Raw genomic sequence first — 111,291 nt, 5'->3', positions numbered from 1 at the left:
GATGCTCCCGCAGATTGCTCCGGCTCAATGCCACCACGAATTGCGAGGTCATGCGCAGGTGACGCATGACCTGTCTCTCGATGATCAGCAGCAGGAAGCCGGCGATGCAGCAGACCAGCACGAGGTTGGAAACCAGACCGCGGCTGACTGTCTCCAGCGCACGCCGGCGGGCCGCGGTATCGTCGATGCCGATGACCAGCTTGCCGATCTCCTCGGTACGCGCCGTTCCGGCGGCCGCGGGCCAGGTGTGGAGGAGGGGCAGGTCACGGATCACGAGGGTGTCGCTGGATTCGCCCTTCGACAGCATCCTGCTGCGCCCGTCATGAACCGCCACATAAACGACGTCCGGCTGACGGGCAATGCCATCCACGAAAAGCTGCAGGGCGTCGAGGTTGTAATTCCAGACCGCATTGGCAATCGGCGGCAGGGAGGAGTCGGCCAGCAGTCCGAACCAGTGCTCAAGGTCTGCCCGGTCCCGGCGCTGGGTCCGGCCGTAATCTGCGGCGGTGAGCAACAGGGACACCAGAATTGCAAAAATGAAAGTCGCACCAGCCAATCGTTTGCTCAGCCGGGTACTCTTGGTGGGAACGACGACTGACGATATGGGCATTGAGCGTATCCGGCCTCGTGGTGCGATCTATGCTGCAGGGCGACGGGCAGAGCGCCACCATCTGCAAGTTGAAGGAAGTCAGGCCCGAAAGGCAGGCGCCCATTCGACCCGTCTGTACTGATCCTATACTAGCCCAGCAGGCGTGGCTAAGTGATTTGCCGCACATGGCGCTCAAGCTTTCCGTGAATCGTTCGCTAATTCCCAGGCCCCCCTTGGAACCGGATACATGACAAAGACAGTAAAGAAGACGGATCGATTCGAGAAACTCACGCTCCTGCTGGTGGAGCCTTCTGCGCTGCAGCGCCGGATCATTGTTGGTGAATGCGCCGAGATCGGGGCCTCCAATGTCGACGTGGTTGGCAGCCTGGCCGATGCACTGGACTGGTTGCAGGGCTGTCGCGCCGATGTGGTCGTCTCGGCTCTTTATCTGCCTGACGGCACTGGCACCGAGCTGGTCGAAAGGATGAGGCAGGATCCACGCTGGATGGATGTGCCCTTCATCCTGATCTCGAGCGAAACCCGACCCCAGGCCCTTGAGCCGGTACGCCAGTCCGGTGCCTGCGGCATCCTGCCCAAGCCTTTCAGTGCCTCCCAGCTGGCCATGGCCTTGTCCCGCACCCTGGAGATGCCGGAGTCCCTGGACATGGAGGATGTCGACCTGGAGTCCCTGCGCGTCCTGCTCGTGGACGACAGTCCCAATTCCCGCCGCTTCATCCGGCGGGTGCTGGAAAACCTGGGTCTCCGCAATTTCATAGAGGCCGACAATGGAAAAGAGGCTGTGGTGATGCTGGCGGAAACTCTGGTGGATCTGATCATCACCGACTACAACATGCCCGAGATGGACGGGCGGGAGTTCGTCGAATACGTGCGCACCCGCAGCTGGCAACAGACCGTGCCCATCCTCATGGTGACCAGCGAATCCAACATGAGCCGGCTTGCCGCGGTGGAGGAGGCCGGCGTGTCGGGAATCTGCGACAAGCCCTTCGATACCACGGTATTGCAGCAACTGCTGGCGGGCATTCTGCAGCAGCGGGAGGAGTAAGCCGGAAGTGTTGCCCATGCGGTTTGCCGAAGCGCTATCCGATACTTTTCGGCATTCCCACATTGCCGCGGCTCGCCTTCGACCTGGCAAATGGAGATCCGGCAGCTGGCGGCACCGGCTCATTGCTGTCTTTCTCGCCGCCGGCCTGGTTGGCAGCCCGGATGGCGGCCTGGTCGGAATGGCGCGCGCCGAAACGCTGATCGTCTATGGCAGCGACCGTTTCCCGCCGATCTCCCACCTGGAGGAAGGTAAGCCCGAGGGGATCTTTCCGAGGATACTGCAGCGCCTGCAGGCTGAAACCGGTGATACCTATGACATCCGTCTCGTCCCGTGGGCTCGGGTGATCCGCATGGCAAGCGCCGGCGAGGGGGCTGCGGCAAATATTTCCTGGAATTCGGAGCGTGCGGAACGCTTCGACTATTCGGTGCCGCTGTATGTGTCCGACGTCGTGCTGGTGGTCAGGAAGGGGCATGAGTTTCCCTTCGAAAGCCTGCCGGACCTCAAGGGTAAGCTCATTGGCCTGGGTTTGGGTTCTTCCTATGGTGACGCCGTGGATGAGGCCATCGCCAAAGGGGTCTTCGCCGTTGACCGGGACGCGGATCAACAAAGCCGCATGCTCAAGCTCCTGGCCGGTCGGGTGGACGCCGTATTCGTCGGCAGTGGCCGTGAAGGGGTACGTTACATGCTGGAGGCGGAACCGGAGCTCAAGGGCCGGATCGACCAGTTCGCGATCCTGCCCAAGGCCGTACGCAGCGATCCCCTGCACATCGTTTATCTGAAGAGTGCCGGCAAGAAAGCGGCCATCGAACGACTCAACAAGGCCTTTCTGCGCTTGAAGGCGCGAGGCACCTTCAACGACATCATGATCAGGCCCTGACTGCCTCAAGCAGCTCGCGCACCGCCTGCACGCGTGCCTTCAGGTCGGGGACCATCAACTTGCGCACCAGCTTGTCGGGGCCCGCCATGCGGATGCTGCGATCCTTCTGGATCAGCATGATGACCTTGACCGGGTCGATCGGTGCATTCGGACCGAACTGCACCGTGATCTGGCTTTCGGAGGCATCCATCTTGGCCACTCCATAGGGCTTCACCAGCATGCGCAGGCGGTGCGTCTCCAGCAGGCTGCGGGTCTGCGGCGGCAGCTCGCCGAAGCGGTCGATCAGTTCTTCCTGCAGGGCCCGCAGTTCGTCTTCGCCGTCGCAGTTGGCCAGGCGCTTGTAGATGGTCAGGCGTTCCTGCACATCGCTGCAGTAATCACTGGGCAGCAGCGCCGGGGCGTGCAGGTTGATCTCGGAAACCACCTCCAGGGGTTGGCTGAGGTCCGGCTCCTTGCCCTGCTGCAGGTCGCGCACGGCGCGCTTGAGCATCTCGGTGTACAGGCTCACCCCGACCTGCTGGATCTCGCCGGACTGGTTCTCGCCGAGTACCTCGCCAGCCCCGCGGATCTCCAGATCCTGCATCGCCAGGTAGAAGCCTGAGCCCAGCTCTTCCATCATGGTGATGGCCTCCAGGCGTTTCTGGGCCTGGGCGGTGGGCTTGGCGTTGGCGTCGGTGAGCAGGTAGGCGTAGGCCTGGTGGTGCGAGCGGCCGACCCGCCCGCGCAACTGGTGCAGCTGGGCCAGGCCGAAGCGGTCGGCCCGGTTGATGATGATGGTGTTGGCGGTCGGGATGTTGATGCCCGTCTCGATGATGGTGGTACACAGCAGAAGGTTGGCCTTCTGGGTGGTGAAGTCGCGCATCACCCGCTCCAGCTCCCGCTCGGGCAGCTGGCCGTGGCCGATCACGATACGTGCCTCGGGCAGCAGCTCCTCGAGGGACTCACGCACGTTCTCGATGGTGTCCACCTCGTTGTGCAGGAAGTACACCTGCCCACCGCGCTTGAACTCGCGCAGCACGGCCTCGCGCACAATGCCCTTGCTGTGGGCTTGCACGAAAGTCTTGATGGCCAGTCTCTTTTGCGGTGCGGTGGCGATCACCGAGAACTCGCGCAGGCCCTCGAGGGCCAGGCCCAGGGTGCGGGGAATCGGCGTGGCGGTCAGGGTGAGGATGTCAACCTCGCTGCGCAAGGCCTTGAGGGCTTCCTTCTGGCGCACCCCGAAGCGGTGCTCCTCGTCGATGATGACCAGGCCCAGGCGCTTGAAGGTGACGTCCTTCTGCAGCAGCCGGTGGGTGCCGATCAGGATGTCCACCTTGCCCTCACCGAGCTGCTGGATGGCCTCGGCCTGCTCCTTGGCGCTCTTGAAGCGGGACAACTCGGCGACCTTGATCGGCCAGTCGGCGAAGCGGTCGGCGAAGGTCTGGTAATGCTGCTCGGCCAGCAGGGTGGTGGGGCACAGGACGACCACCTGCTTGCCGTCCGCCACGGCGATGAAGGCGGCGCGCAGGGCGACTTCGGTCTTGCCGAAGCCCACGTCGCCGCAGACCAGGCGGTCCATCGGCCTGCCGGACTTCATGTCGGCGATCACCGCTTCGATGGCGGCCAGCTGGTCGGGAGTTTCCTCGAAGCCGAAGCCGTCGGCAAAGGCCTCCAGGTCGTGTTGCTTGAAGTCGAACTTGTGGCCCTTGCGGGCGGCACGCTGGGCATACAGGGCGAGCAGTTCGGCGGCGGTGTCGCGGACCTGCTGGGCGGCCTTCTTCTTGGCCTTTTCCCACTGGCCGGAACCCAGGGTGTGCAGGTGCACGGCCTCCGGATCGGCGCCGGCGTAGCGCGTGATCACGTGCAGCTGGGACACCGGCACGTAGAGCTTGTCGCCGTTGGCGTATTCCAGGTGCAGGAACTCGGTCTGGCCTTCGCCGAGGTCCATGTGCACCAGCCCCATGTAGCGGCCGATGCCGTGGCTGGAGTGGACCACCGGATCGCCCGCCTTGAGCTCGGACAGGTCCTTCAGCCAGCCTTCCACCGTCGCCGCCTTGCGGCTGTCGCGGCGTGTACGGGTGCGTGCGGTGGCGGCGTAGAGTTCGGACTCGGTGACCACCGCCAGGCCGGCCTCTTCGAGCACGAAGCCATTGGCCAGGGGGCCGGTGCCGAGGGCCAGGCGTGCGGTGCCGGCCAGGAAGGCGTCGAAATTGCCGCTGGCCTCGGGCTTGAGGCTGTAATCGGCAAAGAACTCGGCGATCGTCTGCTGGCGGCCGGCGGATTCGGCCAGCACCAGGACGCGCCCCGGAAAGCTGGCACAGAAAGCCTTGAAGCGGTGCAGCGGATCACTGGCCTTGCGCTCCACCGAGATGTCGGGGAGGGCGGTGGCCGGGCCGCCGCTGTCACCTGCGGGCAGGGCCAGGCGTATGCGCTCCTTGAGGGCCACGAAAAAGCTCTCTTCCGACAGGAAGAGCTGTTCCGGCGGCAGGATGGGGCGCGTCTTGTTGCCACCGAGCAGCTTGTGGCGGCTGCGCGCATCCTTCGAGAAGGCCTCGATGGCGCCCGGCACGTCCCGGTGCAGCAGGATGGGGGCGCTTTCCGGCAGATAGTCGAAGAGGGTGGCCGTCTCGTCGAAGAAGAGGGGCAGGTAGTACTCGATACCGGATGGCGCGATGCCGTTGGAGACGTCCTTGTAGACCATGCAACGCGACGGGTCGCCTTCGAAGGCTTCGCGGAAACGGCCACGGAAGCGGGTGCGGCCCTTTTCGTCCATGGGGAATTCCCGGGCCGGCAACAGGCGCACCTCCTTGACCGGAAAGACCGTGCGCTGGGTGTCCGGGTCGAAGGTCTTGATGCTCTCGACCTCCTCGTCGAACAGGTCGATGCGGTAGGGCAGGGCGGCGCCCATCGGGAAGAGGTCCACCAGGCCCCCGCGCACGCTGTATTCACCGGGGGTCATGACCTGGGTGACGTGGGCATAGCCCGCCACCGTCATCTGGTTGCGCAGGCGCTCCACATCGAGCTTTTCGCCTTGCTTCAGGAAGAAGGTGTAGGCCGCCAGGAAGGCCGGCGGGGCCAGGCGGTACAGGGCGGTGGAGGCGGGCACCAGGGCAATGTCGGCCTCGCCGCGGCTGATCGCGTAGAGGGTGGACAGGCGCTCGGAGATGAGGTCCTGGTGGGGCGAGAAGCTGTCGTAGGGCAGGGTTTCCCAGTCTGGCAGGAGGTGGGTGCGCAGGCCGGGCGCCAGCCAGGCGATTTCATCGGACAAACGCTGGGCGTCGAGCGGATTGGCCGTGATGACCACCAGCATCCTCCCCTTGCCGGCCAGGCGGGCGATCGCCAGGGCATCGGCAGAGCCGGCGAGAGCGGGCAGGTCGAGGCGCTGCCCAGGCTTGGTCCGGGCGAAGGCGTCAAGGGCAGGGAGAAGGCTGCTGAAGCTGGGAGAGGCGGACATGCGGCTGCGTGAAACAGGATGCGAAGGACGGGATTATAGGCGCAGCCCGGTTCAGGGCCGGGCGATCTGGAAAGTCTCGGTGACCCGGTCGGTTTCCTGGCCGACCTCGTCCCAGGTGGACTCGGTGACGTGGGTCCAGCCATGCCGGCTGCGGCGGATCACCGTGGAGCAGCGGGTGCCGTAGCCGGGCGCGCGGATGAAGGCGCTGGAGAGCATGCGCTCCCAGGCCAGGCTCACCCCGGTGCGTGGCAGGCTCTCGTCGGGGGCCGGTCGGTCGTCGCGCAGGAGTTCGCGCAGCGGGGTGTCGTCGGGCAGGGCGGTAAGCGCCCGCGACAGGCGGGACTTGCCGGCGACGGCCTTGGGCCAGGGCGTATCGAGCAGGTCGTTGGACAAGGCGTAGAGCCCCGGCTCGAGCAGGTGCGAGACGCCGCTGACGCTCTCGTGGACACCCAGGCTGTCACCGTCGGAGAGCATCAGGTTGAAACCGTTGTAGCGCCGCCCCTCCTGCTGCAGGCGCGCCAGGGCTGCGGCCGTGGTCTCGGTGCTCCTCAGGAAACTGGCGACCAGATCACCCCGCGACGGGGTGCCCGCCCGCTGCCGGCTCGGATCGCGAAAGTTCGTCAGGCCGGCGAAACGCCCCGAACGGCTGAGTCCGAGCCAGGTTCCGCCGGCCTCCAGGTCGCGGCCGGCAAAGATCTCGGGCTGTTCCTTCCACCACGCGGCGGCGGCTGCCGGCCGGGCAAAGAACTCGTCCCGGTTGGCAGCGATCACCAGCGGAAAATCCGGATGCGCCTGCCAGGCGACGAGGATCAGGCACATGGGACGAAGCGTTCACTGTGGCGGCGCCCGCCCTCGTCAAGGAAACGATCAAGGCCATGGCGCTCCACGGCCTGCTCGAGCGCGGCATCGAAGGCCACCGGATCGGCCACGTTCTCGTAGATCTCCATCCACGTCCAGGGGTCGTCGGCCTTGCGCAGAAAGCGCCCGCTGACGCCCGTGCGGTGGCGGAGATCGTCCTGGAGGTTGTAGAGCGCATGGGCCAGATCGGCTTCCATGCCGATCCGGACCGGGTAATAGATGTAATAGTGGGACAGGGGCAAGGGCGGGGACTCAGGCCAGTGCGTAGGGCAGGGGCAGGAAGCTCACGGACGGCCCTTGCGGCGATGCCAGGTGCACCTCGGTGGAGTCAGCGCTGGAGGTCTGCAGCACGATCAGCGCTTCAAAGCCGCTGCCCGGCGCCGGGGCAGCCATCACCACCTTGCCGGCGGATTGCTCGCCAAATTCGGGCGAGAACACATCAGTGCCGGGGGCCGGGGCTTCCGCCACGTCGACATGCACGCGGAACATGCGCTTCTTGAGCTTGCCCAGGTAGTGGGTGCGAGCAACGATCTCCTGGCCGGGGTAGCAGCCCTTGTTGAAACTGACCCCGCCGATCAGGTCGAAGTTGAGCATCTGGGCGACGAACTCTTCCTGGATCGGCTGGGTGATGCTGGGTTGCCCTTGCACGATGTCGGCCCACTGCCAGGCCGCCGTGCCGGCCGGGACGGCGCCGCTGGCAACGAACTTGTCCCACAGGCCGAGGGCCTCGGAAAGGGGCGCCGAGACGATGAAGCGGGCGCCTTCGAGGCGCACCACCGTGGCCACACCGGAGGCCGTGGCCCTGGGCGTTCCGGGAATGTGCAGGCCGGCGGCCTCGAGAGCAGCGCCAGCCTGGGGGCCGGCAAGGCCGATCAGCACGCAGTCGCCGCTGTCGTCCATCAGGCGCACCTTGGAGCGCAGGACGTACATGGACAGCTTCTTGAGCATGGCCGCATGGATGTCCGCCGACAGGGTCAGCAGGTAGTCGCCACCTTCCCGCCACAGCACGATGCTGGCGAGCATGCGGCCCTTGGCGGTGTTGAAGCTGGTCAGCTGGGCTTCGTTGGAGCCGAGCTTCTTCACGTCATTGGAAAACAGGTTGTGCAGAAACACCGCCGCGTCCTCGCCGGTGGCGCGGATCGTACCCAGGTGCTGCAGCGGTACTACGACCGTTCCCTGGGATGCGAGCACAACGTCCTGCCGGGCATCGTCATTGAACTGAACGGAGAAATCGGTGAACCGGGCGCCCTTGGCGCCGAGGTGGGATTGCCATGTAGCGTTCATCAGTTTGGGGTCCTGTCGCAAAAACGAGTCTCAAAGCGGTTTGCGCTATTATAGGGGCGTCGCCGCACGGGGGCCGACCTGCTCAGTCAAAGCAAGAACCAAGCCCTCAGTTTTTGCTGGATCTTCCTCCTTTCCTCGTTCCTTCGTTCTTCCCGAAAGCCTCAAGTTCCCCGATGAAGCGCCTGTTTTTTCGTCTGTGTGTAATGGTGCTCATGGCGACCGTGCTCACCGCGGGGGGATTGGCGTGGTTCGCACAAACTCCGGTTGGTTTACGCCAAAGCCCACTCGACTTTACGGTCGAGCCCGGCTCGTCGATGCGCCAGGTGGCGCGCCAGCTGGTCGACGCGGGGATCGACGTCGAGCCCTTCCTGCTGGTCACTTTGTCGCGCCTGACCCGCCAGGCCAACGCCATCAAGGCCGGCAGCTACCAGATCGAAAAGGGTGTGACTTCGCTCCAGCTTCTCGACAAACTCAGCCGCGGCGACACGACCCAGCGTGATGTGGCCCTGATCGAAGGATGGAGCTTCCGCCAGTTTCGCGCCGCCCTGGACCGTCACCCCGACCTGCGGCATGACAGCGCCGGCCTGAGCGACGCCCAGGTGCTGGAGCGCATCGGCGCCGCGGCACGCCACCCGGAAGGGCTGTTCTTCCCCGACACCTACCTGTTTGCCCGCCAGTCCAGCGACCTGGACGTGCTGCGCCGGGCCTATCGCAACCAGCAGCGGGTCCTGCAGCGGGAATGGGAGAAAAGGGCCGGCGGGCTGCCCTACAAGGATCCCTACGAAGCCCTGATCATGGCCTCCATCGTCGAAAAGGAGACCGGACTGGCGGCCGACAGGCCGCTGGTGGCATCCGTCTTCGTGAACCGCTTGCGCGCCGGCATGCTGCTGCAGACCGACCCTACGGTCATCTACGGGCTGGGGACGGCCTTCGACGGCAACCTGCGCAAGCGCGACCTGCTCGCCGACTCGGCCTACAACACCTATCTGCGCATGGGGCTGCCGCCCACGCCGATCTCCATGCCGGGGGTTGCCGCCATGCGGGCTGCGCTCAATCCGCAGGCCACCGACTATCTCTACTTTGTGGCGCGGGGTGATGGCTCCAGCGCCTTCTCCCGTTCCCTGGACGAACATAACCGGGCCGTTGCCCGCTACATCCGGAAACCGTCGCCGTGAAATCCCGCTTCATCACCTTTGAAGGCATCGATGGCGCCGGCAAGAGCAGCCAGATCGCCGCCGCCGTCGCCCTCATCGAATCCCGCGGCCTGAGCGTCGTGCAGACCCGCGAGCCTGGCGGCACGCCGCTCGCCGAAAAACTCCGGGCCCTGCTGCTGCATGACGCGATGCACCTGGAAACCGAGGCGATGCTGATGTTCGCCGCGCGCCGCGAACACCTGGCGGCGGTGATCGAGCCCGCGCTGGCTGGCGGCAGGTGGGTCGTGTCCGACCGCTTCACCGATGCCACCTACGCCTACCAGGTGGGAGGCCGGGGGCTGGACGAGGCGCGCTTTGCGGCACTCGAGCAGTGGGTTCATCCCCACCTGCAACCCGACCTGACCCTGCTCTTCGATCTTGATCCCATCGAGGCCGCCCGCCGCCTGGCCGGCACGGGCGACGCGCCGGACCGCTTCGAGCGCGAACAGGCCGACTTTTTCGAGCGCGTCCGCAACGCCTACCTGCGCCGTGCCGCAGCCGACCCGGCGCGGATCAAGATCATCGACGCGGCCCAGACTCCGGAAGCCATCCGCCGCGAGGTGGAGGGCATCGTCCTGGAGACCTGCTTCCAATGATCTTCGAGTGGCAATCCGGGCTGTGGCAGCGGGTCCTCGACAACGCGGGCCGCATGCCGCATGCACTGCTTTTTGCGGGGCCGGCCGGTGGCGGCAAGCGGCTGTTCGCCGAGGCGCTTGCCGCCCGCATCCTGTGCAGTCAGCCGGGGGACGGCGGCCATGCCTGCGGCACCTGCGAGGACTGCCTGTGGCGGCTCGCCGGCAATCACCCGGACCTCATCCGGGTGATTCCGGAGGCCGACCAGGAGGAGCGGGGCGAGAGTCCCGGTGACAAGGCCGAAGGCGGCAAGGCAGCCAGCCGGCAGATCGTGATCGACCAGATCCGCGACCTGCAGCAGGCCCTCACCACCGGCGGCCATCGTGGCGGGCAACGCGTCGTCATCGTGGATCCGGCCGAAGCGATGAACCCCTTCACCGCCAACGCGCTGCTCAAGCTGCTCGAGGAGCCCACCACCAACGCCCAGTTCCTGCTCATCTCGTCGTCGCCGAAGAGACTCTTGCCGACCATCCGCAGCCGCTGCCAGACCTGGACCTTTCCCCGCCCGCCGGCGGAGCAGGCACGACGCTGGCTGGAGGCGCGCAAGCAGCCCGAGGCCGAGGCACTGCTGGCCTTCTGCGGCGGCATGCCGCTGGCGGCGGCGGAGATGGCCGAAGGGGGCGCCGGCGCCGCCCGCGCGCGCTTCATCAGCGACATCTCGAAGCTCCCGGACAAGCCACCGATGCGTCTCGCCGGTGAGTGGGAAGCCTGGCTGAAATCCAAGGAATCCGTTGCCGCGGGGTTCGACCTGCCGACCCTGGTGAGCTGGATGCAACGCTGGGTGGCCGACCTGTCCGCCCTGCGCCTGGGCGGCACGCTGCGCTTCTTCCCGGACTGCCAGGACACCCTTGCCCGGCTCGCGGCGCGGATGTCCTTGGACACGGCCCTCGGCTGTTACAATGAAATCACCCAGTCGCGGCGGGTGGCGCAACACCCCTTGAACCCCCGGCTATTTCTTGAGGACATGCTGTTGCGGTATGCCCGGAACCTTCAGGCAGCTGCAACTGCGGTGCGCAAATGAACGAACCGACAACAAGAAGACCCGTGGCGGCACGCCCCAGCGTCCTGTCCCTCAACATCACCTCGAAGTCGGCCCTCTACGCGGCCTACATGCCCTTCATCCGCAACGGCGGCCTCTTCGTGCCGACGACCCGTGGCTACAAGCTCGGCGACGAGATCTTCATGCTGCTGCAGATCATGGACGACCCCACCAAGCACCCGGTGGCGGGCACTGTCGCGTGGATCACGCCGGCCGGCGCGCAAGGCAACAAGACGCAGGGGATCGGCGTGCAGTTCGGTGGCGACGAGGCGGGGCAGGTGCTCCGCAACCGCATCGAACAGATCCTCGCCGGTCACCTCGGCTCCGCACGTCCCACCCACACCATCTGATTTCCAGCAATGCTCGTTGATTCCCACTGCCACCTCGACTTTCCCGACCTGATCGCCGACGAGGACACCATGCTGGCCAACATGGCCGAAAAAGGCGTCACCCACGCCCTGTGTGTCAGCGTGAAGCTGGAGACCCTGGCTGGCGTGATCGGCCTGGCCGAACGTCATGCCAACCTGTTCGCCTCGGTAGGCGTGCACCCGGACAATGCCGAAGTGGAAGAGCCCGATGAAGCGCGCCTGCTCGAACTGGCCGCTCATCCCAAAGTGATCGCCATCGGCGAGACCGGGCTCGACTACTACTGGCACAAGGACGCCCCCGAGTGGCAGCGCGAACGCTTCCGTACCCATATCCGCGCCGCCCGGCGCTGCAACAAGCCGCTGATCATCCATACCCGCGACTCCGCGGCCGACACCCTGCGCCTGATGAGGGAGGAGGGAGCTGATCAGCCGGGTGGCGTCATGCACTGCTTCACCGAGAGCCGGGAGGTCGCCGAGCAGGCCCTCGACCTGGGCTTCTACATATCGTTTTCGGGCATCGTCAGCTTCAAGAACGCAGAATCCCTGCGCGAGGTTGCGCGCTTCGTCCCCCTGGACAGACTGCTGGTGGAGACCGATGCGCCCTATCTGGCGCCCATGCCCTTCCGGGGCAAGACCAACCAGCCGGCTTACGTACGCCATGTAGCGGAGGCTGTGGCCAATGCCCGTGGTGCGAATCTGCCGACCATCGCAGAGGCCACCACGAACAACTTCTTCCGCCTATTCAAGGACGCCAGACCGTCATGAACTCACCCCGTCTTCGCCTCCGCCACCTGCTGGCAGCCCTGATGGCGCTGCAGCTGTCCCTGCCCGTCAGGGCCGACACCCTCGACGATCTTCTGAACGCCGCCAAGCTGGGCGATGCGAGAGAGGTCTCCCGCCAGGTTGCCAAGGGCATGGATGCCAACTCCACTGACGAGAACGGCAACAGCCTCCTGATCCTGGCCGCCCGGGAAGATCAGCCGAAGGTGGTGGCAGAGCTGCTCCGCCAGCGCGGCATCAAACTCAATTCACGCAATGCCGCGGGTGACAGCGCCCTGATGCTGGCCAGCCTGAAGGGGCATACCGAAGTGGCCAGCCTGCTGCTCGGAGCGGGGGCAGATTTCAGCCACGATGGCTGGAACCCCTTGCTCTACGCCGCCTTCGAAGGCCGCCTGGCCATCGTCGAGCTGCTCCTCGCCAAGGGCGCCAACCCGAACACCAAGGCCCCCAACCAGGCCACGCCGCTGATGTTTGCCGCACGCAACGGCCACGAGGAGGTCGTGGCCCGTCTGCTCAGGGCGGGGGCTGACCTCGACACCTTGAATGACCAGAAGGAGAGCGCCGAGAGCTGGGCCATCAAGAACCGCAACACCGACATCGCGGGCCTGATCCAGGCCGAGCGCAAGGCCAGGGCCACCCAAGGGCGCTGACCGGCAGCGCGGCAGGCGAAGGCCTGCTTCCGCCGGGAAGCGAGCCGCCAGCCTGCATCAGAAGTGACGCCCCAGACGCCAGGGCAGTGACGGCGCCACTCGACGGAGGACACCAACCCCTACCAGGGCAAGCAGGGCGGGAACCACGGCCTGCGCGCCCTGGCCGCCTGCCAGCAGAACGCCAACCACCAGACCACTCACCATGAGGATGCGACAAATCAGGGTTTCCATGCTGGACTCCTTCCAGATAACCGGTTGAGGCGCCTTACATTTCTTGCGCCAGATGATCGGGGCTTTCCTGCCTGCCTGGGATCAGGAAACACCGTAACTGTGATTATATACAGTAACCCATGAGAGGCAAGGCCTCTTGCGTACCAGGTGCATCCTGCGGCTAAACTGCGGGCATGAATCCGCCAAACCCCAGCCCCGCGCAGCCTCCCGTTATTCCCGTCCGCCCTCTCGATGAGGTCCTCATTCCCGCCGGACTTGACGGCAGCCTTGGCGAGAATCGTGCCGACCCCGCCCGGCTGCAGATCTCGGCCAGAACCGATGCGGAGGCAATCCGCTGCTTCCTCACCGAGTACGACCGCTCCCCCGGCACCTACCGGATCTATCAACGGGAGTGCGAACGCCTGCTGCTCTGGTCATTGATCGACTGTGGCAAACCCCTGTCCAGTCTGAATCGCCAGGATTTCGAGGGCTACCTGAACTTCCTTGCCGACCCCCAACCCGCGAGCCTGTGGTGTGGCGCCAAGGTCGAGCGGGTCTCGGAGCGCTGGCGGCCATTTGTGGGACCGCTCAGCGAGAGCGCCGTGCTGACGGCGATGGCCGCTATCAACTCCCTGATGCGCTATCTCGTCGATGCGGGCTATCTGATGGGTAACCCGCTGGGACTGATCCGGCAGCGCCGCCGCAAGATGTCCGCCGAAGCGGCCGGCCCCCTGCGCGCCGTCGCCTCGACGGATGAGGTCGAGAAGATCGAGCGCTTCCTGGATGAACAGATGTGGCAGGCAGTGACCAGCGCAATCGAAGCCATGCCGCGGGATGCAGAGCGCGGCAAGGACGAGTACGAGCGCGCCCGATTTCTCGCCGCCACCCTGTACATGCTGGCCCCCCGCGCCGGCGAGCTCGAAAGTCACCGCATGAACAGCTTCCGCGAGGAGCGTGGGCGCTGGTGGTGGCATGTGGTGGGGAAGGGGGGTAAGAAGGCCAAGGTCCCGGTGGCCGACGACATGCTGCAGGCGCTCATCCGCTACCGGAAACATCTCGGGCTAAGCGCAGTGCCCCGTCGTGACGACACCACGCCGATCTTGGTCTCGGTAAAGGACGGCAGTCCGATCACCGCCCGGCGCCTGAACCAAGTCCTCAAGAAGATCTTCCATGCCGCGGCAGAGCTGCTGCCGCCGGACGCCGAGCACAAGAAGGAAAAGCTGCGTGCCGCCTCGGCGCACTGGGGCCGTCATACGGGCATCACAGCCAAGCTCGACAGTGGCATCGACGAGCGCTTCGTACAGAAGGACGCCCGCCACACGGACGCCCGCACGACCCAGCGCTACATCCACGAAGAGGAAGAGCGCTGGCATGATGAATCCCAGAAGCAGCGCCTGCCCTGGGCAGGAAGCAAGCCAGGCTAACGGCCTCGGGGCAACAACAGCCTGCGCGGGATTCGGGTGGCCCTTACCGTTGCAAATTAAACGTTATACGAACGTACACGTATGTTATTTTTCGGATGTGAATTTTGATGTCATCGCGCAACCGAGGAATGTTCCATGGCTCGCAGTAGTAGCGTCGCATTCGAAGCGGTAGAGCAGATCTGTTTCCAGCTGCTCTCCGCCGGCGAGAACCCATCTTTCAACTTGGTCTACGCAGAGCTCGGCAACAAGGGCTCCAGCGAGATCGTCCAGCGCTACATCGATCAGTGGCGGCGTGAGACGGGGGCCGCGTTCTTCCGGCAGCGGAGCGTTCCCGGCATGCCCGACGAGCTCGTCTCGTCCGCGGACACCCTGATGAGCAAGGTCTGGTCACTGTCCCTGCAGCATGCCGAGCAACTCTTCGCCAGCCAGAGGGAGGCGCTCGAACGGGAGCAGAAGCTCATTGAGAGCCGGCTGGCCGATGCGCTGGAACAAATTGCCAGGATGGAAGCGGAGGCAGGCGCCACAGCCACCAGAATAGAGGTGCTGGATGCCGCGGTGCAGAGCCGTGACATCACCATCAACGACCTGCGCAACCAGGCCCTGGAATTCCTGCGTCAGCGCGAAGGGCTGGAGACCCGGGTCAAGCTCCTGGAGGATGCCGCCGAGCAGCGCGAACAGAAGTTCGCGGCAGAATCAGAACGCCTGACCCGCCTGCTGCAGAGCGACCGCGACCGTTACAGCGCGGCGATCAAGGAAGAGCAGGAGCGCAGCGCCATCGACCGCGACATGCTCCTGAAGCAGATCGACCAGGTGCGCCAGGAGAAGCTGGGGGAAATCACCACGATGCGCCAGCAGCTCGCCAATCGGGAAGACCGGGAGGCCCGCCTGCGCGAGCAGACCGAGGAAGCCAAGGCGGCCCTGCGGGAGGCCGTATCACGCTCCCGCCAGACCGAAACCTCCCTGGCTGCGGCCGAAGGACGGATTGAGCGGCTGCAGGCCCAGCTCAAGGTGGCCAGTGAGGCGGCTCACGGCAAGGAGTCGGCCGTCGCCGCCGCCGAAGCGCGGGCCAGGGCGGTGGAAGAGGTTCGCCTGGCCGAGACGGTCAGGGCCCAGAAGGCCGAGGCATCCTTGGCGGAAGCACTGGCCGAGCTGGCGCAATTCAGGAAGAAGCCCATCTAGTTCCCGGATATGCTTTTGCCTCAAATGACAAAAAAATGCCCGGATCAAAAGACCCGGGCTTAATCCACACCAAAGGAGGAGGGTGGAGGAGACGTAACCATAGTACAAGCTGATTGCCTCCACCTGGTTCGATAGTTCTTATGGCCGCATAACGAAAACCGCAGGTCAGCCGTGCCAGCAAGACAGGCTGGCACCATCACAGCCCGAAGAAGTCGCGGATCCGCTTACTGAGGGCTGCGGACTGGTTGCGATGGCCGACCAGGTCGTCGAGCTTCGACTGGGTGTATTCCCGCTCCAGCGTCTGGAAATGCGCGAGATGTTGTTCCAGGAGGCCAGAAATACCTTCCGCCAGCTCGGGGCGAGCCCGGATGACCTTTTCGAAACCAGCCTTGTCGAGCCTGTAGGCCTCCACGTCGGTCAGCGCAACCACCGTGGCGCGGCGCGGTTCGCCAGTCATCAGGCCGAGCTCTCCAAAGACACTGCCAAGGTGTTCCTTGTCCATGCAGTGCGCGGCACCACCATCCGGCGGCTGCCACCAAGCCTCGGCCTCGCCGCTGACGATGATGTACAGCCAATGTGCCACGGCACCTTGCTGGGTCATGATGTCGCCCTTGGCAAAAGGCGAATTGATGAGGTGTCGGGCGAGCTCGAGCTTCTCCTCATCCGACAGCTTCGCAAAAAGATCGATCCTCGCAATGGCATCGAGGCGCCGCTGCAATTCCCTGGCATTCACGTCCTTGCGATGCCTCTTGCCCTGCTGCACCAGATGCACGATCCGATCCGAAAGGGCCAGGCGTATCCCCGCACGCTGGAGCGAGGCGAGGATATGGCGGCGGATATCGGAATCGGTGACAGCGTCGGGCCCCGGGTCGATCAGCCAATAGCGCAGCTCGTAGGTCACGTAGCCGGCACCAAAACTGGTCAGCAGGCATTGGGGGGCAGGGAGGAGGCTGACATTAGGAATGGTGGCAGCCTGAATATCATGCAGGACCGTATCAATCACCCTGGAGGGCGGGATGCTCAGATCCACGTTGAAACTGATGCTGCGCCTCTGCCGGGTCGGCTGCGATTTGTGATCGCATATCACGGCGTAGCGGTTGCGCATCAGCTGGCTGTTGGGAACGACCATTTTTGCGCCGTTGCGCATCAGGATGGTCGTGTAGCGCCACTGTATGTCGGTGACCTGGCCAGCCAGATTCTCCATTTCGATCCAGTCCCCGATCTCCAGGGAATTGTCCATCTGCAGGGCCAGGCCGCCGAGCAGGTTGCCCAGGGTTTCCTGCATGGAGATGGCCAGCACCGCCGTCACGATGGCCGAGGTTGCAAACAGGGCGGTGAACTCCACGCCAGCCAGGTTGAGACGGACGAAGCCCCACAGGACATAGCCGGCAATCACCAGAATATCCACGAGAATGCCCGAGACCCTCACACGCAGGCGGGCCAGCACGATCTCAGACAGAGCCAGGCCCAGGTAGCGGATGACGGCGAGCCCTTCGCCGAAGACCGCCAACTCCCGTATCCAGCGCAGCAGGCGTGGCTGCAACATCCCGTCGAGGAGTCCCGCGAGCAGATCTCCCAGCAGGCAGATCGCGAAAAAGACGGCGGTATTGGTGAGTGAGCGACGCAGGGTCGAAAGACGCCGGAAAAGGACAAGCGCAGAGAGCGCCATCGCCAACAGGGCAAACGGCGCCTCTGCACTCAGGAAGGGAATGTGCATGATGGGTCTCCTGCGTTGCCGTTTCGGTGCCGGACACCGGCGGGCGCCCGGCACCGAAACGCGGCATTATTCCATCGCGAGGAGTGGCTGAACCCCGATGCCTGGCCAAGAGACACAAGATTTCGATCTTGTGAAATCGGGGAGGGAAAGAGGTGCTTCCGACAGGTATTTCATACTTCTGAAAACAGTAATTTTCAGAAGTGTTGAATGGTGGAAAAGGGGGTTGCTGGCAGCCGGGTCTGTGCCCTCAGCCCGCCCGACGGCCTGCAGCCGCTTTCTGACGCAACCACCAGGCGCCGAGGACGCTGCGCGGAAAACGTTGCGCCACCGCCTCCAGCACCATGTTGCCGGTGGCCAGCATCAGGAACACGTAGATCAGGTCGGCCCACCAGGTGTCCAGATGGATCAAGCCGAGCATCACCGCCAGCTGAAACGCCGAAAAGGCCGCGCCCTTGAGCTGGCACGCCCAGGCTCGCTGCTCCTGCGTGGCAAGCCTGACGGACATTGCCCACCAGGTCGGCAGCACTACCAGCAAGGCCAATCCATTCATCACCATCTCTCGTCACATACGCCGAAACGGACTGCTTCGCGGCTTCCTGGCTGGCGCAGCCTGAAACCCCGCCGGGTCGAATCCGGTGCGCTGCGCGTGGAGCTCTGCACCATCGATGCGCTCTGCCAGGCTTTCGATGTCGCGCGCCGACACGCCAACCCGGGCAAAGTGCGCCTGCCACGTGTTGACAACGGCAATCACGCCCTCCACCTCGGCCGCGGCCTCTGCAGGCAGCAGGCCGAAGGCCTCGCACTGCGACATCGCGTTCCCGAGCGTCGAATCCCGACCGTAAGTGCCACAGATGAACTCCTGGTAGCCCTGCCCCGAGTTGGTTGGCAGGACGTCATAGGCCGGCGCCAGCTTCAGGCGGCCATGCTCGAAGGGATGAGCGACCAACAGGGAGTGGTTTTTTTCGTGGTCATCGGTGTTGTCCACCAGGATGTTGAACACCATCCGGCGGAAAAGCTCACGCGCATCCCGCTGGTGGGTGTCGTCCTGGGTGATTCCCACGCGGCGCAGAATCCGCGCCAGCCCGGGGTAGCCCATTTCGGGCTCTGCGCCGGACGGTGTGCCGGCACGGATGGCCGTGCCCGCCGAGATGCTGTGAATGCGCCGCCCCTCCTCGCGGTCGAAGCGGCGTACCGCAAGCGCATTGGCGTCAGCGAGGTGGATGACCCGCGTCTCGGCAACGCTGATGCCGGCGCGCCCGGCCAGCGTCATCGTGGCATGCTCGATAAGCGGTGTATCGACGGGCTCATGGTTGAAGAACTTGATGACCCACTGCTCGCCATTGATATCGATGAGCGCCTTGGGCTTTGCGCCACCGAGCGGACTGCCGCCACCGGCAATGATCTTTGCCTCCAGCGCGTTGAGGGGCTCCGAAGCTTCGATCTTGGCCACCACCTCGCTGAGCTGTTGCGCGTCCTCCAGCCGGGGCAAGGCCCCCCCTGCCCTCGGGCTGTAGCTTATCGGTGAGGTGGATACGCCGAGGGCACCGAAGCGGTCGTCGCCCGCGTAGTAGAGGTACTCCATCAGGGAGAGGCGCCGGGGCTTGTCCACGAAGCGGATGACCTTCTCGCCCCAGCGGTCCGGCCGGGCATCATCGACCGCACCAACCGCACGTTGTGAATCAGCCGACAAGCGTCCCGGCGGAAGGAATTCGGTATCGATCAGGGGCAGGTCCTCGCTCAGCGCAAACCCGCTGTCCAGCCACGCCCTGGCGTAGTGCAGCGAGACGCCCTTGCCGGCCGAAACCAGTTTCAGGGCGCCGACGTAGCGTGGGGTGGCCGGGTCGGCAAGAAACCAGAGGTGCAGGTCGTCCAGGCGCATCTCAGCCCTTTTTCGCCCGGATGCGTGCTTCCGCAGAGGCCTGCGCGCGTGCGCGCCCAAGCTCAACCGCTTCGCGGACCTCCAGCTCGATGGCGCCCTGGTCGTGCTCGGGCGCCGCGAGATTGCCCAGTTCGCCGTCGCGCTGGATGAGCCAGAGTGCGGTCGCGATGATACCGATCCCCACGGCCGGGTCACCGGCTTCGAGCCGCTGCAGCGTGGGCACCGAAACCCCCATGCGCTTCGCCCAGGTCTTCAATGATTCCTTGCGACGCAAGCGGGCCACCGCCAGGTCGGCACCAAGCTTTTCGATGGCGGCAGCAGTTGCCGGCGGAAGCTGCAAGAGAGCACGGGCGGTTTTAGGCATACATATAGATATTATCTAAACAGCCAATTTCGTCAATATCTATATGCATAATAAAGCACGCCGGGTTTTCAATCGCCCGACGACTGTACGTTAAAAAGCCCGCGGAATCGCGGGCTTGCATGCAGGCGTCTGCCGGCTGGCACCTGGCGTGCCAGATACCGACTCACTCCCACTCGATCGTCGCCGGCGGCTTGCCGCTGATGTCGTACACCACCCGGTTGATACCGCGCACTTCATTGATGATCCGGTTGCTCACCTTGCCCAGCAGGCTGTGGGGCAGCTCGGCCCAGTGGGCGGTCATGAAGTCCTGGGTCTGCACGGCGCGCAGGGCCACCACGTATTCGTAGGTGCGGCCGTCGCCCATCACGCCCACGCTCTTCACCGGCAGGAAGACGGCAAAGGCCTGGCTGGTCTTGTCGTACCAGTCGGCGGCGCGCAGCTCGTCGATGAAGATGGCGTCGGCGCGGCGCAGCAGGTCGGCGTAGTCCTTCTTCACCTCGCCGAGGATGCGCACACCCAGGCCGGGGCCCGGGAAGGGGTGGCGATAGACCATCTCATGAGGCAGGCCGAGAGCGACACCCAGTTCGCGGACTTCGTCCTTGAACAGCTCACGCAGGGGCTCGAGCAGCTTGAGGTTGAGGGTGTCCGGCAGGCCGCCCACGTTGTGGTGGCTCTTGATGGCGTGGGCCTTGCCGGTCTTGGCGCCGGCGGATTCGATCACGTCCGGATAGATGGTGCCCTGGGCCAGCCACTTGGCGTTGGGCAGCTTGGCGGCTTCGGCCTGGAAGACCTCGACGAACTCGCGGCCGATGATCTTGCGCTTGGCTTCCGGGTCGGACACGCCCTTCAGGTGGCCCATGAACTGCTCGGTGGCATCCACGTGGATGACCTTGACGCCCAGGTTGCGGGCGAACATCTGCATGACCATCTCGCCCTCGTTGAGGCGCAGCAGGCCGTTGTCCACGAACACGCAGGTCAGCTGGCTGCCGATGGCCTTGTGCAGCAGGGCCGCGACCACCGACGAATCGACACCGCCGGACAGGCCGAGGATCACCTCATCGCTGCCCACCTGGGCGCGGACCTTCTCGATGGCTTCGTTCACGTAGTCGGGCATGTTCCAGTCGTGCTGGCAGCCGCAGATCTCGTGCACGAAGCGGGCGATCATTTCCTTGCCCTTGATGGTGTGGGTCACCTCGGGGTGGAACTGCACCGCGTAGAACTTGCGCGCCTCGTCGGCCATGGCGGCCAGCGGCGTGGATTCGTTGGAGGCGATGACCTTGAAGCCCGGCGGCAGCTCGGTGACCTTGTCACCGTGGCTCATCCATACATCGAGCAGGCCGTGGCCTTCGTCGTTGGTCCGGTCCTGGATGCTGCGGAACAGCTCGGAGTGGCCGCGGGCGCGGATCTCGGCGTAGCCGAACTCCCGCTTGCCGGAGCTCTCCACCTTGCCGCCGAGCTGGGAGGCCATGGTCTGCATGCCATAGCAGATGCCGAAGACCGGCACGCCGATCTCGAACACTGCCATGGGCGCCTTGACCTCACCCGCCTCGTAAACCGAGTTGGGGCCGCCGGACAGGATGATCCCCTCGGGCGCAAAGTTGCGGATGAACTCATCCGACACGTCGTACGGGTGGATTTCGCAGTACACCTGCTGCTCACGCACACGGCGGGCGATGAGCTGGGTGACCTGGGAGCCGAAATCGAGGATCAGGATTTTCTTGTGCACGGCGGAGTCCGTAGGGTAAAAACGGGAAGGCCGGCATTATAGCGTCAGGGGAGCATCGGCGCCCTATCGGAACAATCCCGCCCCAATGAGGCGTTCCTCAATTGGGCCCATTCGGTAGAAGAGGACATCTTGCATTCAATGCGCATCACAGGGCTGACCGCCCTTTCAACAGCCGTCATTTCCCTTGGAACTGCCTTTGCACAACAGGCGCCAGACAATGCCATCAGGAATGCCGACGGGACCCGGACCATCCCGCAATCCCGGCAATTACCCGAAGCTAACGAGCGGCACTCCCGGTGGTGCAAGAACCACGGAGGTGTCGACATCACGAACGACGGCAATCTCACTCTCGAATCGAATACCATCGACGCAGTTGTTTGCATGCGCACAGATGGGTCACCAGGCGAAACCGGGGCCTTCATCCCGAAAGGGAATACGGAGGGAGTCATCGCACCTGACGCAAACCTGGAGAAGGCACCGGCCTTCACCTCCGATACGACCAAGCTCGGCCCTGGGAATTGAGGGCTGGTAAGATGCTGACCCGCCTGCCGCAGCTTTGCCTCGCCCGCGTCGGATGTCATGTCCGCACAAGTTTCCGGATGGCATGAATCAGGCGGGACTTTACACAGACCGAGCCGGTGTAGCTTTTTGCTCACCACCAGGAAAACCTATACCAGACCGGCAGGTTCAGGCCAGTGTCGCCTAGCTTTGACATCAACAACAGAAACAACGTGAATCAGCCGAATCCCAGCGCCAGCGCGCCATCCCGAGCAAGATCCTCCGGAAATACTGCGTTCTCGGAGGACGAGATCCTCCGCCACACCCCGATGATGCAGCAGTGCATGACTCAGTATTGACGCGGGTTTCAAGGCATCGATTTTAAAACCTACACCAAAAGCTACACCCCTCACGGAGTACGAGTCACTTCCTCGGACCGGGCATCTTAGATAGACTGTATTTTTTTACAGCACCTCTACCATGTTCGTCCGAGTCCGTCGCACCCGTGCCGCGGGACGCAAGATCCCTGATCATGAGGCCAGCCGGCCCGAGCATCAGTTCGTAGGCTACCTTTGCACCAACGGATCCGAGTTCCGGTTGTGGGCAAGCGGGAGCATGGTCTGGCCCCCGATCATGGTCCTGTACGATGGCCGCGTTCTCTCGATTCAGGCGTCTGACTTCTATGTGCGGGGCTACGAGGACCACAACGGCGCTGGGGTGCTTCAAGAGTGGGTCTGCCATGTGCTCACGCCCGAGGATTTTCAGCGGCTGTCAGGCCTGCCGATTTCGCACGGGATGTAGCATGATGGCGCATGTGCGCGAACTACCGACCTTCAAGCCGGGAAGCCCTTGCCGCATTCCCGCTGCCTCCTCCTGACTTCACCTATGGAGAGGCCTATCCTGGGTCGCTCGTCCCCATCGTCACAAACTTCGCCCCGCGCATCTGGGTGCCGGCCTGCTTCGGGCTGATTCCTGGCTGGGCCAAGGACACAAAGATCGCCCGCAGCACCTACAACGCCAGGTCGGAGACAGTCGCCGAGAAGCCGTCCTTTCGGCATGCCTGGCAACGGGGGCAGCTCTGCATCATCCCCGCCGACGCCATCTTCGAGCCCTGCTACGAAACCGGGAAGGCCGTGCGATGGCGGATTGAGCGGGAGGACGGCAAGCCAATGGGCCTGGCCGGCCTGTGGGAGCGCAAGCTGGCCGACGATGGCCCATCCTCCTGGTCCATGACTATGCTCACCATCAACGCCGACAACGATCCTGTGTTCCGACGCTTCCACAAGCCGGAGGATGAGAAGCGGTCGGTGGTGATACTGCCGGATGACGCTTGGGGTGACTGGCTGCGGTGCAAGTCAGATCGCGATGCGGCGGGGATTCTGGCGGAACGCGCCTCAGCTGAGCTCGTGACGCATGCCGACCCACGATAACGGTGCATGAGGCTGGAGGGCTGCACCCTTCGAGGCGTACTCCAACAGGCAGGCCTGCTCTATCCACAAAATCTGTGGGTAACTCCTTGAACAACGCGCTACAGGCCGTGTCCTGACCGGGATAGCGACGCCTGCCCAGAAAACAGGCGCCCTCCCCTCAGTTTCTCGATATGCCGCAAGGCCTTCGCCTCGGGCCAGAAGACTACGCGAAGGGCGACCACGGCCGAGGGCGGTACATCTCGCCCTTGCTCGTACCTGGCGCCGCCAGACTGCGACACCCCAATCGCCCCCCAGAAGACCGTCTGCGTCAGGCCCAGTGCAGTCCGCTGCGCCGCAAGATCACGCCCGGCACTCCACTTCTCGATTGAGAACGCCGCGACGGCCGATCGCTGCAGATCGTTGAACGGGTCCCGAAGCTCGCCGACCACGGCAAGCAGCTCAACCTCCGGCACGTAGGCAAGCCGCAGGAGAATCTGAACGGGGTTCGGGATCGAATGGCCGCTCTCGTAACGGCTCCCCGTACTCTGCAGGACGCCAACGCGGCCCCAAAATTCGCTTTGGGAAAGCCCGAGGTGGATTCGATGCGCCCAGATCGCTCGTCCTGAGTCTGCGCCGTCCCGCGGTACCAGGAAGGCAGCTGCATCGTCCTGGGCAAGCTCTTGCTCTTGCAGGTGAGGCTCTGCCTCAAGCAGCTCGGTGTCCTCGTGGGAGTACGCAGGGGAGCAGCAGCACAGGATCCTGAGCTGGCCAGCCTCGCTGGCTTCGATGCAGTGCGGGGTGCCCGGCAGGATCAGAACGGTGTCACCAACTTCAACCGGGAAGGTTCTTCCATCCAGGGTCATCATCCCTTCCCCCTCGGTCACGTGGTAGAGCTCCTCCGTGACATCGTGCCGGTGGAGCACCGTGCGAGTACCCGCCGGCACGATGGCCTCTGCGAGACTCTGAGCCTTGTTTCTGTGCGTTCCCGGGTGCATCAGCTCCCGGATGATGCTTTGATCCTTGGTGACATAGGGCTTCACCGCCGCATAGGACTGCACCAGGGAACTTGAAGATCGCCTCTTGCGAGAGATGGACATGGTTACCTCGATTGATCGTTCGGCAAACTATCTGCAGGCGCTCTTCAGGACCGCGGGGTCCGTCACGAACGGATTGCCCGTCCCCTGCCACCGGACAATGCGCTGATCCCGCGTGCGCTCCCAGTCGTCGACAGGGTAGGTTCTCGCCCAGGCGCACATCAGCTTCTTGTCTTTCGCGCTCAGGGCCAGCTTGTAGGTCTGGGACATGTAGAGGGTGATGCGCGCCAGGCGGCCCCGCACTTCCGGCCGGGGCTGAACGCTTTTCGCTTTGAAGTCCACCACCGTGGCGCAGGAACCATACATTGGCGACGGCTCGCGGGAGAGCGTGCCATAGGCGAAGTTGTTCCGGTCGCCGTTGATCTCCCCGATCGCCGGCACCAGGTTGTTCAGGTCTCCCTCGGCCAACTGGAACACGGGATCGTTCTCCGTGCAGTCCTTTCGGCCACCGGCCTGCCAGCACTGCCGCTGGTGGCCGATCACCCAGGCCGGCACGACATGCTCCCACTCGATGCGGCCCGCGCGGATCGCATTTTTCCGGGGTTTGGCATCACACGACGAAAGGTGCACCACGGTGCCGATGTACTTGCAGCCGCAGTAGATGTCCTCCTCCAGGCCGGCAAAGACGGCCGGCAGCACCTTCTTGGCGTTGGCGAAGTTGCGGGGGCCGACCTCATGCTTGCTGTTGACCTGGGCGGCCACCGACGCCGCAGGCTGGGCGACAGGCTGCTGGTGGGGAGCGGATCGCTCCGAAACGATAGCTGGGCTGGGGTGAAACGTGCTGCAGCCGGCAAGGGTGCCGGCAACGATCAGGATGACAAGGCGCATCGCCGATATTCTAACGGCGTACCCGCCCGTAGAATCATCGGAATTTGCAACGGATTCTTAGCGCCCCAGCAGCACCGCCCTGCACGATGAGTACGCCGCGCTCATCGTCTCAACCTCGGCGATCACTTCTCCAAGGCTTCGAGCAGTCGCCTCTGGAAGTACCCAGATGGCCGGCTCGGCGTCTCCAGCACCAGGCGCGGCGGTGCAGGCAGCGTCACCTGGGGCGGTTCCACCACCCGGCCCACCGGCGCGGGACTCGGCGACGACGCGCACCCGGATAGGCCGATTGCGCAGCTCGCCAGCCAGGCGGGCAATCTCGCTCGTTGCAGCTTCATCCTTCTTCTCCTGGTCGGCGGCCAGCCGGTCGAGGGCAGCCTGCTTCGCATCGCGCTCCGCGGTGCGCTGGGCCAGCAGGGCGCCGGCCTCTTCGTTCTGGATCTTGATGGCCGAGGACTGGGCCTCGAGGGTCTGCTCCGTGGCGATCAGCCGATCCCGGTACGAGCACGACGTGAATCCCAGGGCGATGCAGGCCAGGGCCAGCGCAAGGATCGCCTGGATCATGTCCTGGCCCACCGGAAGTGATTGCGGGCGTAGACCACCCAGAGGGCCACGTTCATGGGCAGCAGCCCCCAGGCACCGGCGGCCAGGATCCAGATCAGCCAAAGGGCCTGCCCTACGAGTCCGACCAACCAGGCGCGCGGATGCTTGTTCCCAGCGAGCAACGTCATCCAGATCGTGATGGCCGAGAGCAGAAACGGCAGATATCCGATGATGGCTTCCTTCATGCTGGCCCCCGATCAAGGCACAGCTCCCGCTCAGCCAGGCGCCGGTTGTGCAGGCCCTGCACATACACGCCCTGGGCGTAGCTCCAGTTCGGCGCCCCGTCCGGCTTGTAGGCCAGCAGGTTGCAGCCCTCCCCCACCCGGCCGGCGTTGATGTAGCGCACGGCCGAGGAACTGCAGGCACCATCCTTGCCCACATTGACCGCGAACATGGTCAGCCCGATCAGGCGGCCCGGAGTCAACTGGTTCCAGTCCGTGCAGCCCAGCACGGCATAGCCGTACTCCAGCAGGGTGGCCTTGTTCACCTCCCGGCATTCGTCGCTCGTCAGCCGGGTGCCGACCTTGGCCTGCCAGTCTGTGCGGCCCGCGCAGTAGGTGGGGATGCCGCCGGCCAGCTTGTCCGCGTACACCCGCAGGACGTTGCCCTCCAGGCGCTCCAGCGTCACGTAAGCCAGCGGGCTGGTCAGAGCTGCGACCAGCGCCGCAGGGATGACCTTCTTTCGCAGGCCGAAGCCCGAGGGGGCCGGCCCGGCTTCAGTCGCCGTCACCATGATCTCCCCCTCCCCTGCGATCGACGTCGACGCCCAGCGCAATGTGGCGCCTGTCCCACTCCGCCCGCTCAAGCTCGAGCTGGTAGTGCTTCGATTTCCAGTACCAGGAGATGGCCCAGTTGCCGAGCAGGCCGATGATGGACACGAAGACGCCGATGGCCATGGCCCATTCCTGGACGGTCAGGCCGCCGATGATGGTCACGGCGGCCCCGCCCTGGGTCATGAAGGTTGTCACCCGCTCGCCGGCTGCAAGCGTGCCGTCGGTGACCTGATGCGATGCGCTCATGTGCGCCCCCGAGAATGTCTGTGGGGCGAACTGTGCTGGACTGGCTTGAAACGAAGCCAACCCTAGGGATGTTCAGAGTGAGGGTGCCTGAGATCAACCACGTCGCAGCCCATACCCACGAACCACACTAGCAGCCACGAGTCAACCGGATCTTGACATTCACCGGGGATGGTGATATATTATTGATATCGGTCTGCACAAAAAACCAGTGCTGCCCGACAAATCTCAGTATCTGAGAGTAACTTTATTTAACTGTCAATTAAATCAATTATCTAATATATAAAAATAGCGAATATATCGACTTATCAAAATATTAAATTATCAAATAAATTATTAGGTGTACATATTATGCAAGTAACAGCCGCTAAATCAGCTGATGGGTTTCTCTTGCGTTTGCGCAAGCAAGACACTCCGACAGGAGTTAGCGCCTCAACTATTGAGGCACTGATCAATTTGACCGGCTTAAGCAAGACCGAAGTAGCCCACTTGGCTCTACGTCAGATGGCAGAGCGTTATCTGCCAAAGTACGAAAGAGACGAAGGGGCGTTAACAACAGATCACCTCCGTGCAATTCGTAGTCTCAGCTCAGCAACGAACGTTCCGGAGGAGGCATTCACAGAAAGGCTTTTTTAATGGTAGACAGCTCGTCCAATCAACAACAGGTTTCTCAAAACTTCAACCCTCTGCCTGCTCCGGGAGACATTCTCTGGTGCCGCTTTCCCGAGGCGGTCTCAACTCCCGGGCCCAAAAGCAGGCCCGCACTAGTAGTTGCAGTGGCACCTGAATACCACTCGGTAACAGTGGCGTACGGCACGTCTCAAAAAACAACCAAGATTTACCCCACCGAATTCCTCATGGATCCAAAGGACAAAGGATTTCCTGAAAGCGGGTTGTTTTTTAGAACAAAATTTGACATGAAGAACAGAGTGAAACTCCCCTTCAACGATGAATGGTTCGATGTGGCCCCAGGCGGCACTCCTACATCGCCACCGCCGAAGATGGGAGTAATGCACCCCAGCTACCATCGGGCAGCTAAAGCGGCCAATGACGCCTGCTAACTGACCTAGAAGGCCTGCAGACGGAAGGAGCGCGCCTTCCGTCTGCAACGCAAACCAAGAGGGCTTAATCAGCACTCATTCAAATTTCAACGCCCTCTTAAGGCTTGCTGCTCCCGTTGAAGCAAGTCGCAGAGTTCTCATAATAGTGCGAGGCGCCTGTAGGGAAAAAGCGGCTATCTGTCACTCGATCCAGTAGCCCATAACGCTCGATTAATGGTTTAAGGCGTTGTTGCCCAATGGGCGAAAGACCGTAGTAGAAGAGAACCACCCTCTCGTTCATCGACAGGGTCGCCCTCAGAATTTCGGAGTATCCACCCTTTTCATCATTGGGGATCTTGCTGTCGATGAATTTGGCGATTTGTTCCAATGTTAAAAGGTAGTGGCTTATATCATCGCCGAATTCAGATCTAAATTTATCGAATAGACTTGGGAACACCTCCGCCAAACAAGAGGCATCAACCTGATTCTGTTCGTTATGAAGCCGAGAGGCATACGTGCGAAAACAAGCGCGGCCCGTTGCCAGTGGGGCAACATGACTACCCGAAAAGACCTGCAGTGCATCGACATGAGATCCCAGTAGTCTTAATAAGCTAAAGAACGTCCCCTCGAGCTCCTGCCTTCGCATCGTTTCATTCTGAATCTCCATCTGCTCGCGCTGCTCCGCTAACTCCTGCCTCGTCTCCCTAAGCTCCTTACGCTGCAGAAATACGGTGTAGAACAGAGTAGCCAGCGCGAGCCCAGAGAACAAAGCGTTCACGGCGCCGAACATATCGCCGAAGGTTCCGCGATCATCCTTTTGGTCGCCGGCTCCGACGTTTATCCAGAAGGCCGAGACCGCCCATAGAACAATGACAACAACGATGCTAGCCCCCCAAATCCACAGGCTCACGCCATCATTGTCTGAACGGTTTTCCTGGTCATCATTTTTCATGCCGCAATTATGCCTGATGGCTCATCGACGGGTAGATCATGCGGCCGCCACCTGCAACAGGAGGCCCAGCTCCACCAGGTGCGCCTCCAAGGCTTCGTCCCGAGTTGTAACCACGATCCGCGCCGCCGCGCAGAACATCTCCACGTCGGCCAGGCTGGGCGGCTCTATTTCCTCCCAGCGCTGCGCGTAGTCCTGGGCCACGACAGTGTGCAGCGCTTGCGGGTTGGCGATCAGGTACGGCGCCTGGCCCGCGAAGGCTTCAGTGCAGAGGGCCGAGGTGAGCGCGTACTCGGCGCTTGCCGAGTCGGTGGCGCGGAGGATGTCGAAGGACGAGTCGCCGCCAACATCCGGATCCAGGGCCCGCCAGATCGCGTTTGTCGTAGAAACTAGGGCGACAGGTACGGCGCAGGTGCCACGGTGGGTGTAATCAGACATGAGGTTCCCCCACGAGAAACGCCGCAAATCGTTCGATCGCGCGACGGTCGGCGTCGGGCATCACATTCGCAGACCAGCACAACAGGGCGATGGTGGCCTTCGCGAACCCTGAAACAGCGGTTCGCTGCGCGGCCCCAACAGTGATCTTGTTGCTGGTGAGAGTGCCAGGCCGCGCGAAAGTGACATCGACAGCGACAGTGCCGTGATCCCGGCCGACCAGTCGCGCGCCGTGGTCCACTGCGCTGACCACCCCGGATCCAGAATAGGCACCCGCTGCGTATGTCCGAAAGTTCAGGACGGCAGAGCCGGAATCATCGCGCATGAAATAAGACGCGTTGACGCTGGTCGTTGGAATGCCAAACGGGGCGTAAAGGGGGGTGACACTCGCCGTGCTGGACTGTACCAGGCCGAAGGACGAGTTGCCCGTTACAGGCCCCCACCATGAGCCGATGAACGTCGATGCACCGGCGGCGTAGTAATCCCGGAATGTCACGTCGAGGAAGTCATCGGTTCCATCGAACTGAACGCCGTTCGACCATTCCGCGACCTCGCGAAGAGACACGTCATCCACTGTCACCGAAGTGCTTGCGTTCGGCGCGATGAACTTGAGAGGCAGCGTCTCATTGACGCATTGGAGGAGGATCGTATTCCTGCCAACCACAGTTGGAATGACCGTTGTGGCTCCAGTGAATCCAGTGCTCGAAAGCGCAAGAGGGGCTGTGCCAGAAGCCGCAGTCACCGTGTACGCCAGCTCGTAGTAGGCCCCGTTCCGGACGCTGACACTTTGCCAGGCGTTTCCGAATTGAGCCGCAATCGTCATCCCCCCTCCAGCGAAAGAGGCGTTCGCCGAGGTCCAAGATGCCGCGGAGTCGAAGACTCCATTGACAACTAGGTCGGGACCCTTGCGACGGGGGACTTTCACGAGCACCGGCTTGTTGGCCGCCGTTGGCTGCGTGCAGTGGTAGCCGGGGATCTCTTTGCATGAGATCGAACCCACGGTGAAGTCGCTTGCTGCTCCGCCTGTCGAGCGCTTCAGCCCGATCGATCCACCGACAGCGGTGAAAATACCGCGATACCAGCCAGGCGAACTGAACGAAATGGGTGACGCGGATGCGTTTGAGACCGACCCCGATCCGGTGCAAGCAGTCACCTGTACGATCACTTCGTAGGCTTTGCCGTTGATCAGGCCTGCGTTTTGGGCGATCTCGTTAAAGACGCCTGTTGTCGATACAAGCCGCGCGCCCGGGGATGCCTGCGTGACGTACTCGCTCGCGGTCTCGGTGAAAGACAAAGTCCATCCGGCGGGGTTGTCGCCGGACCAGGAAGTGAAATCCCCGTTGGTGACAAGCTCAGGGCCGCGCGATCCTGGCGCGTCGATTGTTTGTCGCAGGGAGACGTTGTCCCACTCGGAGTAGTCGGCAGTTGTGGCGGACGCCCCGCCGTCGGCGCGCAGGACGACATAGGTCACTGTCGCCGACGCGACAAAGATGAGGGTGAGATCCGTCATGGACTGGGCGCCAAACACGCCGAAGGTCGTGCTGGCGTAAGCCCCGGCGCCACTCGCGTTGTTGGTCGCCTGCAGCTGAAAAACCCCCACCTGCGCAGTCTTGGTCGCTGAAGTTGCGAAGAGCTGGTAAGTCTGGCCTGGGATCGTAGCCACAGCGGCCATGGCAAGCATGGGTTGGCTCGGGCCCGTGGTGGTCCCCATTCGCAGCTTTCCGCCGACCGAAGCGAGGGTGGTGTTCGCATACGGGGTCCAGCCGGTGGCGTCCGTATTGAAGCTGGGGTTGGCCAGCAATTCCGGGCCAAGTCGAGGCGGGCCGTACTGCATGTCGAGCAAGCGCCCGATCGGCGTGTTCGGCGTTGCCGGGGTGTAGCCCGTGACGGAAGTCTGCAGCGCAGCACCAGGCGCATCCGGCACATACAAGAGCATGGCGTTGTTGCGGCGTGCAGCGGCAATGGCATCTCGCTCGAGCCGGCCATACGTCCGATCAAAAGCGCGTCCGACCGCCCGCTGCATCACATTCGAGCGCAGCACGATCAGGACTCCCAGCGGGCGGCAACGGTGACCTGGGTGGTGGACGTGTCCACACGGCGAACGCTCAGCTGATTGGCGTTCGTGATGCCGAAGAACGTGTAATAGGTGCCGGCCAGGACGGGCACTTCGACGCCAGCGCCGCCCACGGTGACACCGATATCCACCCCTGTACCGTTGAGGATCGTGAGTTGCTTGCAGGCCTGGCTCGCGAACGCCGTGTAAGTCGTGCCGCTGACTGCAGTCTGGGCAGCGATGTGGCCGCCGCTGGAGAGCTGCGGGGCCACGCCGACGGCTGCCTGGTCGGACGCGATGACGACGGGGAAGCTGTTTGCCGCCGTCTTGGCGCCGAGCGCGGTGGGCAAACGGCCGAGCAGCGTGGTCCACCGAGCCAGCCCGCGCTTGATCAGCGCGATGATGCCCACCGCCGAGTCATCGGCCGCCGCCGCTCCGTCCGCCGGGGCGCCAATCGCTGCGATCTGGGTGTCCTGCCTATCAGCCGTCGCCACGCCCGCGACCGCCACCGGCACAGCCCCGCCCGAGAGAGCCGGGGTCTTCGTGTTGATGGCCTCGACCGCGGCCTTTACCGCCAGCTGCGTGGCCTCCGTCGTGTTCGACGTGCCACCACCTGGCCCACCGGTGCTTCCGGATACGACCTCGACCTTCTGGACCCACTCCCCATCACTACCCATCGGCGGCATGACCAACTCCTCGAAGAAATTCGCTCATGCCATCCTGTGACGTGTCGAGGTGCCCCGGAAAACCCTAGACCCCCCCTTCCAGCCCGGCCACCCGCTCGTTGAATTGCTTCATCAGCGCGGTGATCCGTGCATCGATCATCTTCACCCGGGCGGCCTGCCCCTTCTCCAGCGCATCACGCTTGGATTCACGCAGCTTCCGCACCTCGCCCTCCACCTTCAGAGGGCCGGCCATGCCGAGCCGGGCCGCCGGGTTTTCCTCGAGGTAGCCCGCCACGTCGCCTCCGTCCTTTCGCCTGCCTTCGATTTCGGCACGGTGCAGATGGATCTCCTTCAGGTTCGCGTAGTACCGGGCGCCCTCGCTGGATTGGCCGCGGGTGTCGCCGTAGAAGCGACCCAGCAGCGGGATCTTGTGGGTAGGCAGTTCCTCTCCGGAGAAGAGGCTCGACACCGTCTGCTCGCCCTTCAGGTACTCGCGCCCTACCCCGCCGGTGATCTGGCCAATCAGGTAGTCGAGTTGGTCCGGCGTGGGCGAGATCAGCCCGGGCTTGTAGTTCGTGCCACCGCTAGCCAGGTTGGCCCAGTACGCGATCGCCTTGCTGAGCCCGCTGGCGGTGTCCTTCGCCCGGGTGTGCCCCGGGGTCGGGTTCAAGCCGTTGAAGTCCTGCTGTGCGATGGGCTTGCCGGTGTAGTCCCGGTTTTCGGCCAGGGCCACCAGCGGGTCTACGGCCGTGGGGGCAATGGTCTGGACCGAGATGCCGGCATTACCGATCGGGTTGAAGGTGTCAGCTAGCAGCCCCAGGATGTCGCCGAAGCGCTTCGCCGTGTCCTTGAACCCACCCAGGGCCCATTCCGTCGTGATCCGGCTGAAGCTCGGGATCACGTGGTAGCCGAGGGGCATCGGGATGGACGCATACTTGCCATCCGCCAGCGGAATGACGATGGAGCGCTCCCGCACGAACTCGGGCGGGTCATCGTCGCCGAAGCCCGCGGCAGCCAGAATCAAGGCCTGCAGCACGCCCAGCACCAGCCCGCCGCCGATGATCTTCCGTCCCAGCGGGCCATTCAGCGTTTGCCACAGCCGGGCGGTGCCCTGCATGGAGGCATTGAAGAAGGCGTACAGCGCGCCGGCCTGGCTCGCCACCTGGCCCTTGCGGTTGAAGTTCACCGTCAGGTTCTTGGCGATGCTCGCCGCCTGCTGCTTCGACATGCCCCGATCCAGGGCTGCCTTGTAGGCCGACAGGCGGAAGCCGTTCTCCATCATGTCGTTGTAGTCGGACAGCCAGCCGAAGAGCCCGGCCGCCCGCTGCTGCGCGACGCCCAGCGGGACACGCAGGGCGCCATCCGCCTTGAAGATCTTCGCAAGCGGCCCATCTGCCCAAGCCGTGGGATCAAGCTCCCGGCGCAGCGCGTCCGCCCGGTCCTGGCTGTTCGCGAACTGGTCGCGGAACCCCGTCTGGCCCCCGTTCTCCTGGAAGTCCTCCCACAGCTTCGACCACTCACCGCCGGGGGCCACCTCGCCGGCACGCTCCCGGCGCAGCCCCGCATAGATGCCCTTCATCGCCGGTACCGCGCCGGCCAGCACCTTCGCTTCATCGCCCCGGATCGACGTCGTCGAGAGCTGCAGCAAGGCCGATTGCCCGTCCCGCAGCGCATTGACAATGCCAAAGATGGGGTTGTACTGGGTGTTCACCGCAGCAAACCAGCGCGTGACCTTCGCCGACACCTGGAGCATGCGGCCCAGCTGGTCGGCGTCCAGATTCTTGAGGGCCCCGGCCATGCGCTGCGCGCGCTCATCCCGCTGGTTGAAGAACACGAAGCGGTCCTTGCCATCGACCCGAACGGCCAGCACGTTGTCCCGATTGCGCAGCGTTGGGTTGATCCGCTCCGCCACCAGGCCGGTGGCCGGATTCACGTAGCGCTCCACCGGTTCCTTCACGAAATTCTGGGCGTCAGCGGGATCCAGCCCCAGCGCGATCAGCTCGCTGGCGATCTTCTGCCGCTCTGCCGGCTTCATGGCCTTGGCTTCGTCCGGGTTGATCGGCATCCAGAAGTCGGGGTTGGGGGCCTTGAGCGACAAGGCATAGAGCGCCTGGGCCACCCGGTTCTTCTCAGCCCGCACGATGGTCCGCTCGCGTTGCATGGCGATGTTGGCCAGGATATCCACCACCGCCCGGGTGCTGCCCGTGCGCCGCTTTGCCGCCGACCCACGCACGGAGAAGCCCTGCCCGATGCCGAGGCCGCCACTCTCCGCATCTTCGCGCTGCAGCGGCACATAGTGCTTGTAGGCCGCCTCCCACGCCTTCACCGTCTCAGCCGTCTCCAGCCCCGACTCCACCAGGAGCTTGCGGGTGTTCGCGTTGATCGTATCGACCTGGGCGGCCAGCGTATCCATCACCTGCCGGCGCTCCGGCGACAGGGCGGCGATGATGTCCCGGGCCTCCCCGTTTGTCATGCCCGAACCGCCGTCCTGTAGGTCGGGATTGTCCGGGTTGATCTTGGCGATGTGGTCGTTCGCCTCCTTGGCGTGCCGGGCGTGGAGGAAACGCTCGAACTCCTCCATCCCCACACCGCTCTCGCGCATGCGCTTCAGGAGAGGGCGCATTTCCTTCGTGAGGAAGTCCTTCACCCCCTTGGCGCTTCGGCCGTGGAAGAGCTCTTCCTGAAGATACGGATTCCAGGCGTCGGCGATCTGACCGATCTTCGCGGTGATGGCGTCCACCACCCGCTTCATGTCGATCTGCTTGTTCTGCAGGGTGTAGATCAGGGAGTCTTTGTCGATCCGGCCGCTGAAGAGCTTGGACGGCTCGGGGGCCTCCCAGGCTGCGGTGATCGATGCGGCAGGTCGGGCCTGACGGACCGGGCCGCGAGGCGTGCCGCGCCCCAGCTGGGGCGCAGTCAGGCCTTCGGTGTCGCCTCGACGGCTGAATCGCGGGCCAGCTGCTCCATCGCCCAGTCCTGGATCTCCTGCTTCCACTGCCGCAAGGATTCGAGCTCGGACGGCGTCAGCCGGTTTGAAGTTGGCGAGGTAGCGCGCTTCGCTGGCGGTGAGTCCGTCGAAGCCGTAGCCAGTTGCTCGCTCGAAAGAGGATTCGACGTCGCCATGGGTATTTCGAAGCTGCTGAATGAGGGATGAGTCAGGCTTGAGTCTGCTGCTGTACTGCTTGCCTGTCAAGGCAACGACGGCCGCCACGCGCCCGCCATTTTGCTCGATGTGCGATGCCAGCGCAGCGAAAGTGCCGCCTTGGGTCAAGGTATCATCCACGAGCACGTAGCTCTTCCCCGGCTCGATCGGGCCATCGAACTCGGCCTGGCCAAAGACACGATCCAGGCCATCCATGGTAGTGCGCCTTGGCCGGTTTGCTTGCAGGATGGCAGGATCAAGATCCAGACCGAGCCGCTGCGCGATCAAGGTGGCGGCCGTTTCCGGAAGCGCATTCCTGCCTGTGGTTTCGATGGACGCCACGCCGACCACCACCGCATCCTTCGGGGCCACTTTCCGGACGTGCTCCAAGACCTCCGGCGTCACCAGCTTCCGCGCGAGCCGCAGCGCGGCCTCCCGGTCGCCGGCCTTCGCGGCGTCGTGATCAGGGCCGGCCGCGGCCCCCAGGGGGTTGGCCACGAAGGCATCCGGCAGATTCTCCGGGGACACGCGCTGGCGCTGGCTCAGGCTGGTCCCCCCCTCGTTCGTCACCACCCTGCCCCGTGCCGCCTTTCCAATGCCCGCCTTCGCGTACGCCACCAGGTCATCGACCGTGATCGCCTTGAGCTCCACGCCATGCGCCAGCGCCCATGCCCGGACCGTGGCCACGAAGTCCCGCACCATGTCCGCGACCTTCCTGCCGATGTTGTGCTCGATCCAGGCCAGGATGGGCCCGTCCGCCCGGGAGAAGCCGCTCTGCTGCCCTTCCTGTGCGGCCATCTCCACGATGTAGGAAGTGGCCTCAAACGGATTGCCGGCTTCGCCGACGGCCTCCATCCGCTCAGCCACCCTATCCAGGAAGGCGCGCAGGGCCGGGGCCTCCTTCGTCCGGCCTTCGATCAGCGCCAGGGCTTTCTGATCCAGCTCCTGGCGCTGCTGGCCGTGGACCATCTCGTGCAGCACCACCGCAGGCAGAGATTCTGCGGACAGGTTCGGCCCCACCATGAAGGTCAGGCCCGATTCCGGGTCGTAGAAGGCGTTGATGTCCTCGCCCGCGCCGGCAAACAACTGCACCGTATCGTCGAAGCTCCGGCCCGTCCGGTCGGCGAACTCCCGTGCGATCTGAGCTTCGTCGTTGCTCTCGAGCACCACCAACCCGCCCTTTTGGCCGAGTGCGCCCCGGTCCAGCATGGTCTTGATGGCGCCGGCCAGCTTCGGGAAGCGCTCGGCGAAGATGGTGGGCAGGGATTCGGCGGTGACGGCGTTGGGCGCCGCGCCGCGTTGTTCAGTTCGAGACATGAACACGCCCCGACGGCTCCCGGAGATATCACCCGACTCCGCAAGGCTGAACATCCGCTCACCCTCATCCAGGAAGGCGTCGAGGATGCGAATATCACCCGCTCCGCTGAGCGCGTCATGAAGGTTCTGCGAAGCTGCTTCCAGCTCCGCTCTGGAATGCTGGGCGCCCAGGTGAATCATGGCTGCACTGGCGTTCGACTTGGCCGCCGCGCCGAACAGCGCGCGCGCCGACTTCCCATCGCGCAGCCGAACCATGGTTGCCTGGCTCATGGGCAAGAATGCCACGGGCGCATTCTGGGCATTCAGAAACACGACGCCCGACTCCTTGCCGCTCAGCACCCGAACAGTCACCCGTGCTGCGGCCGGGCTGGTGATCGAGTCACCGAAGGTGTCCAGACGCAGAATATCCCGCCGCATGACCGGTATCGTGTGCCGGCGTGGCATGGCCGGGATCGCAAATCCCTGTTCTTCGATGGCGCCGTCTCTTGAGATCAGGCTCGCCTTGCCACCAGCGATGACGACGTGCCCTGCCATCTCGATGCCCGTGCCTTGGCCGTAGGCCTTGCTGAGCACCTTCGTGATCTGGATATCAGCGTTGCTGGGGGTCGGGCTTCCCGACGGGTGGTTGTGCGAGACCCAGAAGCTGGAGGCTCCTGGCGTTCCGTAGACAAACTTTGCCACCGCATCGGGGTAGACCGAGGTCGCGGACGTGCCGCCCGAGAACATCTCCGAATAGGCAATCGGCTCGCCCTTGGTGTTGAGCACCAACACGGCGAAGTGCTCTGTGGTTCGCTTCCGCAGTCCAGCGAAGGTATGCGCCGCCTTGCTCGCCGTATCGACTACCGGGAAGGCAGTCTTCAGTTCTCCGGTTTGTCTTGCGCCGGTGACGGTGGCAAAGACTGCGCCGGGTACCGAGGCGGCGGCGAGAAGGTTCCGGTTTTCGGCGGATGCTGATTGCTGCCCAACTCCAGCCCCTCCTGGGGTGTCGGGTACGGCATTTCCGAACAGGTCTTGGGTGTAGTCGTCACGGCGTGCTCGCCTTTTTTCCTCTGCGGTGTAGCCAGCCCCTGGCTCCTGGGCCTGATCGAACAGTCCGGTCTGCCCACGGGCAGCAAGCTTATCGGCTGGCCGATCGCTCCCCGTCAGCGTGAAGGTGGCGCGCTCCGAGTCTGCCTGAGCCTTCTGGTCGGCCTCACGTTGAGCGGTAGCCTCAGCCTCGGCTCGAGTCTTCTGCTCGGCCTCCAGCCGAGCGATGTCCTCGTTGGTGTAGCTGGTCAGCCCTTCGGGCTCTCGGCCTTCTCGGTTCGAACCCGCTTGCGCTGGGACAGAACCTTCAACGACTGCACCAGCTTCTTGCGCTCGTCGGGTGACAGCCTGGCCAGCGCTGCTTTCCCCTCTTCCACCTGCTTCTTGTCCAGTTGCATCCTGAATTTCCTCTTCAGTGAAGCCCAGGGCCCGCATTGCGGCGGCCTCGTCCTGTGGCGCGACCTCGGCAAAAATATCGCCCAAGGTGAGCGCGTCCGGCCCGGCAAATTCATCAAGGCCTGCAGCCTCGAAATCATACGCCGATGCGTCTTCATCCAGCATGAATACACCACGCTGAGTGTCCAGCCAGTCCAGCATCCCCTCAATGGTCCGTCGACTCTTCGCTGGCACCTTGGCGCCGGCAGCGAAGCGCTCAATATCTCGAGCCAGCTTGTTCGGATCGGCCTCCATCCCCGCGCGAAACCACTCCGCCCGGGGGAGCCACTTCGTGCGGGAAGCCACGCCCGATTGATCTCGGATCAAGCGCCCACCGATTTCGGCCCAGCCGGCATCCTGGGCCATGGCCGCCAGGTCATCGACCGATGCGGCCGCGCGGGCTACTGCATCCCGCCCTCCTCCTGCCACTCCAGCAGGTTCAGCCGGCGCCCCGCCTCGCGCAGCGCGGGCGGCAGCGGCACCCTCTCCAGTTCCGGCGGTGCCATCAGGTCGTTGAACCAGATCGCCTGCGCCTCGGCCCACGTCAGCACTCCCTTGCGCACGGCTTTGCGAAGCCATCCCGGCATCGGCTTGCTGTTCAGGGCTTTGGCCATCCTGTCCTCCTTCTGCTGTCGCCGCGCCGCCGGCGGTCGTGGAACTGGGGAAATCGTGCGCCAACCCGACCAGATCCCTGATCGGTGCATCGAGGCGGATCACCTTCACGTCCTCGCCCTTGTCCCGGGCGGCCATCCACTGGTGGTGCCCATCGAGCACATGGTTGTCCGCCGACACCAGGATGGAGCGGCTTCCGCCGTCGAAGGCCTTGGCCCGCGCCACCTTCTCGCGGGAAAACTCCGCCTGGGTGGGCTTCAGGCTGGCGGCCGGTACCGTCTCCTCCTGGTGCTGCACGCCCCGGGCGTTCATGAAATTCACCATCGCCCCGCGGTGCTCGGCTTTGATCTGGGGCATCTCCGCCCGCGGTACGCCGACGGTACCGGACTCGGGCCGGAAGGCGGCCCAGCCATCGCCCAGGTCGGCGCCCTCAATCGGGGCCGCTGCCCGGGGCGCCATCGCCTCCGCCAGCTTGCCCTGCAACGCCGGGTTGATCTTCGCCCAGTCCGCCCGATGGACGTTCTTGCTGACGATCGGCGGCACGCCCTGCAGGCGCCCGGCCAGTGCCGCCCGCTGTCCGGCATCCATGTGGGCCCAGGCTTCGCCCGGGTTCAAGCTAGGTGCGGCGGCAGGCGGTGCCACCTGGGCCGCCGGTGCTGCTGCGGCAGCCCGCGCCGCCCGCGCTCGCTCGAGGCCCTCCCGCAAGTTCTTCGGCGGGGCCACCGGCGCCTTCTCGGCAGGCGCCCGGCGCTCCCGAATCCCCATCGCCGCCGGATCCAGCTCGTTCGGTGCCGAGGGCTCAACCTCCAGGGGCGCCGGCTGGGCCGCGCGCACGTCCTCGAAGCGCTGGATGGTCTGCAGCTCGTCGGCGGTCGGGGTGCTGTCGCGGTAGCCTTCCCGGCGCAGCGTCGCCGCGAAGCGCCCGGCCGGGTTCGTCGTCTCCGGGTCGGCCAGCACCGCATCGAGCACCGCCCGCCGCCGGGCCTGCGCCTCACGCTGCATGGATTCAGCCGTGCGCCGGTCCGCCTCGGCCAAGTCGAACTCCCGGCGCTGCCCCTGCCGCTCGGCGATGCCGGCTCGGCGCTGGGCGACGTCCTGGCGCTCCTGGCCGAGCAGGTCGGCGAAGTCATTCATCGCGCCGAAGGAGCCGGTGGGTTCCTTCCTGGCCGCGGGGGCCGGCCTGCTCTCCTGGCTCGCCGGCTGCACGGGCTCATACGGAATGCCGGGATTGGCCGCTTCCCACGCGGCGCGCTCCGCCTGCGCTTGCCGTGCGCGCTCGGCGCCGTCGGCCATCACGCTGGCTGTGCCAAGCCGCATTTCCTCGGCCACCAGGCTCTCCACCGCAATGGCGGCGCCAGCCGAGAGCGGCCCGGCGGTCGGGTCGATGCCCATGGCCGCCTTCCGCTGGGCGGCCAGCTCTTCCGCGGGCTGCGTGGTGAAAGGAAGCGGCGCGGCGGCCCGATTGGCTTGGCGAGCGGCATCGAACGCATCGCGCTGCCGGTAGATCTCCGCCGCATTGGCTTCAGCCCGGGCGACCTGGTCGGCCTGTTCGGCTTCCGCTTGCGATACCTGGGCGCCGGGGGTTCCAGTGCTGAGTGGCGGCGCCGGCAGGGCCAGCGTGGGCGCCTCTTGGGCAGCAGCAGGATCAGCCGGCGGCGTACCCTTCGCCGTTGCAGGCGCGGCCGCCAGCGGGCCGCCCATGGCTGCGCCCGTCAGCATGCCGGCAGCCATCGCCTCGGGCACGCCTTCGCCGATCGGCTTGTCCAGGGCCACGTTCTGCAGGCCCTGCTCAAGGCCGGACTGCGGCATCTCCTCCAGCACCCCTTCCGTGATCGCGCCCTCGGCGAGGCGCCGGCCCCTGCCCTTGGCCGAGGTGTTCGCCAGCCCTTCGGCCACGCCGCCACGCGTCGCCAGCTGGGTGTCCAGGTCGGAGATGCCGAGCTTTCGCGCAGCCCCGCCGCTCAGGGCGGTGATCGCCGCAGTGCCGACGCCGGTGCCGATGGCCGCCGCCGTCTGCTTGGCGTCCAGGGTGCCGTCGGGCGTCTCCTGGCGGATGCCCTCCGCCGCGCTGCCGGCGCCGATAACGCCTTCCCCAATGGCTGAACGGGCGACGGCGCCCAGCTTGGTGGCCTTACCCAGCCCTTGAGCGACCGCGCCCCCGCCCAGCATCAGCGGCGCGGACTCCACCACTGCCTCGCCAATGGTGCTGGGGTTCTCGAGCATGGCCTTGGCCTTGCCCATGAAACCGGTGGCTTGGTCGACCTCAGCCTTGGCCGCCTTCTGCTGGGGCGAGTACTGCTCGTCCAGGAAGGCCTTGGTGGCCCCCGGGTCGAAGCCGGTGGTTTCGTTGAGGAGCTTGCCGGCCCGGCCGCCGGTGGCGAGGTCGGCGAGGCCTACGGCGGCTTCACCGGCGCCGACCACGCCCTTGGCGAGGGCGACGGGGACGTCGGCCAGGCGGCGGAGGGGGCTGGGCTTCGCCTTGTCCTGGCCGATAGGAACCATTTCCCCGTCGTACGGCTTCAGTTCCGGGGAAGAACTTTGAACCGGCACGATCTCGCCGGTGTACTCCTTAAGCGCCATGCCACCCTCCAAGAAGAAAACCGCCCGAAGGCGGTAGGGATTCTTGGTAGGGGGGCAGGCGGCGGCAAACCCCAGAGGGAGGATCACATAACGGATGTTCGTACGATCAGTAAAGTGACCTCATTCACTGCGCAGCGTACACAAAGAGAGGACTATTCAAATTCGGCCAATACGAGGAACGCCGATTCCTTCAGGCGAACTTCCCGATGCCTGAAGCCTGCCATTTCAACCCTTGAAAGGTATAGTCTAATGTCATCTATTATTGTTAAATGCAATTCGTGCGGAACGCTACATAAATTTGGTGCGTCGGATTTTCCATTTGACCAAGTTGATTCGAATGTTCGACAGATGGGAAATGAAATAATGTATCAAGGACAGCTCGAGTTTGAGTGCAGCTGCGGCAACTCGATTTCAATTACGCATGAATTCTGGGAATACCCAGTGGGCGTTGAAAATGATAAACAGACGAACGTCACCGGGGGAGAAATCGATCAGAACAGCCTATGAGATTGTTGGGGGCTGTCTTCAGGCTGTCTTTTATGCCTAGGTAGTTTATCGCTCGAGGGGAGCGGCCTACTCCCCTTGTCCAGCCCGAGGCATGCGGTACGATCATTATTTTTTAGCAAGCCGCCTCCGGGCGGTTTTTCTCAGGGCTAAAGCCCTACGACGGCCCGGTCATTTCTCTGGAGCCTACCCAGAGGTGAATCGCTTGCCGCTCGAGTCCTCGAACACGTCCTGCCCGTTCGGAGTCTTCCCTACCAGCTTCATCCCTGCAGGAACGGCCGCAGCAGTCTTCGGCTGATCCACAAACGCCCCCGTCTGGTTGTTGATCACCCGGGCCGGCCGAGTCACCAGCTGATTCGTGGTCGGATCAATCTCCTGCCCGCCTGGCACCACCGTGAAGCGGTTCGGGAACTCCTTCCCGCCCAGGTCCCGGATCTGCTGCGCGATCGCGCTGCGCTCCTCCGGCGTCTTCGCCGCTTCGTAGCGGGCCTGGAGCGCCTCCTGTCGTGCCTGGGCGCGGGTCTGGAAGCCCTGAGCCTCCTTCCGCAGCCCCAGGTCGGCGTTCGCCAGATCCTGGCGCCCCTGCATCTCCTGCTGCCGCAGGGCCAGCTCCTGAGCGCTCTGGGTGCCGCGCTGCGCGGCATCCCGGCCGCCGGCCATGAAGCCGAGCGCGGTTGAACGGTCGCGAGAATTCCCATTGACGAGCATGTCCCGGACGAGCTCGTCGTTCGTGGTCTTCCGGAATCCGATGCCGTTGCCGCCGTTGAAGTTGATCTGGTCCTGCAGTTCGCCCATGCCGGCGCGGATCTGATTCTCCCGCTGCAGGATGCCCATCACGTCATTGCCGCCCGGACGGAAACCCAGGCCCGGGGCCGCCGGAGCCGCCGGCGAGGAGGCATCGTTCCGCAGGGAGGCAGGCTGGAAGCCGAGACCAGGCGCAGCGTCCGCCATGGCACCACCGCCCGGCGGCTTGCCATTGATGGTGAAGCCCAGGCCGACGTTCTGGCCGGAGTAGCTGTTGCCCTCGCGCGTGATGTTGTTCGCCGGCGGCACGGTCTCGGCCGGGCTCGAGGCTGGGCCGGGCGACGTAGTAGCGGCCGGAGTGGCCGGCTGTGCGGCGGGCGGCTTTCCGGCCAGGGTCGCCTGAGTCTGCACCGCAGGTGCAGCAGGCGCTGGCGCCGCGGGTGAGGCTGGCGCGGCAGCGGGCGACGGCTTGGCGGGCTGGGCCACGGGAGTCTCCGGGAACTGCGGCCGCGTGCCCGAATCGTCCCAGGTGTTCGGCTGCCGCGCCTGCTCGGCGGATCGAGAGAAGAAGCCGCCGACGGCGCCCACTGCGTCCTTCACCGGGTCGCCGCGGTTCAGGTAGCTGGTGGCAGAGGGGCGCTTGTTCGGATCTTCCACCAGGCCGCCATTGGCAAAGTACATCTCGTCGGTGGCGGCCCCGCCTCCCTCCTCGCCCTCCCCTTCTTCGGCCTCGCCACCTTCGTGGGTTGCCTTCCTGAGCCCTTCGAGCACCTGCACGCCGATGGCGTGCACCTGCTCGGGGGAGAGGCGGAACTCGCCATTGCTCAGGTTGACGGGCACCTGGGACGTGGGGCCGAAGCCCAGGCCAGGGCCGGGCGTCTTCGGCTGCGCCGCCGGGTTCATGCCGGGCCGGAACCCCATCGCCGCCAGGTTCTGCTTACCGATCTCCTCGGTGCTGTCCGCCGGCATGATGTAGGTGCCATCCGGAACGGACGTCTTCACCGAGTCGGATGTGCCGGTACCGGGGCCCCGGACAGGGCCGGACTTCTGCCGCTCGTGCTCAGGAATGAAGCCCAGAGCCTCGCCACCGTTGGCGAGCTTCTGGGGTTGGGGCCGGCTGGAACGCTTCTGGAATCCGTACATGGGGTGTCTCCGTTCAATAGCGCGTCGATTCTTCGCGCCGGGCGCCGGGGCAACAAACCCCAGGGGTGGCCGACATCACAGCGACCGGGTCTCAATGGCCCCAGCCAGCGCGTTCATCCCGCTGAGGGCGCTGCTGGTCATCTGCCCGAACACCCTGGCGCCAGCGGTGGCCACATTGGAAAGCTCCGCCATTCTCTTGGTGTTCATCTCCGCGTTCGCGATGACCACATGGGCCTGCTGCTGGTAGGCCGAGATCGCGGTCTGCGCCGTTGCCGAGTTGTTTGCCACCCGGACGCGGGCCTGCGCCTCGAGCGCCTGAATGCCGGCCGTCCAGCCTTTGATCGTGCTCTCGTAGCTCTGGATCTCGGCCTGCACGGCTGCGCTGCGCCCGCGCACCAGAGCCTCATAGGCGGAGACGGAGGCCTGAAACGTTCGGGCGGCACTCTCGTTGGCGGTGCTGGCGGCCTGGATCTCCGTGCTCTTGGCGCGGATCTTCGCCTCGTAGGCCTGCACTTCCTGGCCATACGCCTGAATCTCAGTCCGGTAGGCCTCCAGCTTCATGGTCTCGCCCTCGATCTGGGCCCGGTAGCCCTGCCACTCCGCCGTCTTGGCCTGGACGCGGGCCTGGTAGGCATTCACCTCGGCGCCAAAGGCCTCAACCTTCAGTTTCTCGACCTGTGCCCGAGTGGCGACGCCATCGATCACCGCCTTGTAGGCGTTGGCCAAGGCGCCGTAGGCATTCACCTGGGAGGTGAAGGCTTGGACCCGGGCCGCATCCACGCTCACCTGGGCCTTCAGCCCTTCGATGTGCGCCTGGTAGGCGTCGTACACGGCCAGCACGGCCTTCAGCCGGTGCTGATACACCTCGGCCTCGGCCTGGTAGATCTGGACCCGGGCCTGCACGATCTGGATGCGGAGCTGATGGAGCTGAACCGCCGCCTGCAGCACGCCCTGGGCGAACTGCAGGGCCTGGCCGTTGATCTGCAGCAGGTTGCCGGCCCATGCCTGGGTGGCCTGCAGCGCCACCTGGCGCAGGCTCATGGACTGGGTGACAGCGAACTGGAGGTTCTGCTGCTCCAGCTCGGCCTGCTTGACCGCAATGTCCATCGCGGCCCGAGCGTTGGCATCCGCAGCAGCCTGGCGGGCCTGCACCAAGGTCGATTGCAGCGCACCGGTGGGGAGCGTGAAGCCGCGCCGGGCCGCATCCTCGTAGGCCGTATCCCGCAGCCGCATGAACTCCGCGTTCGTCTTGTCGGCCGCCCGGGCCCAGATCGCGTCCTCCACCTCCGGCCGGAAGCCGGTACCGCCGGCCAGGTACCTGGATAGCCGGTCCTCGATGGCCGCCATCTGGGTGTGGAACTGCGGGTTGATCTTGGCAAGGTAGGCGTCCACCTCCCCTTCCACGACCCGCATCATCCGATTGCCCTGGTCCGCGAAGTCCGCCCGGTACTGGGCCGAGAGGTCGCCGGGCTCAGGCAGGCCGGTATCCGGCCGGATCGCATCGAACTCGGGTAGCTGCACCACCGGTGCGCCAGGCACCGTGATGTCGGTGAGTACCGGCGGAGTGATGTCGAGATTCGAGAGCGCCGCCGGCGCACTGGGCACCGAGATCCCGCCAAGGCTCGGGGCCTGGCCGGAGAACTGCGCAAGCTGCGCCGGTACCTGCGGGGCGTTGAGCCGCGGCTTCTCCGCCGAGTTGATCGGCGCATCCCCTGTTTCCATGGCGGGAATGGGCAGCATGGCCGGCGCCTCGCCGGGCTCCGGCGGTGCTTCGAAGTGCACGCCCTCATATCGGGGAACCGCACCCACTTCGAAATCCGCATCCTGGAGGGTGAGCTGCAGATCCCCCGGGAAGATCTCGTAGCGGGTGTCGAACGCGTACTGCGCCCGGAGGGTCAGGTCGGCCGCCTGGGCGGCCAGATCCTTGGCGGTTTCCTGCGCGCTGCTGATGATTCCTTGAACGTCGGTTGCCATGTCAGTAGGCCTTCGAAGTGGTTGTGATCAGGGCTTCCACCCGCTCGATGTCGAAGCTGGCGCCGTCGGCATTCGAGAGCGTGAAGGACCAGGCGTTGCCCTTGAGCCCCTGGGCGATCTTTGCGCGCAGGGCCTGCACGCCATCGCCACGGATGGCCGGGGCCGGGAACTCGTACTCGGGGCCTTCATTGACCTGGGTGCCGACGGCCATGTCGCCTTCGAACCGGCCGTACAGATAGACGTAGGGCACGCGCTTGAAGTTGGTCGCCCCGAAGTCCGTGTGGAAGGTCTTGACGGTCGCCGAGATGGGAGCGCCGTCGTCGGTGTCGCCGGTCAGTTCGTAGATCCCATCAGGGCGCACGCCGAAGTGGCGCTTGCCGAACCGGAGCACCTGGTCGAAGGGCCACGCCACGTACCTGCTCACGGCGCCGGTGGCCAGGTTGATGACGTAGCTCTCATAGGAGACCTCGATCTCTTCCTGGCCGGCGGCCACCATGGTCAGATGCGGAGCGACCAGCCAGGCGTGCCCGGAGGGCGCGGGCGTCAGAGCTGGCCCGATGAGGTCCGCGCGCGCCACGCCTTCCCGATGACCAGAGGCGGTTAAGCCGAAGAACCCCGGGCCGTTGAGCAGTGCCTCCGCGCGCTCCGTAGCAGTGACCGCGCCACTGAGCGAGTAGGCGCCCTTGGTGGTGAGCTTGGCGATGCCGCCGGTGTAGGCCAGGATCTGGAATCCGCCCGGCAGCTCGACGGCCACGCCGGCCACCTCCGACACAGTGCCGGTGGAAACCATGGTCAGCACCGGCAGGGCCTTGTCGACCCTGGCGACGGACGGAACGGTGCCGTTGGCGGACAGGCTGAGGCGAGGCCCCTTGAGCTTGGCCGAGCCGCCACCGTAGGCCTGCATGGTCAGCGCCGGCCCGACGGCCTGCACTCCACTCACGTCGCTGCGCCGGCCGGAGGCGGTGATCTTGTAGCGGTTCCTGGTGGACATGACGGAGCCGCGCAACTCCAGGGCCTCAGCACCCCAGGCGAACATCGGCCGCAGCTCGGCGACGCCCTGGGCGATGGGCCGGTCGGAGCCGAGTGCCATCAGCTTAGAGGTCATCACGCCGACGCCCACGCCGCCAGGGATCATCCGACCGACCGTGAAGGCCGGCGGGAGCGTGACCAAGCCGGTGCCGAAGGCCGGCTTGATCAACCCGCTCTCGGCGTAGCTGGTGAGCGGCACCAGGATTCCGCGGCCGATGCCGAAGGGTCGGTCACCACCCAAGGCCAGGAGACTCCCTAACGAGCTGTTGCCCCAAGCGTGCCCGTCCTCGCGCCCTTCGGATGTGAGCGGCTCGAGCTCGGTCACGCCGTAGCAGTCCGGGATCGTCTCGAAGCCGATGGCACGCAGGGGAGCCAGGCGTGCCCACCCGTCACCGCTCGTCGGCGCCACGCCGACCCCGAAGGTGTCAGCGTCGACGACCGTGTCTCCGGTCAGGTACTCGGTGGCGGCCAGCCGGAAGCTGCCGGTGAGCAGGCTCGGGCGGTCGTACTCCTTGACGCCGTTCTTCAGGAACCACACCCGGCCGGCCTGGCGGAACAGCGTGAACTCGTCGCCGGACACGTAGCTGCCGAGCGTGCCGAGCCTCTGCCCGCGCTCGTAGATGTCGACGACACCACGGCTGAACAGGAGCGCGTGCTCGATGCCGAAGTAGCCGGAACCCGGATACTTGCTTGCCAAGCCGATGAAGACGCCGACGACCGATGCCGGGATCGACCACTTGTAACCGCCGTCGGCCGCGGTGATGGGGATGCTGACGGCGCCGGAGGCCCACCCAGGGCCGCTGGTTTCGACGTACCGCGCCGGGGTCGCCGGTACGGCCGGAGTCCCTGGATGCCAGATTTCGACGATCATACTTTCACCACCCTGATAGTTCCGTCCGGGTAAATGATGCGCACATACTTACCCTTCTCGCCGTTGTAACCATCCACGTACTCGGTGCCCGGGGTCGGTGGGTAAGAACCCCCACCCGGTGGAAGACCGCCATCGCTGACAATGACCGTCTCGCCTTTGCCGATCACATGTTCCGTGCCGATGCCACCCACGCTGGGAAACGGCATGGTGGTTTGGCTCGGGGGATCCGGCACCAGCCGGTACTCACTCCACCCCGGGGTAGCCGGAATGCCTGGCGTTCCCGGGATGAGCGTCAGCGCCCCTGTCCTGCGCAGAATCGTCATGGTGTTTCCTCGAATCTGGGGTTCATGCCGGTGAAGCCGCTGCGCTTGTGGGGCTTCAGCTTGGTGTTCCACCAGTAGCCGACGCGGGCCAGCACCGGGGTGTTCGTTGTGCTGTCCGAGATGCCATCGTAGAAGTTCGTCGTGAAATCGGCCTCCGTGTAGATGTCGCCCCACAGCTTCCTGAACGTATCGAGGTGCGTCGTCTCCACGAACGTCTGGTCGTAGGTGCCGTCATCTCGCCGGGCCACCTTGCGGTACTGGATCTGGTCGTACAGCTTCACCGCGCCGGTGGACACCGCCGACACGCTCACATGGGCGAAGTGGCCGTCCGGGTGAGAGGCGTACTTCCCGGCCTCGGTCGTCGCGCTTTGGCCTCGGTGGGTGGTCTTCAGCTGGATCATCCGATGCAGCCCCAGGCCGAAGGCCGTGCTCACGTCGGTCGGGTCCAGCGCCGAGTAGGCGCCGAAGTCCATCCGGTGCTCGATCGGTGGGTTGAACGTCGCCGGCAGCAGCTTGTTGAGCAGCAGGACGGTGCTCAACGGGGTGTCGAGGATGTCAGCCACGTTGGTGTCGCTGTGCGTCACCTCGCCAAAGACGATCCGGTGCATGCCCACCGTGCGGCCGGCCGGCGTGATGGCGCCGGTGAAGACGAAGGACAGGGATCGCAGGTCTTCGATGTCCAAGCCGGTGAAGCTGCCCGACTCCATGGTGAGCGCCTCGTTGGCGATGCCGCGGTACGCCCAGAACACGAACGGCTGGGTGTCGGGCCAGCCCGGGTCATAGACCTGATACACGCTGAACGGGCCATGGCGCTGGGTCTCGTAGCCTGGAAACAACCCGCTGATGTTGAGCGGGGCCGTGACGTACTGACCTTCGATGCCGTCGTTGCCGTTCTTCGACACGCAGAAGTTGAACAGCGTCACCCCTTTGGTGATGTTGCTGATCATGCGGTAGGCGTGCGTGACAATCTCGCTGTGCTGCTTGGTGGGCACGAACCAGTTCATGGGGCTCAGCGCCGTGCTGTACCGCCGCAGGCCCAGGCCGTTGCGCTCATCCTGCGTTGTGTAGAGCGCAAGCTCGGAGGTGATCAGGTTGTCCAGATCGACACCGCGGGCAGCCAGGCGCTCGTCGCGGAAGGCATAGTCGGCACCGGTGAACCAGCGGTCTTTGAGGAACCGGGTCGGCGTGATGGTGACGGTGAAGTCGTCCTCACCCTCCCCAGTCACCGTGATGTTGATGGAGACTTCCAGCAACGCCCGGGTGAAGATCTCCACCCCGCTCACACCGTCGAACTTGGACAGCCAGGTGGCGTAGGCGGCCTGGGTGAGCCCAGGCACGTGCATGTTCGCCCCACACTGCGCGATGCGCCGCCACGGGCTGCGGGTGGGCGCCGTGCCGTACTGCTTGTCCTCCTGAGTGATGTCCATCACCGTCAAGTCAGCGTGGCCGTTGTTCCGGTCTGCATTGACGATGGTCACCATGCGCGTGCCCGTGCTGTTGAACGCCCAGACGTAGTCATGCTTCTGGTACTGGCGATCCGGGTCGAAGCCGGGGGCCGGCCCCGGGTACTCACCGCGGCCGATGGGATGACCGGCGGCCTCGTACATGGCGTCCTCGATCGGGGAGTCACCCACCCCGACGACGTTGGTGTGCACGCTGGTTCCGCCGGCCCAGGCCAGGCCGGCAATCCGGGTCGGGCGGGTCATCGTGGCCGTGCTGGGCACAGCCACGCCGGCGGGCATGTAGGAGCCTGGGGCCACGGTCACGCCCTTGTTCTGGGGGAACAGCGCCGCATCAGGGTCGGTCAGGTAGCTGGCCGGCACCACGGTGACGTTGCTCTGCATGTCGGTCATGATGACGAACGAGCGGCCACCAACGTTCTGCACAGCAGCTCTGCGCCACCAGTTCGGCTCGTCGGCGTAGGGTGCCGCCGAGCGTGCGCTCACACCGGTCTGGTGGACGGTGGGCATCACGTCGTAGCCCAAGTCGGTGTTGCCACCCTCGCGCTGGTAGCGCACTCCGCCGTCCTTGATGAAGGCCCCCCAGTCGTAGTCGAACAGGGCCTGGTCGTCGTAGAACTGGATGTCGCCAGGGCGCCGGCCGAGCGTCGAGGTGACGAAGTAGTCCTTCGTGCGGATCTGCTCACGCACGTCCTTCGACCCATCGATGGGCCACCAGAAATACTGGCTGTTGGCTTGTCGGTTGATCCCCTCCGGAACGTGGGCGGTCTCGGTCGCCGTGGAGATGCCGGAATCGCCCACCAGGTTGGAGAACAGCGCCTTGCCCTTCTTCTTCGGCACGTCCAGCGTGGACACGCGCTTCTCGACCAGCGGCGCACCTTCAAACTCGATCTCGGCTCCTGTCGTGACGAACTCATAGCCCTGCACGCCAGAGACCGCGTCAATCCGGACGAAGTGCTGATCGTTGTGCGGGTTCCACTCGACGCGCACGGTGGCGTCATCGAAGACGTACTTCTGCGAGGTCGGGCCGCTGCCGATGACCTCGAAGTGGCGCAGCCGTGAAAGCGCGAAGGGGAGATACTTCTCCCCTCCTTCACCGGTCAGGATCTTGTGAACCGGCATCACACATCCTCGACGCATGCGACGAAGTTCGTCCAGAATTTCTGGGCGGCCCCACCTGCGAGCGTGTAGGCGTAGAGCTCAAACTGCCTGCACGGGCGGGCCCACTCGAGGTAATCGAGCACATCTTCAGTCGAGTAGGTCATGTTTGCGTCGGTCGCCAGAAGAGCCCCTCCGTTCATGTCGTAGATCCACGCATCGACGACGGTGGGCCACCCGTAGATGTAGTAAAGGCCGACCTCATTCCAGTTGACCGAGGTCATCTCTCCGTCATAGGTGTCTGTCGGCTTGTAGATGAAGAGCGGGTTCTTGATCACCACCTGCACATTGCTCGGGGTGTCCTTGAAGGTCTTCACGTCGGCACGGCGCGACATCCACGCCTCGTTGAAGCCTGCAGGAAGGTCGGCGCTCGTCGGATCGTTATCGACGTACCACTGCCAGTCATCGAACGTGCGGTCGATGAAGAGCTCGACATCCAGTTCGATGAACTGAGAACCGTCCGGCATCACGCCGGTGCCGATGATTCCGAAAGGCATCATGTCGTAAGGCAGGGTTCTCGAAGCCCAACTGCCTGCGGCTGCGGTGAGAACGGCCGCAAGCTCGGCGTCATCTGTTGCGATGGCGTCAATCGTCGCCTGCGGTGTATGCAGGGTTTGCAGCTCAGTCAGGTTGTCCAGAGGCTGGTTGGCGAAGTCGGCCGTGCCGATGCTGCCGCCACCCTGGAAATACTGCTCGTGCGTGGCGCTGGAATAGACGATTCTCAGCTGCATGCTGCCTCCAGGGCGTCGAACTGCTTCTTGGTGCCGATCCTGTGGCCCTGGCCAGCGTGCATGCGCCACACGTAGCCGACGAAGGACAGCTGGCGCGGACAGAGCTTGCGCACCAGCAACTGGTCGCAGTGAATCGGGTGATCCGGCATGACCGGCAAGAAGGGAAGGACGTCGGCCCGGCGGTAGACGGTGAAGTGATGGGCGGGCCAGGGCTTGCGCCCCACCCGGTCACCCCACCGCCAGCGCTCCAAGGTGACGACGTGCCGGTACTTCTCGAGGCCAAGGAGGCACGCTTCGCCGGCCCCTGGCATCAGGTAGTCGTCGCTGTCCACGTAGCCGACAAACTCACTGCCCCCGAGCCGGTAGGCCTTCTCGCGCCCTGCCCCAACGTTCCCCTCCACGCCTTCGACGATGTGCACATTGAGGCCCTCCGCCTCGATGGACTTGACGCACTGGTCAAGCCATTCGGGGCGGGTGCCGGAGAACGTCAGGACGTGAACATCGATCACGCCGGCAAGGCCACTACGAAGTAGTCGATGTTCTGGATCGCGCTGGCCACCAAGACGTTGTTGCTGACGTTGAGGTCAGCGCCGATGAGGCCGACGGTGCCCTGGGCGCGGATGTCGGTGGTGCTGGACGCCCCGGTGTCGGCCGGCTTGACGATGCGGTAGTGCGTGCATGTGCCGCCGAGGGTGACGGCGCCGGCCCACACCTCGCCGCTGTTCTTGGCCAAGACGCCGGACTCCGCGGTTGGGTTGAAGCTGACCGGCGTACCGGTGCTGTTTGCCGAGACAGTGCAAAGCAGGGTGCCGGACTCCGCAGCGTCCGCGTCGGCCGGGATGGCGCCGCCGTAGAGCTTGATCACGGAGCCATCGAGGGCGTCCTTGACGGAGCCCACGGCCAGGACGTGGTTGCGCAGGCCAGTGGAGGATTTCACAGTCATGGTCGATCCTCCTTATTGAGCCGGCATGGTGAATTGGTACACGTCGACCGTGTTTGGGATGCCCACTGCGACTGCCACATTGGTCAGGTTCATATCCCCGCCTGAGGTAGCAATCGCACCGTCGATGCGGGCCTCAGTAGTGCTTTGGCTGGCCGGGTTGCCACCCGCCGGGTAGTGCCGAAACCAACCTGCGGTGCCGTTCACCAGGCCCACGAACTTCCAGATCTCGGCCGCGGCCTTGGAGATAGTGCCGGCGACGGACGGGTCGAAGGTCAGGCCGGTGCCGTCGGCATTGACCGACACGGTGCCCAGCAGGATGCCGGTGGCGGCCGCATCCCCGGTCAGCGGTTGCGGGCCGGAGTAGATGTTGATGAAGCCCAGGTTCAGGGCGCCTTTGATGCCGCCGCTGGCGCCACCGTCGTTCATCTTGTTGCGCATCCCCGTCGAGAGTCGAACGGTCATGTGTGTTTCCTCGGGTTGAATGCGGCACCGCCGCTGTGAAGGGTGGCGACGTACCGCACAAGCCCCTGCTCGTGGATCACACCGCCACCGGCCTTGATGCCGGGGGCCACACTGACGCGGCCCTCGGTGAGGTTCTCGAAGGGGGCGACCCGGCACAGGCCTCGCGTCGCCCAGAAGTAGGTTTTGCCGTCGTTGCCGCGGTCGGCATGCTGGCCCGGCACCACGCCGTACTCAGCGACCTGAGAGAGGCCCTCCTCGCCGTAGAGGTAGATCCGCTCACCGGTGGCGACCAGCAGGTGGCCGTCCGCGTCGGCGAGCTGCAGAACGTGCCCCGGAACCAGGAAGAAGTCGCGCACAGCATCGAAAAGATGGAAGCCCAGCGGCTGGCTGAACCAGATCACGGTCTGGTCAGCCTCGGGCAAGTACTCTGCGCCGTAGAGCCGGCCCTTCCAGTGCGCGATCTGGTCGATACCGGCCGGCACAGCCCCCAGGAACTGGGTGGTCAGCTCGCGCCCTTGTGCGGCCTGGCTTGCATCGTTGATCGTGAAGGCACCACCGCTGGCATGGGTCAGCGCAGCGACAGCCCGGAAAACGGTACCCTGATCCGCGAGATACACCAGCGTGTAGTGCTCCGGGATCATCGGGGCCTGCACCGTGATGCCGCCCTCGGTGACCATGACCGGAATCGAGGCCCCTGCCCCGCCCTCGCGCCCGTCCGCCGCCATGTGGCTGAAGCAGACCTGGTAGAGACCGGGCGCCAGGTTGCCCGACGCCTGTACAACCGCTCCACCTTCCGGAGTCGGAACGGCCCAGGCCAGCACATCGCCGCCCTTCTGGATCTGGATCTTCTCAAGGCGCGCGGAAAGGAACGTGACATCGTTCGCCTCCGCCCAGGCGTAGGGCCCGGTAAGGCCATCCCAGAGGTCCACGGTTGAACCATCCAGATGCACCCGCTTGAGCACGCCAGCGTCCACGATGTACATCCGCTGGCAATCGGCAGTCGAATAGGCAGCCTCGATTCGAATGCCCGCCAGAAATCCTTGGTAGCCCACGCGCCGGGACAGCCGATGCTCGTCCGAGATATCGACGTTGTCAGCCTGCACGAGCCATTCCCAGGACTGCTTCGCGCCGCCGGCAGCCGTGCTGCCCGCAAGCGGGTCCAGGACGTTGTTCAGCCCCAGGAACGCACCGAGAACGACCGGCTTCTGGTTCATCGAGGTCAGGGCAAGAACGCTGACACAACCTGGGGCGTGTCTTCGCGGGAAATCCGGCGCAGATCAGCGTCGGGCCGAGGGCCAAAGTAGGCCGTGAAGGCGGCTTCGGACGTGGCGGCCCGCGCGGGGTCGTACAGTTCGGAGTCCTGGATGCTGAAATGACGGAACTGCGACCACTCGACCAGGTGCAGATGATGGAGGGCGCTGATCTCCGGCACGTCGTCCGGGTCCGCCATGGGCGTCTTGGGCGTCCGGTAGCCTTCCAGCTGGAGCAGGCCGTCGCGTGCAGGCCGAGGCACCAGCCGCACGGAGGCATCGCCCTGGATCATGTATGCCGGATCGCCCTCGGCATCCCGCCAATCGGCCACGTTCGCGTCCAGCCACTCCTGGGAGGTCTGCTTGACCGCGCATCGCCGCGTTTGGCCGTCCGGACGGAAGGCGACGTGGTCCAGCTCGTACAAGCTGGCGTGAAGCGGATACACCGCATCCCCGGCACTCACGGCGATCTCGCAGGCGTCCGGTTCGGCGCTCGCGTGGATCAACCGCCCTCGAATCGCCGCCTCCGCCACCGCATCGTTCAGGAAGCTGATCAACAGCGGATCGGGAACAAAGAAGGGAGGCCCCACGCTGTCCCCGGTGAGGGTGCGATGGCGCTCCATCAGCTCGGCCAGGGTCATACGCCAGCGACACCAAACTGGTTGATGAGTTGGCGCACCTGGTCGCGCAGGTCATTCACCGCCGCCCGCTTGTCCAGGTTCTGCTTGTAGTTGCTGAAAGCGAAGGACTTGAGGGCGTCCTTGTCCATCAGATTGACCTGGTCAAGGACATCCTGCAGAGCCGACCGCTCATCGCGCTGCTGGTCCTGCTGCGTGGCGGCGTTCTCGAGGATCTGGGCGGTGTCGTCCTGAGCAGGCGCTTGAGCAGCCTCCTCCGGCGCAATCTCCACCTTCGCCTCTATGAACAGGTCCGAGTGGCGCAGGAACTGCCGGGCGACCGGCTCGGGCAAGTTGCGCACCTGGTCGGCGACGAAGTAGAGACCCGTCCCGTAGAGATGATCCGACCAGTCCGGGCGCCGGCCGATGTACTGCACCGGCACATGGCCGGCGGGAATGGCGGACACGGCAATGACGGCTGTAGGGGGTGGAGTCAGCGGCACAGGTGCCTCCACCACTACCTTCTCGGGCTCGATGGCCTTGAGCGCATGCACCACGCCGCGGAAGAGGTAGTCCTTCGCCTTCTGCTCCGCCGGCAGCTCGGCATAGGGCACGCAGCACGGGTGCTCCTTCTTCTCGGCATCCTTCACCAGGCCGTACACCCAGCCCTCCGCCAGCTTCTGGGCCAGCCAGGACTCGTGCGACTGCTCGGGGGTGGCATCCGGCTTGGCTAGGTGCATGTCCACACCAACCAGTGCGCTGGCCTTCTGCCACTCGGGTGCGTCCTCCCACGCTGGCTGCGAGGCATCACCCAGCGATGCGCAGTAGGCGCGGTTGATCTCGTGCGCCACGCGGGCAATCACGGTACGGTCCATGTTCCTCTTCTCCTGCTACGTTGGTGGGGAGGGAGACGGCCCCCTCCCCTTCAGGCTTACCGGGGGCCGGTCAATTCGCCGAGGATGTGGATGTGCACCTCGGATGCCTTGGCATTGGCTGCGCCACCAGTGGTGAGGATCAGGCGGGCCGGCTTGGGCAGGATCACCGGTGCCGTGGTGGTGACCTTGCGCAGGACCGCCGCGGTATTGATGTTCAGCGCAGCCCCGAAGTAGCTGGCGTTCTGCGGCACCTCGGCGGAATCCACGCCGTCTTCGTACTCGAAGCCCAGGTTTCCGGTCACGGCAGCGGTCAGGCCAGTGGTCACGGTGACGATCGCATCACTCAGGCGGAAGCCTTCGGGCAGCGGGCCCAGGTCCAGCTTGTCGCCGCTGGCGATGGCCGCGGTGGAGTCGGAGTCGATCAGCGCGCCCGCAGCGGAGGTGCGAACGACAAAGGGCAGCAGAGAGAGATTGCCGTAGGGCGTGAAGCCGCCGAACTGGCGCAGCTTGCTGCGGTTCTTGGTGATGGTGGCCATGTGGCTCTCCTTGAATGCGTTTCACGAGTCATTAGAGGCCGGCGCCCGCCGGCCCCTTGATCAGGCCGTGTTACTGGCGAGCGCCGATGATGGGGACTGCGGTATCGATGGCGACGGCGCCGTAATCGGTGAATTGCTTGCCGGTGTCACCGGTATCCACTTCGAAGCGGATCTTCGAAACGCCACGGATGGCGCCGATCAGGAGCTCCACCTTGTCGCCGTGGTCGAGCTTTTCCTCGCTCCAGAAGAAGGGGATGCTCGAATGCTCGGATGCAGCAAAGGCCTCCGCGACAGCTTGCCCCCCCAACAGAATTGCCCGATCGACTGCAAAATTGGTCCCAAAGCCCGCCGGTACGACGCAGGACGACTCCAGATCGCTGGTGTAGCTGGCGCAGTATTTGATGGTGTCGCCCGCGTAGAAGCGAATCGGCTTCGGCATCTTGAGGAGCAGGATGTTGTTCCAGATCCCTGCGGAGCCGAGGAACAGCGGATGCATCTTGGCCTGCTGCGCGCGGGCCAAGGCGCTTGCCTGGAACGAGCGGAAGTTCGGATCCGTCGCGAAAGCGCTGTACTGAGCCGGGGAAACGAGCAAGACGCGGAGTGGCTCTTCGTCGGCCATCACATCGCCATCGATCTTGATCGCCGGCGGCGGCAGCGCGATCTGCTCCATGGTCGAACGGATCGCGTCGATCACTCCCATCTTGAGCTGATCAGTGGTAGCCAGATCGATCTCACCCGCATTGACGGCGAAGGGGATGATTCCCGCACCGTCAGCGATGTAGTGCCTGTTCTTGGTAGGCGCCTGTACCGGATTCACCATGATCTCGCCAAAATCCGGATCGGCGTCGGTGGGTACGCACCATTCGATGTTGTTGTGGTAGCCGCGGGCGCCGGCCATATGCACCAGCAGAGACTGGTCCACGTAACGATCCATCAGCGTCTGAGCTGCCGGCCGGCCGACGGCACGGAAATCCACCGGGGAGCGGATCGTGCTCATGACATTGCCGAGATCAACCGGGAACCGGGCTTGATTCACCCGCAGCTTGTCCTCGCTGTAGGACAAGCCGGTACCACGCCCCTCCGCATACTTGCTACCCATGATCGGCTTGGCGCCAATCGGGTTCAGCAAGTGAAAGGTAACCTCGTCGCCCTTCCCCTTGCCGAGATCCTGGCACCGCACGATGGGCAGATGCTGAGTGGTCTGCTTACGAAGGGTTGCCGTGGCGCCAGCAGTGCCCTTCGGCATGGCACCGGTAAGGCGAGCCAGGGTACCGTTGCGCTGCATGTGGGTGGCAAACAGGCCCACGGCCTGCTGAACCATGGCCCCCGGGGAGCCATAAGCGGTATTCGTCTTGTTCGCGGGCATCGATAGCCTCCTAGATCTGCGAGTTCAGGTAGCGCTCGATCTGCTCGGGAGACATGCCACTCATGGCATCCAGCAGATCAACGCTGTTCATTCCGGCCATCGCTTCCTCGCGCGACGTTCCGGCCGGCCGGCCACCCGGAATGTCCGAGAGGCTGGCCGGCGGGGTCGCCGCCGCCTTGGCGATGGCTGCTTTGGCCGCAGCCGCCGGATCCGCTGCCGGCTGTTGAGCCAGCGCGGCCGCGGCCTGGGCCTGAGTTCCCGCAGTTGCTTTCTTGAACGTGTCGAAGACCTCGATCACCTGATTCGCACCGCCCTTGGCCAGGGCCTGGGAGTAGGCATCTCGCACGATGGACGGCAAGGACGCCTGCCAAGCCGCAAACTCCCTCGAATCCACGATGGAGTCCGCATCCGGATGGGCGGTGTAGATGGCCTGGAAGTGCCCGGTGGTCGCGTCCGCCTGCTCCTTGGCCTGGATGGGCTTCAGGGCCTGGCCGACTTGCGCTGCGACCTGGGCGGCTACCTGCTGCGCCACCAGCTTCTTGATGCCCTCCGCCATGGCGGCCTCGGAGAAGTCCCCGAAGATCGCCAGATCCACGCCCGAATCGATGGCCGCCTGCACGGCAGCCACCTGGTTGTCGGTCGGGGTCGGCACCTGGCCAGCCGCCGCCCGTGCATTGGCCTGCGCCTGCAGGTCGGCCAGCTGCTTGGTTGCAGCATCAAGCTGGGCAGCCAGCGTCTTCGCCTCGGTTCGGGCTGCCGCCAGCTTGTCGAAGCTGATGGTGTGCTTGCCGTCCCGGGCCAGAATGACCGCGTTGTCCGCGTTCAGCTGGTCCTCGGGCGGCGTCGCCGCGGCATTCTCGGGAGTCGCACCAGCAGCCTGGGCCGCCGGATCCTGATCGGTGTTGGTCTTCGTCGCGTTCTCAGCAACGCCTTCGGTAGCAGTGGCAGCGCCAGGCACGCTGCCGGTTTCCGGGGCCTGAGCGCCGGTATCGCCTTGGATGTCGCCCATCTCCAGAAGCTGGGCGGCCTGCTGGGGGGTCAGTTGGCCCCCACTCTCGATTGCGTTTGCGATGAACTCGAATTGCTGATTGGTCGTTGGCATGTCCTGCGTCCCGCCACATGTCGCCGTGGCCGCTGGGGATTCGGAGCTGCGAGCCTTGCGGCGCGCGGATCGCCACCCCGTCGGGTGGCTTGCCAATCAGTGTCTTTGCCGGATGGAGGATCGATCCAACCCTAGAGGGGGCTGGGTTGCGGGCATGAAAAAGCCCGCGCAGGGCGGGCTGGTGGGGTAGCGCCGGCGATCGAGCCTCGTCAGGCCGTCACGGCCTCGTCGGCCTCCTTCTTGGCTTGGCCGAGCTGATAGGGCATCCACTCCGCGTAGAAGCCGAACTGAGGGGGCGTGTCGCCTTCCTGAAGCAGCGTCACGCTGGTGGCGATAAATGGGTTGCCGTAGTGGTCGAGGATCTGCAGATTGACCATCCGATCATTCCAGACATGCACCACGGTTGCGTCGAGCGGCTTGGCCATGTCGATAACCTGAGGAAAGGACCGAGCGGGAACCATCTCCGCACCGGAGCGCGGCTTTTCCAATTCGGTGATGCCATTCAGGCGAAACCAGACCTTGCGGCCGACGGACGGGGTAATGATCTTGCTCATTGCGGTGCTCCTGCGAGGTTGTCGGCCGGCGTGGCAGTCTCGATGCCCTGCATCGGAGAACCGCCGCGGCTCGGCACGGGGGGAAAGCTGGGTGAGGTGTTCTCTCGGACGGGCGGCGCGACATCGGCGGCCGGCCCTTGCCCCTGGATGTACGGACTCTTAATGTTCATGGCCGCCGTCTGCTCAGGCTGCGGGAAGTTAGGGTCTTGCCCACCACCCGCCGGCCGCTGGTAGCCGGCGCCCTGCATGATCGCGTCGGCGATCGGGGCAATCATCGGCATCTGCGCCACCTGGGCGCCGCCTTGCATCGCCGAGAAGGCGGCCTGCACGCCCGTCTGCACCGCCTGGGCCATGATCTGCTTCACCTGGGCTTCGGTCAGGCGCTCCTTCATGTCCAGCTCGCGCGCCTTCAGGTCGTTGCCGGCCTGCTTGAGGGCCTGGGCCACCTCCTGCTTGATGCGCCCCTCCACCTGCTCGGGCGATTCCTGCTGGCCGGCGGCGCGCAGGGCTTCGACCAGATCCCGCTTGAATGGCACGTCCATGAGGCTGGCAAGGAACGGCATGGCCGCAGCCTGGTACTGGGCCGGAAGGGCCTTAACGGCCTCCGACATGGAATTGAGCTGCTGGCCGCGGAAGCTGGGTGTGCTGGGCACATCCTCGAGGGAGACCAGCAGCCGGGTGCGCTGCAGATCGTTGGTCAGGACCGGGGTGTTCGTCACCGGGTCCATCTCACGGCGGTTGATCACCACGGTGCGATCGGCGGTCAGGGCGTCACCCTCGATGATGACCGTGTGCTCCCTGTCGCCCATGTCCTGCACGATCATTGCCATCAGCATCTCGCCGACCATCGTCCGGCCCGACCGGAAGTTGCTCATCATCCCCTCGAGGGACTGATTGGACTGCTCCACCTGGGTCCGCTCCTGCACGCCGCTGGTCGCCGTGCCACGCTTGCCTTGAAAGCCCGAGGTGATGCTGCTGACCCGCTCGATGGCCGTTCGTGCGTCGATCATCAGCTGGTAGTGCTGGTCGGTGAGTTGGTAGTCGCGCTTCACCTCGAACCGTGCTCCCGGCCTGGCCATGTACTCAGGGTCCAGCACGATGTCCGCATCCGGCCGCGCAATCTGGCGGCGCAGCTGTTCGTCGGTCATCGCCACTGCGCCCTTCGTCCTCTCCACGCGGGTCACCGAAAGGCCCCAGCGGACCTTCGCCACCGCACTGTTGAGGCTGTCCTGCTGGTAGATCATCGACCGGATGTAGCCGTAGGGCACACGGGTGTTGTCCTCGCGAAAGCCCCAGAACGGCGCATACGGAAAATGCGTGTGGGTGTAGGGGGTCGGGCCGTCGTAAAGCCGATGCGGGCCAATCCAGTAGGATCTCCGCACCTTGGCGATGGTCGATCGGATGACCTCGACCAGGCCACGCTCGATGGCCGCCGCATGGGCCGGGTTGGCCTGGTCGAACTCGACAATCCGCCCGTCCGCCGCCTTCAGCAGGATCGCCGGCACCCAGCGCCGGTACCAGAGCTCCACCAGGCACAGGTCCCGGTTCGTCGGGTTGTACCAACGGTCCTCCTGCACCGTCCAGCCGCGCGCGTCGCCCCAGACGTTGTTCAGCCCGGTGGACGACGCGCCGTCGAGCAGCTCGGGCCGCTCCAGCCACCAGTCGGAGCCGGCCTTGCCGCAGGCCAGGATCAATTCCTTGTGCTCGGGGAAGACGGTGGCGAGGCGCCGCGGATGCAACCAGCGCTGCCGGCGCAGGAAGCGCGCGTCCGACAGATCCGGCTCCACCGAAGTCCAGTCGAAGCGGATCTCGTTGCGATGGATCGGCGTGCACCGGTACGGATATTTGAAGGGGTCGCTGCTCCTCGAGACCTCCACCCAGCCAAGGCCACAGCCGATCTGCGGCTTGAAGGCCTCGCCGCAGGCCTGATCGGCCTTCGACATGCGCTCGGCCTCGTTGAGCTTGTAGTTGATGGCGTCCGCCACGTCCTGGCCACCCAGGCCGCCGTTGGGCGTCACGCGCCAATCGGTGCGGGTGCTGGTCTCGTAGCCGTGGATGGCGCGGAGCGCCGGGCCGATCTGGTCCTCAACCGCTGGGGGGATGCCGGCCTCCTGGAGCCTTCGCAGCAGATCGCCGTCGAGCTGGTTGCCGTCGGCGTAGTCCATCTCCTTGTTGGCGCGATCCAGCCAGGGCGGCTGTTCTTCGATCTCCCGGGTGATCTCGGTGTATTCCTCGAGCCCCATGTCCAGGCGCTCGGCCGCCTCGTGGTCCTCGCCCTCGCCTTCGCCCTGGCGGCTCTCGATATCCATGTCCATCCTGATCCTCACATGCGCCAGTCGGGTGCCGGCGCCTCGTTGTAGCTGTAACCGGAGGCGACGCCCGCAGCCTCGTCCACCATGCCCAGCTCCTTGGCCTGGGCCCACTGCCGCATGGAATCCGCACCCTCGCTGCAGCCGTTCGACTTGTCGGGCTCATCGATGAAGCGGTTGTCGGCTCGGTTGAATTTCTTGCGATAGCCTTCCAGCCTCACGATCCCATCTTTGCAGCCTTCCGCATCGATGTAGCACCCCTTGAGGTGTTTCCGGGTCGCGTAAATGCCGGTGATCAGCTCGGTGACGCGCGGCACGATCACGAAGCGCTGCCCTGGGAGAAGTGCCTGCAGCTGCTCCTTCACCGATCGGTTGTAGTCGCCCAGGCGCTTGTGGTCAGCGTCATGCGGGAGGAAGTGGGTTCCGAATACCCATCCCCGGGATTGCAGGTGCTTCACGTAGTGACGCAGATCCTCGCCGTGCTCTTCGTAGTAGCCGATGAAGCGGTCTTCCCCGCGCAGGATCTGGTGAAACCACAGGGCGCAGCCATCGGCGTTGCCGATGTCCCAGAACGTGTTCACCGGCAGATCCAGCACCGGTACCCGCGTGATACCGCCACGCTTCCGCAGGGCCACCATGTCCTTCGCGTAGTAGTTGCCCTCGGTGCTGATCTGGAAGGCTTCGTCGGGCGTGGAGGGGTACTCCTGCCACATCCGCTCCTCTTTGCCGGAGAAGTCGGCCCGCTTCGTCGCCACGTACCAGGCCCGCTGATCCGGGTCGATGCGGCACTCCATCTCCCCTTCGATCTTGTCGAAGTACTCATGCTCATCGCGAGTGATGGGCACCTCGGCGGCAGGCAGCCGGTACTTGGGCTCCTGCCACCAGGCGTAGAAGTGAAACCGGTAGTCCCTGACCGTCAGTGGCAGGCGGCTCAGGAACTTGCCCTTGGCCTGCTCGACCATGGCGAAGAACTCGCCCTCGCGCCCTTCTGCCGTCGATTCGATCACCAGGATGCCGTTGGTCGGCACCGCAGGAATCGAGCCGGTCATCACTTCCTGGGCCTTCTGCGGGTACTTCGCGCAGATCTTTCCGAACTCGCTCACGTGCAGGCGATGGATGGTGCCGGAACGCATGGAGGTGGCAACGCGCACGCTGCTGTTGTTGTGGGAGAACAGCAGCTCCACGTTGCTGTCACGCTTCAGCGGGAAGCGCTGGCGAATCTCCTCGGGCAGGTTGTCGTAGGCGAAGCGGACCTTGTCGCGAAAGATCGTCGCGACGGCCTCGAGGTCCTGGGCGATGATCCCGCACCGCTGGTTCGCGTTGAACAGCGCATGGTCCAGCCACATCAGGCAGATCAGGGTGGTAAAGCCGAGCTGCCGCGCCTTGAGGATCAGATTGCGATGCCACAGGCGCCGGATGAAACGCCGCTGAGCCCGGTTCGGCCGAAAGGGCATGACCTGGGCTTCGTCGGCGTCATCGCCGTCGCCCTTGATCATGATCTTGTAGAGGCAGCCCGAGAACAGCCGCCACTCCGGATCAGCCAGGCAGCGGGCCAGCTCTTCCGCATCGCCCGGAAGCTGAACCAGGGGCTCGTTGTGGGTGACCGTCGGCTTCTGACGCGTCAGCTCGCCTACCAGCCGATCCTCTTCCTCGAGGAGGATCTCATCGCGTGCCGACATCAACCCTCACCCGGCTCAAGCGTCGAGTCATCGCGCGGCTGAAATGCACTTGCCGGCGCTGCCGGTAGCGCCTCGGGATCGTCCTGAACCGGCCTGAAGGCGGAACCGTTGCTGCAGGCGATCTTGTGCAGGAGATCGGTGAGCGGATCGCTCTTCTGCTCGTTGTCCTTCTCGTACAGGCCCAGGTGCTTGAACAGCTTCTCCATGGCGGCCACCTTGTCGTGCATCACGACCTTGAGCCCGTACTTGGTCTGTTCCGCACCCGCATAGAGCGCTGCGGCGGCCGGCGAGATCGTCCGGGTATCAGCGAGCACTACCCGGGAGTAGCCATCGCCGCAGCACTCGGGGCACTCGGGATGCGGGGGGCGCAGCGGGTTGTAGCCAATGCCGCCCTGCTCTTCGAAGTCCTCTTGCGCCTTGCCGGCAGACCGCTTGGCCAGCCACTCGGCGTGATCGTGGTTGTACTCAGCGACCGTGCGCTGGTACCGGTGGCCTTCGCCCCAGCAGTGCCGGCAGCAGCCAACCTTCACCTGCACCAGCTCGCGGGCGTCGGCCGTGAGGATGCTCCAGGCCTCGCGCAGGACGCGGTCGGCGGTGATCTCAGTCCGATCCTGTTGGTCCTTGCGTGCCGCAGAAATGGCCTTCTTGACTGAAGTTTTCTGAAGCAGCTGGTAGGCCATCTGCTCCGCGGTCTTCACGCTGTAGCCGGCCCGTATTGCGGCTTGGGTGCCATTCAGATCGACCAGGTACTCCTCGACGAAACGCTGCTGCTTCGGCGTGAGCTTCTGGTCTGACCGGGCGGCACCTGCCTTCTTCGGCTTCTGGGTCTTCATGCGCCGCAACCTACGCAGGGCACCTGCGGTACTGCCACCCCTTCAGCCCGCACGCTCAAACCCCATCCAGATCCAGCTGCTTCCCGCCCTCGAAGCCCTTGAGCTTCGCCTCGAGGTGCCCGATGCGCTTTCGCATCGCTGCGACCATCGCCGACATTTCGTGCCCAATCTCGATCGCCGCGAACTGAACTGCAGTGCCCGCCTGGAGCGACGCCAGCGTCCGATCTTCGCGAGGGGTGAGCGTTAGGACTTCATCCCCGATCTCGATCTTCACCAGGCCATCGGGCAGGATGGATTTCGTGATGATGCGCGCCGGCGGATGCAGGACTGCCGGGACGAACACGCCGCGGCTTTTCCGAATCAGCGCGCCGTCGTCCACCAGGGTGGCCAGGCGATCGTCGATGATGGTCAGCTTCAGCCCGGTGACCTCCTGCAGCGCTTCCCGGGTGACCAGCTGCTCCTGGTTGTGGAGGTCCTGCACTGCGTCGAGGATCTGCTGGCGCGTCGTGCGCTGGATTGCTGCCATCAGGCGCGACCCTCCATCGATCTCACGACTACGCTCAACCCGCCGTCCCGAACAGCGTGACCTACCTCAGCAAACAGCCGCACAACCTGGGCGTCGTCGCAATACGCCACACCGTTGAGCGCGTCCAAGGTGACCTTGATGCAGTTGTCCAAGTCCATGCGCGCCAAGCTGGCCACGCCCTTCTTCGTGAGCTTCGGGTGCAGAGCGATATAGACGGCGACGGGTCCATCGAACTGAGGCAGTCCCGCGAGGCTGGCTGCTCTCTTCGCGCTGTCCTTGTAGCGGTCAGCCTCCGCGCTGCGGAATGTGCGGCCTCTGCAGGTGCGCCAGTACCGGTTTGCAGAGACTGGGTAGCCAAGCGTCAATATCGGCCGCGGTTGCGCCTGCCCCACTCCGCCGACACCTCGGCCATCAGCAGCTGGGCTGCTTCCTTCCCCCTGTGCCGTGCCACGTCCGCGTAGAACGCCGCCCTCTGCGGCTTGCTCAAGGTCAAGACCCATCTGATTTCGCATTGCTTCCTGTGCTCCTCTGTCCATGTCGGTCCTGATTTCACGCTGCCTCGGCCCCGTAGGCCGGGCTGCACTCCCGCCGGCCGTTGTCCGTGTGCCAGCGCTCGCCGAGGGCATCGGATGCCATCTCCACCACAATCATTCGGACGCTCCTGCCAGCAAGCCAGTCGGACCGGTGCAGCTTCGCCCAGGCCTTGTGATCGACCTTCGGAGCCAGCACCTGGCGGGCCATGGCCTCGGCTTCGGCCTGGCGAGCGGCCACCACGTTGGGGTGAATCTCCGGCGCGGGAAGCGCCTTCGGAGCCTCAGGCCGTGGGGCCTGGAGGCAGAACCCCCGGAACATCGGGAGCGTCGGCGGGAAGTCCTTCGTCGCCTTGCACTGCTCCATCGCCCACTCGATCTGGCGCCAGCAGAACGGGGACAAGTCCTCCGCCCAGATGGCCTTCACGTCCGCCAGATCGGCCCCCGCCCACATGTCGGCGAACAGCCGGCCGTACATCGCGGTCATTCGGCGGAACAGCTGCTCAACGCACCCTTCGAGCCTCTCCGGGGAGAGTTCGCGCATCGGGATCGTGCTCCCCTTGCGAAGTGCGGTTTGCCCCGGTGAGTTCGGCGATGACAGCGGCGCGCCTGTCTGCTGCAGTGGTTCGGTGGGGTGTCCCATGGTCGTTGCCCTCAAGGGTCGTGATGTCGGTCAGGATGGAGTCGAGCAGTCCGGCGTTGATCGGCTGCGGCGAAGCGCGGGCCTCCCGCCTTTCGTGGGCCCGCTCGAGGGCCGTCAGGGCCTGAGCGTCGGTGATGCCCTTCTCCGCCCACACCCTGACCCTGGGGTCAGAGGCCTGCAGCGCTGCGCCGCGTTGTCGGAGCAAGCTGGCCAGCTCGATGGCCCGACCTGTTATCGGGTCGGCAGCAAGCGGCACATCGACGCGTGACGGTGGGTCCTCCTCACGTTGATCTGTTGCCGCTGCGTGTACACCTGGTGTCTGGGGACTGGGGACTGGTGCCTGGGTAGCCGTGTTGTCACGCGTGACAGGTGCGTGACGTGACGTGTCCTTGGTGCGCAACAAGAGCGTTTCAAGCTCGCCTGTTTTCGTGTCCCAGGGTGGGGTAATCCCGTGGAGACGAAGCTCTTCGAACATCGCCGCCCGGCGCTCACGGGCACGCTGCTGGCGGTCGCGGGCGTTGTCCCGCTTCTCCTTGGCCTTCGGCGCCTTCTCCAGGTACTTGGCAATCTCTTCGTCGCAGCGCCGCTGGTGCCAGCCGTTGGCATCGAGTTCGAAGAACTCCTCGAGCACATACTCGACGGCAGCACGCTCGTCCTTGGACTGGGCCCGGGCGAGCTTCTGCACTGCCTTCCGATCAACCGGCAGCGGGCCTTCCCGTGTGTAGTAGACGTCCAGGAGACGGCGATAGGCAGCGTCCTCCACCATGGAGAGGTGGGCCGTGGCCTTGATGTAGTCGCCGATGTGGTGCTCGTAGTAGTTCATGAACTACCGAATCCCCCACCACGCCAGCCAGGCACGCAGCATCCACAGCGGGTCATAGACGATGCGCATGCGCACCACGGGGCGCGGATGACGGGAACGGTAGGCGGACATCTCAATGATCTGCGCCGCCATCAATCGCTCCCCGAAGACGAGGAGGAGCACGACCCGCTATCGCTCGAGCTGCTCGACGAGTAATCGGCCCCACCGCAAGGTGCGGAGTCCCAGCCTCCAGACGCGCCTGCACCGCTGAAGCCCCCTCCTCCGCCGACAGTCGACGGCTCCGAATGAGCTGGAGCCTGGGCTGCGCGAAACGTCGCCACCTGGTCGCAATGCTCCCAGGACGACGGGCTTGTGGTGGCAGTGGAGCTCGAGCCCGTCGAGACGTTGCTCTTGGTGCCCAAGGAGTTCCCAGACCGGTACCGCATCATGGTCGTGCGCTGACCGGCCGCCCGCTGCTCGGCTTGCTTTGCCAGGCTCCGCCGTACTGCCCACCGGGCGATACGCGACACCAGCCAATAGAGGGCGAGGCCCAGGGGTACCGGGCTGGCCGCGATCAGGAAGTCTGTGGCGCTCATGCAGCCGCCCTCCTTACCGCAAGCTGAGGCGCATTCAGGCGGAGAAATCCGACGGCCATCAACGGATCGACGCTATTGCCGACCATGCGCACCTGGGCCGATTTCGAGAACCGTCGGCCGTCATGTCCCCGGTCGATGATGTAGCTGTCCGGGAAGTCCTGCGCCCGGAAGAGCTCGCGCGGCTCGAGCATGCGCAGGCCGATGTCGACGATAACGTAGGGCGTGCCCTTGATCGTCACGGTCACAAGGGCCATGCGATCCTTCGTTGTGACAGTGGTCATTGGGTCGCGCAGGTCCGACCATTGGCCGCCTTCGCCGTAGTAGCGCATGAGAAAGGCGGCAGTACGTAGGGCGCCGTTCTGTTCTTCTGGCGAAAGAGTGCATTCCACCAGCGCGTGATGCTCAGCCCCAGCGGTGATCGTCGGCAGCGGATCGGCCGCAGCAACGCCGACGCAGTTCTTGCGCAGGGTCATCAAGTGCGCCGACACCAGTTGCTGCTGGCTGCCGGTGTTGGTGACCGTGCTCATGGGCTGGCGCGCGTCGTGGCCCGGCGTGGTGTTGAATCCGCCGTTGGCCTGCATGAGGTAGGCAGCAGCGACAGCGTGCTTGCCGGTGCCCACGACCGTGCCGAGGGGCCGCCCGACATCCAGAGCCCGCGGGGCCTGGCCCTCTCGCTCCCCGTAGCCGGTCTGGACCAACACAGCCGCGGCCAAGGCCTGGCCACCACCGGAGGCAGTCACCGTACCGATGGGCCCCTGAATATCGTTGCAGCCGTAGCTCCAGCGCGCTGCGCCTGGCTTGCCTTCGCCGTGCCCGGCCTGAATGAGGGTCGGCGCCACCAGGGCCCGACAACCACCCTTCTCCGTGGCAATCGTGCTGATCGGCTCCCCTACTGGCTCCAGCTTCCCGCCGTGGGCCATGTTCACGATGAACGGATCCCCGTTCTGCAGCACATAGCGCACGATCCCACGGGCAATCCGGCGCAAGGTCGCATCAGCCAGCGGGCGCTGGCGATCGAGAATGCTCGCGCAACCGATGGACCAGTCGATGCAATCCGCCGCCGGACGCCAGCGGCGCTGCCCGCGCGCCGGCTTCTTGAAGTGCGTCGGCTCCTCCCACAGGATCGGCTGGCCCGTGCGGCTCGCGATCATGAACAGGCGTTCGCGGGTCGTGTGCCCGCCATGGTTCGCAGCGACAATCAGGCGCTTGTCGACCGTGTAGCCCAGGCCCTCAAGTAGGCGCACGAACCGGCGATAGGTATGCCCTTCCCGCCGGGGGTCCGGTACCAGGAACTGGTTCTCCACCGTCACGCGCTCGCCAGCTGCTGCCACACTGCCATCCAGCTTCACGACCCGGCCGGTAGCTGCGTCACGCTTCGCGATCAGCGGCCCCCATTTCAGGAACTGCTTGACGTTCTCAAGGCTGATCACGTCGGGCAGCACTTGCCCAGCCCAGCGGACGCCAACCCATGCGAGCGCACGGATCTTGGCACTGCGGGGCTGGCCGCCGCGGGCCTGGGAGTGATGGGTGCAATCCGGCGAGAGGTGCAGCCAACCCACCGGCCGGCCCTGCGTCGCACCACGTGGGCACACCTCGAAGACGTCGGCCACGAAGTGGCGCGTCTGCGGGTGGTTGTGCCGGTGCAGGCTCAAGGCGTCATCGTTGTGGTTGATCGCGATGTCCGGGCTTCGGCCCCAAGCCATTTCCATCGCCACCGACATGCCGCCGCCACCGGCAAACAGGTCCACGATGAGCTTCTCGTCCATCAGAAGGCGGAGCTGTGAAGTCACGGCAGCACCTCCCCGACCCACTCCGAGACGCCGGCCAGCAGCTCCGGGCTCGCGATCATCAGGATCACCAGCACGATGAGGACCCACAGCAGCGCGTCGGCGGCGATCACGGCCAGCGCCTCCCAGTTCAGCCTAGGCACACGGGGGTGCGTGAAGGCCCGGGAAGGAATGTCCTCTCGCGGCGCCAGCTCGAGCACCTGGGGCGCGGGCCGGATCTTCTCCGGGTCCATCTCCACGGTCAGGGTCTGGATTTCGGGCTTCATGCGCCCTTCCCCACCGGAACCGGACCAGAACCAGACTCATTCAGAGGCTGGGCCGGCGCCAATGCGTCACCGATGATCTTGTCAGCGTGAAGACGCCCGAAGATGTGCGCGGCCATGACCCACCGCCGATACTCGTCCACCGTCTTCCCCTCAAGGACAGCAAGGGCTTGCTCCGCTGCATCGAGGGTCATCCCTGGAGCCCCGGGATATGTCCGGCTCAAAGCGACGATGCAACCGTTCAGGTGCTCGTCGATGAGGCTGCGGATGACTTCGGCGCGCGTCGCCGTCGGCGTGTGCTCGCGGAAGGCCTCAGCCGCGTCGCTGATGTCGCACAGAAGGCCAACCGGAACGTCAGCGCTGATCCGTTCGGTGTTTTTGCCGTCCGAGCCTGATCGACCGCTCCGGCTAAATGAGATGGGTGAGTTCATCGAGCGCTCCGCTCAGCTGGTTGGGTGTTGGAGAAAAAGACCCCGAGGCCCGAAGGCCTGGGATTGAAGCCGCCCGCGTTGAAGGAGGAGACAGGGAGGCGCGGGCGGGGAGAAGAGATGGGACGCGGATCAGGCGGCCTCCTGGGATGGAGGCGGAGCGCACGGGATGGCCTGGAAAACCTCAGGCCTCGCCAGCTTGAGAAACTTCAGTCGTGCCCGCGGAATGCCTTTTGTCCGCCACTCCGAGACGGAAGGCGGCTTGACTTCGCAAAGCTCAGCGACGGCAGAAGTCCCGCCTAGCGCGTCGATGATCTCGGAGGGAGAGGTGATCTTGTCCATGAACAAATGTTAGGCGCACCTAATCGTCAATGTCAAGCACACCTAACTCTCAGCAAATTAGGCTTGCCTACATGAGCACACTGTCAGAACGAATGAAGGAAGCGCTGGATGAAGCCGGGGTAAGCCCTGCAGACCTCGCGCGGGCATGCCAAGTCAAGCCGCCATCGGTCAGCAATTGGCTGTCCGGGGAAACCAAGTCGCTCAAGGCATCCACAGCGATCCGAGCATCGGACTTTCTGGGCGTCAATCAGCTTTGGCTCACAGAAGGACGTGGCCCCAAACGCCCGGCCGACGAAACACTGGGCAAGGATAGCTTGACTACCACGCCGACCAGCATCGGCGCAATGAAGCTTGCCACTGTACATTCACCCAGTATGGGTAACAATGTGGTCGTTATTCGGCACTACGACACAGGCGGCGCGATGGGAGACGGAGGCGTCATCCTGAGAGATCAGCCTGGTCTGATCGAGAGCTGGACCGTGACGCCCGAGTGGATTCAGAAGAACATCAAGAACTGCAGCGCCGCTGCGAACCTCTGTGTGGTCACAGGGTTCGGCGACTCGATGCGCCCGCTCTACGAACCAGGTGATCCCCTCATCGTGGACACCGGTGTGAAGCAGGTCGACTTCGACGGGATCTACTTCTTCCGCGTGGGCAATGAGGGGTTCATTAAGAGGTTGCAGCGCATCCCCGGCGAGGGACTGGTGGCCATCAGCGAAAACAAGGCTTACCGGGAATGGACGATTCGCGACGGCATGGACTTCGAGGTGTTCGGCCGGATCGTGAAGGCCTGGCGGAGCGAGGATTACTGAGATCATCCTGATCTCTGCCCTCTGTCTCCTGTCAGGACTCAGGTCCTTTCCTAAACTGCTTTGAACAAACCTCGCCCAAAACTAGATTGAGGTTAATTATGCCAATTCGGGCTCAGTTTCACCCATAAATAGCCCACTTGGCGCGACCAGTCTTGGCGAGAGCACTAGAAGTTCAGAGGCTTTTCGCTTTACTTGGGCGTAATAGGTCAAGCCTTTTCGATACAGGGGAAGCCCCATATACAAATTTTCAATCTCAGGGGTGTCGTCGTATGTAAGCATCCATGGAGAATCTAGGCCTCTAACCAGCTTCGCCAAACGAGCGTGATCCGCAGCTTCATAAAAACTTAGATAGAGATCCCGCCCTTGCGCATAATAAGGCGGATCAATATTTATAAGCGCTCTTTTCGGAAGAAGCTTATTCCAGCGAATCAGGCACTGCTCCGCATCTAGCTGACTTAACTGAATCACTTCACGGTACGAGTGAATCCTCTGAATTTTATTGATCAAATCTTCACGGTTAAAGCGACAGTCTAGCTTGTAACTACCATTCTGATTTTTTCCACCAATTACTCCTCCCTTAAGAATTCCCGATCTATTCGTTCTATTTAGAAATAGTGTAGAAAATGCACGGGCCTGTAGATCGGCGGCCCTATCTTGAATAATCTCTCGCTGGCGAAACCACTCCTCTATTGTGACTTTAGTTTTGAGAATCTTTTCACACAGTGGGTCGGGCTCATGCACAACGGCATACCAAAACGTGTAAATCGCTGGATCTACATCGTTTAGCCACACCTCACTCATGTCTCCATTAAGCAGCAAGCGCCAAGCAACACCCGCCCCTCCTGCGAACGGCTCTGCGTAAACCCCCCGCATCAGATCATTGGATCGAACGAGATCCAAGACAAAAGGTGATAGTTGGGTCTTCCCGCCAGGATAGCGAAGTGGAGAATCAGTTATAGGCATTTGGCCAACTTAACAAAATTATAGAAAATTGACCAGAAGAATTTAAACACCATCCATTAATCATGCAGCGAGTCCAGCATGTAACGGAGCGCAGGCTCCCAAGTATCGAACACGGCTAATAGCTGCTTACGGACAGGAAAGGTGCTTCCGTGAACAGCAGTTCCTAGCGTGTGCAAGCTATGTGGAATGTGCTTCTCCGAACTTGCTTGACTCAATACCAATTGAATATTCCGTGGAGCGTTCTTGTCCCTAGCTTTGTTGGCACACAACTGACTGAGATCGGCATCATTTTTGTGCTGGTGATTGGGATTGCTGTGGCGAATATAAAGAACAAGAATTCTCTCCACAAACGCACGAAGAAGGTAATTCGCTGCAAACTCGTGGTCTTCTATAGGCTGCCTTAGCATCTCTTGTCGCAGCCTGGACAGGACTTTATCCTGAGTCTTAACGGTAAAGCTGCTTGTGATGAACTTATTCCGAAGGACTGGATTAGGGGCGCTCCGAGATCTACTATTTGATGCACTAGAACGCTCCGCCAAAGACTTATCTTTTTGGGGATCAGGAGGAGGAGAAGGATTTTCTAGGCGTGTGGTCGGTGTCAATCCATTCGTCGCGAGATCGCTGACGTATGCGTCACAATCTTTGGCCTTTGCTCTTGAGTTTACACGAGGAGCCCCACCGCCTTCGACGGCAATACTATCCAACACAAAACGTTGAAGCACGGCATCAACTTCATCAGGATCATGAGTGAAAATTAGCTCACCATCATCGCTGACTTCACCCAGACCAAAAATAGATCGGCGGGTTTTATTGTTTAGATACCGCGAAAGTGTAGTAATAGGAACACCAGCACGCTGCTCCTCATCAATTAAACCTATCGCCCGCAAGCGCTCCAGAATCAGCAATGCAAGAATATCAGCCTTGGCTGTAGTATTGGACGTGGACCTTTTTGATGCCCTAGCTTTTGCATTTGTGCTCCATTCTCTGATCCCCTTACCCCCCTGCGCGCCTAGATGTCGTAGCTCAATCCATGGCTGAGCATCATCGCGATCCCGAAATAGGAATACGTGCACATTCTCAGGCAACTTTGCTTGATTTGCTATTCTCTTGAAAATGGACCGATAAGCTTGAGTTGGCGCCCGCTCTGGATCTGACAACAATATCATTGCACAAGTACGACGATTTCCCTCTACCGCAATATAGTGCCCTGGCAAGCCCTCATGGTTCACTACCCCCATTACATCAAAGGGACTCATCGCACCACGCTTAGCGATATCAGCAGCAAGAACAACTAGTTGTTCATCACACAGCTCGGCAATTATTTCGGCCTCTCGGTGCTTCATTTCATGGCGAGGATTCTCCCCATCAAGATGAACCAGTTTTGCAGACACCGTGTGATATTGATTAACCTTTAGATTTCTAGCGATGGTGGTTTTAGCCATAACCTTGTCAGCGAATATTCGGGTTGTCGAGCTTTTCACATAGAAGAGGAACTAAATTCATCATAAAAATTGAACCCTCTTAGTTCAATCTACAGTTCGAGCATACAAGTCTATTGCCGTTCAGCTTATGATCAACTTCTCGCATTCGATTGGGAAAATGTCACTAATAGACTGAGCATTAGCAATGCTCTTTCTCGTACTCGCCCTCGCATCACAAAGTCAGTACTGACCTCTCCGACGCGACATCTGACATAGCTTAGGTGTATCGCCCGCCCCTGATTCAACACAGCTTCCCCTCTCGAGTAGGCCTTCGCTCGATCGCTTGCTCGCTCACGTTCAGCGCTGACGAGGTATCGCACAAAATGTTAGGCATGCCTATTGACATGCTAGTTAGGCTCACCTAACCTTTACTCCATCAACCACCCGATGGAGCAAGCGAACACCACCCCACACCTGCACTTCACCCGGCTACGCCCGCCGGGCCCCTTCGGGGGGACGACACACGTGCAGCTGAGCGCGTGCAAAGCGGCGATCAGCAACCCTGACCCAACGAGCGATCTCGGCGGAATACGCAGGATTGGGCGGCCGCCATGAAGCGATGCGCGGCGCCGGAAAACGTAACCGGCTGCCACCCGAGTACGGCCTCCCAAGAGGCTTTACCCGAGTGGGAACGGGTACCGGGGCGCCCTTTTAGCCCCCTCTATATGCAAGGAAACACCATGACTCAGAACATCGCCAACCACGACTTCATCGTCCTGATCGACTTCTCCGGCTCGATGGCCACCATCGATTCCGGCCAGAAGCTGTCGCGCATCGATCGCGTGAAGGAGTCCGTACTCGGTCTGGTCAGCGAGCTGGCGGCCGTGGATGAAGACGGCATCGAGATCATCACGTTCGGCAGCGAGTCCATCCTGCTGACCTCCGGCGTCAAGAACGCCGAGGTCCTGAACTCCGTCTTCTCCCGCCGCGTTGCCGGCGGCACGCCGACCGCCGAAGCCCTCGCCAAGGCCTTCGAGGTTGCCGGCAAGTCCGACAAGCCCGACTTCATCGTGGTCTTCACCGACGGCGAACCCAACAACCGCCAGGCGGTGAAGGACGTGCTCATCAAGCAGGCCAACAGCCAGAACGCCGACGGCGACCTGACCGTGCTGTTCATCCAGGTGGGCAACGACACGGCGGCAGGCGCTTTCCTCGACGAGCTGGACGACGCGCTCATCGGCGCCAAGTTCGACATCGTCGACAAGAAGACCCAGGCCGAAGCCGACGCCTACCCGACCCTGGCGGCCCTGATCGCGGACGCGATCGATGGTTGATCTGATCCTGGCGGCCAGCTTCGGGGCTGTCTTTTACGGCGGCTTCAAGCTGGGCAACCGCTTCAAGACCCTCAGTGACGCGGCGAAGGCCGCCGTGGATCGGCTCAACAGCTGATCGCTTCAAGGCCGCTACGGCGGCCCCACCCGCATGCGGCTTCCCGAGAGGCTGCAACCGAGTGGGCCCACAACCACCATCAACCTTCTGAGGATCACGTCATGAACCCTCGAATCTCCCTGGAACGGCGCCGGTTCAACGAACGCCGCCGGCAGCCGATCCACAAGATCGTGGCCGAACGCATCGTGTTGCCCTGCGTCATCACCTTCGCCGGCGGTGTGCTGTTCGCCCTGCACTTCACTCCCGCGCCCCCGATTGACCTGAGCTGCCAGGACACGGCGGCCAAGATCGCCGAGCACCGGACCGTCGTTGCGCAGGGAGGTCAGCAATGAACCCCGCCGCCATCCCCGGCCCGGGTGACGCCGCCACCTGGGGCCCCTGCAACAGCCCCCGCGATCCGCGCTGGACGGATGACGACGAAGTCACCCCCGACGATCAAGTCGAGGCGATGCGCGAAGCGCGGGATTACGTAGGCCTCGCCGAGACCGCCCTGAGCCAGAAGAACTTCAAGCGCTACCGCGAGCACCTGCAGAGCGCCCTCGAGATCCTTCAATCGCTCGCGGGGAGTGACGAATGAGCCGCTTCGCCGTCGGTCATGCGGCCTTCGAGATCGACTCCCTGCCCTCCCAGCCGCAGGTGGCCATCTGCCACGGCTTCTTCGTGACTCCGGCGAGCCGCGGCAAGGGCATCGCCCACCAGGCGAAGAAGGCACAGGCCGAGATCCTGAAGGGCCTGGCCTACGACTACGCGATCTGCACGGTGCTCGCCGACAACGAGGCCCAAAAGCACGTGCTGGAGAAGGCCGGCTGGGAGTGCATCGCCGAGTTCTATTCCGCCCGTCAGGACGCCCAGGTCGAGATCTGGGGTCACGAAATCAACTATGGAGGCAACGCCAAATGAACGCACCGCAATCCGTCGGCCAGCTCGACCGAAGCACCTACCTGGGCGGCTCGGACGTGGCCGCAATCTTGGGCGTTTCGCCCTGGACCACGCCCTTCATGCTTTACCAGAAGAAGACCGGCGCCTACATCGAAGAGCTGTCGCCGGCCAAGCGCCGCATCCTCGAGCGCGGCGCGCGCTGGGAGCCGATCGTCCTCGAGATGATGATCGACGAACTCACCGACCGCGGCCACGACGTCGAACTGGTCGCGTCGAACCGGCGCTACCTGGATCCGGAGTGCAACTTCCTGGCTGCCGAGATCGACGCCGAGCTGCTCGTGGACGGCGAGCCGGTGAATGGCGAGATGAAGACCGCTGGCTACTTCGCCGCCGGCGCTTGGGGCGAGTACGACAGCAACGAGGTGCCCATCTACTACCTGGCCCAGGTGATGCACGGCCTGATGATCCAGCCTCGCCAGCGCACAGTGATCGCCGCCGTCACCGGTTTCGACGAGCGCCCGATGATCCGTTGGGTGGATCGCGACGAGGAGACCATCGCCGCCATCCGGGCCCGGGAAATCGAGTTCTGGCAGCGCATCCAGTCGGGCGAGGCCCCTGATCCGGTCACCCCCGATGACGTGAAGTGGCTCTACCCGAAGGACTCAGGCGCCACGCTGGAGGCCGACATCGAGCTGCTGGAGGCCTGCGGCGACCTGAAGGCGCTCAAGGCCAACGCCAAGGACCTGGATGCGCAGATCGAGCTGCTCGCCACCAAGGTGAAGGCCCGAATGGGTGAAGCAGCTGCTCTGCTGGGGCCGAACGGCAAGCCCATCGCCACCTGGAAGACCAACAAGGCCGGCAGCAAGACCGATTGGCAGGCCGTGGCCACTGAGGCCGGCGCTGACGCTGCCCTGATTGCCCATCACACCAAGACCACCCCGGGCGCCCGGCCCTTCCTGATCAAGTAATCCGAGGAGCACACCATGAGCACAGCCGCTCAACTGCGCACCGTCGCAACCACAATGACCGGCCGCGAGATGGCCGAAGCCTCCCGCAAGACGGCGGCCGAAGCCGGCAGCGCCACCGTCAAGAAGTTCTTCGAAGCCAACCGCGGCACCCTGGAGGCGCTGCTGCCCAAGCACTTCGACAGCGAGCGCATGCTCAAGCTGGCCCTGGGCGCCCTGCGCACCACCCCGAAGCTCGCCGGCGCCAGTCTTTCCTCCCTGCTGGGCTCCGTCGTCACCTGCGCCCAGCTGGGCCTGGAGCCGAACACTCCGCTGGGCCACGCCTACCTGCTGCCGTTCGACAAGCGCGAGAAGCGCGGAAATGAGTGGGTCACGGCCGAAACCCAGGTGCAGGTCATCATCGGCTACAAGGGCATGCTGGACCTGGCACGCCGGTCCGGCCAGATCGTCAGCATCGCCGCCCACGAGGTGTGCGAGGGCGATGATTTCCGCTTCGCCTACGGCCTTGAGGAGGAGCTTGTCCACCGGCCGGCGATGAAGGATCGCGGCGCGGTAATCGGCTTCTACGCCGTGGCCAAGCTGCAAGGCGGCGGCTACTCGTTCGAGTTCATGAGCACCGACGAGGTGAATCACATCCGCGACAAGGCCGCGGAGAAGAACCGGGCCAAGAAGGACAACCAGGGCCGCCCGATCATCACCGGCCCATGGCTCGACAACTACGTCGAGATGGGCCGCAAGACCGTCCTGCGCCGGCTCTTCAAGTACCTGCCCATCAGCATCGAATCCCTGGCGTTCGCGTCGGCCATCGACGGCAACGCCGTCGCTGCGGCTGCGCCGCTGGAGGAAGTCGTCTTCGACGTCAGCCAGCAGCAGGACGCACCGGCCTCGGTTGATCAGGACACCGGCGAGATCCTGGATGGCGCACCAGCCCAGATCGCCCACCAGCCCGAGCCCGAGCGCATCCCCCAGCAGACCCGCCAGGCCGAACCCGAGCCTGTGCGCCAGCAGCAGACCCGACGCGAGGAACCGCCACCGGTGGATGCCGAATGGACGCCCTCCCCCGAAGAGTTGGCCGCGATCGAAGCCCGCGAGCGCGCCGAAGCTGGCGGCCAACCCGAGCAGCGCCAGGCAGCACCGGCCGGCCGCCGCCCGCGCGGCCAGATGAGCCTCGACTGATCCCATAGGCCGGCCATGGCCGGCCCTCCAATCACGTAGGAAAGAAGGAACGCTGCAATGAACGCACCTCAAGACTTTCGCAGCATGACCGCCGCCACCATCGGCAAGGATCTGCTCTCCGCCCTGGTCACCGAGCTCAAGCTGCTGCCCGCCGTGTGGGCGAAGCTGCCCCAGAAGAAGCAGGACGACATCCTTGATCGCCTGCGCGCCAGGGTTGAGTCCAACGTTGGCATGGCCGTGCATATGTTGGCCGCCCAAGGCCGCGTAACCGTCGTTGGCGATCTGGACCAGATCACTATCAAGGACGGCGTGAAGGCAGTTGTGAAGTTCTCGCCTGCGGCGCCCAGTCTGCATCAACTCTACGAGGCCGCCGGCAAGGCCGTATTGGTCATTGTCGCAAGTGGCGAGGATCACACCGGCGGCATGGACGAAGTAAAGGGCGAGGCCGACCAGCGCGCCATGGACTTGGGCCACGAGTATCGCGATGACGACGGTGGCGGCATGGACGACGTCACCATCATTGATGCGGAGTTTGGCCTGCCCGCACCCGAAGACGTCGTCACCAGCCAGGAGCTGGAACAAGCCTTTGAGGATGGCTACCAGGCCGCTGCCGAAGGGAAGCCGGAGTCCGATTGTCCGGTGGTGAAAGGTGCGCTCTGCATCGAGTGGGTCAAGGGCTGGAAGAAGTACCGCGAATTGAACCCGGACGACGGTCTCCCGGCGGACCAGGAAGAGGAGTAAGCAGCATGAACCTCAAACTCTTCTACGACACCGAAACCACCGGCCTGCCCGACTTCAAGGCCCCGTCCGAATCCGCGCACCAGCCCCACATCGTGCAACTCGCCGCCCTGCTGGTGGATATGAACACGCGCGAGACCATCCAGAGCATGGACGTGATCATCCGACCGGACGGCTGGACGATTCCGGATGACGTTGCGGCCGTTCATGGCATCACGACCGAGCATGCAGCCGAAGTCGGCATTCCTGAGCGCCTGGCAGTTGAGATGTTTATGGAGTTGTGGTGCCGGCGGCCGCGTATCGCCCACAACCAGCAATTCGACGCCCGGATTGTCCGCATCGCGCTGCTGCGCCACCAGAACCAAGAAGCTGCAGATGACTGGAAAGCGGGGGCCGCGGAGTGCACGGCCATCCTGGCGACACCAATCTGCGCCCTTCCGCCCACCGAGAAGATGAAGGCAGCCCGCCGGTTTCACCACAAAACGCCGAACCTCGGCGAGGCGTACCGGCACTTCACCAGCAAGGAGCTGGAGAACGCCCACAGCGCCATGGCCGACGTGCTGGCCTGCCGGGACGTGTACTTCGCGATCAAGGGAGCGCAGCAATGAAGATCACTCACCTCTCAGCCCAGAGCTACCTCGGCGCCCGCGCCGTGGACCTGACCATCACCACCCCGATCACGATCGTGGCCGGCAAGAACGGTGCCGGCAAGAGCAGCCTGCAGGAGGCCATCCGCCACGCCCTGGGCGGCGACGCTGCCCGGGTGGCCATGAAGAAGGAATTCAAGGCCCTGATTAGCGACGGCGCCGGCTCGAGCTACGCCACGGTCGCCACCAGCGAAGGCGAGTTCTCCATCGTCCTGCCCAGCGGCAAGGGCATGCACTTCGACCACGGCGCCCTGCCCTTCGTGCTGGACCCGGCACGGTTTGCCCGCCTGGACGCCAACGAGCGCCGGGGGTTCCTGTTCGGCCTCTTCAACTTGTCGCCCGACGGCCCAGCCGTGGTGGAGGCGCTGAAGGCTCGCGGATGTGCTGCAGCCAAGATCGAGCAGGTCCGGCCTCTGCTGCGCGCCGGCTTCGACGCCGCGGCGAAGGAAGCCCAGGCCAAGGCCCGAGACGCGAAGGCTTCCTGGAAGACCCTCACCGGCGGCGAGACCTGGGGCAAGGATAAGGCAGCAGGCTGGAAGGCCAGCAAGCCCGAGGAGACCTACAGCAGGGATCAGATCGCACTCGCAGAACGGCTTGTCGCCGAATCGGATGACGCCATTGCCCGCAGCAACCAGCAGATCGGAGAAGCCCGCGCAGCGATCCGACAGCATGTAGAAGCAGCGAAGCGAATCGAGGAACTGCGGGCCAAAGCAGCTCGGCTCCCTGCGCTGCGTGACAAGCTGCAGCGCGACCAGGCAGAACTGGATCAGTGGTCCCCCCGGCTGGCCGAACTCCCGCCGCCAGCCGGCGAGAAACCACGCACATGGGCGTGCCCCTGCTGCGGCGTGATGCTCGAGCACCGAATGGCTGATGGCGCCCTGGTGGAGCACCAGCCCACGGCCAGCGTCGATCCGGACATCGAGATCAAGCGCCAGCAATGGACCGACGCCGTGGCCCTCTATACCCGGAGCGTCGCGAACGACCAGCGGGACATCGCCGACGCGGAGCGGGCCGCCCAGGAGATCGTGGACCTGGAAAAGCGCCTGGGCGATACGCCGCCGGCCGCTGAGCGCCTGGAGCAGGTTCTGGCAGGGCACCAGGCCGACAAGCGAGCCCGGGCGGCCACCCTGGCCCAGATGTTCGAAGCCAATCGCCTCGCCATGCTGGCCGACGAACACACCAAGAAGGCTGCCGCTGCGCACGCTGATGTGCTGGCCTGGCTGGCGATTGCCGACGCCCTGGCCCCGGACGGCATCCCGGCGGAGATGCTGGCCAGCGCCCTGGAGCCGATCAACGAGCGCCTGACCGACGCCGCAGGCATGGCCGAGTGGGCCAGCGTCACGATCACCCGTGATATGGAGATCCTGGCCGGTGGCCGGCCGTATGCCCTGCTGTCCGAGTCGGAGCGCTGGCGCGCTGACGCCATGATCGGCGCAGCCATCGCGGAGCTGTCCGGCCTGCGCCTGCTGGTGCTGGATCGGTTTGACGTGCTGGACGCGAAGGGCCGCGAGGACCTCATCTACTGGCTAGACGCGATGGCCGCGGAGGGCATTGTGGATACCGCCCTGGTCTTCGGGACCATGAAGGCCCTGCCCGCCGGCCTGCCCGAGACGATCACGCCGGTGTGGATCGAGGGCGGCGTGGCCGGTGAGATGCGGGAGGCGGCGTGATGCCCGACAAGACCAAGGACGGCGGCCCGGCGTTTCCAATTCCCGGCTTGCAGAACGATGCCGACTTCAACGGCATGACCTTGCGCGACTACCTCGCGGCGAAGGCGATGCAGGGGTATTTGTCCAATTCGTGGCAGGCAAAGGAGCTGGATTCATTGGTCGAAAGCTCATCCGAACAAATGGCCATTGTTGCCGAGATCTCCTACGCAATGGCCGACGCCATGCTCAGAGCGCGGGAGGATGCATGATGGCCTGCCAATTCTGCGCAGACGAGGATGGGAACTGCCTCTTCCCCTACTACGGAGCAGCCCCGCACACCTGCTTCTACAAGATCCCTGGCTCGACCATTGGCCAGAGCCAGCCCGATCCGCGGGAGTCTTGGCCGAAGCATTTCAAGGAAGACCCCGACAGCCCGGGCGAAGGGGCCTATCTCTACTGCCCCGAGTGCTTCGATAGGGCCTTCATGCTTGATGAGCACATCGGTATCGGCGCTGCAGGAATGGCAACGGCGAACTGGCACTACGACTCCGAGGGGACGGCGGTATGAGCCCCGCTTTCAAAGAGCGCCCCATCTTCAGCGCCATCGCCGACGCTTCGCCTCGAAAGCTCAGCACCTGGGAGTGGAGCGCCTGCGACATGGCGATGCACGAAATGATGATCGCCAAGGCGGCTGCCCCCTTGCGCGCCATGTTCGAGCTGCTGGCCGATGGTGAAGTGCAAACCATCAAAGGGAAGGCAGTCATGGAGATGCCCGCCGGCTACGGCACCGTCGAATACGGCGAGTGGGTTGAGATCCAGCCGGCCCTGGAAGGCTGGATCGACTGCCTGGAACGGATCGACGAGAAGTTGCCGAATCGCGCGCTCAAGCAGCTTTCCCGCTACCTCGGCGCCGGCCTGACGCTGACGCCCGAGCTCGTTGCTGACGCCCGGCGCGAATTCGATGCCCACCTGCAGCGCATGCGCTCGATGCTGCCCAGCCAGATCAAGAGCGCCGCCACCACTGCCCAGATCGCCTGGGAATTCGAGAAGATGGAGAGAGCAGCATGAACGCCACCGAGAACATCACCACCATCAACGCCGCCCACGGCGTCCTGCTGAAGGCCAAGGATGCCCTTTGCGTCGCCGAGGTAGCCCGGGCCATGGGCACCAGCAAACCCACCGCCAGCAAGCAGTTGAAGGCGCTGTACGACCTGGGGATGATCGAATCGAAGCCGCGGCAAGGCGGGACGCCGTATTACCTGCTGATCGTGGAGCCTCAGGCCGATATGGGAAATCCCATGTCAGAGGGTGAGCAGACACCCGCAGTTTGCGATTCGGTGCAAGTCGCGGGGTCTGCGCAAACCGATAGCCCCAGTGCCGCAGGGGATGGCTCGGCACCCGCTGAGCATGAGGACTTCACGCTCCTGGGCGTGATCGCCGATATCCGTACTGCCGTAGGTGATACGGAAGGCAGGGTCATGCTGGGTGATCTGGCCGGCCACATCGAAGCGATGCTCGGCACCCTGGTGTCCAAGACTGCGGATCTGCAGATCCAGGTGGAAGAACAAGAGGCCCGGATCGGAAGCTTGGTCACCGACGTATCCAACACCCGCAACGCCCTGGCCCATGCGATCAACGAATCGGACCGGCTGCGCAACGAACTGATCGTCGAGCGCCAGGCCCGCGAGGCGCTGCAGGAGCAGTCCGACGCGGTGGACGTGGCCGATGCCGCCGTCGGTTATCTCGTCCGGGCACCGAAGCGCAAGCCGAGGCTGCTCACGAAGCCCGAGCGTGCCCGCGAGGCGGCGCTGGCTGCCGTGCGCGCCGGCGCTGGCCGTGCCGAAGTGCTGGCGGTCGTGCCTGTCGGTATTGCCCGGCGCGGTGCCGAGTGGCAGGGGGTAGCCCCTCAGACCAAAGGAGATTGAGGGTGGAACTGACCATGAGCATGTTTGCGACACAGGCCGACTACTGGAAGGCCAGAGCCGAAAAAGCGGAAGCGGAGCGCGACGCCCTGTTCTCCAAACTGAGCCAGACGACCTTCGCCTCCCGTGATGTGCTGGCCGAGCGCCGCCGGCAGGTAGAGGCCGAGGGCTGGACGCCGGAGCATGACGATGAGCACGTCAATGACGAAATCGCCGCGCTTGCCTGCTTTTACGCAATGCCCCCGGGAGCACGTGAATGGAGCGGTCCGGACGGCTATGGAGACACGCTGGGCGAAGCTATCCGGCCCGATGGGTGGCAGGCAACGACTGGCGACCGCCGCCGAGAACTGGTCAAAGCAGGCGCCCTGATCCTTGCCGAGATCGAGCGGATTGACCGGGCCGCGGCGCGGAAGATCAACGACCAGCCCCCCAAGGATCAAGAAGAGTGACCAATCCGAAACGACTCTACGTCACCCTGGAAGAGGCTGCCGAAATCGTATCGCTGTCCGCATCCACCGTACAGGAACTCGTCCGAAAGAAGGACTTCCCCGCGCCTCGGATGCTATCCGGCCGGCGCGTAGGCTGGCTGCTACGCGAGGTGGAGGAGTGGGCGGAATCCCGTCCTTTGTCCGATCTGCTCCCTCCCCCCAATACGGGAGCCAAGAAGCCTCGCTTCAGCGGGTCGAAGCCAGTCTCTCAAGATGATCGGCAAGGCGCATGAGCCATGTGACACGCTCGGCATCGTAGGTATGGCGGTTGTACACGCCAACAATGCCGGGCGGCACGTGCCCAAGAATTGCCTCCCCTACCTCATCGGGACATCCCATTGCAGCGAGCATTGTCCGGGCTGTCCGCCTCAGATCATGCGGAGACCAATTCGAAACCGGAAGCCGAGGCCGCTCACGCGCTGGCGTCGTCTCGCTATACGGTTGATGGAAATGCACTGCCACGCCAACCGTCCTCTGATCGATCGACTTGCCGGGAAGGCCCCTGGCAGGAAAAAGCGGCCCGTCCCCGTATCGTGCTTTCCTGCGAAGAATGACGTCCTGAGCACGGCCAAACAGCGGAACGCGCAGATCGACAGCCTGTACCCGATGAACGTTTTTCGTCCGCTCCTTCGGGACTGTCCACCACCAAATCCCACTGGTTTCTTGCTGTATTTCGTTGCCCGCCATTCCGCAGATTTCAGATCCCCGCGTTCCCGTCCAAAGGTACAGAACCAGTGCATCCTCAACGATGGAAGTGAAGTTCGGCAACCACCGGATCAATTGGATAACTTCACCTTCGGATAACACGCGCTTGGCCAGCCCAATGCGCTCGCCTCCCTGCACCTTCCCGCGCGAGCGAATCTTTCCCTTCAAGATGCGCCGCCACCAGTTCGGCGTAGTTTCGGGGAGCGCGCCTGCGTCAATGGCATAGTCCCAGGCGGCACCGAGTTCCATGCGGAGCTTTTTCGCCTGCACAGGGGCCTTCTCGGCCCAGGCTTGGATGAGTTCGAACGCCTGGGCCCTGCTCAAGGTATGGGCGGGAACCTGGCCGATATCCCCCAGCATCTTGTCGAACATCCGCGCCACCTCGTCGGCGCCCTTCTTAGCCCGCGCCAGCCTGACGTATCCACGGTAGTAGTCGTTACACACCGTTGCGACGGTATAGGCCGCAGCCGACTTCTCAGCAGCCTTGGCGGCCGCCCCCTCGGCCCGTACTCGCCGAGCCTCCTGTTTCGCTTCCGCTGGGTCTTGGCCGGCATTCCTGGCCAAACGTAGCTTCTCCCACTCGGCAACGGCGGAATGCACCGACATCGCAGGCCATTCGCCGACCTTCACCTGCTTCATTTTCCCTTCAGCATTCTTGAAACGGTAGATCCAGCTCTTGCCGGCAGATGACGAGACGAGTCGCAGTCCAGGGAAGTCCGGACTGGTAAGATGCCTCCCCTCCGGAAGAGCTTTCATGACTCTTGCGTCGAACATATTGGCGTAGCTTTTAGGTTTCCACCGAGCTGGCGTAGGTTGGCTCAGACCAAGCTGGCGTAGGTTCATGTTTTTCGAAGCAAGAAACCTACGCCAAAAAGGCAAGTGTTAGCAAGTTTCATCATTAGTAGATACCAAATAGGCAGGCCCAAGTGACACAGCAGATCGCCCCCGAAAACCGCATAGCTGCTGGAAATGGCGCTAGAAATCAGCTTCTTTCCGAGGATGAGATCCTCCGCCACACCCCGATGATGCAGCAGTACCTCCGCATCAAGAACGACCACCCCGATACCCTCCTTTTCTACCGCATGGGTGACTTCTACGAGCTGTTCTTCGAGGACGCCGAGAAGGCCGCGCGGCTGATGGACATCACCCTGACCACCCGTGGGGCGTCGGGCGGGATGCCGATCAAGATGGCCGGGGTGCCGCATCATGCGGTGGAGCAGTACCTGGCGCGGCTGGTCAAGCTGGGCGAGTCGGTGGTCATCGCCGAACAGGTGGGCGAGCCCGGGGCCACCAAGGGGCCGATGGAGCGGGCGGTGTCGCGCATCGTCACGCCGGGCACGCTCACCGACGCGGCCCTGCTCGACGACAAGGCCGACGCGCCGCTGCTGGCGGTCAACCTGCACCGGGGCGTGCTGGGCCTGGCTTGGCTCAACCTGGCCAATGGCGATTTCCGGGTCATGGAGTGTGACGCGCCGCAGCTTGCCGCTCAGTTCGAGCGCCTGCGCCCGGCCGAGGTGCTGATCCCCGACGGCCTGCGCCTGCCCTTGCTGGAGCACCTGGCACCCAGCCTGCGCCGCCTGGCTGACTGGCAGTTCGACGCGGAAACCGCGCGGCGCCTGCTCACCACCCATTTCGGCACCCGCGACCTGGCCGGCTTCGGCGCCGACGAGATGCCGGTTGCGCTGGCCGCCGCCGCCGCCCTGTTCGACTACGCCCGCGCCACCCAGCGCCAGGCCCTGGCCCACATCACCGCCCTGGTGGCCGAGCGGGACAGCGCCTACCTGCGCCTTGACGCCGCCACCCGGCGCAACCTGGAACTCACCGAGACCCTGCGCGGCGAGGCGGCCCCCACCCTCCTCTCCCTGCTCGACAGCTGCGCCACCAGCATGGGCTCGCGCTGGCTGCGCCATGCGCTGCACCACCCGCTGTGCGACCGCAACGCCGCGGCCCACCGCCACATGGCCGTGGGCGAGCTGGGCGAAGGCCCGGTGGAACCGGTGCGACGCATCCTGCGGGGTGTTTCGGACGTGGAGCGGATCACTGCCCGGGTGGCCCTGCGCAGCGCGCGTCCCCGTGACCTTTCCGCCCTGCGCGACAGCATCGGCCGCCTGGCCGAATTGCGTGCGGCGCTTGGCAACCCGCAGGCGCCGCTGCTGCTGCAGATGCTCGACGAGCTGGCCACGCCGGAAGCCTCGCTGGACCTGCTCAGCCGGTCCATCGCCCCGGAGCCGTCCACCGTGCTGCGCGACGGCGGCGTGATCGCCGAAGGCTTCGATGCCGACCTGGACGAGCTGCGCGGCATCCAGACCAACTGCGGGGCCTACCTGCTGGAGCTCGAAGCCCGCGAGCGCGAACGCACCGGCATCGCCAACCTGAAGGTCGAGTTCAACCGGGTCCATGGCTTCTACATCGAGATCTCGGCGGCCAACGCCGCCAAGGGCGAGCTGCCCGACGACTACCGCCGCCGTCAGACCCTGAAGAACGCCGAGCGCTTCATCACGCCGGAACTGAAGGCCTTCGAGGACAAGGCCCTGTCCGCCCAGGAACGCGCCCTGGCTCGCGAGAAGCTGCTCTACGAGGGCATCCTCGAACAGCTGGCCACCGACATTCCGCGCTTCCAGCGCATCGCCCGCGCCTGCGCCCTGCTCGACGGTCTGTCGGCCTTTGCCGAGGCCGCCGCCCGCTATGGCTACGCCATGCCGGTCTTCTCGGAGCAGCCCGGTGTCGAGATCACCGCCGGCCGCCACCCGGTGGTGGAGCGCCAGGTGGAGAACTTCATTCCCAACGACTGTCGTCTCGACCCGACCCGCCGCATGCTGCTGATCACCGGCCCGAACATGGGCGGTAAATCGACCACCATGCGCCAGGTGGCGCTGATCGTGCTGCTGGCCCACGTGGGCTGCTTCGTGCCGGCCTCGGCAGCCCGCATCGGCCCGATCGACGCCATCTTCACCCGCATCGGCGCATCGGACGACCTGGCCTCCGGGCGCTCCACCTTCATGGTGGAGATGACCGAGGCCGCCGCCATCCTGCATGGCGCCACCGAGCGCAGCCTGGTGCTGATGGACGAGATCGGCCGCGGCACCTCGACCTTCGACGGGGTCGCCCTGGCGGTGGCCATCGCCCGCCACCTGCTCGACAAGAACCGCTGCTGGACCCTGTTTGCCACCCACTATTTCGAGCTGACCCGCCTGGCCCAGGACTACCCGGAATGCGCCAACGTGCACCTGGATGCGGTCGAGCACAACCACGGCATCGTCTTCCTGCATGCCCTGGAGGAAGGCCCGGCCAGCCAGAGTTACGGGATCGAGGTGGCAGCCCTGGCGGGGATTCCATCGGCCGTCGTGCGCGACGCCAAGCGCCGCCTGCGCCGCCTGGAGAACCGGGAGATCAATGCGGGCCCCCAGGCCGACCTGTTTGCCAGCCTGCCCGCCGAAGAGCCGGAGATCCCGTCCCACCCGGTACTCGGCGCACTGGCGGAGATCGACCCAGACGCCCTGACGCCACGCGAGGCGCTGGAAGCCCTCTACAACCTGAAGCGTCTAACCGCGTCCTGAGCAATCACTGCTGCTTCGGGCGCATCCGCTCCAGCACCGTCTCGAGGGCCTTGCGCACGCTTTCCGCTGCCGACTCGACGCCGTCGGTGGCCGCCGCCTCGGTGACCACGTGGTAATGCAGGACCAGCAGGCCGCGCATCTTGTCCCAGGCGATCGGGTTGTCCTGGTTGCACACGTGGGTGTCGCCACGCAGCACCGCCTCGGCCACGCCGGGTTCCAGCAGCTGAACGCCGCACAACTGGGCCAGGCGCGCGATCTCCATGTCGATGGACTCGAGCTCCTGGGTAAAATTTTCAAAGGTGGACATGTTTGATCCTGTGGGTCGACATGGCTATTTTGCAATGCAACAAAGGATACACCCGATTCTCAATGCCCATCCCCATCGACATCAGTGAAGAAGGCGGCGTCCGCTACCTGCATTTCGGCTCCGAGTGGATCCAGGGCGCGATGCGTCTGCGCAAGCCCGACGCCCTTGAACTGGAATACACCCGCGAGATGCTGGCTGGCCTGCTGCTGCGGCCGCAACCCTGGCCAGCCCGGATCCTGCTGATCGGCCTGGGCGCCGGCTCGCTGGTGCGCTTCATCCACCGCCACCTGCCGGAAAGCCGCACGACAGTGGTCGAGATCGCCGCGGAAGTCCACGCAGTAGCCAGCCAGTACTTCCGCCTGCCGGACGAGGACGAACGCCTGGAGGTCGTCATCGCCGATGGCGCCCGCTTCGTCCACACCGACCCGCGCCAGTGGGACCTGATCGTGGTCGACGGCTTCGATCGTCACGCCCGTGCCGGCGAGCTTGCCACCCAGGCTTTCTACGAAGCCTGCCGCGCGCGGCTGACCCCGCAGGGCCTGCTCAGCGTCAATCTGTTCGGCCAGTTGCGCGGCTTCAAGACCCAGCTGCAGCGCCTCCGCAAAGCCTTTGATGGACAGGTGGTCGACCTGCCGGAGTGCGAAAGCGGCAACGTGATCGCCCTGGCCGCCGCCAGCCCGGCGCAGGCCCCTGTGCCGCTGGATCAACTCGAGGCCCGCGCCCGTGAGCTCAAGACGAACACCGGCCTCGACCTGCTGCCCACCCTGCGCCGGCTGAAGAAGGCCGGGCGCCTGCCGGACGGAGCGCTCCACCTGTGAGCCTCGAGCGGGTCGATTGCGTCGTGGTCGGAGCCGGTGTGATCGGCCTGGCCTGTGCGCGCGCCCTGGCCCGGCAAGGCCACGAAGTGCTGATCCTGGAAGCCGCCGCGAGCTGGGGCAGCGGCATCTCCAGCCGCTCCAGCGAGGTGATCCATGCCGGCCTCTACTACCCCGCCGGCTCCCTGCGCGCCCGCCTGTGCGTGCCCGGGCGTGACGCACTCTATGCCTACTGTGCGGAGAAGCATGTTGCCCACCGGCGCGTCGGCAAGCTGCTGGTGGCCACCGACAGCGCCCAGCTGCCCCGCCTCGACGCCATCGCCCGGCAGGCGGAGCACAACGGCGTGTCAGGCCTGAAATACCTCGATCCTGCCCAAGCACGCGCGCTTGAACCCGCCCTTCACTGCGCCGGCGCCCTCCTCTCCCCCGACACCGGCATCATCGACAGCCACGGGCTGATGCTCGCCCTGCTGGGCGATGCGGAAGCCCATGGCGCAAGCCTGGCCACCCACGCCCCGGTACTCGGAGGGCGGGTCCACAGCGATGGTTTTGTGCTGGAGGTGGATGGAGCAAGCCCGCTGACCCTGCATGCCCGCAAGCTGGTGAACGCAGCCGGCCTGGGTGCCCTGCCGCTGGCCCGCCAGTTGACCGGCCTGCGCCACGAAACACTGCCGCAACCGCGCTACGCCCGGGGCAATTACTTCGCCCTGCAGGGGAAAAGCCCTTTCAGCCACCTGATCTACCCCGTTCCGGAGGCCGCCGGCCTGGGTGTTCACCTCACCCTTGATCTCGGCGGGCAGGCCCGCTTCGGACCCGACGTGGAATGGGTGGACAGCCCGGGCTACAGGGTGGATCCGGCCCGGGCCGAAGCCTTCTATCCCGCGGTGCGACGCTACTGGCCAGGGCTGCCTGACGGCGCGCTGGTGCCGGCCTATGCCGGAATCCGCCCGAAGATCCATGGCCCGGACGAGCCCGCGGCAGACTTCCGGGTGATGGGCCCGGCCGAGCATGGGCTGCCCGGCCTGGTGCAACTCTTCGGGATCGAATCGCCAGGCCTGACCTGCTGCCTGGCGCTGGCCGATCATGTGGCCGGCCTTATCGGAATGCCCTGAGCGGGGCGGTCTGAGCTAAAGAGCCTCGTTCAGGCCGCCGGCGGCGGCGCTGGCGGCAGCCACAGGCAGTGGCCCTTGTTGGCCTTGGCAATCTCTCCGAGCACCTTGTCGTGGCCTTCCAGCTCCTCGGCCGAGGCACGCAGCACACGCAGCGGGGGCCGCTCGATGGGCAGTCCGCCAAGGCCGTCGTCGAGCGGGTTGGCCGGCTCGTCGTCGAGGGACATGATCAGGCTCTCCTGGCCGCGCGTCATGGCCAGATACACATCGGCCAGCAGCTCCGCGTCCAGCAGCGCGCCGTGGAGGGTCCGGTGGGTGTTGTCGATCTCGTAGAGCGAACACAGGGCGTTGAGGGACGCCTTCTTGCCCGGGTTCTGCTCCTTGGCCAGCTTGAGCGTGTCGATCACGCTGGGGCACAGCGCATTCAGGCTGGGGCGCTTGAGCAGGCTCAGTTCGTAGTTCAGGAAGCCCACGTCGAAGCTGGCGTTGTGAATCACCAGCTCGCCATCCGCCACGAAGGCCTCAAACTCCTCGACGATGTCCTTGAAGAGGGGCTTGTCCACCAGGAATTCGTTGGTGATGCCGTGCACCGCGATGGCACCGGCGTCGATCTCCCGCTGGGGATTGATGAAGACATGGTAGTGGCGGCCGGTGAGCTTGCGGTCGACCAGCTCGACGCAGCCGATTTCGATGACCCGGTCACCGGTCTTCCAGTCGAGACCCGTGGTTTCCGTATCGAGGACGATCTGTCTCATGCCTGTTCTCCCTGTGCTTCAACAATCCGGCCGGTCTTGCGCACGGCATCGACGCCGCGGCGCGCCAGGGCGTCGGCACGTTCGTTCTCCACATGGCCGGCGTGGCCCTTCACCCACAACCACTTGATCTGGTGCCGGCCGGCCTCCTCGTCGAGGGCCCGCCACAGGTCTTCGTTCTTGACCGGGGCCTTGGAGGCGGTTTTCCAGCCACGCGCCTTCCAGCCGTGGATCCACTCCGAGATGCCCTTCTGGACATACTGGGAGTCGGTATGCACCCGCGCCGTCACCGGGCGCTTGAGGGCTTCGAGGGCACGGATCACCGCCAGCAGCTCCATGCGGTTGTTGGTGGTGGCCGGCTCGCCGCCCCACAGCTCCTTTTCGTGGGGGCCCGAGCGCAGGATAGCGCCCCAGCCACCTGGGCCCGGATTACCGGAGCAGGCCCCGTCGGTGAAAATATCAATCTCTTCCAAAATCACTCTCTTCAGTCGTTTTTCGGGGAAAGTCCCGTGAAGAACTGCCCGCTTTCTGGATCAGCGGTGCCAGGGCGCGAGCACGGGCCTTGCGGTCCCATTTGGGCATGATCAGGCGCATGCCCTGTACCCGCTTGATGGCGTGGATCACGTAAACCCCGCCGCCGATCGGCCACCAGCGGGCACCGGCCCGGTCCATCAGACCCAGGCGGTCGATCCATTTCTGTTGCTCCACAGCCGGCATGAAGCAGCCCGAAGCCTGACTGCCGGCCTCGAAACTGAGCAGCGCCAGCCAGTCGCGGATGCGCCGCACCGACAGGTACTGGCCATGCCAGGGATAATCACCACACTCCCGCGCCAGCCGGCGCCTGAGCCCGAACAGGCTGAACGGATTGAAGCCGGCGATCACCACATGCCCCTCCGGCACCAGCACCCGCTCCACCTCCCGCAGCACCTGGTGCGGGTTGGCCGCAAACTCCAGCACGTGGGGCAGCACGACGAGATCCAGGCTGGCGGCGGCAAAGGGTAGCGCCGCATGGTCGGCCTCGACCTGAACGTCGCCGGCCCCGGCCCGGAAGCGCAGGGGCATCCGGTTGGCACGCAGGAAGTCTGCCTCGGGCATGCCCAGCTGGACAGCGTTGTAGCCGAAGATGTCGCTCACCAGCGCATCGATGCGCGCCACCTCCCAGGCCATGACATAACGCCCCAGCGGGGTGTCGAGCCAGGCGTGCAGACCGGGAAAGGATTCAGAGGGTGACATGGCGATGCGGGCAGGCGGAGACGGGCTGGAAATGGCGGATCCAGATTATAGCGCCGCAGCTTGCCAAGCTCGGCCCCGATGCTTGCCCGCGCTCGACTTGAGCTAAACTACGTACAATGTTTTGACTGCACAGCGTGAGAAGACACCGCCATGGATGCACTTACCTTTTCCTACACCCGGGCTCACCTCGCCGATGTGATGCGCAGCGTGAATGAGGACCGGGCGCCGGTATTGGTCACGACTCAGCGTGGCAAGCCGGTGGTGATCATGTCGCTCGATGACTACAACGCGCTTGAGGAAACAGCCTACCTGCTCAGAAACCCCAAGGGCGCCAAGCGACTGCTGGAGTCCATAGAGCAGCTGCGTTCGGGCAAGGGCAAGGGGCGCGACCTGATCGCCGACGATGCAACTGAAGTTCTCTGATCACGCCTGGGTCGATTACCTGTACTGGCATGAAACCGACCGCAAGCAGGTCCGGCGGATCAACATCCTCATTGAAGACATCCGCCGTCACCCGTTCGAAGGAGTCGGCAAGCCCGAGCCGCTCAGGCACCACCTGTCGGGGTTCTGGTCACGGCGGATCGATGGCGAACACAGACTGGTCTACGCAATCGATGGCGACGAAATCCTGATCGCCCAGTGCCGCGACCACTATTAGATGCAGCCCGGAACACATTTACTGGCACACAAAAATGCAGATCATTCCACTCCCCGCGTTTCGCGATAACTATATCTGGCTGCTCCGCCAGGACCGTCTCGCCGTGGTGGTGGATCCGGGCGATGCCGCACCGGTGCGTCGCTACCTGGCCGAACAGGGCCTGAGCCTGGCCGCCATCCTGGTCACCCATCACCACCCCGATCACACCGGCGGCATTGCCGAGTTGCTGGCGGATGCGCCGGTACCGGTTTTCGGCCCCGCCCGCGAGAACATTCCCGGCTGCACCCAGGCGGTCCAGGAAGGCGATGTACTGCAGATCTCCGGGATCGACACCGAATTCCGGGTGCTCGACGTGCCCGGCCACACCGCCGGCCACGTGGCGTACTACGGCGGCAAGCTGCTGTTCTGCGGGGATACGCTGTTTGCCGCCGGTTGCGGGCGGATTTTCGAAGGCACACCGGCGCAGCTCCACGCATCCCTGGAAAAACTCGCCGCGCTGCCGGCCGACACCCAGGTGTATTGCACTCACGAATACACCCTGTCCAACCTGGCCTTCGCCGCCGCCGTCGAGCCGGGCAACGCCGACCTGGCCGAGCGCAGCGCCCGCTGCCAGGCCCTGCGGGCCGCAGACCGCCCCACGGTGCCCTTTGCTCTTGGTGCGGAAAGGCTCTCCAACCCCTTCCTGCGGGTTACGGAGGCTCCGGTGATCGCCCGCGCCGAGGTCGAGGCGGGTGGCCCATTGAACAGCCCGGTAGAGGTTTTTGCGGCCTTGCGCGAGTGGAAGAACCGCTTCTGAGGAGTAGTGCGGTAGCGGAACAGGCCGCCGCGCCGTTCAGACAGGCGCTCCGACGGCGGACGCCGCGATGCGGTTGCGGCCGCCCTGCTTGGCCTGGTAGAGCGCATCGTCAGACGCTTTGAGCAGGTCGGCCGACTTGCTGTCACCACTCCCCGGGATGACCGCCGCCGCACCGATGCTGATCGTCACATAACCGGTGCTGGACGCAAAACGGTGGGTGATGCCGAGGTTCTCCACGGCCGAGCGCATGCCCTCGGCGACCAGCAGCGCCCCGGTGATGTCGGTGTCGGGCAGGATCACCGCAAACTCCTCGCCCCCGTAGCGCGACACCAGATCCGCCGGCCGGCGCAGCACGGAGGTGAGGGTCCGGGCCACCGCCTTGAGGCATTCATCGCCCACCTGGTGACCATAGCCATCGTTGAACTGCTTGAACAGGTCCACATCGGCCAGCAGCAACGCCAGCGGGCGCCGCTGGCGGCTGCACCGCCGCCATTCGCGCAGCAGGGTTTCGTCGAACTGGCGACGGTTGGCGATGGCGGTGAGGCCGTCGAGGGACGACAGCCGCGTCAGCTCCTGGTTGGCCTCATCGAGCTTGCGGGTCAGCACCAGGAGCGAATAGCGCATCTGGGCGATACGCTGCATGGCCTTGACCTTGGCCGCCAGCACGGTTTCGGAGACCGGCTTGATCAGGTAATCGTCACCCCCCACCGCGATGCCTTTCTCGAGGTCTGCATCACTGGTGCGGGCGGTGAGGAAAATGATGGGGGTCCACTCGCCGGCGGTCTCGAGCTGGCGGATCCGCCGCGCCACCTCGAAGCCGTCCATGCCGGGCATGATGATGTCGAGCAGGACCACGTCGGGGTGCTCCTGCTTGAACAGCTCGATGCCCTTCTCGCCATCCCGCGCCACGATGGGGTCGATGCCGATCTTGCGGAGCTGATGGGACACCAGGGTGGCACTTGTCAGGGTGTCCTCGATCAACAGGGCTCTCACGGCTGGACTCTCGGTGCGGATTAAGGATTGATGGGGCGGCCGGGGCAAATGGGGCCACGCCCGGATTGTGCACCAAATGCCGCAGCGATGGGCTGTCAGGTCGCACGAATCCTTGCGCTGGAATCGTTGCCTGGCGCGGATCCGAGATGATTTGTTGCGGTTTTCCGGCGTGCTCCGGTTTGACCCCCTGCCGCCACGGCAGATAAAATCCCGCCTTTGCTTTTCGCGCGACAAAGCCCGATGTTTCCGAGAGTTATCGCGCTGCTCCTGTGCCTGCCTGTTTCCGCCCCGCTGTTCGCAGAAGGCGCTGCCTCTCTCCAGCTTGACCCGGCCTATTCACTGTCGGAGCCAGGGGGCCTGCACCGGCCCCAGACGCTGGAAATCCGCGAACAGCATGTACGCGTCCCCACAGTGGACCTCACCGTCGAAACCAGCGACCTGTGGGAGAGGATCCGCCGCGGCTTCTCGATGCCGGACCTCAACACCGACCTGGTGACCGACCGGCAGATCTACTACATCAACCGCCCGGGTGCCTTGCGCCAGATCTTCACCCGCGGCCAGCGCTACCTCTACTACATCGTCGAGGAGCTCGAGCGCCGCGGCATGCCGACCGAGCTGGCCCTGCTGCCCATGGTGGAGAGCGCCTTCAACCCGATGGCACTGTCGTCGGCCCAGGCCTCGGGCCTGTGGCAGTTCATCCCCTCCACCGGCAAGACCTACAAGCTCGAGCAGAATTGGTGGGTGGATGAGCGGCGCGACGTGATCGCCTCCACCAGCGCCGCGCTCGACTATCTGCAGACCATCTACGAGATGCACGGCGACTGGCAGCTGGCCCTCGCCTCCTATAACTGGGGCGAAGGCGCGGTCGGGCGGGCCGTGGCCAAGAACCGGGCCGCCGGCCTGCCCACCGAATACCAGTTCCTCAACATGCCCGGCGAGACGCGCTACTACGTGCCCAAGCTGCAGGCCCTGAAGAACATCGTGGCGCAGCCCGAGCTGTTCGGCATCACCCTGCCCGCCATCCCCAACCGGCCCTATTTCGCAACCGTCGAGAGCCGGGTCGCCCTCGACCTGGCCACCGCTGCGCGCCTGGCGGAAACCCCGGTGGACGAAATCCTGGCCCTCAATCCGGGCTACAAGCGGCCGGTATTGCCCACCAATGGCAGCCAGTCCCTCGTGATCCCGGCCAGCCAGGTGGAGACCTTCCTGATCAACCTGTCCCGCCACGACCCGTCCAGCGGCAGCTGGAGCACCTACGAACTGCAGGACGGCGAAGGCCTGGAGGGCGTGGCCGACCGGCTCGGCATCTCCGCGTCACGGCTGCGCCAGGTCAATGGCCTGTCGCCCCGGGCGCGGATCGGCAGCGGCTACACCCTGATCGTTCCGTCCGAGAAGGAAGGCGAGCGCATCACCCTGGCGAACCTCCTACCCACCAAGCCCCAGGCTGGCGCCGTCGAGCCCCCTCCGGTCCGGGCCCTGATCCAGCGCACCGTTGTACGCGGCAAGAATGGCCGGCCCGTCGTCGTGGAGCGCAAGGTGGCTGTAAGCGAGGCGTATCCCCCTGCCAGAGGCAAGGGCGGGCACGATGCCGACGAGCGGCGCACCTCCCCCGACAAGAATTCCGCTGACAAGAAAGGCAAGGTCACCCCGTCCCAGGCCCGGGACGCCAGGGAAGAGAAACCGGCAGCCAAAGGAGGCAGCAAGGCGCCCCCAGCGAAGGAAACACCGGCCAGGGACAAGAGCCCCGGCAAGCCGTCTGCCAGGGACACCGGCAAGACACCTGCCAAGGTGTCCCACGACGAGCCCCGCAAGAAACACTGAGGGCCTGCAGCACCGGCACGAATGCATGAGGGCCGGCGGTAATCCCGCCGGCCCTCATGCATTTTGGGAGGACGTGCCGCCCTCCCCCGCCGCCGTCAGCGCTCGTCGAAGCTCACCAGCAGACGCTTGGTGGTGGCCCGGGCCTGGCAGCTGAGCACGAAGCCCTGCTCCACTTCCGGAGCCTCGAGGGTGTAGTTCTTGTCCATCACCACGCTGCCGTCCAGCACCTTCGCGCGGCAGGTGCAGCACACTCCGGCCTTGCACGAGAACGGCAGGTCGAGGCCGGCGTTGAGGGCCGCATCCAGCACGTGTTCGTCGGGGCCGATGGCGATCTCGTGCTCCTTGCCATCCAGCACCACGGTCAGGGCGATGTCCTTGGCCGCCTGGGCCGAAGCCGCCGCGGCGGTCGCCGCGCCCACCGGCTTGGCACCCGGCGGCAGACCGACGGTGAAGCGCTCGGTGCGCACCCGGTCAGCCGGCACGCCGGCCTCGACCAGCGCGGTTTCGGTGGCGGTGATCATCTCGTCCGGGCCGCAGATGAACACCTCGTCCATGCTGCCCACCGGCAGCAGGGCCTTGATGATCTCGCGCACCTTGTCGCCGTCGATGCGGCCCTGCAGCAGGTCCACTTCCTGGGCTTGGCGGGACAGCACGTGGATCAGGGTCAGGCGGTCGCGGTAGCGGTCCTTGAGGTCCTGCAGGGCCTCGTTGAACATCACCGTGGACATGCGGCGGTTGCCATAGACCAGGGTGAACTTGGACTCGGGCTGCTCCTCGAGGGTGGAGGCGGCAATTGACAGGATAGGGGTGATGCCCGAACCGGCGGCAAAGCCGACCCGGTGGATCGCCCGCTTCTTCCTGACGGTGAAACGGCCATCCGGCGGCATCACCTGGATGGTATCGCCCGCCTTGACGGACGATGCAGCCCAGTTGGAGAACAGGCCGCCCTCCACCGGGCGGATGCCCACCTCCACCTCGCCGGCCCTGACCAGGCGGCTGCGCGGGCTGCTGATGGAATAGCTGCGGCGCACGTCCTGGCCGTTGATGGTCGCCCGCAGGGTCAGGAACTGGCCCGGCTCAAAGGCGAAGCGTTCGCGCTCGGCCTCGGGAATGGCGAGGGTGATGGCCACCGCGCCAGCCGCCTCGGGGCTGACCCGCTTGACGGCAAGTTCTTGAAAACGGAGTGCTGTCATGATGTTTTAAGCTCCGAAAGCCCTGACCAGATCGAGCCCATGAAGAAATCGTAGCGAGCAGGCCCAAGGCTGCGACGAGGAGCGGAGCTGTACGCGATGTACAGCGAACACCGGAATCGCAGGATCGGGACGCGCAGTAGATTTATTCATGGGCGTCAGTAGGGCTTGAAGTAATCGAATGGCTCCTGGCAGTCCAGGCACTTGTAAAGCGCCTTGCAGGCCGTGGAACCGAATTGGGAGGAGACGACGGTATGGGTCGAGCCGCAGCGCGGGCAGGCCACCTCGTCCGGCGCCGGCCGATGCCGCATGAACTTCACGACGCTGACGTCCGGCCGGGTGGTGTGAGGGGGAGCGATGCCGTAGACGCGCAACTTCTCCTTGGCCTCGTCGCTCATCCAGTCGGTGGTCCAGGCCGGGGCCAGGCGGGTCACGACCCGCGCCGGGATGCCGGCCTGGAGCAGGCTGGCCTTCACGTCGTCCTCGATCTGCCCCATCGCCGGGCAGCCGGTGTAGGTGGGAGTGATGATCACCTCCACCCCGTCCGGCGTCTCCGTCACATCCCGCAGGATGCCCAGCTCACGCAGGGTCACCACCGGGATCTCCGGGTCGGTCAGGTGTTCGAGGGTCGCCCAGACCCGTTCCACGACAGTGCTCATGGCGTTCGCCTTACCAGGTGGCGCCCGGGTGGGCGCGGGCCAGGCCCTGCATCTCGCCGAGCAGGTAGCCCAGGTGCTCGGAATGCCGGCCGTGCTTGCCTTCGGGCACGTAGCCGCGGACCTGCGGACGCACCAGGGTGGCTTCGGCCAGGGTCTCATTGACGATGGCGTCCCAGGCTGCGCGCAGGCTGCGCACATCCGCACCGGCACCGGCAGCCACGGCAGCGTCCTCGGCGGCGCTGGAGGTCCAGAACTCTTCGGTGTAGGGGAAGAGGTGATCCACCGCGGCCTGGGCGCGCTTGTGGGATTCCTCGGTGCCGTCACCAAAGCGCACCACCCAGTCGGCGGCGTGGTGCAGGTGGTAGCGGGCCTCCTTGAGGGACTTGGCGGCGATGGCAGCCAGGTCGGCATCGGGAGACTTTTCGAGGGCATCCCACACCAGCACCATCAGCGCGCCGTACAGGAAGTTGCGCACGATGGTGGTGGCGTAGTCCCGGTCGGACACGGCATAGCCGACCAACGGGCCGTTGTGCGGCAGTTCCAGCAAGGTGTAGTTGCGGAACTGGGTCTCGTCACGGAAGTAGGCCAGTTTGTCCTCGGTGGCGTCGCCGCCCATGCGGGTGGCGGCCAGCTGGTACAGCAGGCGGGCCTGGCCGATGTGGTCGAGGCTGACGTTGGCCAGCGCGATGTCCTCTTCGAGGATGGGCCCGTGGCCGCACCATTCGGCGTTGCGCTGGCCGAGCACGACCGCGTTGTCCGCCAGGTGCAGGATGTAGTCGACAGGCGCGTTCATTACATGTGCCCCACTTCTTCCGGGATTTCGTAGAAGGTCGGATGACGGTAGATCTTGTCGGCGGCGGGATCGAACAGCTCGCCCTTGTCATCCGGGTTGCTGGCCGTGATGGCGGCGGACGGCACCACCCAGATGCTCACGCCTTCCTGGCGGCGGGTGTAGACGTCGCGGGCCATGTGCAGGGCCTGGGCCGCATCGGCGGCGTGCAGGCTGCCGCAGTGCTTGTGCTCGAGGCCTTGCTTGCTGCGGACGAAGACTTCCCAGAGGGGCCATTCCTTGAGGGCGGGGGTGTTCATGCTGCCTCCTTTTGTGCGCGTTGTTGTTGTTTGCGGGTGTAGGCCAGGGCGGCATCGCGCACCCATTGGCCGTCGTTGTGGGCTTTCACGCGGGTGGCGAGGCGCTCCTTGTTGCAGGGGCCGTTGCCTTCCACGGTGTTCCAGAATTCCTGCCAGTCGATCTGGCCGTAGTCGTGGTGCTGGCGCTCCTCGTTCCACTTGAGGTCCGGGTCCGGCAGGGTCACGCCGAGCACCTTGGCCTGGGGCACGGTGGCGTCGATGAACTTCTGGCGCAGCTCGTCGTTGCTGATGCGCTTGATGCCCCAGCGCATGCCCTGGGCACTGTGCGGGCTGTCGGAGTCGGGCGGCCCGAACATGGCCAGGCACTTCCACCACAGGCGGTTCACCGCGTCCTGCACCATGGCCTTCTGGGCCTCGGTGCCCTGCATCATCACCAGCAGGGCTTCATAGCCCTGGCGCTGGTGGAAGGACTCTTCCTTGCAGACGCGGATCATGGCGCGGGAGTACGGGCCGTAGGAGCAGCGGCACAGGGGGATCTGGTTCATGATCGCAGCGCCATCCACCAGCCAGCCGATCACGCCCACGTCGGCCCAGTTGAGGGTCGGGTAGTTGAAGATCGAGCTGTACTTGGCCTTGCCGGAGTGCAGGCCTTCGAGCATCTGGTCGCGGCTGGTGCCGAGGGTCTCGGCAGCCGAGTACAGGTAGAGGCCGTGGCCGCCCTCGTCCTGCACCTTGGCGATCAGGATGGCCTTGCGCTTGAGGCTGGGCGCGCGGGAGATCCAGTTGCCTTCGGGCAGCATGCCGACGATCTCGCTGTGGGCGTGCTGGCTGATCTGGCGCACCAGGGTCTTGCGGTAGGCCTCGGGCATCCAGTCCTGGGGTTCGATACGGCCATCCGCGTCGATGCGGGCCTCGAAGGCCGCTTCCTGGTCGCTGACGGTGGTGGAGACGCTCGCCAGCTTCTTGCCGGGTTCGTCGGGGATATCCATTGCCTGGGTATACATCTGCTCTCTCCTTCCTTTGACCGGCCCGCCGGGGGGCGGAGCCGGGATTCGGTTATGGGGGTCGTGCCGGCCTCAGGCCAGCCAGGCCGGGGGACGTTTCTCGAGGAAGGCAGAAATGCCGTCCTTCGCTTCGTCGGTGGCCCGCTGGCGGGCAATCCGGGTTGCCGTCTCTTCTGCCACCGCGGCATCGATGGGCTTGCCGGCGACTGCCGCGATGAGCTGCTTGGCCGCCTGCTGGGCCTTGGGGCCGCCGGCCAGCAGGGGCTCGACGATGCTGGCGACACCGGCATCGAGCTGATCGAGGGCGACCACTTCGTTGACCAGGCCGATCGCCCGGGCCTGCTCCGCGTCGATCCGCTCGGCGCTCTGGAAGTAACGCAGGGCGTGGCGCGGACCGATGGCCCGCAGCACATAGGGGCTGATCACCGCCGGGATGATTCCGAACTTCACTTCCGAGGTGGAGAACACCGCGTTGTCGGCAGCCACCGCCATGTCGCAGGCCGCCGCCAGGCCGGTTCCGCCGCCCAGCGCAGCGCCCTGGATGCGAGCGATGGTGGGCTTGGACATGCCTGACAGGGCCTGCAGCATGCTGGCGAAGATGCGGGCATCGGCCAGGTTCTCGGCCTCGCTGTAGCCCGAGGCGCGCTGCATCCAGTTGAGGTCGGCGCCCGCGGAGAAATGCTTGCCGCGGCCGGCCAGCACCACCACCCGCACGGAGTCGTCGGCGTCCAGTTCGGCACAGGCGCCGGCCAGGTCGCGGATCAGCTCTTCATTGAAGGCGTTGAGAACCTCGGGACGGTTCATCCAGAGGGTGGCCACGGAGCCCTTGCGCTCGATCTCGAGGGTTGCGTAAGTCGTGCTCATGGCCGCTCTCAACGGTTCTTGAAGGCCGGCTTGCGCTTCTCGACGAAGGCAGCCATTCCTTCCTTCTGGTCTTCGAGGGCGAAGGCCGAATGGAAGACCCGGCGCTCAAACAGCAGGCCTTCGTTGAGGCTGCTCTCGAAGGCACGGTTCACAGACTCCTTGATCATCATGACCACCGGCAGCGAGTACCCGGCAATGATGCGGGCCGCCTCGAGGGTCTCCTCGAGCAGGCGCTCGGCCGGAATCACGCGGGCCACCAGGCCGGCCTTTTCGGCTTCGGTGGCGTCCATCATGCGGGCGGTGAGACACAGGTCCATGGCCTTGGCCTTGCCCACGGCACGCGGCAGGCGCTGGGTGCCGCCGGCCCCGGGCATGGTGCCCAGGCGGATCTCCGGCTGGCCGAAGCGGGCGGTGTCGGAGGCGAAGATCATGTCGCACATCATCGCCATCTCGCAGCCACCACCGAGGGCGAAGCCGGACACCGCGGCGATCACCGGCTTGCGGGCGGTCTTGATGCGCTCCCAGTTGCGGGTGATGAAGTCCGTCTTGTAGGCATGCATGTAGTCGAAGTCCTTCATGAAGCCGATGTCGGCTCCCGCGGCGAAGGCCTTCTCGCTGCCCGTCAGGACGATGCAGCCGATGTTCTCGTCCGCCTCGAAGGCGTCGATGGCGGCACCGATGCCATCGACGACCTCGTTGTTGAGGGCGTTGAGGGCCTCGGGACGGTTGATGCGGATCAGACCGACCTTATCGTGGACTTCGCTGATAACCAGTTGGCTCATGCTGTTCTCCGGGCGCCCGCCGGGCGGGCGGACGCCTTTATCGTTGGATGCTTACTGGGAGATCGTCCAGTCGCCGCCCTTCACTTCCAGCATGCGGAAGGAGGACAGGTCGAGGCCCATGTGGTCGGTGGCCGACATGTTCACCTTGCCGCTGGAACCGATGTAGCCCTTGGTGGCTTCGATGGCGTCACGGACCTTGGCCTTGTCGGTGCTGCCGGCGCGCTTCATGGCATCCACGGCGAGCATCAGGCCGTCGTAGGCGTAGCCGCCGAAGGTGGACACGTCCTGCTTGTAGCGCTCCTTGTAGGCCTTGTCGTAGGCGGTCACGACGGGCTTCTGCGGATCACCGGCGGGCAGCTTCTCGGGGATCAGCTGGGCCGGCGACGGCAGGCGCACGCCTTCGGCGGCCGGGCCGGCGAGCTTCAGGAACTCATCCGAGGCCACCCCGTGGGACTGGTACAGGGGCAGCGTGATGCCGAGCTGCTTGTAGTTCTTGGTGACGATCGCCGGGCCCTGGCCCAGGCCGAACACGAAGACCGCCTGGACGCCCGGGGTGGTCTTGATCTTGGTGAGCTGCGGGCTCATGTCGGTGTCCTTGGGGCCATAGGTCTCGTTGGCCACCAGGGTGATGCCGTACTTGCCGGCCACCGCCTCGGTTTCCTTCTTGCCAGACTGGCCGAAACCGCTGGTCTCGGAGAGCAGGGCCACCTTGCTCAGGCCACGCTTCTTCATGTCCTCGAAGACCTTCTCGGCGGCCATGCGGTCGGTGTGGGGCGTCTTGAAGACCCACTTCTTGACCGGCTCGATGATCACCACGGCGCCGGCCAGGGAGATGAAGGGCGTGCCCGACTTCTCGGCCAGGGGCACCATGGACATGGTGGCGCCGGTGGTGGTGCCGCCGATCAGGATGTCCACCTTGTCGTCGTCCAGCAGGCGCTTGGCGAAGCCGTTGGCCTTATTGGCGTCGCTGCCGTCGTCGTAATGCACCAGCTGCAGCTGGCGGCCGAGCACCCCGCCCTTCTTGTTGAGATCCTCCACGTAGAGCTGCAGGGTCTTCAGTTCCGGGTCGCCAAGGAAGGCGGCCGGGCCGGTGACGGACAGCACCGAACCGATCTTGATCGGTTCATTGGCTGCCGCCGCGAGGCTGCCGAGGGCCAGCATGGCGCCGACTGCGAATTTCTTCATGAGGCTTTTCATGGGTCGTCTCCTTTTTATGGTTGTGCTTCAAACTCGTTCGATGATCATGGCGATGCCTTGCCCCACCCCGATGCACATGGTGCACAGGGCGTAACGCCCGCCACGGCGGTGCAGCTCGTAGGCCGCTGCGGTGACCAGGCGGGCACCGCTCATGCCCAGCGGGTGGCCCATGGCGATGGCGCCGCCGTTGGGATTCACGTGGGCGCCGTCATCGGGCAGGCCCAGGTCGCGCAACACCGCCAGTGCCTGGGCAGCGAAGGCTTCATTGAGCTCGATCACGTCCATCTGGGCCAGGCTCAGGCCGGCCTTGGCCAGCACCTTGCGCACGGCCGGCGCCGGGCCGAAGCCCATGATGCGCGGCGGCACGCCGGCGGTAGCCATGGCCACCACGCGGGCCCTGGGCGTCAGGCCGTACTTGCCGGCGGCGGCCCCGGAGGCCAGCAGCAGCGCACAGGCACCGTCATTGACGCCGGACGCGTTGCCGGCGGTGACGCTCAGCTCGGGGCCATTGACGCCCTTCAGCTTGGCCAGCATCTCCAGGGTGGTTTCCGGGCGGGGATGCTCGTCGGTGGTGAAGAGGATGGGATCACCCTTCTTGCGAGGGATCTCCACCGGCACCAGCTCGTCGGCAAAGCGGCCAGCCTCGTTGGCCGCCGCCCAGCGCTGCTGCGAGCGCAGGGCGAAGGCATCCTGGTCGGCGCGGGAGATGCCGAAGTCGGCGGCCACGTTGTCCGCGGTCTGCGGCATGGAATGGACTTCGTAGAGCTTCTTCATCAGCGGGTTGACGAAGCGCCAGCCGATGGTGGTGTCGTAGATGGCGGCCTGGCGGGAGAAGGCGGACTCCGCCTTGCCCATCACGAAGGGCGCACGGGACATGCTCTCCACGCCGCCGGCGATCATCAGCTCGGTTTCGCCGGACTTGATGGAGCGGGCGGCCAGGCCGACCGCGTCCATGCCGGAGCCGCACAGGCGATTGACGGTGGTGCCCGGCACGTCGATCGGCAGACCGGCCAGCAGGCCCGACATGCGCGCGACGTTGCGGTTGTCCTCGCCGGCCTGGTTGGCGCAGCCGTAGATGATGTCCTCGACCGCCGCCCAGTCCACCTGGGGGTTGCGGGTCATCAGCGCCTTGAGCGGCACCGCGCCGAGGTCGTCGGGCCGCACCGCGGCCAGGGTGCCGCCGTAGCGGCCGATGGGGGTACGGATGGCGTCGCAGATGAATGCTTCAGTCATGATGTTCTTTCCTTTGCGACGCTTACAGTTGCTTCGGACGCTGATCGATCACGCGGCGGGCCTTGCCGGTCTGGGTGCGCGGGATGCTGTCGAAGTCCATCACATTGACCTTGGTGGAAATGCCGATGATGGTCTTGATGTGGCCGGCAACGCTGCGGGCGATCTCCTCGACGGTCCCGCGCCCGAGCTTGCCGCTGAGTTCGCGCTGCAGTTCGCAGCGCACTTCCACGTTGTCCAGGTGGCCGTCGCGGGTCAGCACGATCTGGTAGTTGCCGGTGAGGCGCGGCTCGCGCAGGATCTGCTCCTCGATCTGGGTCGGGAAGACATTCACGCCGCGCACGATGAGCATGTCGTCGGAGCGGCCGACGATCTTGTCCATGCGCCGGAAGGAACGGGAGGTCGGCGCCAGCAGGCGGGTCAGGTCGCGGGTGCGGTAGCGGATGACCGGGAAGGCCTCCTTGGTCAGGGAGGTGAACACCAGTTCGCCCTCCTCGCCGTCCGGCAGCACTTCGCCGGTGTCCGGGTCGATGATCTCGGGGTAGAAGTGGTCTTCCCAGATCACCGGGCCGTCCTTGGTCTCGATGCACTCGCAGGCCACGCCGGGGCCCATCACCTCGGTGAGGCCGTAGATGTCGATGGCGTCGATGCCCAGCTTGCGCTCGATCTCGGCGCGCATGCCCTGCCCCCACGGTTCGGCACCGAAGATGCCGACCTTCAGGGAGATCTCCTCGGGCTTGATGCCGAGGCGCTCGAACTCCTCGGCGATCACCAGGGAGTAGGACGGGGTGACCATGATGATCTCGGGCTTGAAGTCCATGATCTGCTGGACCTGCTTCTCGGTCTGGCCGCCGGACATGGGCACGGCGCAGCAGCCGGCGCGCTCGACACCGTAGTGGGCGCCCAGGCCGCCGGTGAACATGCCGTAGCCGTAGGCCACATGGACCATGTCACCGGCCCGGCCGCCGGCGGCGCGGATCGAACGGGCCACCACGTCGGCCCAGTTGTTCAGGTCGTTCTTGGTGTAGCCGACGACGACCGACTTGCCGGTGGTGCCGGACGAGGCATGCAGGCGGGCCAGCTTGTTGCGCGGCACGGCAAACAAGCCAAACGGGTAGTGGTCGCGCAGATCGGACTTGGTCATGAAGGGGAACTTGGCCAGGTCGGCCAGGGACTTCAGGTCATCCGGGTGCACACCCTTCTCGACGCACTTCTTGCGGTAGGGCTCGACGTTGTCGTAGGTGTGGCGCACCGACCACTTCAGGCGGTCGAGCTGCAGGGCGGAAATTTCGTCACGGCTGGCGGTCTCGATGGGATCGAGTTCGCTCGGCTGGGCTTGCTTGGCGGTCATGTGGGGTCTCCTCTCCGTGTTGTTCGATGAAGGCTGCCGGGCGCTCAGGCGGCAGCCAGACCGGCGATCACTTCGCCGGAGATTCGGTAGCTCTTGCCCCGGAACAGGGCGATGGCCTTGCCGGCGCTGTCGCGCACGGTGACGTCATAGACACCGGTGCGGCCGGAGGCGGACATTTCGATGGCTTCGGCGCTGAGGGTGTCGCCTTCCCGGCCCGGGGCCAGGAAGTCGATGTTGCAGGCGGAGGCCACCGTATTCTTGTTGTAGCTGTTGCAGGCGTAGGCAAAGGCCGTGTCGGCCAGCGAGAAGATCAGGCCGCCGTGGCAGATGTGATGGCCATTGACCATATCGCCGCGTACCGGCATGGACAGGCGGGCATAGCCCTGGCGCACCTCGTCGATGCGCATGCCCAGTGCGTTGGCGGCCCGGTCGCGGGCCCACATGGTTTCGGCCACGGCCTCGGCCAGGGCCTGGGGATCGGTGGGGATGGCGGTATCAGCGGTCATGGATCTTCTTTCCTGCGAAAACCTGCTGCTGGATCAGCGGCGACACCCGGTAGCGGTCCTCGCCGTAATACTGGGCGAGGTTGGCCAGCACCCGGCAGATCCGCGGCAGCCCGGCCAGGTCGGCCCAGGCCAGCGGGCCACGGGGGTAATTGACACCAAGGCGCATCGCCGAGTCGGCACCCGGGGCATCGCAGACCCCCTGGTTCACCGCGTCGGCGGCTTCGTTGGCGAGCATGGCAACGGTGCGCATCACGGCCAGGCCGGGCACATCACCCAGGCGCGAGACGGTGAAGCCGGCCGCCTGCAGCAAGCCCACGGCAGCCCCCATGGCCGGTGCAAAGCAGCCCTGGGCGGCACTGATGGCAATGCGCGTGGCGGTGGCGTAGTCGAGGGCCAGGTCGATCAGCACCGTGTTGGCCACACCGCTCTCCGCCGCCCGCTGGGTGGCGGTACGCCCGTCGGTCAGGTAGATCACCGCCTCCCCGGCCTGGGCGATGCGCTCATCACCGGTATCGCCCCAGGTATAAGCGACACCACGCTCGTGCAGACGATCGGCGATGGCCAGCGCGGCGGCGGATTCACCGAAGAGCAGGATGCCGAGCGGTGCGGTCTGGGCCACCACGCTCTTCGGCTGGGGCTTCTCGGCCCCTTCCCGGTAGTCGTAGAAACCGCGGCCGCTCTTGCGGCCGAAGAAGCCGGCATCCACCAGCTCCTGCTGGATCAGCGACGGGGTGAAGCGCTGGTCGTTGAAGAAGGCGTTCCACACCGAGCGTGTCACGGCGAAGTTCACGTCGTGGCCGATCATGTCCATCAGCTCGAAGGGCCCCATGCGGAAGCCGCCGGCCTCGCGCATCACCGCGTCGAGGGTGGCGCAGTCGGCGCCGCCCTCATTGAGGATGCGCAGGGCCTCGGCGTAATACGGCCGGGCCACCCGGTTGACGATGAAGCCCGGCGTGGAGCGGGTGTGCACCGGCGTCTTGCCCCAGGCCGCCGCACTGGCGAACAGGGTGTCGGCGACCGCCTTGTCGGTGGCCAGACCGGAGACGATCTCCACCAGGGCCATCAGCGGCGCCGGGTTGAAGAAGTGCAGGCCGGCCAGGCGCTCCGGGCGCTTCAGTGCGGCACCGATGGCGGTGACGGAGATGGACGAGGTGTTGGTGCCGAAGATGCAATCGGCCGCGACGATGTCTTCCAGGTCGCGGTAGAGCTTCTGCTTGGCCTCGAGGTTCTCGACGATGGCTTCGACCACCAGGGCGGCATCGGCCAGGTCGGCGAGCTGCTCGACGGCGACCAGGCGGGCACCGGCGGCCTGAGCGGCCTCCTGGCTCATCTTGCCCTTGTCGGCGAGCTTGGCGAACTGGGCCTGGATGCCGGCAACCGCCTTGGCTGCGGCTTCCGGACGGTTGTCGAGGAGCTTGACCACGTGCCCGGCAGCAGCGGCCACCTGGGCGATACCGGCGCCCATGGCCCCGGTGCCGACCACGGCGATGACGGATTGGGTAGAAAGGGCCTGGCTCACGTTCATTCCCCGGTGAACTTCGGCGCGCGCTTTTCCATGAAGGCCGCCACGCCTTCGGCGTAATCCGGGCTCCAGCCCAGTTCGCGCATGAAGCCGCCTTCGAAGGAGAGCTGCTGCTCCAGGGTGTGGCCCGGCGCGGCGTGCATGGCCTGGCGGGTCCGCACCAGGGCCTTGGTGGGCATGCTGGCCAGCTGGGTGGCCATGGCGTCGACCTTGGCGGCAAATTCGGCATCGTCGTAGGCGGCCCAGATCAGGCCCCAGTCGGCGGCCTTCTCGGCGGGCAGCTTGTCAGCCAGCAGGGCCAGACCCATGGCGCGGGCCATGCCGACGCGCTGGGGCAGGAACCAGGTGCCGCCGGTGTCGGGCACCAGGCCGATCTTGCTGAAGGCCTGCAGGAAGGAGGCGGACTTGCTGGCCACCACCAGGTCGCAGGCCAGGGCCACGCTGGCCCCCGCACCGGCGGCAATGCCGTTCACCGCGGCGATGGTGGGGACCCGCAGGTTCTGCAGGCGCAGCACCAACGGCTTGTAGTTCTTCTCGACCACGTTGCCGATGTCCGGCATGCCGCCGCTGGGCGTGCGGGCCATGTCCGGGTCGGCCAGATCCTGGCCAGCACAGAAGGCACGACCGGCGCCGGTGAGGACCAGCACGCGGATCGAAGTGTCGGCCTGGACGGTGTCGAGGGCCTCACGCAGCTCGGCGTGCATCTCGCCGGTGAAGCTGTTGAGCTTGTCGGGGCGGTTGAGGGTCAGGCGAGCGACGCCCGCCTCCACCGTGAAGAGGATGTTCTTGTAGTTCATGGCGGGTCCTCAGGCGTGGTAACGGCGCTGGATGACGCGGAAACGGTTGGCGACGAAGGCCGAGTCGGCGTAGGACGCGTTGGCCGCCGGGTTGCCGCCGGTGCCGTGGTAGTCGGAGAAGGCCGCCGACTGATTGACGAAGACGCCGCTGGTCAGGTTGATCGACAGGGCGACCTTGCTTCGCCAGGTGGCTTCGGTCATCGCGTCGATGACGTCCTGCCTGGTGGAATAGACGCCGGCGGTCAGGGCACCGTGAGTGCTCACCACGCGCTCGGACAGGGCGATGCCGGCGGCGGTGTCGGCCACCTTGACGATGAAGCTGATCGGGCCGAAGCGCTCTTCCATGTAGGCCTTCTCGTCGGTGGCATCGCAGGCCAGCAGCACCGGAGTGCGCACCTTGGCGGCCGGGAACTCGGGGTTGTCGAGGGCCGTGGAGGCCAGCACGACCTTGCCCAGGGTGCCACTGTTGGCCAGCTCAATGCGCTCTGCAGTATCGGCGGACTGGATCGCCCCCAGCACGGCATGGGCCACTTCGGGCTTGGACAGGAAGCGCTCGATGGCCTTGGCCAAGTCGGCGCAGAACTCGTCATAGCTCTTCGGACCGTCCTCGGTCTGGATGCCGCCCGCCGGCACGAAGAGGGCCTGGGAGGTGGTGCACATCTGGCCCGAGTACAGGGACAGGGTGAAGGCCAGGTTGCCCAGCATCGCCTTGTAGCTGTCGGTGGAGTCGATGACGATGTTGTTCACGCCGGCCAGCTCGGCATACACCTGGGCCTGGCGGCTGTTGTCGATCAGCCACTGGCCGAACACGTTGCCACCGGTGAAATCCACCGACTTGACCGCCGGGTGGGTGGCCAGGGCCTGGGTGGTGGCGCGCTTGTCGGTGACGCACAGGCTGACCAGGTTGGGGTCGATGCCGTTCTCGGCCAGCACGGCGCGGATGGTGCGCACGGTGATGGCAGCCGGCAGGATGGCGTTGCTGTGGGGCTTGACGATCACTGCGTTGCCGGTGGACAGCGCCGCGAAGAGGCCCGGATAGGTGTTCCAGGTCGGGAAGGTGCCGCAGCCGATCACCAGGCCGATGCCGCGCCCGACGATCTGGAAGTGCTTCTTCATGACCAGCGGCGGGTTCTTGCCCTGGGGCTTCTCCCAGACGGTCTCGGCGGGCACGAAGCTCTGCTCGCGCCAGGCATAGGCGACGGCCTCGAGGCCGCGGTCCTGGGCGTGGGGGGCGCCGGCCTGGAAGGCCATCATCCAGCCCTGACCGGTGGTCATCATCACCGAGTGGGCCAGCTCGAAGCTCTGCTTGTTGAGGCGGTCGAGGATCTCGAGGCAGATACCGGTGCGGCCATCGGCCCCCACAGCCTGCCAGCCCTTCATGGCCTCGAGGCCGGCAGCGATCAGGACTTCCGGATCACACACGGGGTAGCTCACGCCCAGTTCGATGCCATAGGGCGAGGCTTCGCCGCCATGCCAGCCGCTCTGCCCCGGCTGACCCAGTTCGAACTGCTTGCCCAGGTGCGCCTCGAAGGCGCGCTTGCCGTCGTCCGGCGCGGTCTCGCCATAGAGCTTGGGACTGGGCATTTCCGGGAAGGCCGACCAGTAGGAGCGGGTAGCGATGGCACCCAGGGCGCCTTCCAGGGTTGCACGGTGCTTTTCGAACAGGGGATGCGTCATGCGTCTGTCTCCGGTTGGGTTTGTTCTACTGGAGCAAACGTTACAAATTCATCTGATCTATGTCAATGCTTGGTATCAAATATTTCTGCTAGGTTTGCAGAAAATTTCTTTATGAGGAATTTGTTTACCATTTTCAAAACCAATAAAAACAACAAGTTAAATAATTTTATTGGCTGTTTTAGAGAAAAACTCATGGTGCACAGCGGAAAATCCGCACACCTCTCAAAAACACAAACGATACAAAATTGTTGACCACAACGTTTATTTTGTATCATGATTGACCACACAAACCGTATGGGTTTGCACGCCAGCCGCATTCAGACGGATCAACCAAAGGAGGAGTCACATGGCCAGCCACAAGGAACGTTTTGCCGACAAGATGGAGTTCCCGCCGGAAACCCCGCAGCCCAACATCTATCCCCTGTCCTGGAACAGCAAGACGAAGAAGCTGCAGGAAGTCTGGGAAGCCTCCCTGCGCGAGAACTGGGACCCTGAAAAGCTGCCCTGGGACACCCTGGACCTGGACAGCTACACCTGGGAAGAGCGCGAATCCATCGCCTACTGGTGGAGCCTGCTGTCGGTCTTCGACGCCTCCGCCCCCCCGGTGTTTGCCGAAGCCCTGATCAAGACCTATGAGGTCCACGAGGAAGATCCGGTACGCAAGTGCTTCTTCTCGGTGACCCGCGACGAACAGAACCACGAAATCATGTGCGGCCTGGCCATCACCAGGCTGCTCGGCCACCCGGACCCGCTGACCTACGAGCCCAAGACCGAGCTCGGCAAGCGCCTGCAGAAGAACGTGCGCTGGCTGTATTTCAATGGCGGCCGCTATTGGACCGGCTACAAGCAGGCCGTGCCCAAGTACGACCTGGCCGTGCTGTTCAGCTCCTTCCTGATGGGCGAGATCGCCGCCGCCACCATCTTCAAGCAGATGTACGAGAACTCCCGCGAAGCGGTGTTCAAGGAAGGCTTCAAGAACATCGGCCGCGACGAAGGCCGCCACATGGCGATCTGCATGGCGGTGATGGAGCGCGACTACCCGGGCCTCAAGGAAGAAACCAAGGCCATCGTCACCAAGCAGATCCGCGCCGGCTACCTGTTCCTGTCCGCCGTGCTGTTCGAGCCGCCGATGGAGTTCTGGGACCTGCCGGAAGACTTCATCGGCAACCAGCGTGAGGCCGAGGAAGTGGCCCGCGGCGCCGGCTTCGGCATCCCCACCTACGAGGCCAAGCTGCAGAACTGGAAGAACGCCATGATCAACCTGAAGGGCGTCCTCGACCGCTACAACATCCCCTTCCCCGCCATCCCTGAAGTGGGCATCACCGGCCAGGAAGTCAGCGACCTGGACATGGAAGACATCATCCCGGTGTTCTGACGCAGGACCGCAGGGGCGTGCCCGCCCCTGCCCCGCTGAAAACGACCCCAACCTGACAGGAATCTTCAATGGCCCGCATCATCATGCAACCCTCGGGCAAGTCGGTGGAGTGCGCCTATGGCGACACCGTGCTGATGGCCCTCGAAAAGGCAGGCTACGCGCTGCCCAACAACTGCCGCGCCGGCGCCTGTGGCGAATGCAAGGTCAAGGTCACCGCCGGCCAGTTCGACCAGGGCATGGTCCTCGACATGGCCTTGTCCCAGGACGAACGCCGCCAGGGCTACGGCCTGATGTGCATGGCCAAGCCGATCTCCGACGAACTGAGCATCGAATGGGGCACCGAGGACGCCAGGCCCAAGCTCTTCCCGCCGCGGGAGGACGCCCTCTTCGTGGTCACAGACAAGCGCAGCGTCGCCGAGCGGGTGGTCGAGCTGCGCCTGCGCCCGGTCGGCCAGCCGATCCGCTACTGGCCCGGCCAGTATGTGACCATCGGCAATCCCCGCGCCGGCATCCCGGCCCGCGCCTATTCCATCTCCAACGCCCCCCGGCCTGACGGCGAGCTGGTGCTGCAGGTGGCCCGCGCCGACGACGGCGTGACCAGCGCCTGGGTCCATGACAGCCTGGCGATCGGCGAGAGCGTCAAGGTCTCCGGCGCCTACGGCACCTTCATCGGCGATCCCGGCGTGGACACCCCGGTCCTGTGCCTCGCCGCCGGCACCGGCCTGGCCCCCATCCTGGCCCTCACCGAGGCGGCGCTGCGGCGCGGCTTCCGCAAGCCGGTCACCATCCTGATCTCGGCACGCAGCGAGGCCGATGTATATGGCCGCGGCCTGCTCGCCTGGTGGCGG

General features: G+C 64.7%; 110 protein-coding genes (2 of these 110 running past the window's edge). 39 read left to right on the top strand and 71 right to left on the bottom strand.

Features of this window, described 5'->3' with window-relative positions:
* Positions 1–523, bottom strand: the 5' end (the start) of a protein-coding gene (locus tag HHL15_RS01315; RefSeq protein WP_169144006.1) for a response regulator. The gene continues 2,825 nt to the left of window position 1, outside the view; 523 of the gene's 3,348 nt are visible here — the first part of the coding sequence; the start codon lies at positions 521–523; the stop codon falls past the left edge of the window.
* Between the two features lie 313 nt (positions 524–836).
* Between HHL15_RS01315 and HHL15_RS01310 the strand changes: the two genes are divergently transcribed.
* On the top strand, positions 837–1,652 hold the full coding sequence (locus HHL15_RS01310) for a response regulator transcription factor (RefSeq protein ID WP_169144005.1): 816 nt from the start codon (positions 837–839) through the stop codon (positions 1,650–1,652).
* A gap of 16 nt (positions 1,653–1,668) precedes the next feature.
* Positions 1,669–2,529 carry a substrate-binding periplasmic protein gene (locus HHL15_RS01305; protein WP_169144004.1) on the top strand — a complete coding sequence of 287 codons (861 nt, stop codon included), beginning with the start codon at positions 1,669–1,671 and terminating at the stop codon, positions 2,527–2,529.
* Here the strand turns inward: HHL15_RS01305 and mfd are convergent.
* Genes mfd through ygfZ form a run of 4 tightly spaced genes read right to left on the bottom strand, consistent with a single transcriptional unit; the run spans position 2,519 to position 8,104 of the window.
* On the bottom strand, positions 2,519–5,962 hold the full coding sequence (mfd, locus tag HHL15_RS01300; RefSeq protein ID WP_169144003.1) for a transcription-repair coupling factor: 3,444 nt from the start codon (positions 5,960–5,962) through the stop codon (positions 2,519–2,521). The two genes, HHL15_RS01305 and mfd, sit on opposite strands and share 11 nt — an antisense overlap.
* Before the next feature lie 51 nt (positions 5,963–6,013).
* On the bottom strand, positions 6,014–6,781 hold the full coding sequence (locus HHL15_RS01295; protein WP_169144002.1) for an NRDE family protein: 768 nt from the start codon (positions 6,779–6,781) through the stop codon (positions 6,014–6,016).
* Positions 6,772–7,062 (bottom strand): DUF4936 family protein, encoded by a 291-nt coding sequence (locus tag HHL15_RS01290; RefSeq protein WP_206198525.1) that lies wholly within the window; start codon positions 7,060–7,062, stop codon positions 6,772–6,774. Before HHL15_RS01290 ends, HHL15_RS01295 begins: the two co-directional genes overlap by 10 nt.
* Positions 7,063–7,072: 10 nt before the next feature.
* Positions 7,073–8,104, bottom strand: a complete 1,032-nt coding sequence (gene ygfZ, locus HHL15_RS01285) for a CAF17-like 4Fe-4S cluster assembly/insertion protein YgfZ (protein ID WP_169144001.1) — start codon at positions 8,102–8,104, stop codon at positions 7,073–7,075.
* 173 nt (positions 8,105–8,277) lie between these two features.
* Between ygfZ and mltG the strand changes: the two genes are divergently transcribed.
* The 6 genes from mltG to HHL15_RS01255 are packed head-to-tail and all read left to right on the top strand — an operon-like array spanning position 8,278 to position 12,767.
* Complete coding sequence (gene mltG, locus HHL15_RS01280) at positions 8,278–9,279, top strand: endolytic transglycosylase MltG (RefSeq protein ID WP_169144000.1); 1,002 nt, start codon at positions 8,278–8,280, stop codon at positions 9,277–9,279.
* Positions 9,276–9,893 carry a dTMP kinase gene (gene tmk, locus HHL15_RS01275; protein ID WP_169143999.1) on the top strand — a complete coding sequence of 206 codons (618 nt, stop codon included), beginning with the start codon at positions 9,276–9,278 and terminating at the stop codon, positions 9,891–9,893. The genes mltG and tmk overlap by 4 nt, the downstream gene beginning before the upstream one ends.
* The gene (holB, locus tag HHL15_RS01270) at positions 9,890–10,951 is read left to right on the top strand and encodes a DNA polymerase III subunit delta' (RefSeq protein WP_169143998.1); all 1,062 of its coding nucleotides are present in this window, start codon (positions 9,890–9,892) and stop codon (positions 10,949–10,951) included. Before tmk ends, holB begins: the two co-directional genes overlap by 4 nt.
* Positions 10,948–11,319, top strand: a complete 372-nt coding sequence (locus tag HHL15_RS01265) for a PilZ domain-containing protein (protein ID WP_169143997.1) — start codon at positions 10,948–10,950, stop codon at positions 11,317–11,319. Before holB ends, HHL15_RS01265 begins: the two co-directional genes overlap by 4 nt.
* Before the next feature lie 9 nt (positions 11,320–11,328).
* Positions 11,329–12,102, top strand: coding sequence for a TatD family hydrolase (locus tag HHL15_RS01260; RefSeq protein ID WP_169143996.1), 774 nt, complete (start codon positions 11,329–11,331; stop codon positions 12,100–12,102).
* Entirely contained in the window at positions 12,099–12,767 is a 669-nt protein-coding gene (locus HHL15_RS01255) for an ankyrin repeat domain-containing protein (RefSeq protein WP_169143995.1), read from the top strand. The genes HHL15_RS01260 and HHL15_RS01255 overlap by 4 nt, the downstream gene beginning before the upstream one ends.
* Positions 12,768–12,824: 57 nt before the next feature.
* Here the strand turns inward: HHL15_RS01255 and HHL15_RS01250 are convergent, their stop codons facing one another.
* A complete protein-coding gene (locus tag HHL15_RS01250; protein WP_169143994.1) occupies positions 12,825–12,998 on the bottom strand; it encodes a hypothetical protein in 174 nt (57 codons plus the stop codon).
* 173 nt (positions 12,999–13,171) lie between these two features.
* Between HHL15_RS01250 and HHL15_RS01245 the strand changes: the two genes are divergently transcribed.
* Both HHL15_RS01245 and HHL15_RS01240 read left to right on the top strand, forming a co-directional pair.
* A complete protein-coding gene (locus tag HHL15_RS01245) occupies positions 13,172–14,401 on the top strand; it encodes a tyrosine-type recombinase/integrase (RefSeq protein WP_169143993.1) in 1,230 nt (409 codons plus the stop codon).
* A 135-nt stretch (positions 14,402–14,536) separates the two neighbouring features.
* A complete protein-coding gene (locus HHL15_RS01240; RefSeq protein WP_169143992.1) occupies positions 14,537–15,580 on the top strand; it encodes a DNA-binding protein in 1,044 nt (347 codons plus the stop codon).
* A 196-nt stretch (positions 15,581–15,776) separates the two neighbouring features.
* Here the strand turns inward: HHL15_RS01240 and HHL15_RS01235 are convergent, their stop codons facing one another.
* The 5 genes from HHL15_RS01235 to guaA all read right to left on the bottom strand — a co-directional run bounded on the left by HHL15_RS01235 (position 15,777) and on the right by guaA (position 21,266).
* Positions 15,777–17,297 carry a cyclic nucleotide-binding domain-containing protein gene (locus HHL15_RS01235; protein WP_169143991.1) on the bottom strand — a complete coding sequence of 507 codons (1,521 nt, stop codon included), beginning with the start codon at positions 17,295–17,297 and terminating at the stop codon, positions 15,777–15,779.
* A gap of 247 nt (positions 17,298–17,544) precedes the next feature.
* Complete coding sequence (locus HHL15_RS01230) at positions 17,545–17,847, bottom strand: hypothetical protein (protein ID WP_169143990.1); 303 nt, start codon at positions 17,845–17,847, stop codon at positions 17,545–17,547.
* A gap of 12 nt (positions 17,848–17,859) precedes the next feature.
* Positions 17,860–19,176, bottom strand: a complete 1,317-nt coding sequence (locus HHL15_RS01225; RefSeq protein WP_169143989.1) for a type II toxin-antitoxin system HipA family toxin — start codon at positions 19,174–19,176, stop codon at positions 17,860–17,862.
* A gap of 1 nt (position 19,177) precedes the next feature.
* Entirely contained in the window at positions 19,178–19,540 is a 363-nt protein-coding gene (locus tag HHL15_RS01220; protein WP_169143988.1) for an XRE family transcriptional regulator, read from the bottom strand.
* Between the two features lie 163 nt (positions 19,541–19,703).
* Entirely contained in the window at positions 19,704–21,266 is a 1,563-nt protein-coding gene (guaA, locus tag HHL15_RS01215) for a glutamine-hydrolyzing GMP synthase (RefSeq protein WP_169143987.1), read from the bottom strand.
* Between the two features lie 138 nt (positions 21,267–21,404).
* On the opposite strand from guaA, the gene HHL15_RS01210 reads away from it, so the two are divergent.
* Both HHL15_RS01210 and HHL15_RS01205 read left to right on the top strand, forming a co-directional pair.
* Positions 21,405–21,788, top strand: a complete 384-nt coding sequence (locus HHL15_RS01210) for a hypothetical protein (RefSeq protein WP_169143986.1) — start codon at positions 21,405–21,407, stop codon at positions 21,786–21,788.
* 788 nt (positions 21,789–22,576) lie between these two features.
* Positions 22,577–23,194 carry an SOS response-associated peptidase gene (locus tag HHL15_RS01205; RefSeq protein ID WP_169143985.1) on the top strand — a complete coding sequence of 206 codons (618 nt, stop codon included), beginning with the start codon at positions 22,577–22,579 and terminating at the stop codon, positions 23,192–23,194.
* 98 nt (positions 23,195–23,292) lie between these two features.
* On the opposite strand, the gene HHL15_RS26315 is transcribed toward HHL15_RS01205, so the two are convergent.
* The 6 genes from HHL15_RS26315 to HHL15_RS01165 are packed head-to-tail and all read right to left on the bottom strand — an operon-like array spanning position 23,293 to position 26,714.
* Entirely contained in the window at positions 23,293–24,270 is a 978-nt protein-coding gene (locus HHL15_RS26315; RefSeq protein WP_235943162.1) for a cupin domain-containing protein, read from the bottom strand.
* A gap of 27 nt (positions 24,271–24,297) precedes the next feature.
* Positions 24,298–25,095: an endonuclease gene (locus HHL15_RS01185; RefSeq protein WP_169143984.1), complete on the bottom strand. Its 798-nt coding sequence runs from the start codon at positions 25,093–25,095 to the stop codon at positions 24,298–24,300.
* A 57-nt stretch (positions 25,096–25,152) separates the two neighbouring features.
* Positions 25,153–25,656 (bottom strand): hypothetical protein, encoded by a 504-nt coding sequence (locus HHL15_RS01180; RefSeq protein ID WP_169143983.1) that lies wholly within the window; start codon positions 25,654–25,656, stop codon positions 25,153–25,155.
* A complete protein-coding gene (locus HHL15_RS01175; protein ID WP_169143982.1) occupies positions 25,653–25,880 on the bottom strand; it encodes a hypothetical protein in 228 nt (75 codons plus the stop codon). The genes HHL15_RS01180 and HHL15_RS01175 overlap by 4 nt, the downstream gene beginning before the upstream one ends.
* Positions 25,877–26,428: a glycoside hydrolase family protein gene (locus HHL15_RS01170; RefSeq protein ID WP_169143981.1), complete on the bottom strand. Its 552-nt coding sequence runs from the start codon at positions 26,426–26,428 to the stop codon at positions 25,877–25,879. Before HHL15_RS01170 ends, HHL15_RS01175 begins: the two co-directional genes overlap by 4 nt.
* Positions 26,412–26,714 carry a phage holin family protein gene (locus HHL15_RS01165; RefSeq protein WP_169143980.1) on the bottom strand — a complete coding sequence of 101 codons (303 nt, stop codon included), beginning with the start codon at positions 26,712–26,714 and terminating at the stop codon, positions 26,412–26,414. The genes HHL15_RS01170 and HHL15_RS01165 overlap by 17 nt, the downstream gene beginning before the upstream one ends.
* Positions 26,715–27,346: 632 nt before the next feature.
* Here HHL15_RS01165 and HHL15_RS26845 point away from each other — a divergent pair.
* Positions 27,347–27,772: a type II toxin-antitoxin system PemK/MazF family toxin gene (locus HHL15_RS26845; RefSeq protein WP_169143979.1), complete on the top strand. Its 426-nt coding sequence runs from the start codon at positions 27,347–27,349 to the stop codon at positions 27,770–27,772.
* Between the two features lie 97 nt (positions 27,773–27,869).
* Here the strand turns inward: HHL15_RS26845 and HHL15_RS01155 are convergent, their stop codons facing one another.
* From HHL15_RS01155 to HHL15_RS01005, 32 genes are all read right to left on the bottom strand, one after another.
* On the bottom strand, positions 27,870–28,703 hold the full coding sequence (locus HHL15_RS01155) for a putative phage abortive infection protein (protein ID WP_169143978.1): 834 nt from the start codon (positions 28,701–28,703) through the stop codon (positions 27,870–27,872).
* Between the two features lie 36 nt (positions 28,704–28,739).
* The gene (locus HHL15_RS01150) at positions 28,740–29,138 is read right to left on the bottom strand and encodes a hypothetical protein (protein WP_169143977.1); all 399 of its coding nucleotides are present in this window, start codon (positions 29,136–29,138) and stop codon (positions 28,740–28,742) included.
* Positions 29,131–31,176 carry a hypothetical protein gene (locus tag HHL15_RS01145; protein WP_169143976.1) on the bottom strand — a complete coding sequence of 682 codons (2,046 nt, stop codon included), beginning with the start codon at positions 31,174–31,176 and terminating at the stop codon, positions 29,131–29,133. The genes HHL15_RS01150 and HHL15_RS01145 overlap by 8 nt, the downstream gene beginning before the upstream one ends.
* 2 nt (positions 31,177–31,178) lie before the next feature.
* Positions 31,179–31,874, bottom strand: coding sequence for a hypothetical protein (locus tag HHL15_RS01140; protein ID WP_169143975.1), 696 nt, complete (start codon positions 31,872–31,874; stop codon positions 31,179–31,181).
* Between the two features lie 64 nt (positions 31,875–31,938).
* The gene (locus HHL15_RS01135; RefSeq protein WP_169143974.1) at positions 31,939–40,965 is read right to left on the bottom strand and encodes an LPD38 domain-containing protein; all 9,027 of its coding nucleotides are present in this window, start codon (positions 40,963–40,965) and stop codon (positions 31,939–31,941) included.
* A gap of 690 nt (positions 40,966–41,655) precedes the next feature.
* Positions 41,656–43,356, bottom strand: a complete 1,701-nt coding sequence (locus tag HHL15_RS01130; protein WP_169143973.1) for a Nif11-like leader peptide family natural product precursor — start codon at positions 43,354–43,356, stop codon at positions 41,656–41,658.
* Between the two features lie 75 nt (positions 43,357–43,431).
* On the bottom strand, positions 43,432–45,330 hold the full coding sequence (locus HHL15_RS01125; protein WP_169143972.1) for a coiled-coil domain-containing protein: 1,899 nt from the start codon (positions 45,328–45,330) through the stop codon (positions 43,432–43,434).
* A 1-nt stretch (position 45,331) separates the two neighbouring features.
* Entirely contained in the window at positions 45,332–47,230 is a 1,899-nt protein-coding gene (locus HHL15_RS01120) for a hypothetical protein (RefSeq protein WP_169143971.1), read from the bottom strand.
* Complete coding sequence (locus tag HHL15_RS01115) at positions 47,227–47,553, bottom strand: hypothetical protein (protein WP_169143970.1); 327 nt, start codon at positions 47,551–47,553, stop codon at positions 47,227–47,229. The genes HHL15_RS01120 and HHL15_RS01115 overlap by 4 nt, the downstream gene beginning before the upstream one ends.
* Positions 47,550–50,135: a hypothetical protein gene (locus tag HHL15_RS01110; protein WP_169143969.1), complete on the bottom strand. Its 2,586-nt coding sequence runs from the start codon at positions 50,133–50,135 to the stop codon at positions 47,550–47,552. The genes HHL15_RS01115 and HHL15_RS01110 overlap by 4 nt, the downstream gene beginning before the upstream one ends.
* Complete coding sequence (locus HHL15_RS01105) at positions 50,135–50,902, bottom strand: hypothetical protein (RefSeq protein WP_169143968.1); 768 nt, start codon at positions 50,900–50,902, stop codon at positions 50,135–50,137. The genes HHL15_RS01110 and HHL15_RS01105 overlap by 1 nt, the downstream gene beginning before the upstream one ends.
* Positions 50,893–51,411: a glycosyltransferase family protein gene (locus tag HHL15_RS01100; RefSeq protein WP_169143967.1), complete on the bottom strand. Its 519-nt coding sequence runs from the start codon at positions 51,409–51,411 to the stop codon at positions 50,893–50,895. Before HHL15_RS01100 ends, HHL15_RS01105 begins: the two co-directional genes overlap by 10 nt.
* The gene (locus HHL15_RS01095; protein ID WP_169143966.1) at positions 51,408–51,845 is read right to left on the bottom strand and encodes a hypothetical protein; all 438 of its coding nucleotides are present in this window, start codon (positions 51,843–51,845) and stop codon (positions 51,408–51,410) included. The genes HHL15_RS01100 and HHL15_RS01095 overlap by 4 nt, the downstream gene beginning before the upstream one ends.
* Before the next feature lie 12 nt (positions 51,846–51,857).
* Positions 51,858–52,307 (bottom strand): hypothetical protein, encoded by a 450-nt coding sequence (locus HHL15_RS01090; RefSeq protein ID WP_169143965.1) that lies wholly within the window; start codon positions 52,305–52,307, stop codon positions 51,858–51,860.
* Entirely contained in the window at positions 52,304–53,521 is a 1,218-nt protein-coding gene (locus HHL15_RS01085; protein ID WP_169143964.1) for a hypothetical protein, read from the bottom strand. Before HHL15_RS01085 ends, HHL15_RS01090 begins: the two co-directional genes overlap by 4 nt.
* 5 nt (positions 53,522–53,526) lie before the next feature.
* Complete coding sequence (locus tag HHL15_RS01080; protein WP_169143963.1) at positions 53,527–54,198, bottom strand: phage adaptor protein; 672 nt, start codon at positions 54,196–54,198, stop codon at positions 53,527–53,529.
* Positions 54,195–55,049, bottom strand: a complete 855-nt coding sequence (locus HHL15_RS01075; RefSeq protein WP_169143962.1) for a RyR domain-containing protein — start codon at positions 55,047–55,049, stop codon at positions 54,195–54,197. Before HHL15_RS01075 ends, HHL15_RS01080 begins: the two co-directional genes overlap by 4 nt.
* 56 nt (positions 55,050–55,105) lie before the next feature.
* Entirely contained in the window at positions 55,106–55,585 is a 480-nt protein-coding gene (locus HHL15_RS01070) for a hypothetical protein (protein WP_169143961.1), read from the bottom strand.
* Between the two features lie 70 nt (positions 55,586–55,655).
* Entirely contained in the window at positions 55,656–56,951 is a 1,296-nt protein-coding gene (locus HHL15_RS01065) for a phage capsid family protein (RefSeq protein WP_169143960.1), read from the bottom strand.
* 10 nt (positions 56,952–56,961) lie between these two features.
* Positions 56,962–58,053: a RodZ family helix-turn-helix domain-containing protein gene (locus HHL15_RS01060; protein ID WP_169143959.1), complete on the bottom strand. Its 1,092-nt coding sequence runs from the start codon at positions 58,051–58,053 to the stop codon at positions 56,962–56,964.
* 209 nt (positions 58,054–58,262) lie between these two features.
* Complete coding sequence (locus HHL15_RS01055; RefSeq protein WP_169143958.1) at positions 58,263–58,607, bottom strand: hypothetical protein; 345 nt, start codon at positions 58,605–58,607, stop codon at positions 58,263–58,265.
* A complete protein-coding gene (locus tag HHL15_RS01050; protein WP_206198524.1) occupies positions 58,604–60,916 on the bottom strand; it encodes a portal protein in 2,313 nt (770 codons plus the stop codon). The genes HHL15_RS01055 and HHL15_RS01050 overlap by 4 nt, the downstream gene beginning before the upstream one ends.
* Positions 60,917–60,930: 14 nt before the next feature.
* Positions 60,931–62,595 carry a hypothetical protein gene (locus HHL15_RS01045; RefSeq protein ID WP_206198523.1) on the bottom strand — a complete coding sequence of 555 codons (1,665 nt, stop codon included), beginning with the start codon at positions 62,593–62,595 and terminating at the stop codon, positions 60,931–60,933.
* Entirely contained in the window at positions 62,595–63,428 is an 834-nt protein-coding gene (locus tag HHL15_RS01040) for a terminase small subunit (RefSeq protein WP_169143957.1), read from the bottom strand. Before HHL15_RS01040 ends, HHL15_RS01045 begins: the two co-directional genes overlap by 1 nt.
* Before the next feature lie 55 nt (positions 63,429–63,483).
* Complete coding sequence (locus tag HHL15_RS01035; RefSeq protein WP_169143956.1) at positions 63,484–63,954, bottom strand: hypothetical protein; 471 nt, start codon at positions 63,952–63,954, stop codon at positions 63,484–63,486.
* A complete protein-coding gene (locus HHL15_RS01030) occupies positions 63,954–64,346 on the bottom strand; it encodes a RusA family crossover junction endodeoxyribonuclease (protein WP_456243183.1) in 393 nt (130 codons plus the stop codon). Before HHL15_RS01030 ends, HHL15_RS01035 begins: the two co-directional genes overlap by 1 nt.
* The gene (locus tag HHL15_RS27095) at positions 64,316–64,507 is read right to left on the bottom strand and encodes a DUF7696 family protein (protein WP_456243182.1); all 192 of its coding nucleotides are present in this window, start codon (positions 64,505–64,507) and stop codon (positions 64,316–64,318) included. The genes HHL15_RS01030 and HHL15_RS27095 overlap by 31 nt, the downstream gene beginning before the upstream one ends.
* Positions 64,504–65,028: a hypothetical protein gene (locus tag HHL15_RS01025; protein WP_169143955.1), complete on the bottom strand. Its 525-nt coding sequence runs from the start codon at positions 65,026–65,028 to the stop codon at positions 64,504–64,506. Before HHL15_RS01025 ends, HHL15_RS27095 begins: the two co-directional genes overlap by 4 nt.
* Positions 64,988–65,950 (bottom strand): YdaU family protein, encoded by a 963-nt coding sequence (locus tag HHL15_RS01020; RefSeq protein WP_169143954.1) that lies wholly within the window; start codon positions 65,948–65,950, stop codon positions 64,988–64,990. Before HHL15_RS01020 ends, HHL15_RS01025 begins: the two co-directional genes overlap by 41 nt.
* Before the next feature lie 571 nt (positions 65,951–66,521).
* Positions 66,522–68,291, bottom strand: coding sequence for a DNA cytosine methyltransferase (locus HHL15_RS01015; protein ID WP_169143953.1), 1,770 nt, complete (start codon positions 68,289–68,291; stop codon positions 66,522–66,524).
* 20 nt (positions 68,292–68,311) lie between these two features.
* Positions 68,312–68,578 carry a hypothetical protein gene (locus HHL15_RS01010; protein WP_169143952.1) on the bottom strand — a complete coding sequence of 89 codons (267 nt, stop codon included), beginning with the start codon at positions 68,576–68,578 and terminating at the stop codon, positions 68,312–68,314.
* On the bottom strand, positions 68,575–69,006 hold the full coding sequence (locus tag HHL15_RS01005; protein WP_169143951.1) for a hypothetical protein: 432 nt from the start codon (positions 69,004–69,006) through the stop codon (positions 68,575–68,577). The genes HHL15_RS01010 and HHL15_RS01005 overlap by 4 nt, the downstream gene beginning before the upstream one ends.
* Before the next feature lie 410 nt (positions 69,007–69,416).
* Between HHL15_RS01005 and HHL15_RS01000 the strand changes: the two genes are divergently transcribed.
* Positions 69,417–70,157 carry a LexA family transcriptional regulator gene (locus HHL15_RS01000; protein WP_169143950.1) on the top strand — a complete coding sequence of 247 codons (741 nt, stop codon included), beginning with the start codon at positions 69,417–69,419 and terminating at the stop codon, positions 70,155–70,157.
* A gap of 96 nt (positions 70,158–70,253) precedes the next feature.
* Here the strand turns inward: HHL15_RS01000 and HHL15_RS00995 are convergent, their stop codons facing one another.
* Complete coding sequence (locus HHL15_RS00995) at positions 70,254–71,120, bottom strand: DNA adenine methylase (protein ID WP_169143949.1); 867 nt, start codon at positions 71,118–71,120, stop codon at positions 70,254–70,256.
* A gap of 56 nt (positions 71,121–71,176) precedes the next feature.
* On the bottom strand, positions 71,177–72,562 hold the full coding sequence (locus tag HHL15_RS00990) for a hypothetical protein (protein WP_169143948.1): 1,386 nt from the start codon (positions 72,560–72,562) through the stop codon (positions 71,177–71,179).
* A 719-nt stretch (positions 72,563–73,281) separates the two neighbouring features.
* Here HHL15_RS00990 and HHL15_RS00985 point away from each other — a divergent pair.
* The 16 genes from HHL15_RS00985 to HHL15_RS00915 all read left to right on the top strand — a co-directional run bounded on the left by HHL15_RS00985 (position 73,282) and on the right by HHL15_RS00915 (position 82,687).
* Positions 73,282–73,875 (top strand): VWA domain-containing protein, encoded by a 594-nt coding sequence (locus HHL15_RS00985; protein WP_169143947.1) that lies wholly within the window; start codon positions 73,282–73,284, stop codon positions 73,873–73,875.
* Entirely contained in the window at positions 73,868–73,990 is a 123-nt protein-coding gene (locus HHL15_RS26730) for a hypothetical protein (protein ID WP_268967067.1), read from the top strand. The genes HHL15_RS00985 and HHL15_RS26730 overlap by 8 nt, the downstream gene beginning before the upstream one ends.
* Positions 73,991–74,091: 101 nt before the next feature.
* Positions 74,092–74,322, top strand: a complete 231-nt coding sequence (locus HHL15_RS00980) for a hypothetical protein (RefSeq protein ID WP_169143946.1) — start codon at positions 74,092–74,094, stop codon at positions 74,320–74,322.
* Positions 74,319–74,567: a flagellar export chaperone FliS gene (locus HHL15_RS00975; protein WP_169143945.1), complete on the top strand. Its 249-nt coding sequence runs from the start codon at positions 74,319–74,321 to the stop codon at positions 74,565–74,567. Before HHL15_RS00980 ends, HHL15_RS00975 begins: the two co-directional genes overlap by 4 nt.
* A complete protein-coding gene (locus HHL15_RS00970; RefSeq protein ID WP_169143944.1) occupies positions 74,564–74,890 on the top strand; it encodes a GNAT family N-acetyltransferase in 327 nt (108 codons plus the stop codon). Before HHL15_RS00975 ends, HHL15_RS00970 begins: the two co-directional genes overlap by 4 nt.
* Entirely contained in the window at positions 74,887–75,837 is a 951-nt protein-coding gene (locus HHL15_RS00965) for a YqaJ viral recombinase family nuclease (protein ID WP_169143943.1), read from the top strand. Before HHL15_RS00970 ends, HHL15_RS00965 begins: the two co-directional genes overlap by 4 nt.
* A 15-nt stretch (positions 75,838–75,852) precedes the next feature.
* On the top strand, positions 75,853–77,010 hold the full coding sequence (locus HHL15_RS00960) for a recombinase RecT (RefSeq protein WP_206198521.1): 1,158 nt from the start codon (positions 75,853–75,855) through the stop codon (positions 77,008–77,010).
* A 57-nt stretch (positions 77,011–77,067) separates the two neighbouring features.
* The gene (locus tag HHL15_RS00955; RefSeq protein ID WP_169143942.1) at positions 77,068–77,751 is read left to right on the top strand and encodes an Rmf/CrpP family protein; all 684 of its coding nucleotides are present in this window, start codon (positions 77,068–77,070) and stop codon (positions 77,749–77,751) included.
* 5 nt (positions 77,752–77,756) lie between these two features.
* Positions 77,757–78,356, top strand: a complete 600-nt coding sequence (locus HHL15_RS00950) for a 3'-5' exonuclease (protein ID WP_169143941.1) — start codon at positions 77,757–77,759, stop codon at positions 78,354–78,356.
* Positions 78,353–80,065 (top strand): AAA family ATPase, encoded by a 1,713-nt coding sequence (locus HHL15_RS00945; RefSeq protein WP_169143940.1) that lies wholly within the window; start codon positions 78,353–78,355, stop codon positions 80,063–80,065. The genes HHL15_RS00950 and HHL15_RS00945 overlap by 4 nt, the downstream gene beginning before the upstream one ends.
* Positions 80,065–80,313 (top strand): hypothetical protein, encoded by a 249-nt coding sequence (locus tag HHL15_RS00940; RefSeq protein ID WP_169143774.1) that lies wholly within the window; start codon positions 80,065–80,067, stop codon positions 80,311–80,313. Before HHL15_RS00945 ends, HHL15_RS00940 begins: the two co-directional genes overlap by 1 nt.
* Positions 80,310–80,612: a hypothetical protein gene (locus HHL15_RS00935; RefSeq protein ID WP_169143939.1), complete on the top strand. Its 303-nt coding sequence runs from the start codon at positions 80,310–80,312 to the stop codon at positions 80,610–80,612. Before HHL15_RS00940 ends, HHL15_RS00935 begins: the two co-directional genes overlap by 4 nt.
* Entirely contained in the window at positions 80,609–81,112 is a 504-nt protein-coding gene (locus HHL15_RS00930; protein WP_169143938.1) for a hypothetical protein, read from the top strand. The genes HHL15_RS00935 and HHL15_RS00930 overlap by 4 nt, the downstream gene beginning before the upstream one ends.
* Positions 81,109–81,969: a helix-turn-helix domain-containing protein gene (locus HHL15_RS00925; protein WP_169143937.1), complete on the top strand. Its 861-nt coding sequence runs from the start codon at positions 81,109–81,111 to the stop codon at positions 81,967–81,969. Before HHL15_RS00930 ends, HHL15_RS00925 begins: the two co-directional genes overlap by 4 nt.
* A 2-nt stretch (positions 81,970–81,971) precedes the next feature.
* A complete protein-coding gene (locus HHL15_RS00920; protein WP_169143936.1) occupies positions 81,972–82,415 on the top strand; it encodes a hypothetical protein in 444 nt (147 codons plus the stop codon).
* Positions 82,412–82,687 carry a helix-turn-helix transcriptional regulator gene (locus tag HHL15_RS00915; protein ID WP_169143935.1) on the top strand — a complete coding sequence of 92 codons (276 nt, stop codon included), beginning with the start codon at positions 82,412–82,414 and terminating at the stop codon, positions 82,685–82,687. Before HHL15_RS00920 ends, HHL15_RS00915 begins: the two co-directional genes overlap by 4 nt.
* On the opposite strand, the gene HHL15_RS00910 is transcribed toward HHL15_RS00915, so the two are convergent.
* Positions 82,641–83,915 carry a tyrosine-type recombinase/integrase gene (locus tag HHL15_RS00910; RefSeq protein WP_235943160.1) on the bottom strand — a complete coding sequence of 425 codons (1,275 nt, stop codon included), beginning with the start codon at positions 83,913–83,915 and terminating at the stop codon, positions 82,641–82,643. The two genes, HHL15_RS00915 and HHL15_RS00910, sit on opposite strands and share 47 nt — an antisense overlap.
* Before the next feature lie 269 nt (positions 83,916–84,184).
* Here HHL15_RS00910 and mutS point away from each other — a divergent pair, with 269 nt between their 5' ends.
* On the top strand, positions 84,185–86,716 hold the full coding sequence (mutS, locus tag HHL15_RS00905; RefSeq protein WP_408065715.1) for a DNA mismatch repair protein MutS: 2,532 nt from the start codon (positions 84,185–84,187) through the stop codon (positions 86,714–86,716).
* Positions 86,717–86,720: 4 nt separating this feature from the next.
* Here the strand turns inward: mutS and HHL15_RS00900 are convergent, their stop codons facing one another.
* A complete protein-coding gene (locus HHL15_RS00900; protein WP_169143934.1) occupies positions 86,721–87,023 on the bottom strand; it encodes a hypothetical protein in 303 nt (100 codons plus the stop codon).
* A gap of 62 nt (positions 87,024–87,085) precedes the next feature.
* Between HHL15_RS00900 and HHL15_RS00895 the strand changes: the two genes are divergently transcribed.
* Both HHL15_RS00895 and HHL15_RS00890 read left to right on the top strand, forming a co-directional pair.
* Positions 87,086–87,841 carry a fused MFS/spermidine synthase gene (locus tag HHL15_RS00895; RefSeq protein ID WP_169143933.1) on the top strand — a complete coding sequence of 252 codons (756 nt, stop codon included), beginning with the start codon at positions 87,086–87,088 and terminating at the stop codon, positions 87,839–87,841.
* Positions 87,838–88,950, top strand: coding sequence for an NAD(P)/FAD-dependent oxidoreductase (locus HHL15_RS00890; RefSeq protein WP_169143932.1), 1,113 nt, complete (start codon positions 87,838–87,840; stop codon positions 88,948–88,950). The genes HHL15_RS00895 and HHL15_RS00890 overlap by 4 nt, the downstream gene beginning before the upstream one ends.
* 29 nt (positions 88,951–88,979) lie before the next feature.
* Here HHL15_RS00890 and dnaQ read toward each other — a convergent pair whose 3' ends face one another.
* From dnaQ to HHL15_RS00875, 3 genes are read right to left on the bottom strand one after another with little or no spacing between them, the layout of a single operon-like run.
* Entirely contained in the window at positions 88,980–89,702 is a 723-nt protein-coding gene (gene dnaQ, locus HHL15_RS00885) for a DNA polymerase III subunit epsilon (protein WP_169143931.1), read from the bottom strand.
* The gene (gene rnhA / locus HHL15_RS00880; RefSeq protein ID WP_169143930.1) at positions 89,699–90,172 is read right to left on the bottom strand and encodes a ribonuclease HI; all 474 of its coding nucleotides are present in this window, start codon (positions 90,170–90,172) and stop codon (positions 89,699–89,701) included. The genes dnaQ and rnhA overlap by 4 nt, the downstream gene beginning before the upstream one ends.
* On the bottom strand, positions 90,159–90,932 hold the full coding sequence (locus HHL15_RS00875) for a class I SAM-dependent methyltransferase (RefSeq protein WP_169143929.1): 774 nt from the start codon (positions 90,930–90,932) through the stop codon (positions 90,159–90,161). The genes rnhA and HHL15_RS00875 overlap by 14 nt, the downstream gene beginning before the upstream one ends.
* 150 nt (positions 90,933–91,082) lie before the next feature.
* On the opposite strand from HHL15_RS00875, the gene HHL15_RS00870 reads away from it, so the two are divergent.
* The 3 genes from HHL15_RS00870 to gloB are packed head-to-tail and all read left to right on the top strand — an operon-like array spanning position 91,083 to position 92,386.
* Entirely contained in the window at positions 91,083–91,355 is a 273-nt protein-coding gene (locus HHL15_RS00870; RefSeq protein ID WP_169143928.1) for a type II toxin-antitoxin system prevent-host-death family antitoxin, read from the top strand.
* Positions 91,336–91,590: a Txe/YoeB family addiction module toxin gene (locus HHL15_RS00865; protein WP_169143927.1), complete on the top strand. Its 255-nt coding sequence runs from the start codon at positions 91,336–91,338 to the stop codon at positions 91,588–91,590. Before HHL15_RS00870 ends, HHL15_RS00865 begins: the two co-directional genes overlap by 20 nt.
* Before the next feature lie 34 nt (positions 91,591–91,624).
* The gene (gene gloB, locus HHL15_RS00860) at positions 91,625–92,386 is read left to right on the top strand and encodes a hydroxyacylglutathione hydrolase (RefSeq protein WP_169143926.1); all 762 of its coding nucleotides are present in this window, start codon (positions 91,625–91,627) and stop codon (positions 92,384–92,386) included.
* A gap of 36 nt (positions 92,387–92,422) precedes the next feature.
* On the opposite strand, the gene HHL15_RS00855 is transcribed toward gloB, so the two are convergent.
* On the bottom strand, positions 92,423–93,379 hold the full coding sequence (locus tag HHL15_RS00855) for a diguanylate cyclase (RefSeq protein ID WP_169143925.1): 957 nt from the start codon (positions 93,377–93,379) through the stop codon (positions 92,423–92,425).
* Positions 93,380–93,619: 240 nt separating this feature from the next.
* Between HHL15_RS00855 and HHL15_RS00850 the strand changes: the two genes are divergently transcribed.
* Positions 93,620–95,200, top strand: coding sequence for a transglycosylase SLT domain-containing protein (locus tag HHL15_RS00850; protein WP_169143924.1), 1,581 nt, complete (start codon positions 93,620–93,622; stop codon positions 95,198–95,200).
* Positions 95,201–95,295: 95 nt separating this feature from the next.
* Here HHL15_RS00850 and paaE read toward each other — a convergent pair whose 3' ends face one another.
* From paaE to paaN, 14 genes are all read right to left on the bottom strand, one after another.
* Positions 95,296–96,393, bottom strand: a complete 1,098-nt coding sequence (gene paaE, locus HHL15_RS00845) for a 1,2-phenylacetyl-CoA epoxidase subunit PaaE (RefSeq protein ID WP_169143923.1) — start codon at positions 96,391–96,393, stop codon at positions 95,296–95,298.
* Between the two features lie 155 nt (positions 96,394–96,548).
* Entirely contained in the window at positions 96,549–97,049 is a 501-nt protein-coding gene (gene paaD, locus HHL15_RS00840) for a 1,2-phenylacetyl-CoA epoxidase subunit PaaD (protein ID WP_169143922.1), read from the bottom strand.
* Positions 97,050–97,059: 10 nt separating this feature from the next.
* Entirely contained in the window at positions 97,060–97,842 is a 783-nt protein-coding gene (paaC, locus tag HHL15_RS00835) for a 1,2-phenylacetyl-CoA epoxidase subunit PaaC (RefSeq protein ID WP_169143921.1), read from the bottom strand.
* Positions 97,842–98,138, bottom strand: coding sequence for a 1,2-phenylacetyl-CoA epoxidase subunit PaaB (gene paaB, locus HHL15_RS00830; protein WP_169143920.1), 297 nt, complete (start codon positions 98,136–98,138; stop codon positions 97,842–97,844). Before paaB ends, paaC begins: the two co-directional genes overlap by 1 nt.
* A complete protein-coding gene (gene paaA, locus HHL15_RS00825; RefSeq protein WP_169143919.1) occupies positions 98,135–99,142 on the bottom strand; it encodes a 1,2-phenylacetyl-CoA epoxidase subunit PaaA in 1,008 nt (335 codons plus the stop codon). The genes paaB and paaA overlap by 4 nt, the downstream gene beginning before the upstream one ends.
* Before the next feature lie 72 nt (positions 99,143–99,214).
* Positions 99,215–100,006 carry an enoyl-CoA hydratase/isomerase family protein gene (locus HHL15_RS00820; protein ID WP_169143918.1) on the bottom strand — a complete coding sequence of 264 codons (792 nt, stop codon included), beginning with the start codon at positions 100,004–100,006 and terminating at the stop codon, positions 99,215–99,217.
* A gap of 8 nt (positions 100,007–100,014) precedes the next feature.
* Positions 100,015–100,788, bottom strand: a complete 774-nt coding sequence (locus HHL15_RS00815) for an enoyl-CoA hydratase (protein ID WP_169143917.1) — start codon at positions 100,786–100,788, stop codon at positions 100,015–100,017.
* A 51-nt stretch (positions 100,789–100,839) separates the two neighbouring features.
* Complete coding sequence (locus HHL15_RS00810) at positions 100,840–101,985, bottom strand: ABC transporter substrate-binding protein (RefSeq protein ID WP_169143916.1); 1,146 nt, start codon at positions 101,983–101,985, stop codon at positions 100,840–100,842.
* Positions 101,986–102,012: 27 nt separating this feature from the next.
* A complete protein-coding gene (pcaF, locus tag HHL15_RS00805; RefSeq protein ID WP_169143915.1) occupies positions 102,013–103,218 on the bottom strand; it encodes a 3-oxoadipyl-CoA thiolase in 1,206 nt (401 codons plus the stop codon).
* A gap of 22 nt (positions 103,219–103,240) precedes the next feature.
* Entirely contained in the window at positions 103,241–104,566 is a 1,326-nt protein-coding gene (gene paaK / locus HHL15_RS00800) for a phenylacetate--CoA ligase PaaK (RefSeq protein WP_169143914.1), read from the bottom strand.
* 44 nt (positions 104,567–104,610) lie between these two features.
* Positions 104,611–105,072 carry a hydroxyphenylacetyl-CoA thioesterase PaaI gene (gene paaI, locus HHL15_RS00795; protein ID WP_169143913.1) on the bottom strand — a complete coding sequence of 154 codons (462 nt, stop codon included), beginning with the start codon at positions 105,070–105,072 and terminating at the stop codon, positions 104,611–104,613.
* Positions 105,062–106,537, bottom strand: coding sequence for a 3-hydroxyacyl-CoA dehydrogenase PaaH (gene paaH / locus HHL15_RS00790; RefSeq protein ID WP_408065714.1), 1,476 nt, complete (start codon positions 106,535–106,537; stop codon positions 105,062–105,064). Before paaH ends, paaI begins: the two co-directional genes overlap by 11 nt.
* A gap of 56 nt (positions 106,538–106,593) precedes the next feature.
* Positions 106,594–107,391, bottom strand: a complete 798-nt coding sequence (gene paaG / locus HHL15_RS00785; RefSeq protein WP_169143911.1) for a 2-(1,2-epoxy-1,2-dihydrophenyl)acetyl-CoA isomerase PaaG — start codon at positions 107,389–107,391, stop codon at positions 106,594–106,596.
* A 9-nt stretch (positions 107,392–107,400) separates the two neighbouring features.
* A complete protein-coding gene (paaN, locus tag HHL15_RS00780) occupies positions 107,401–109,068 on the bottom strand; it encodes a phenylacetic acid degradation protein PaaN (RefSeq protein ID WP_169143910.1) in 1,668 nt (555 codons plus the stop codon).
* Positions 109,069–109,414: 346 nt separating this feature from the next.
* On the opposite strand from paaN, the gene HHL15_RS00775 reads away from it, so the two are divergent.
* Together HHL15_RS00775 and HHL15_RS00770 are read left to right on the top strand one after the other, a co-directional pair.
* On the top strand, positions 109,415–110,443 hold the full coding sequence (locus HHL15_RS00775; protein ID WP_169143909.1) for a hypothetical protein: 1,029 nt from the start codon (positions 109,415–109,417) through the stop codon (positions 110,441–110,443).
* Positions 110,444–110,511: 68 nt separating this feature from the next.
* Positions 110,512–111,291, top strand: the 5' portion of a protein-coding gene (locus tag HHL15_RS00770; protein WP_169143908.1) for a 2Fe-2S iron-sulfur cluster-binding protein. The gene runs 270 nt beyond the window's last position; 780 of the gene's 1,050 nt are visible here — the first part of the coding sequence; it begins with the start codon at positions 110,512–110,514; the stop codon falls past the right edge of the window.

The organism is Zoogloea dura (genome assembly GCF_012927165.1).
Classification (GTDB): Bacteria; Pseudomonadota; Gammaproteobacteria; order Burkholderiales; family Rhodocyclaceae; genus Zoogloea; species Zoogloea dura.
This window is presented reverse-complemented; position numbering and strand designations above follow the sequence as displayed.

Excerpts from the sequence above, each read along its gene's own strand:
- paaN (WP_169143910.1), bottom strand. The coding sequence starts at position 109,068 with ATGACGCATCCCCTGTTCGAAAAGCACCGTGCAACCCTGGAAGGCGCC.
- holB (WP_169143998.1), top strand. The coding sequence starts at position 9,890 with ATGATCTTCGAGTGGCAATCCGGGCTGTGGCAGCGGGTCCTCGACAAC.
- HHL15_RS00965 (WP_169143943.1), top strand. The coding sequence starts at position 74,887 with ATGAACGCACCGCAATCCGTCGGCCAGCTCGACCGAAGCACCTACCTG.
- HHL15_RS01080 (WP_169143963.1), bottom strand. The coding sequence starts at position 54,198 with ATGACCCTGGCCGAGCTGATGGAGCGCCATCGCACCCTCACCGGGGAC.
- HHL15_RS01260 (WP_169143996.1), top strand. The coding sequence starts at position 11,329 with ATGCTCGTTGATTCCCACTGCCACCTCGACTTTCCCGACCTGATCGCC.
- HHL15_RS01095 (WP_169143966.1), bottom strand. The coding sequence starts at position 51,845 with ATGACTGTGAAATCCTCCACTGGCCTGCGCAACCACGTCCTGGCCGTG.
- HHL15_RS01210 (WP_169143986.1), top strand. The coding sequence starts at position 21,405 with ATGCGCATCACAGGGCTGACCGCCCTTTCAACAGCCGTCATTTCCCTT.
- HHL15_RS01050 (WP_206198524.1), bottom strand. The coding sequence starts at position 60,916 with ATGGATATCGAGAGCCGCCAGGGCGAAGGCGAGGGCGAGGACCACGAG.
- paaC (WP_169143921.1), bottom strand. The coding sequence starts at position 97,842 with ATGAACGCGCCTGTCGACTACATCCTGCACCTGGCGGACAACGCGGTC.
- mfd (WP_169144003.1), bottom strand. The coding sequence starts at position 5,962 with ATGTCCGCCTCTCCCAGCTTCAGCAGCCTTCTCCCTGCCCTTGACGCC.
- HHL15_RS01240 (WP_169143992.1), top strand. The coding sequence starts at position 14,537 with ATGGCTCGCAGTAGTAGCGTCGCATTCGAAGCGGTAGAGCAGATCTGT.
- HHL15_RS01070 (WP_169143961.1), bottom strand. The coding sequence starts at position 55,585 with ATGGCCACCATCACCAAGAACCGCAGCAAGCTGCGCCAGTTCGGCGGC.
- HHL15_RS01225 (WP_169143989.1), bottom strand. The coding sequence starts at position 19,176 with ATGCGCCTGGACGACCTGCACCTCTGGTTTCTTGCCGACCCGGCCACC.
- HHL15_RS00930 (WP_169143938.1), top strand. The coding sequence starts at position 80,609 with ATGAGCCCCGCTTTCAAAGAGCGCCCCATCTTCAGCGCCATCGCCGAC.
- HHL15_RS00950 (WP_169143941.1), top strand. The coding sequence starts at position 77,757 with ATGAACCTCAAACTCTTCTACGACACCGAAACCACCGGCCTGCCCGAC.
- HHL15_RS01155 (WP_169143978.1), bottom strand. The coding sequence starts at position 28,703 with ATGAAAAATGATGACCAGGAAAACCGTTCAGACAATGATGGCGTGAGC.
- HHL15_RS00810 (WP_169143916.1), bottom strand. The coding sequence starts at position 101,985 with ATGAAAAGCCTCATGAAGAAATTCGCAGTCGGCGCCATGCTGGCCCTC.
- HHL15_RS01060 (WP_169143959.1), bottom strand. The coding sequence starts at position 58,053 with ATGCCAACGACCAATCAGCAATTCGAGTTCATCGCAAACGCAATCGAG.
- HHL15_RS00910 (WP_235943160.1), bottom strand. The coding sequence starts at position 83,915 with ATGAAAGCTCTTCCGGAGGGGAGGCATCTTACCAGTCCGGACTTCCCT.
- HHL15_RS01305 (WP_169144004.1), top strand. The coding sequence starts at position 1,669 with ATGCGGTTTGCCGAAGCGCTATCCGATACTTTTCGGCATTCCCACATT.
- HHL15_RS01000 (WP_169143950.1), top strand. The coding sequence starts at position 69,417 with ATGAGCACACTGTCAGAACGAATGAAGGAAGCGCTGGATGAAGCCGGG.
- HHL15_RS01055 (WP_169143958.1), bottom strand. The coding sequence starts at position 58,607 with ATGAGCAAGATCATTACCCCGTCCGTCGGCCGCAAGGTCTGGTTTCGC.
- paaD (WP_169143922.1), bottom strand. The coding sequence starts at position 97,049 with ATGAGCACTGTCGTGGAACGGGTCTGGGCGACCCTCGAACACCTGACC.
- HHL15_RS00975 (WP_169143945.1), top strand. The coding sequence starts at position 74,319 with ATGAACCCCGCCGCCATCCCCGGCCCGGGTGACGCCGCCACCTGGGGC.
- HHL15_RS01235 (WP_169143991.1), bottom strand. The coding sequence starts at position 17,297 with ATGCACATTCCCTTCCTGAGTGCAGAGGCGCCGTTTGCCCTGTTGGCG.
- HHL15_RS01170 (WP_169143981.1), bottom strand. The coding sequence starts at position 26,428 with ATGGTGACGGCGACTGAAGCCGGGCCGGCCCCCTCGGGCTTCGGCCTG.
- HHL15_RS01165 (WP_169143980.1), bottom strand. The coding sequence starts at position 26,714 with ATGAGCGCATCGCATCAGGTCACCGACGGCACGCTTGCAGCCGGCGAG.
- HHL15_RS26845 (WP_169143979.1), top strand. The coding sequence starts at position 27,347 with ATGGTAGACAGCTCGTCCAATCAACAACAGGTTTCTCAAAACTTCAAC.
- HHL15_RS01040 (WP_169143957.1), bottom strand. The coding sequence starts at position 63,428 with ATGAAGACCCAGAAGCCGAAGAAGGCAGGTGCCGCCCGGTCAGACCAG.
- HHL15_RS01185 (WP_169143984.1), bottom strand. The coding sequence starts at position 25,095 with ATGCGCCTTGTCATCCTGATCGTTGCCGGCACCCTTGCCGGCTGCAGC.
- HHL15_RS01125 (WP_169143972.1), bottom strand. The coding sequence starts at position 45,330 with ATGGCAACCGACGTTCAAGGAATCATCAGCAGCGCGCAGGAAACCGCC.
- HHL15_RS01150 (WP_169143977.1), bottom strand. The coding sequence starts at position 29,138 with ATGTCTGATTACACCCACCGTGGCACCTGCGCCGTACCTGTCGCCCTA.
- HHL15_RS00955 (WP_169143942.1), top strand. The coding sequence starts at position 77,068 with ATGAACGCACCTCAAGACTTTCGCAGCATGACCGCCGCCACCATCGGC.
- HHL15_RS01105 (WP_169143968.1), bottom strand. The coding sequence starts at position 50,902 with ATGCAGCTGAGAATCGTCTATTCCAGCGCCACGCACGAGCAGTATTTC.
- HHL15_RS01025 (WP_169143955.1), bottom strand. The coding sequence starts at position 65,028 with ATGCGCGAACTCTCCCCGGAGAGGCTCGAAGGGTGCGTTGAGCAGCTG.
- ygfZ (WP_169144001.1), bottom strand. The coding sequence starts at position 8,104 with ATGAACGCTACATGGCAATCCCACCTCGGCGCCAAGGGCGCCCGGTTC.
- HHL15_RS00985 (WP_169143947.1), top strand. The coding sequence starts at position 73,282 with ATGACTCAGAACATCGCCAACCACGACTTCATCGTCCTGATCGACTTC.
- HHL15_RS01120 (WP_169143971.1), bottom strand. The coding sequence starts at position 47,230 with ATGATCGTCGAAATCTGGCATCCAGGGACTCCGGCCGTACCGGCGACC.
- HHL15_RS00875 (WP_169143929.1), bottom strand. The coding sequence starts at position 90,932 with ATGTCACCCTCTGAATCCTTTCCCGGTCTGCACGCCTGGCTCGACACC.
- HHL15_RS00865 (WP_169143927.1), top strand. The coding sequence starts at position 91,336 with ATGCAACTGAAGTTCTCTGATCACGCCTGGGTCGATTACCTGTACTGG.
- paaB (WP_169143920.1), bottom strand. The coding sequence starts at position 98,138 with ATGAACACCCCCGCCCTCAAGGAATGGCCCCTCTGGGAAGTCTTCGTC.
- HHL15_RS01310 (WP_169144005.1), top strand. The coding sequence starts at position 837 with ATGACAAAGACAGTAAAGAAGACGGATCGATTCGAGAAACTCACGCTC.
- HHL15_RS01015 (WP_169143953.1), bottom strand. The coding sequence starts at position 68,291 with ATGGACGAGAAGCTCATCGTGGACCTGTTTGCCGGTGGCGGCGGCATG.
- HHL15_RS26730 (WP_268967067.1), top strand. The coding sequence starts at position 73,868 with ATGGTTGATCTGATCCTGGCGGCCAGCTTCGGGGCTGTCTTTTACGGC.
- HHL15_RS01045 (WP_206198523.1), bottom strand. The coding sequence starts at position 62,595 with ATGTCGGCACGCGATGAGATCCTCCTCGAGGAAGAGGATCGGCTGGTA.
- HHL15_RS00895 (WP_169143933.1), top strand. The coding sequence starts at position 87,086 with ATGCCCATCCCCATCGACATCAGTGAAGAAGGCGGCGTCCGCTACCTG.
- HHL15_RS01090 (WP_169143965.1), bottom strand. The coding sequence starts at position 52,307 with ATGACCGTTCGACTCTCGACGGGGATGCGCAACAAGATGAACGACGGT.
- HHL15_RS00775 (WP_169143909.1), top strand. The coding sequence starts at position 109,415 with ATGGCCAGCCACAAGGAACGTTTTGCCGACAAGATGGAGTTCCCGCCG.
- paaH (WP_408065714.1), bottom strand. The coding sequence starts at position 106,537 with ATGGGCGCCGGTATCGCCCAGGTGGCCGCTGCTGCCGGGCACGTGGTC.
- HHL15_RS01135 (WP_169143974.1), bottom strand. The coding sequence starts at position 40,965 with ATGGCGCTTAAGGAGTACACCGGCGAGATCGTGCCGGTTCAAAGTTCT.
- HHL15_RS01115 (WP_169143970.1), bottom strand. The coding sequence starts at position 47,553 with ATGACGATTCTGCGCAGGACAGGGGCGCTGACGCTCATCCCGGGAACG.
- HHL15_RS26315 (WP_235943162.1), bottom strand. The coding sequence starts at position 24,270 with ATGTCCATCTCTCGCAAGAGGCGATCTTCAAGTTCCCTGGTGCAGTCC.
- HHL15_RS01255 (WP_169143995.1), top strand. The coding sequence starts at position 12,099 with ATGAACTCACCCCGTCTTCGCCTCCGCCACCTGCTGGCAGCCCTGATG.
- HHL15_RS00870 (WP_169143928.1), top strand. The coding sequence starts at position 91,083 with ATGGATGCACTTACCTTTTCCTACACCCGGGCTCACCTCGCCGATGTG.
- HHL15_RS01065 (WP_169143960.1), bottom strand. The coding sequence starts at position 56,951 with ATGCCCGCGAACAAGACGAATACCGCTTATGGCTCCCCGGGGGCCATG.
- HHL15_RS01035 (WP_169143956.1), bottom strand. The coding sequence starts at position 63,954 with ATGGCAGCAATCCAGCGCACGACGCGCCAGCAGATCCTCGACGCAGTG.
- HHL15_RS00900 (WP_169143934.1), bottom strand. The coding sequence starts at position 87,023 with ATGTCCACCTTTGAAAATTTTACCCAGGAGCTCGAGTCCATCGACATG.
- HHL15_RS00815 (WP_169143917.1), bottom strand. The coding sequence starts at position 100,788 with ATGAGCCAACTGGTTATCAGCGAAGTCCACGATAAGGTCGGTCTGATC.
- HHL15_RS01205 (WP_169143985.1), top strand. The coding sequence starts at position 22,577 with ATGTGCGCGAACTACCGACCTTCAAGCCGGGAAGCCCTTGCCGCATTC.
- paaI (WP_169143913.1), bottom strand. The coding sequence starts at position 105,072 with ATGACCGCTGATACCGCCATCCCCACCGATCCCCAGGCCCTGGCCGAG.
- HHL15_RS01075 (WP_169143962.1), bottom strand. The coding sequence starts at position 55,049 with ATGGACCGTACCGTGATTGCCCGCGTGGCGCACGAGATCAACCGCGCC.
- HHL15_RS00850 (WP_169143924.1), top strand. The coding sequence starts at position 93,620 with ATGTTTCCGAGAGTTATCGCGCTGCTCCTGTGCCTGCCTGTTTCCGCC.
- HHL15_RS00960 (WP_206198521.1), top strand. The coding sequence starts at position 75,853 with ATGAGCACAGCCGCTCAACTGCGCACCGTCGCAACCACAATGACCGGC.
- HHL15_RS01020 (WP_169143954.1), bottom strand. The coding sequence starts at position 65,950 with ATGAACTACTACGAGCACCACATCGGCGACTACATCAAGGCCACGGCC.
- HHL15_RS01005 (WP_169143951.1), bottom strand. The coding sequence starts at position 69,006 with ATGAACTCACCCATCTCATTTAGCCGGAGCGGTCGATCAGGCTCGGAC.
- HHL15_RS01295 (WP_169144002.1), bottom strand. The coding sequence starts at position 6,781 with ATGTGCCTGATCCTCGTCGCCTGGCAGGCGCATCCGGATTTTCCGCTG.
- HHL15_RS00995 (WP_169143949.1), bottom strand. The coding sequence starts at position 71,120 with ATGCCTATAACTGATTCTCCACTTCGCTATCCTGGCGGGAAGACCCAA.
- HHL15_RS01180 (WP_169143983.1), bottom strand. The coding sequence starts at position 25,656 with ATGATCCAGGCGATCCTTGCGCTGGCCCTGGCCTGCATCGCCCTGGGA.
- HHL15_RS01010 (WP_169143952.1), bottom strand. The coding sequence starts at position 68,578 with ATGAAGCCCGAAATCCAGACCCTGACCGTGGAGATGGACCCGGAGAAG.
- paaG (WP_169143911.1), bottom strand. The coding sequence starts at position 107,391 with ATGAACTACAAGAACATCCTCTTCACGGTGGAGGCGGGCGTCGCTCGC.
- HHL15_RS00980 (WP_169143946.1), top strand. The coding sequence starts at position 74,092 with ATGAACCCTCGAATCTCCCTGGAACGGCGCCGGTTCAACGAACGCCGC.
- HHL15_RS00990 (WP_169143948.1), bottom strand. The coding sequence starts at position 72,562 with ATGGCTAAAACCACCATCGCTAGAAATCTAAAGGTTAATCAATATCAC.
- HHL15_RS01265 (WP_169143997.1), top strand. The coding sequence starts at position 10,948 with ATGAACGAACCGACAACAAGAAGACCCGTGGCGGCACGCCCCAGCGTC.
- pcaF (WP_169143915.1), bottom strand. The coding sequence starts at position 103,218 with ATGACTGAAGCATTCATCTGCGACGCCATCCGTACCCCCATCGGCCGC.
- mltG (WP_169144000.1), top strand. The coding sequence starts at position 8,278 with ATGAAGCGCCTGTTTTTTCGTCTGTGTGTAATGGTGCTCATGGCGACC.
- HHL15_RS01230 (WP_169143990.1), bottom strand. The coding sequence starts at position 17,847 with ATGAATGGATTGGCCTTGCTGGTAGTGCTGCCGACCTGGTGGGCAATG.
- paaA (WP_169143919.1), bottom strand. The coding sequence starts at position 99,142 with ATGTATACCCAGGCAATGGATATCCCCGACGAACCCGGCAAGAAGCTG.
- HHL15_RS01130 (WP_169143973.1), bottom strand. The coding sequence starts at position 43,356 with ATGTACGGATTCCAGAAGCGTTCCAGCCGGCCCCAACCCCAGAAGCTC.
- HHL15_RS01250 (WP_169143994.1), bottom strand. The coding sequence starts at position 12,998 with ATGGAAACCCTGATTTGTCGCATCCTCATGGTGAGTGGTCTGGTGGTT.
- HHL15_RS01140 (WP_169143975.1), bottom strand. The coding sequence starts at position 31,874 with ATGCCGCCGATGGGTAGTGATGGGGAGTGGGTCCAGAAGGTCGAGGTC.
- HHL15_RS00945 (WP_169143940.1), top strand. The coding sequence starts at position 78,353 with ATGAAGATCACTCACCTCTCAGCCCAGAGCTACCTCGGCGCCCGCGCC.
- HHL15_RS00970 (WP_169143944.1), top strand. The coding sequence starts at position 74,564 with ATGAGCCGCTTCGCCGTCGGTCATGCGGCCTTCGAGATCGACTCCCTG.
- HHL15_RS00925 (WP_169143937.1), top strand. The coding sequence starts at position 81,109 with ATGAACGCCACCGAGAACATCACCACCATCAACGCCGCCCACGGCGTC.
- paaE (WP_169143923.1), bottom strand. The coding sequence starts at position 96,393 with ATGACAGCACTCCGTTTTCAAGAACTTGCCGTCAAGCGGGTCAGCCCC.
- HHL15_RS01220 (WP_169143988.1), bottom strand. The coding sequence starts at position 19,540 with ATGCCTAAAACCGCCCGTGCTCTCTTGCAGCTTCCGCCGGCAACTGCT.
- HHL15_RS01175 (WP_169143982.1), bottom strand. The coding sequence starts at position 25,880 with ATGAAGGAAGCCATCATCGGATATCTGCCGTTTCTGCTCTCGGCCATC.
- HHL15_RS01110 (WP_169143969.1), bottom strand. The coding sequence starts at position 50,135 with ATGCCGGTTCACAAGATCCTGACCGGTGAAGGAGGGGAGAAGTATCTC.
- paaK (WP_169143914.1), bottom strand. The coding sequence starts at position 104,566 with ATGACCGCCAAGCAAGCCCAGCCGAGCGAACTCGATCCCATCGAGACC.
- mutS (WP_408065715.1), top strand. The coding sequence starts at position 84,185 with ATGCAGCAGTACCTCCGCATCAAGAACGACCACCCCGATACCCTCCTT.
- HHL15_RS01085 (WP_169143964.1), bottom strand. The coding sequence starts at position 53,521 with ATGAACCAGAAGCCGGTCGTTCTCGGTGCGTTCCTGGGGCTGAACAAC.
- HHL15_RS00940 (WP_169143774.1), top strand. The coding sequence starts at position 80,065 with ATGCCCGACAAGACCAAGGACGGCGGCCCGGCGTTTCCAATTCCCGGC.
- gloB (WP_169143926.1), top strand. The coding sequence starts at position 91,625 with ATGCAGATCATTCCACTCCCCGCGTTTCGCGATAACTATATCTGGCTG.
- HHL15_RS00820 (WP_169143918.1), bottom strand. The coding sequence starts at position 100,006 with ATGAGCACGACTTACGCAACCCTCGAGATCGAGCGCAAGGGCTCCGTG.
- HHL15_RS01245 (WP_169143993.1), top strand. The coding sequence starts at position 13,172 with ATGAATCCGCCAAACCCCAGCCCCGCGCAGCCTCCCGTTATTCCCGTC.
- HHL15_RS00935 (WP_169143939.1), top strand. The coding sequence starts at position 80,310 with ATGATGGCCTGCCAATTCTGCGCAGACGAGGATGGGAACTGCCTCTTC.
- dnaQ (WP_169143931.1), bottom strand. The coding sequence starts at position 89,702 with ATGAGACAGATCGTCCTCGATACGGAAACCACGGGTCTCGACTGGAAG.